The organism is Streptomyces telluris, from assembly GCF_024519335.1.
Lineage (GTDB): Bacteria > Actinomycetota > Actinomycetes > Streptomycetales > Streptomycetaceae > Streptomyces > Streptomyces telluris.
Genome location: NZ_JANIID010000018.1, coordinates 1 through 114,289 on the forward strand (window position 1 = coordinate 1; position 114,289 = coordinate 114,289).

The following is a 114,289-nucleotide window of genomic DNA, read 5'->3' on the forward strand; positions in this document are numbered from 1 at the left end:
AGAAAAAGCCCTGGTGGGTTATCCACCGGGGCTTTTTCGCATTTCCGGGACCACCCTCCCCGCGGGCCGGTCGCGCCGAAGGGTAAGGTCGGGGGGTATCGTTCGCATATTTCCCACAGGAGGCCCCCGGGTGGAGGTCCAGGAGACGCGAGTCCAGACCGACCGCGTCCTCACCATCCCGAACATCCTCAGCATGGCGCGTCTGGTCGGCGTCCCTCTCTTCCTGTGGCTGATTCTTCAGAAGCACGACGGGTGGGCGCTGCTCGTCCTGGCCCTCAGCGGCGTCAGCGACTACCTCGACGGAAAGCTCGCCCGGCGCTGGAACCAGATCAGCAGCCTCGGCCGGCTGCTCGACCCCGCGGCCGACCGGCTCTACATCCTTTCCACGCTCTTCGGTCTGACGTGGCGTGAGATCCTTCCGCTCTGGATGACCGCCGCCCTGATCGCCCGTGAGGCGATGCTGCTGGTCATGGTGTGGATTCTGAGGCGCCACGGCTATCCGCCGCCGCAGGTGAACTTCCTCGGCAAGGCCGCGACCTTCAACCTGATGTACGCCTTCCCGTTGCTGCTTCTCAGTGACGGTGAGGGCTGGTTGCCGTCACTTGCCGCGATTTTCGGATGGGCGTTCGCCGGATGGGGTACAACCCTCTATTGGTGGGCAGGGATCCTCTATGTGGTCCAGGTCCGCCGCCTGGTCAAGGCGGACGCCACGGCCGACTGATCTCGCCGCAGACTCCGGCCCTACTCCGGCCATCCCCGGCGTGAAGTCGGCATGACCGTCGTCTCCCAAGGAGGACGCTTCCGACATGAAGGCCGTCGTGATGGCCGGCGGCGAAGGCACACGCCTTCGCCCCATGACCTCGAGCATGCCCAAGCCGCTCCTGCCGGTCGCCAACCGGCCGATCATGGAGCATGTGCTGCGACTGCTCAAACGGCACGGGCTCACCGAGACCGTGGTGACGGTGCAGTTCCTCGCCTCCCTCGTCAGGAACTACTTCGGGGACGGCGAGGAGCTCGGCATGGAGCTCACCTACGCCAACGAGGAAAAGCCACTCGGCACGGCGGGCAGCGTCAAGAACGCCGAGGAGGCGCTCAAGGACGATGCCTTCCTGGTGATCTCCGGAGACGCCCTCACCGATTTCGACCTGACCGACCTGATCCGTTTCCACAAGGAAAAGGGCGCACTGGTCACCGTCTGCCTCACCCGTGTTCCCAATCCCCTCGAATTCGGGATCACCATCGTCGATGAGAACGGCAAGGTGGACCGCTTCCTGGAGAAGCCCACCTGGGGCCAGGTCTTCTCCGACACGGTGAACACGGGCATCTACGTCATGGAGCCCGAGGTCTTCGACTACGTCGAGGCCGACGTCCCCGTGGACTGGTCGGGCGATGTCTTCCCGCAGCTGATGAAGGAGGGCAAGCCGGTCTACGGCTATATCGCCGAGGGCTACTGGGAGGACGTCGGCACGCACGAGAGCTACGTCAAGGCCCAGGCCGACGTGCTCGAGAGCAGAGTCGACGTCGACATAGACGGTTTCGAGATCTCCCCGGGCGTCTGGGTCGCCGAAGGCGCCGAGGTCCACCCCGACGCCACCCTCCGCGGCCCGCTCTACATCGGCGACTACGCCAAGGTCGAAGCCGGCGCCGAGATCCGCGAGCACACCGTCGTCGGCTCCAACGTCGTCGTCAAGAGCGGAGCCTTTCTGCACAAGGCCGTCGTCCACGACAACGTCTACATCGGCCAGCAGAGCAACCTGCGCGGCTGCGTCATCGGCAAGAACACCGACATCATGCGCGCCGCCAGGATCGAGGACGGCGCGGTCATCGGCGACGAGTGCCTCGTCGGTGAGGAATCGATTATTCAGGGCAACGTCCGGGTCTATCCCTTCAAGACCATCGAGGCGGGCGCGTTCGTCAACACCTCGGTGATCTGGGAGTCCCGGGGTCAGGCGCATCTCTTCGGCGCGCGCGGGGTGTCCGGGGTCCTCAACGTGGAGATCACGCCCGAGCTCGCGGTACGGCTCGCCGGCGCGTACGCCACGACGCTCAAGAAGGGCTCGACCGTCACCACGGCCCGCGATCATTCCCGCGGTGCGCGAGCGCTCAAGCGCGCCGTGATCTCCGCCCTGCAGGCCAGTGCCATAGACGTCCGCGACCTGGAGAACGTCCCGCTGCCGGTGGCCCGCCAGCAGACGGCGCGCGGCAGCGCGGGCGGCATCATGATCCGGACGACGCCGGGCGTGCCCGACTCCGTGGACATCATGTTCTTCGACGAGCGCGGCGCCGACCTCTCCCAGGCCGGACAGCGCAAGCTCGACCGCGTCTACGCCCGCCAGGAGTACCGGAGGGCCTTCCCCGGGGAGATCGGTGACCTCTCCTTCCCCTCCAGCGTCTACGACTCCTACGCGGGCTCGCTGCTGCGGTCCGTGGACACCAGCGGGGTCGCCGAGGCGGGGCTGAAGGTCGTGGTGGACGCGGCGCACGGCAGCGCCGGCCTCGTCCTGCCCAGCCTGCTCGGCCGGCTCGGCGTGGAGGCGTTCACCATCAATCCCGGGCTCGACGAGTCCCGTCCCACCGAGACCGCGGACGACCGCCGCTCCGGCCTCGTCCGGCTCGGGGAGATCGTGGCCTCGGCCCGTGCGGCGTTCGGCGTGCGGTTCGACCCTGTGGGCGAGCGGCTCTCCCTCGTCGACGAGCGCGGCCGGATCGTCGAGGACGACCGGGCCCTGCTCGTCCTGCTCGACCTGGTGGCCGCCGAGCGGCGCAGCGGCAAAGTGGCGCTGCCGGTGACCACCACCCGTATCGCTGAGCAGGTGGCGGCGTACCACGGCACCCAGGTCGAGTGGACGACGACGTCTCCCGACGACCTGACCAGGGTCGGCCGTGCGGACACCACGATCTTCGGCGGGGACGGGCGCGGCGGCTTCATCGTGCCGGAGTCCACCAGCGTTTTCGACGGGACTGCCGCATTCGTCCGCCTCATCGGCCTGGTGGCACGCACTCAGCTCACGCTCAGCCAGATAGACGCACGCATCCCGCGCGCCCACGTGCTCCGCCGCGACCTCGCGACGCCGTGGGCGGTCAAGGGGCTCGTGATGCGGTCCGTGGTCGAGGCGGCCGGGGACCGGCACGTGGACACCACGGACGGGGTACGGGTGGTCGAGGCCGACGGGCGCTGGGTCATGGTGCTGCCCGACCCGGCCGAGGCCGTGACCCACCTGTGGGCCGAGGGGCCGGACGACTCCTCGGCGCAGGCCCTGCTCGACGAGTGGTCGGCGGTCGTGGACGGCGCCGGGCGCTGATCGCGGACGCCGGGTCAGGACGCGGCGGGCGTCGTCTCCTTGGAGCCGGACCGGTGCCGGAGTGATCCCGCTTCCGGCGCGCCGGTGGGGCCATTGGGAGACGGCGCCCCCGACGTGCGACGATGTGCGGCATGTCGCAGCAGCCCCCCGTTCGGAGCACGGTCCCGCCTGCTTCGCGCCCCGATGCCTCCATGTCGCTGCTGACCAACGTGATGGACCACAGCCTCGACGACGGATACGCGGAGGCGGCGGCCAGGCGCAAGGAGGAGGGCGGCAGCAAGCTGCCGAGCCCGTTGCGTGCGAAGCTGGGCCTTGCCGCGGCCCTGCTGCTCGCCGCGGTGGTGGTGACGCTGGGGGCGGCGCAGGCGCAGATATCGGCACCGACGCTGGCCAAGGAGCGCCAGCAGCTCATCGACCGCATCGGGCGGGAGACCGAGGCGGCCGACGCGCTGCAGAAGAACGTCGACACCCTGCGGAACGCCGTCGGCAGCAAGCAGCGTGACGTACTGGAGGAGCACGGCGGCGACAAGGCCGACGTCGTGTCGCTGCTCGCGGGCGCGACCGCGGTGCAGGGCCCGGGGGTCAAGCTCGTCGTGGACGACGCCAAGCAGACGAAGCAGAGCGGTGGCGGCGGTCCGCGCGAGAGCACCGGCTTCGCCGACACGGGCCGGGTGCGCGACCGTGACATGCAGCGCATCGTCAACGGCCTGTGGCAGTCCGGTGCGGAGGCCGTCTCGGTCAACGGGCAGCGGCTGACGGCGCTGTCGGCGATCAGGGCCGCGGGTGACGCCATACTGGTGGACAACAAACCGCTGGTGCCGCCGTACACGGTGCTGGCGGTCGGTGACGGACAGCAGCTGGCGAACGCCTTCCAGCGCAGCGTCGACGGGCAGTATCTGCGTGTTCTGCAGCAGAACTACGGGATCCGCTACAGCATTTCCGCTCAGGGGGACGTCCGGCTGCCCGCCGCACCGAGCCTGATCGTACGTAACGCACAGCCGCAGGGGGGTGGCGCGGCCGGCCGCGCCACCGACACAGGGAAGGGCACATCGTGATCGCCGTATTGGGCCTCGTCGTGGGAGTCGTGGTCGGACTGGTCGTCCGTCCTGTGGTGCCGACGGCGGTCGAGCCCTACCTTCCCATCGCCGTCGTGGCGGCGCTCGACGCGGTGTTCGGCGGCCTCCGGGCGATGCTGGACGGGATCTTCGACGACAAGGTGTTCGTCGTGTCGTTCCTGTCGAACGTGGTCGTGGCGGCGCTGATCGTCTTCCTGGGCGACAAGCTCGGCGTGGGGGCCCAGCTGTCCACCGGTGTCGTGGTCGTCCTGGGCATCCGCATCTTCTCCAACGCGGCCGCGATCCGCCGGCACGTCTTCCGGGCGTGAGGCCGATGAGCACCGACGACAACATGCCCGACGAGCCGGGGTCCGCTTCCGCGGAGGAGCCGAAGAAGAAGGCCGTTCCGGCCGGGGAGCCGGCGAAGCCGGGTACGGACGGCAAGCCCGGCAAGGCCGATGAGCCTGGTAAAGCCGATAAGCCCGGTAAAGCCGATAAGGCCGAAAAGGGCGGAGAGTCGGGCAAGCCCGAGAAGTTTGCCGAGTCCGCCGAGTCCGCCGAGTCCGCCAAGTCCGGGCCGGAGTCCGCTCCGGAAGGCGAGCCGGCTCCCGGTCCGGGAGCCGTGCCGGGGCCAGAAGCCCGGTCCGAAACCGGGTCCGGAGCCGAGGAGGGGCCGGCGCCCGAGCCGGAGCCGCGGAGCGAGCCGGGGCCCGACGCGGCCGCCGAGCCCGAGCCGGGGCCCGAGGGGGCCGCTGCGGCCTCCGCCGCCGCGCCCGGGGCCGGCGCCGCCGCCGAGCCCGTGACGGGCCGTCAGCGCCTGGCCAAGGCCTTCTGGCCGCCGCGGCTGACGCGGGCGCAGCTCACCGTCGCCGTGCTGCTGTGCGTCCTCGGCCTGGGCCTGGCCATCCAGGTCCGGTCGACCAGCGACAACAGCGCGCTGCGCGGTGCCCGGCAGGAGGACCTCGTGCGGATCCTGGACGAGCTGGACAACCGCACGAAGCGGCTGGAGGACGAGAAGCGGCGGCTGGAGAACCAGCGCACCGAGCTCGAAAGCAGCTCCAACCAGGCCGCGGAGGCCCGTAAGCAGACCGCGCAGAAGGAGCAGCAGCTGGCGATCCTCGCGGGCACGGTGGGGGCGCAGGGGCCGGGCATCGAGCTCACGGTGAGCGACCCCAAGAACGCCGTCGAGTCCGACAAGCTGCTGGACACCCTCCAGGAGCTGCGGGCCGCCGGCGCGGAGGCCATCCAGATCAATGACGTACGGATCGCGGCCGACACCTATTTTTCGGGCGCGGCGGGGAAGGTGGAGATCGACGGCAAGAAGGTCTCGCAGCCTTACCGGTTCAAGGTGATCGGGAAGCCGCAGGATCTGGAGCCCGCGCTCAACATCCCCGGCGGTGTCGTGCAGACGCTGGAGAAGGAGCAGGCGGGCGTGACGGTCCGGCGGTCTGAGAAGATCATTGTGGACGCCTTGCGCCCGGTGAAGCGGCCTGACTACGCTCGGTCGTCATCGCAGTGAGGCGGGCGGTCATGCGGGCTTCAGAGGGAGGCCATGAGGTTGCGGGGGGTCGGCGCACCAAGTCGAGGGTGCGTGGTGGAAACTGTCTGTTGACCACGGACGTTGTATGGATGTCCAGGTCGGACGGTGTGTGCATCGAGGTTTTGTCCTGCCCCACGGGCGGGTCTGTTTCGGTCAAGGGGAATCGCCCGTGAAGTTGTTTGCGAAGTTGTTCGGCAAGAGCGCACGCCAGGACGGTGGCAGCGCCCGCCACCGCGCGTCGCGTCCGGTGGAGGGCGGCGAGGGCCGGGAGGGCGCCCAGGAGGGGCGTCCGCTGTTCCGGGATCAGGTCGGAGCTCCGGGAGGAGACATTCCGGGCGGGTCGGCTGTTGACCCTGCCGCCACCGGGCGCATAGGTTTCGGGGCACCAGCGACCTCGAGCGCGCACGGAGGGTCTGCCTTGCCGGTATGTACGAGGTGCGGCCACCGGAACGCCGAGGCGAGCCGGTTCTGCTCCAACTGCGGTGCCCCGCTGAGGCCCGGTGCCGTGGCCGAGCGCGCCTCGGAGACCACGTCGACCATCTCGATCTCCGGTCTCGAGGCGTACGACTCCGAGGCCACGGGCCAGACGCCGATCCCGTCGCTCTCTCCGGAGGCGCAGGCGGCCGTCGACGCCCTGCCGCTCGGTTCGGCGCTGCTGGTGGTCCGGCGCGGTCCGAACTCCGGCAGCCGCTTCCTGCTGGACGGCGAGCTGACCACGGCGGGCCGGCACCCGCAGAGTGACATCTTCCTGGACGACGTGACGGTCTCGCGCCGGCACGTGGAGTTCCGCAGAGCCCAGGACGGCAGCTTCACCGTTTCCGACGTCGGCAGCCTCAACGGCACGTACGTCAACCGCGAGCGGATCGACTCGGTGCCGCTGAACAGTGGCGACGAGGTCCAGATCGGCAAGTACCGGCTGGTCTTCTACGGCAGCCAGCGGGGCATCTGACCTTCCCCCCGGGCTCCGTCCCGGGGGGACGCTAGGAAGGGCCATGCTTCGAACACCGTCAGGCGGCACCGGGTCACCCGGTGCCGCCGGCGCGGAGGGACGGCTGGTGAGCATCGGTACGGTGCTCAACCTGCTGCGTGAGGAGTTCCCCGAGGTCACCATCTCCAAGATTCGCTTCTTGGAGGCGGAGGGCTTGGTGGAGCCGCAGCGCACACCGTCCGGATACCGCAAGTTCAGTACGGAGGACGTGGAGCGGCTCGGCTGCGTGCTGCGCATGCAGCGCGATCACTACCTTCCGCTGCGGGTCATCAAGGAGCACCTGGAGGCGCGGGCCCGGGGGGAAGCGCCGCAGCTGCCCGCCCCCGCGAAGCCCCGTGACGCCGCGCTCCTGGCCGATCACGGCCAGGAGGCCGGTCCGGACGCCGTGATCGACGAGGCCGCCGTGCTCGCGGGCGCCGGGCTCGGCGCGCCGGTGCCCTCTCCGGCCGTACGGATCGGCCGCGAGGAGATGCTGAGTGCCACCGGTGTCACGGAGAGTGAGCTGGTGGAGTGGGAGTCGTACGGGCTGGTCACCGCGCACCCGGACGGCGGATTCGACGCCGATGCGGTGGCCGTGGCGCGCCTCGTCGCCGACCTGGGCCGTTTCGGTCTGGAGCCGCGGCACCTTCGCGCCATGAAAGCCGCGGCCGACCGCCAGGCCGGCCTGGTCGAACAAGTGGTCGCACCGCTGCGGCGGCACCGTAATCCGCAGACCAGGGCCCATGCCGAGGCCACTACGCGCGAGCTCGCCACGCTCTCCGTGCGCCTGCACGCGGCGCTCGTGCAGGCCGCGCTGCACGCGGGCTCGCACTGACCGGCGAGTGCCCGACTACCCAAACCTGCCGGGCACGTCCTAGGGTTGCTGTGTGAACGAGCTCGATGTCGTGGGTGTCCGGGTGGAAATGCCCTCCAACCAGCCGATCGTGCTCCTGCGTGAAGTGGGAGGCGACCGCTACCTCCCGATCTGGATCGGACCGGGAGAGGCGACGGCCATCGCCTTCGCCCAGCAGGGCATGGCCCCGGCCCGTCCGCTGACCCACGACCTTTTCAAGGACGTGCTGGAAGCGGTCGGCCAGCAGCTCACGGAGGTCCGCATCACGGACCTGCGCGAGGGTGTCTTCTATGCGGAGCTCGTCTTCGCCAGCGGCGTGGAGGTCAGTGCCCGGCCGTCCGACGCCATAGCGCTCGCCCTGCGCACCGGCACGCCGATCTACGGCAGCGACGGGGTGCTGGACGACGCCGGGATCGCCATCCCGGACGAGCAGGAGGACGAGGTCGAGAAGTTCCGCGAGTTCCTCGACCAGATCTCGCCGGAGGACTTCGGCACCAGCAGTCAGTGAGCCGGCCGGGGCGCTGTGCGACGGCTTGCCGCAGCGCATCCGATTACCCCTTCCCGGCACAGAGGCACGCAAAACCACTCTCTGGGTGATTATCACTCGGCGTGCCGAGTGTGGCGATCGTTGACGCACCCCGGGTGACTGCCTACCGTCGGGAGGGCAGGTCAAGGACGGAGGTCGGCGTGAGAAGCATGGGCGACGGGACGGCGGTCGGCAGTCCGTATCCGCTGTTCGGGGGAGCGGTCGAACCGGCACCCCGTCATGCCACTCCGGTGGAGGTCGGCGCACCGCGGGGCCCGGAGGCCGATCTCATCGGCTACCGCGGACCGACGGCGTGCGCGGCGGCGGGCATCACCTACCGCCAGCTCGACTACTGGGCGCGTACGGGCCTGGTGGAGCCGAGCGTGCGCCCCGCGCACAGCTCCGGCACCCAGCGGCTCTACAGCTTCCGGGACGTGGTGGTCCTCAAGATCGTGAAGCGGCTGCTGGACACCGGGGTGTCCCTGCAGAACATCCGCACGGCGGTCCAGCACCTGCGCTCGCGCGGCATGGCCGATCTGCCCCGGATGACGCTGATGAGCGACGGCGCCACGGTGTACGAGTGCACCTCGCCCGACGAGGTCGTCGATCTCCTCCAGGGCGGGCAGGGCGTCTTCGGGATCGCCGTGGGGGTCGTGTGGCGCGATGTCGAGAGCGCGCTGTCCCAGCTGCACGGCGAGCGGGTGGACACGGGCGAGACGCTGATCCGCCCCAACCCCTCCGACGAGCTGGCCCGCCGCCGCAACCGCGTCGGCTGACCGTCGCCGCAGGCCCTGCGGCCCGCTGTGCTGGGTCGCCTCGGCCGGACGTGAACATCCAGCCGGTCGTACGTGAGTGCGATTGTCAGTGGCATGCGGCAGCATCGGTGTCGTGAGAGGCGCGCCGACCATCCTGCATCTCGACATGGATGCTTTCTACGCTTCGGCCGAGCAGGCGGCCAAGCCCAGTCTGCGCGGGAAGCCCGTCGTGGTGGGCGGGATCGGCCCGCGCGGCGTGGTGGCCACCGCTTCCTACGAGGCCAGAGTCTTCGGCGTCCGCTCCGCGATGGCCACGGCCCAGGCCCGCAGGCTGTGCCCCAACGCCGCCTACCTCACCCCGCGGTTCTCGCTCTACCGCGAGATCAGCGAAGTGGTCATGGCCCTGCTCGGCGAGCTGTCGCCGCTGGTGGAGCCGCTGAGCCTCGACGAGGCGTTCGTGGATCTGGAGGCCGGGGGCGTCGAGCCCACGTCGGCGGCCGTGCGGGCCGTGGGGGAGCGTCTGCGGCGGGACATCCGCGCGGCCACGGGCCTCAGCGGCTCGGTGGGGCTCGCCGGCTCCAAGATGCTCGCGAAGATCGCCTCCGAGGAGGCCAAGCCCGACGGCCTGGTGCTCATCGAGCCGGGCACAGAGCTGGAGCTGCTGGGGCCCATGTCCGTGCGCGTCATTCCGGGCGTCGGCCCGGCCACCGCCGAGACGCTGCGCCGGGCCGGCATCGCGACCGTCGCCGAGACGGGCGAGGCGGGGGAGGCGGAGCTCGTGCGGCTCCTGGGCAAGGCCCACGGCGGGGGGCTGTACGCCCTGGCCACCGGGCACGACGACCGTCCCGTCGTCGCCGACAGGGACGCCAAGTCCGTCTCCGTGGAGGACACCTTCGAGGAGGACCTGACCGACCGGTCGCGGGTGCAGACGGAGATCTCCCGGCTCGCCGAGCGGTGCGTGCAGCGGCTGCGGGCGGCGGGCCGGTCCGGCCGGACGGTGGTCATCAAGGTGCGCAGCTACGACTTCTCGACGCTGACCCGCTCGGAGACGCTGCGCGGCCCGACGGACGACCCCGCCGTGGTCAAGGAGGCGGCGGCCCGGCTGATCGACGGCGTGGACACCACGGCGGGGGTCCGGCTGCTGGGCGTCGGGGTCAGCGGGCTCGCCGACTACACGCAGGAGGACCTCTTCGCGCAGGCCGCGAGCGAGGCGGCGGCGGTGGCGGCCGTGGCGGCCGCCACGGGCGCGGCGGAGGCCCCGCAGAGGCCGGGAGAGGCGCAGGGGGAGGCGGTGGGCGCGGAGGTGAAGCCGCGGCGCTGGCTGCCGGGGCTGGACGTGCGGCACGCCGAGTACGGGGCGGGGTGGGTGCAGGGGAGCGGTGTCGGCCGGGTCACCGTCCGTTTCGAACAGCCCTGGTCGGAGCCGGGCCGGGTACGGACCTTCGCGGTCGACGACCCCGCGCTGGAGCCGGCGGATCCGCTGCCGCTCGTACGTCAGGAGCCGGGGGCGGATCAGCTCGCCGATCCGCCGGAGGACGGGTCGGCGCCGCGGGGGGCGGCGGATCCCGGCCCCGGCCCGGATTCCCCGCCCCGTTCCGGCGGGGACGCCGTTCCCCGGACCGTTCCCGGTCCCGGGTCCGATCCCGCCACCCGCCCCGAGCCCGGGATGCCCAGCCGGTAGTGGTGGTAGAGCTGCAGTTCCTGTTCGGGGGAGAGGTGGCGGCCGACGCCGAAGTCGGGGGCTTCCTTGATCAGTGCCCGGTCGTACGCCGTGCGCAGGTTGTCTCCGGAGACCTCGCTGGTCGCCAGGGGGATGAAGGCGTCCCGCCGGAAGAAGCCGGTGCGTACGGCCGCCCACAGCGGCTCCCCCGTGGCGTCGTCGAGATAGACCTCGTCCACCGTGCCGATCTTCGCCCCGTCGCGGTCGAAGACCTTCCGTCCGATCAGGCTCCGGGGATCGATGTCGCTCTGCACGGTTCCTCCCTGTATCGGCACCTCCCCCCACGTAAAAACACAAAGCGAGAAGCGGCCACTCGGGAGATCCGGCGGGAAAGCCTCGCTGGTAGGCTGGCGAATGGCCGCAGAATCCGTGCGGGAGAGTCCTCCGGAAGCCCACCCCAGTGGGGCCGACGGAGGCGCCGAAGGAGCAAATCCTCCCCGGAATCTCTCAGGCACCCGTACCGCATGGACGAGGTCACTCTGGAAAGCAGGGCGGGCCCGGTCAGTCAAGCGCCGAAGCCCTTCCTCACCGACGGTGAAAGCCGGGCCGTGCGTTGCGGTCCGGTGAAGCTCTCAGGTTGAGATGACAGAGGGGGAGGCCGTCCGGGTACCCGCGCCGTGGTACCCCTCGCAGGTCGCAACGACCAGGAGGCCTCCGCAGATGACTGCCCACCGCATCGCCCTTTCCGACCTGGAGCGGGACACCCCGTTCGAGCGCCGCCACATAGGTCCCGACGGCGAGGCCCAGGCCAAGATGCTCGCCCAGGTCGGCTTCGGATCGCTGGACGAGCTCACTGCCGCCGCCGTGCCGGAAGTGATCAAGAGCGTGGGCGCCCTGGCCCTGCCGGAGGCCCGCAGCGAGGCCGAGGTCCTCGCCGAACTGCGGACGCTCGCCGACCGCAACCAGGTCCTCGCCCCGATGATCGGCCTCGGCTACCACGGCACGTTCACCCCGCCGGTGATCCTGCGCAACGTCATGGAGAACCCCGCCTGGTACACGGCCTACACGCCCTACCAGCCGGAGATCTCCCAGGGCCGCCTGGAGGCCCTGCTCAACTTCCAGACCGTCGTCGCCGACCTCACCGGGCTGCCCACCTCCGGCGCCTCCCTCCTGGACGAGGGCACCGCGGCCGCCGAGGCCATGGCCCTGTCCCGGCGCGTCGGCAAGGTCAAGAAGGGCGTCTTCCTCATCGACGCCGACACCCTGCCGCAGACGATCGCCGTGATCGAGACGCGCGCCGAGCCGACGGGCGTCGAGGTCGTCGTCGCCGACCTGAGCGCGGGCATCCCGGACGAGATCGCCGAGCGCGGTGTCTTCGGCGTCCTCCTGCAGTACCCCGGCGCCTCCGGCGCCGTGCGCGACCTGCGCCCGGCCATCGAGCGCGCCCACGAGCTCGGCGCGATCGTCACCGTCGCGGCCGACCTGCTCGCCCTGACCCTGCTGACCTCGCCCGGCGAGCTCGGCGCGGACATCGCCGTCGGCACCACCCAGCGCTTCGGCGTCCCGATGGGCTTCGGCGGCCCGCACGCCGGGTTCATGGCCGTGCGCGAGCAGTTCGCCCGCAGCCTCCCCGGCCGCCTCGTCGGCGTCTCCGTGGACGCCGACGGCAACAAGGCCTACCGCCTGGCCCTGCAGACCCGCGAGCAGCACATCCGCCGCGAGAAGGCCACCAGCAACATCTGCACCGCCCAGGTGCTCCTCGCCGTCATGGCCGGCATGTACGCCGTCTACCACGGCCCCGAGGGCCTGGCCGCCATCGGCCGCCGCACCCACCGCTACGCCGCGATCCTCGCCGAGGGCCTGCGCGCCGGGGGCGTCGAGCTCGTGCACGGCTCCTACTTCGACACCCTGACCGCGCGCGTCCCGGGCCGGGCCGCCGAGGTCGTCGAGGCCGCCCGCGAGCGCGGCGTCAACCTGCGCCTGACCGACGCCGACCACGTCGGCATCGCCTGCGACGAGACCACCACCCGTGCCCACCTGGACTCCGTCTGGGCCGCCTTCGGGGTGACCGGCGACGTCGAGGCGCTCGACGCGGTGGCCGCCGAGGCCCTCCCCGAGGCCCTCCTGCGCACCGGTGACTACCTCACGCACCCGGTCTTCCACGAGCACCGCTCCGAGACCGCCATGCTGCGCTACCTGCGCCGCCTCGCCGACCGGGACTACGCCCTGGACCGCGGCATGATCCCGCTCGGCTCGTGCACCATGAAGCTCAACGCCACGACCGAGATGGAGCCGGTCACCTGGCCCGAGTTCGGCGCGCTGCACCCCTTCGCTCCGATCGAGCAGGCCGAGGGCTACGTCACGCTCATCACGGAGCTGGAGGAGCGGCTCGCCGCGGTCACCGGCTACGACAAGGTCTCCATCCAGCCGAACGCCGGCTCCCAGGGCGAGCTCGCCGGCCTGCTGGCCGTCCGCGCCTACCACCGCGCCAACGGCGACGAGCAGCGCACCGTCTGCCTGATCCCGTCCTCCGCGCACGGCACCAACGCCGCCAGCGCCGTGATGGCCGGCATGAAGGTCGTCGTGGTCAAGACGGCCGACGACGGCGAGGTCGACGCCCAGGACCTGCACGCCAAGATCGAGCAGTACCGCGACGAGCTGGCCGTCCTGATGATCACCTACCCGTCGACGCACGGCGTCTTCGAGGAGCACGTCGCCGACATCTGCGCGGCCGTGCACGAGGCGGGCGGCCAGGTCTACGTGGACGGCGCCAACCTCAACGCCCTGGTGGGCCTGGCGGAGCCGGGCAAGTTCGGCGGCGACGTCTCGCACCTGAACCTGCACAAGACCTTCTGCATCCCGCACGGCGGCGGCGGTCCCGGCGTCGGCCCGGTCGCCGTCCGCGCGCACCTCGCGCCGTACCTCCCCAACCACCCGCTGCAGCCCACCGCCGGCCCGGCGACGGGCGTCGGCCCGATCTCCGCGGCGCCGTGGGGTTCCGCCGGCATCCTGCCGATCTCCTGGGCGTACGTTCGGCTGATGGGCGGCGAGGGCCTCAAGCGCGCCACGCAGGTGGCGGTGCTCGGCGCCAACTACATCGCCAAGCGCCTGGAGCCGCACTACCCCGTGCTCTACACCGGCCCGAACGGCCTGGTGGCCCACGAGTGCATCGTCGACCTGCGGCCGCTGACCAAGGCGACCGGCGTGAGCGTCGACGACGTCGCCAAGCGGCTCATCGACTACGGCTTCCACGCGCCGACGATGTCCTTCCCGGTGGCCGGCACCCTGATGATCGAGCCCACGGAGAGCGAGGACATCACCGAGCTGGACCGCTTCTGCGAGGCGATGATCGCGATTCGCGCCGAGATCGAGAAGGTCGGCTCGGGGGAGTGGAGCAAGGACGACAACCCGCTGCGGAACGCCCCGCACACCGCCGCGTCCGTGGCGGGAGCGTGGGAGCACCCCTACAGCCGTGAGGAGGCCGTCTTCCCCGCCGGGGTCTCGGCCGCCGACAAGTACTGGCCGCCGGTGCGCCGCGTCGACGGTGCGTACGGCGACCGCAACCTCGTGTGCTCCTGCCCGCCGCTGGAGGAGTACGACGGCTGACGGAGCCGTGGGCCCCGGCCGGGGCCCGGCACGAGTCGGGGCCGGTTCGGCGATTTCGCCGGGCCGGCCCCTTTGCGTGCGAGTGGTGCGGTGTTCCCTGTGGTGCAGTGTTCCTGTGGTGCGGTGTGTGAGCGCCGTAGCGCTCCGGTGCTGAGTGCGGTGGTGCGTGAGCTCAGGCAGCGGTCACCACGTTTCCCGTGTCCAGCGGCCGGTGCGGCGCGATGATCTGGCCGTCCGGCAGCAGCTCACCGGTGTCCTCGAAGTGCAGGACTCCGTTGCACAGCAGACTCCAGCCCTGCTCGGGGTGGTGCGCCACGAGGTGCGCGGCTTCCCGGTCGGCGGAGTCGGCTGAGGGGCACGTGGGCTGGTGCTGGCACATGGGAGGGTTCTTTCGCTGTGATGTGGTGGCTGTCCTGCGGCTCGATTCGGTGTTCATGCCGCCCCCCGTTGGCGAATCGGTTGGTCGATACCAGTGTTGCCCCACGGGCGTGATTCCGCAGGGATTTCCCGGCAGCGCTCCTCACTCGTTGGAGACGCATCACCCATGCGGGCGGTTGCTTCCAACATGACTGTCCGGCCGGGTGGTTACCGGTGGTCGGAGTGGGCTAGTCCGGGAGGGTGAGTACACGTGTGCGCCCCGCGGCGGAAGGCCGCGGGGCGCCGGGGAAGGGAGGGGGTGTCAGACCGCCGGACAGGTTCCTCAAGCGGGGGTCTTCAGCAGCGGGGCGGGGGTCAGGCGGAGCGTCAGGACCGGCATCAACTCGGCGAAGCGGTGCGGGCGGTGCGCGGCGATCCCCGGTGGCGCCGGTGCGAGCGGCACGAGCAGGTCGCCCGGGCCGGGCAGGCCCGAGGCGGGGTCGGCGGCGATGTCCCCGTGCAGCCAGAGCGTGAGCATGTAGAGCCCGGGCACGGACAGCAGCCGGGGCTGGTAGGGCGTCGGAAGCGTCTCCGCCTGCCGCAGTGCCCGCTCCGTGGAGACGAGGTAGGGGCCCTCGCAGAAGTGCGAGAACGCCCAGCCGTCCGCGGTCCGCACCGCCTCGCCCGCGGCCACCACGCGCTCGGAGCCGCGGATCGGGAACCGCCAGCCGGTGAGCTTGCTGCGCGGTGCGCCGCCGCGGCCCGCCGTCTGCTCCAGGACGTGGACGGGCAGCGGGAGTTCGGGGGTCAGCGGTCCTTGCGCGGCCTTCAGCGACGGAGTGCGGGCCTCGCGGACGGCGGAGGGGGAACCGAGGGCGCTCAGGACACTGCGCAGGGCAGGCGCAGGGGCAGGGGGGACATGCAGCGGCATGGTGGGTCGCCTCTCACTTCTGAGACACGTGGTGCTTGGGCAGGGTGCGGACGACGCTGTCGGCGTGCGGGGTCAGAGGGGGGCCGGGACCTTACCGGCTGCCGGGGCCGTGGCGCCTACTCTCCGCCTCGTCCCCGAAGTTTATACGACACGTGTTCACATGGTGTTTCGGCTAGCTGTCGCCGGTATTTCCGGCAAGGGGATATCAGGGCCTCATCCGAGGGTGATTTCGGTGATTCTGTGCCGAGCAGGGGCACGCCACCTCGTATTGTGCCCCGGGCAGGGTAGGCCGAATCTCGTCGGTGTTTATCACCAGCGCTATCGCCGATGCTGCGCCTGCGCTATCGGCAAAGTGCGGTGATCCGTCATGCCGACGGAATGTGCCACCGGATGCGTTGCCGAGAGAGTAGCGGGTATGTGGTCCCGGCGGGGCGTTATCGATCACATTGGCTGGGCATCATCGACCGTGACGCGAGCGGCCGGCGCCGCGACGACCCACGTGAGGAGGGACCCTGCGATGGGGGACAAGGTCGTGGCCGGGGGCATCGACCTCGCCGACCGGCAGCGCCACCGGGCAAAGCTCCGGCAGTGCCTGGAAGCGCTGGGGAGACTGCTGGAAGAGAAGCGTTTCGACCGTCCCAGGAATCTCATGGGCCTGGAGATCGAGCTGAATCTCGCGGGGGCCGACGGGATGCCGAGCATGGTGAACGCCGAAGTGCTGGAGCGTATCGCGAGCGGTGATTTCCAGACCGAACTCGGCCGGTTCAACCTGGAAGTGAATATTGTTCCGCACCGGCTGTCCGGGAGCGTCCTGGACCAGCTTGCCGAGGAGTTGCGGACGACTCTCTCCTATGCCGATCGCAAGGCCATGGAGGTCGATTCCGGGATCGTGATGATCGGTATTCTGCCGACCCTGGAGGACCGTCACCTGGTCTCGGCGAACCTCTCCGCGGACGAGCGCTACGCCATGCTGAACGCGCAGGTGGTGGCCGCGCGGGGCGAGCACTTCACGATCGACATCGAGGGCGTCGAACGTCTGACCTGTACCGCGGAGTCGATCGCTCCCGAAGCCGCGTGCACGTCCGTGCAGTTGCACCTGCAGGTGACGCCCGGGCGGTTCGCCGCCGTGTGGAACTCCGCGCAGGCGGTGGCGGCGGCGCAGATCGCCGTCGGGGCCAATTCCCCCTTCCTCTTCGGCCGGGAGCTGTGGCGCGAGTCCCGTCCGCCGCTGTTCGTCCAGTCCACCGACACCCGCCCGCCCGAGCTCACGGCTCAGGGGGTGCGGCCGCGGACCTGGTTCGGGGAGCGCTGGATCGATTCTGCGTATGAGCTGTTCGAGGAGAACCTGCGTTTCTTCCCGCCGGTGCTGCCGATCTCCGACGACGAGGAGCCGGTGCGCGTCGTGGAGGAGGGCGGCGTGCCGATGCTGCACGAGCTGACGCTGCACAACGGGACGGTCTACCGCTGGAACCGGCCGGTCTACGGGGTGGCCGACGGCGTACCGCACCTGCGGGTGGAGAACCGCGTGCTGCCCGCCGGCCCCACCGTCACCGACGTCATCGCCAACACCGCCTTCTACTACGGGCTGGTCAGGGCGCTCGCCGAGGAGCCGCGGCCGGTGTGGACCCGGCTGCCGTTCCGCGTCGCCGCGGAGAACTTCGACGCGGCCTGCCGGCACGGCATCGACGCCTGGCTGCGCTGGCCCAAGGCGGGCCGGGCGGGCACGCTGGAGCGCCGGCCGGCCGTCCGGCTCGTCCAGGAGGAGCTGCTGCCGCTCGCGGCGGCCGGGCTGGACGCCTGGGGCGTGGAGCCCTCCGACCGCGACCGCTACCTCGGGGTCATCGAGGGTCGCTGCCGGAGCCGCACCAACGGGGCGTCCTGGCAGGCCGCGGCCTACCACCGGGCGCTGGAGCACGGCATGGACCGGCACAAGGCGCTGGCCGTCACCACCCGGCGCTACTGCGAGCTGATGCGCACCGGTGCGCCGGTGCACACCTGGCCGGCCGGCCCCGGCGACTGACACGTCCTCCCCTCCCGTACCCCCCTGGCCCACCGGCCGCGGGGCGTCGGGCAAGCTGTGACGGCGGCCGCCGGTACGGGCGGCGGCCGGCGGGGCGTCGCCCCGCCGCCGGGGCGGGAGGAAGCGGAGGCACAGGTGCGGCAGAACGCGCAGGGCGAGGACGGCATCCTGCCCGGAGCCCGGACCGGCCCGGCGTCCGGCGAAGCCGTCCGGCGGCGCACCCTGCGCAGCGAGACGCTCCTGGTCCTGGCGCTGTCGCTCGGGGCCAGCGCGGTGTCGTCGCTGATCAGCTTCGTCGGCGCGCTCACCAGGCCGGGCGGGCTCCGGGACCAGGCCGCCAACCTCAACGCCTCGCACGCCCCCGGCCGCCCCTGGCTCGACCTGTCCTGGCAGGTGTTCGGCATCGCGACGGCGCTGGTGCCCGTGCTCCTGGTGGCGCATCTGCTGCTGCGCGAGGGCGCCCCGGGCCTGCGCGCCGTCGGTTTCGACCGGGACCGCCCCGGCTTCGACCTGACCCGCGGCACCGGGCTGGCGGCCACGATCGGCGGTGCCGGCCTGCTGTTCTACCTCGGCGCCCGGGCCGCGGGCTTCAACCTGACGGTGGTGCCGGAGTCGCTGCCCGACGTGTGGTGGAAGATCCCCGTCCTCGTCGCCTCGGCCGTGCAGAACGCGGTGCTGGAGGAGGTCGTGGTCGTCGGGTACCTGCTGCGCCGGCTGGGGCAGCTGGGCTGGACCCCGGTGGCGGCGCTGGCGGCGAGCGCCGTGCTGCGCGGTTCGTACCACCTCTATCAGGGCGTCGGCGGGTTCATCGGGAACATGGTGATGGGCGTGGTCTTCGTCCTGCTCTACCGGCGGTGGGGGCGGGTCGGGCCGCTGGTGGCCGCGCACGCGCTGATCGACATCGTGGCGTTCGTCGGCTACGCGCTGCTCGCGGGCAAGGTGGGCTGGCTGCCCACGGCCTGACGCCGTTCCCGCTCCCGGCCCCGTGCGCCGGCAGGTCGCCCGCTACGCGAGCAGGTCGCCCTCGATGACGGTGACGGCGGAGCCGGTCAGCAGCGTGCGTCCGCCGCGCAGGCCGGTCCGCACCAGGCCGGTCCGGGCGGAGGCCTGGAGGCCCGTCAGGTCGTCGCGGCCCAGCCGTCCGGACCAGAAGGGGGCGAGCGCGGTGTGCGCGCTGCCGGTGACGGGGTCCTCGTCGATGCCGACGTTCGGGAAGAAGCAGCGCGAGACGTAGTCGTAGCCGCGCGCGGGGTCCTCGGCCGGGGCGGTGGCGATGATGCCCCGGCGCGAGTGCCGGCCGAGGGCGCGGACGTCGGGCGCCAGGGACCGTACGGCCTTCTCGTCGGCCAGCTCGACCAGCAGGTCGCCGATGTGCGGACCGGTGTCGTACGTGCTGAGGACCTCTGCGCCCAGGGCTTCCGTGACGCCTTCGGGGAGGGCGACCGGGGTGATCGGTGCGGTGGGGAAGTCCAGCGTGATCGAACCGTCCTCGTGCGCCGTGGCGGTGAGGACGCCGCAGCGGGCGGCGAAACGGACGGTGCCGGTGGCGGCGCCCGTGGTGTGCAGGACGTGCGCGGTGGCGAGCGTGGCGTGGCCGCACATGTCGACCTCGGTGAGGGGCGTGAACCAGCGCAGCGCCCAGTCCGCGCCCTGCGAGGCGTCGGCGAGCGGGCGGGCGAAGGCGGTCTCGGAGAGGTTGACCTCGGCGGCGATCCGCTGGAGCCGCTCGTCGTCGGGGAACTCCCCGGAGTCGAAGAGGACGACCCCGGCCGGGTTGCCGGCGAAGGGGCGGTCGGTGAAGGCGTCGACGATTCGAATGCGCATGGCCGGACGCTACGGGCGTGAAGAACCCGCAGGCCAGAGCCAATTCACGAAATGTGGCCCGGCCGGGGTCGCCGGTGAGGTGTGGGAAGGGCATTGCCATGACTGTAGTACCGATATATCGTTGACGTGTCGCGACCGATACGCGACCGATCAACGACAGTGTTGGTGATCGGCGGAGTGCAACGAGGGGAGGAGCGCCATGTGGCGTTCTCGTGGACATGAGCACCATGGGCCCGGCCATCACGGTCCGGGCGACTTCGACCGGCGGCGGGCGGCCTTCGGGCCCTTCGGCCCGCCCGGGTTCGGGGGGCCGCCGTCCGGCGGGCCGTGGGGGCGCGGCCGGGGCGGCCGCGGGGGACGTGCGCGCCGGGGGGACGTGCGGGCCTCGATCCTGACCCTGCTGAAGGAACGCCCCATGCACGGCTACGAGATGATCCAGGAGATCGCCGAGCGCAGCGGCGGCGCCTGGAAGCCCAGCCCGGGGTCGGTCTATCCGACGCTGCAGATGCTGGAGGACGAAGGCCTGATCGAGAGCGCGAGCGAGGGCGGCAAGAAGCTGTTCAGCCTCACCGGGGCGGGTCGCGCCGAGGCCGAGGCCGGCCCCGAAGCCCCCTGGGAGGACGCCGGCCGCGGCGTCGACTGGGAGGCGATGCAGGAGGCCCGGCAGGCGGGCTTCGGGCTGCTGGAGGCCTTCGGGCAGGTCTGGAAGTCCGGCACCCCCGAGCAGCGGCAGAAGGCCCTGGCCGTGATCGGTGAATCGCGCAAGAAGCTCTACCTCATCCTCGCCGACGAGGACTGAGCCGGCTGCGCGGCGGAGCGGGGGTGTCCCGTTCCCGAGGCCCCGCCGGGAACGCCCGGGGACGGGAACACCCCTGAGAACGCATCCGCCTCCGTCCTCCTCAAGGAGGAGGAAACGGCGGCCCGTACCCAACCCCCGTGGGATGCGCGAATGCTTCCCCACGGGGATGACCCGGCGGTTCGTGACTGATGGGGTGGGAGGGTGCAAAGCCGCGTGGGAGATACGGGGGCGACCGACGTCGCCCGAGAGGGCCAGTTCAGCGCCGGACTGGCGGCCGCGGTCGCGGGTGCCCGCAGGCGCGCCGTGCGGGACGGCGACCGGCAGACCGACACCGCCCACCTGCTCCACACCCTGATGGAGTCGGACCCCGAGGTGTGCCGCGCCGTGGACGGCGGGAGCCCCGGCCGGTCCGTGCGGCTGCTCGGCTACCTCGTCCAGCGCACCATTGGCTACGGGCTGCGCTGGAGCGGCACCGTCGAGGACTCCGGCTCGCTGCCCGTCCTCCTCGGCTGCCGGGCGCCCGGCTGGTCGCCCGCCGCGGCCGCCGCCATGGACGGCGCGTCCGCCCGGGCCCGCGCGCGGGGCGATGACCGGGCGGAGGGGACGGACCTCCTCGCGATGCTCGCCCTCGACCACCGGTGCCGCGCGGCGGAGGTGATGCGCCGGGCCGGAGTGGACACGGAGGCGCTCGCCGACCGGCTCGGCGCCGCCTCGTGAGTCCCGCGGGTTCCGCATGAGTTGCGCCGGGGGCGCGGCAATCCGCCGGTGCGACGGGGCGCCGAAACCTGTCATGAGTGTCCGGGGATGACGCTCCTGTCATCTGCTGGCATGATGACCCGATGCATGCCTCTCAGGAGAGAAGCGCAGGCCTGGGCCTCGCCCTGGCCTCCGCGCTCGCGTTCGGCGGTTCCGGTGTTGCGGCCAAGCCGCTGATCCAGGCGGGCCTCGACCCGCTCCACGTGGTGTGGCTGCGGGCGGCCGGTGCCGCCCTGGTCCTGCTGCCGGTCGCCTGGCGCCACCGCGCCCTCCTCACCCGGCGGCCCGCTCTCCTCGCCGGCTTCGGCCTGCTGGCCGTCGCCGGCGTCCAGGCGTGCTACTTCGGTGCGATATCCCGGATCCCGGTCGGCGTGGCCCTGCTCGTCGAATACCTCGGCCCGGCGCTCCTGCTCGGCTGGGTGCGCTTCGTGCAGCGCCGCCCGGTCAGCCGTGCCGCGGCCGTGGGCGTGGCGCTCGCCGTCGCCGGACTCGCATGCGTCGTCGAAGTCTGGTCCGGCATGAGCTTCGACGCCGTGGGCCTGATGCTGGCCCTCGGCGCCGCCTGCTGCCAGGTCGGCTACTTCGTGCTGTCCGACCACGGCACCGAGGGCGAGGAGCCCGCCGACCCCCTCGGCGTCATCGCCTACGGGCTGCTGACCGGCGCCGTGGTCCTCACGGTCGTCGCGCGCCCCTGGGACATGGACTGGTCCGTCCTCGCCGGCAGCACCGGGATCGGCGGGACCGAGGTGCCCGCCGTCCTCCTCCTCGCCTGGGTCGTGCTGATCGCCACGGTGGTCGCCTACGGCACCGGCGTGCTCGCCGTGCGCAGGCTCTCGCCGCAGGTGGCGGGCGTGGTCGCCTGCCTGGAGGCGGTGGTCGCCACGGTGCTGGCCTGGGTGCTGCTCGGCGAGCACCTCTCGCTGCCGCAGATCGCCGGCGGCGCCCTGGTGCTGGTGGGCGCCTTCATCGCCCAGTCCTCCACGCCCAAGAAGGCCGCCGCGACGCTGGTGGCGCAGGGCGAGGCCGCGGCGGCGGGCTCCGCGGCGGACGCCGGCGGCCAGGGGGAGTTGCCCGCCGGAACCCGCCCGGCCTAGGGTGCCGATCATGCACAAGACCGTTCTGCCGCCTCCCGCCGCCTAGCGCGGGCGGCCGCACCCGGAAGACCGGGCCCGGGGTGGAGCCCCCGGGCGGATCGCCGCTGCCCGCACGACGGACCAGCGATCACTTCACGTCTTCCGCGGGAGAACAGTCATGCCCCGTTCCGCTCCTTCGTCCTGCCCTGCCACCGGGCGGCCCGAGCACCTTCCGGCCCGTCCGGCCCCCTTGTCCTCGCCCGCCCCGGCAGACGGCATGTCCGTCGGCCGCGGTCTGCTCTACGTGGCCGTCGCGGCCACCTCGTGGGGGACCACGGGTGCCACCGCCGGCCTCCTTATGGGCAGCAGCGGCCTCGGCCCGGCCGCGCTGACCTTCTGGCGCACGGCGGGCGGCCTCGTCCTGCTGCTGGCCGCCCGGATCGTGATGCGGCGCCGCGCGGCCCGTACGCGCGACCGCGCCGTCCGTCCCTGCGAGACGTGGCCGCGCCGGACGGCGCGCGTCCTCGTCACGGGCATCGGCCTGACGGTCTTCCAGACGGCCTACTTCGCGGCCGTGGAAGCGACCGGGATCGCCGTCGGCACCGTGGTCACCCTGGGCGCCTCGCCCGTTCTCGTCGCCCTCGGCGGCCGGCTGCTCATGGGGGAACGGCTCGGCGCCGGAGGCGTCACGGCCGTCGGCGGCGCGTGCGCCGGACTGGCCGTGCTGATGCTCGGCAACGACGGCACGGGCGCGGTGCGTCCGGCGGGGGTGGCGCTCGCGCTGCTCTCCGCCGCCGGATACGCCGTCGTGACCGTCTACGCGCGCGTCCTGGAGCGCGAGAAGCGCGCCACGGATCCCTTCACCACGACCGTGACCTCCTTCGCGGTCGGCACCGTGTGCCTGCTGCCCCTGGCGGCCGCCGAGGGCCTGTGGCCGCAGGACGAGCAGCTGGGCCGCACGCTGGCGCTGGGGGCCTATCTCGTGACGGTGCCGACGGCGCTGGCCTACGGGCTGTTCTTCGCGGGGCTCGTGGTCGTGCGGGCCACCACGGTGTCGGTGATCACCCTGCTGGAGCCGGTGACGGCGGCGGTCATCGCCGTGGCCCTGCTGGGCGAGCGCCTCACGGCCGCGACCGCGCTCGGCACGGCGGTCCTGCTGTGCGCCGTGGCGGCGCTGGCCGCCGCCGAGGCGCGCGGAACTGCGGCGTCGGCGGCGGCGAAGCCGCTCGGTGACCGCCTTCCCGACCCGCTCGGCGACGGCCTTCCCGACCCGCTCGGGATTCCGGTCAGAGAGCGGTGACGTAGCCGGGCACGGGGGTGCCGGGCGCGAGGTGCTCGTCGGGTATGGGCGTGCCGTACGCGGGGGCCACGGGGACGATGCCGCTCCAGTGCGGGAGGGGCAGGTCCTCGGCCTCGTCGTTGACGCCCCCGGTGCGGATCTTCGCGGAGACCTCGGCGAGGTCGACGCGGAGCACGGCCGTGGCGGCGAGCTCCTTGGCCGAGGCCGGGCGGCAGTCCGCCGACCGGCCCGGCGTGGCCTGCTCCACCAGGGCGTCGAGGGCCGCGCGCTTCTCCCGCTCCTCGGTCACCTGCCGGGCGGTCCCGTGCACCACGACCGAGCGGTAGTTGAGGGAGTGGTGGAAGGCGGAGCGCGCGAGGACGAGGGCGTCGACGTGGGTGACGGTCACGCACACCGGCATGCCCGCGTCCCCCGCCCGGCCCGCGCCGCGCAGCGGGCGCGAACCCGTCGAGCCGTGCACGTAGAGGCGCTCGCCGATGCGCCCGTAGAGCGTGGGCAGGACGACCGGTGCCCCGTCGCGCACGAAGCCCAGGTGGCAGACGTAGCCCGCGTCGAGGATCGCGTGCACGACCTCGCGGTCGTACGAGGCGCGCTCGCGGACGCGGGTGGGGGTGGTCCGGTCGGTCCGCTCGTACGAGGCGGGGGGCGCAACAGTCATTGCGGACTCCATTGCACTAGTGCATAATCTGTTTTGTGCTAGGAGAGTATCGGATCGAAGGCCGTCGCGCAGCGGACATTTCCGCGAGCGTGGAGCGCGCCGTGGGCGCGGGCAGGCTCGCCCCGGGCGAACTGCTCCCTCCCATGAGGGAATTGGCGGTCGAGCTGGGGGTCAACCCCAATACGGTGGCCGCCGCCTATCGCACGCTGCGCGAGCGCGGGGTGATCGAGACGGCCGGGCGCCGCGGCAGCCGCGTGCGCCACCGCCCGGCCAGCACGCCCCGCGAGCTCATCCACGTCGAGGCCCCCGAGGGTGTCCGGGACGTCTCGGCGGGCAATCCCGATCCCTCCCTGCTGCCCCCGCTGGGCGAGGCGCTCGCCGCTGCCGCCGCGCGAGCCGCCGAAGCGCCCGCGCTCTACGGGGCCCCCGCCGTCGACACCGGGCTGGAGCGGTTCGCCAGAGCGGCCTTCGACGCGGACGGCGTCCCCGGCGGGCCGCTCGCCGTCACCTCCGGTGCGCTCGACGCCATCGAGCGCGTGCTCGCCGTGCACCTGCGGCCCGGCGACGCCGTCGCGGTCGAGGATCCGGGCTGGGGCAGCCTCCTCGACCTGGTCCCGGCCCTCGGCCTGCGGCCCGTTCCGCTGCCCGTCGACGACGACGGCCCGCTGCCGGAGGCCGCGGACCGGGTGCTGCGGCAAGGAGCGCGGGCCGTCGTCGTCACCGGCCGGGCGCAGAATCCCACCGGGGCGGTGGTCGGCGAGGCCCGCGCGCGCGAGCTGCGTGCAGTGCTCTCCGGCCATCCGCAGGCGCTGCTCATCGAGGACGACCACGGCCACGGCATCGTCGATCTGCCGCTCAACACCCTGACGGGCTGCACCGACCACTGGGTCGTCGTGCGTTCCGTTGCCAAGGCGTACGGCCCGGACCTGCGGCTCGCGGTGCTCACGGGCGACGCCGTCACCGTGGACCGGGTGCGCGGCCGGCAGCGGCTGGGCCCCGGCTGGGTCAGTCACATCCTGCAGGACGCCGTCGTCCACCTGTGGCGCAGCGGCGCGGTGGACGCGGCGCGAGTCGCCGGTGCGTACGGGCGTCGCCGGGATCCGCTCGTCCGGGCCCTGCGTGAGCGGGGGATCGCGGCGCACGGGCGCAGCGGGATGAACGTATGGCTGCCCGTGCCCGACGAGACGGCGGCGGTGGCGCGGCTGCTGCACGCGGGGTGGGCGGTGGCGCCGGGCGCCCGGTTCCGGCTCGCGTCACCGCCGGCGGTGCGGCTGACGGTCTCGGGCCTGACCGTGGACGAGATAGAGCCGGTCGCGGACGCCCTGGCGTCCGCGACCCGCCCGTCGGTGGCGGGGCGTTACGACTGACGGCCCCGCTGCGGACGGCCCCGCCTCCCGGACTGCTCCTAGGCCTTGGTGTGTTCCTTGTCCTTGCTCCGGCTCTTGCCCGCGCTCTTGCTCTGGGCCTTGCTCTGGGTGAGGGCGGCGCCGGCCAGGACGATCAGGGCGCCCACGGGGGTGTTCCAGCTGAGCGCCTCCCCGAGGAAGGCCACTCCGGCGATGGTCGCCACGACCGGGACGAGGTAGGTGATCATCGTCGCCGTCGTCGGCCCGACCTCGGCGACCAGCCCGTACTGCACGAGGAAGGCCAGCCCCGTGCCCAGCGCCCCGAGGGCGAAGATCGCCAGCAGCGGCACGGCGGGGAAGGAGGTCGGCACCGGGGCGAACACCGGGGCGACGACGGCGAGCTGGGCCGTGCCCAGCAGCAGCTGCGCGCCGGACTTCGACAGGTTGGAGTCGCCGGTGTCGGCCAGGGTGCGCCGGACGTAGATCCAGCCGACCGCGTAGCTGGCGGAGGCGGCGAGGGCCATCACCGTGCCCGCGGCGTCCTGCCCCGAGAAGCCCTGCCAGGCCCCGAGCACGGTCAGCACGCCGGCGAAGCCGATGGCCAGCCCCGCGAACCGGCGCCGGGTGGGCCGGTCCTCGGAGAGCGCCACGAGCGAGAGGAGCATGCCCCACAGCGGGGTCGTGGCGTTGCAGATGCCGGCGAGGGTGGAGGGGATGCGCAGCTCGGCGTAGGCGAAGAGCGTGAACGGCAGGGCGTTGAGCAGGAACGCCGCGACGGCCAGGTGCGCCCAGGTGCGGGCGGCGCGCGGCAGGCGTTCCCGCTTCACGGCCAGCATCGTGACCAGCACCGCCGCGCCGAAGAACATCCGGCCGAAGGAGACGTACAGCGGCGGGAATCCGTCGGTGCCGAGCTTGATGAACAGGAAGCTGCAGCCCCAGATGAGGGCGAGCGCACCGAAGCGGATCCTCCAGTCCACGGCGGGACGGCCCCGCTGAGGGGGCGTGGAGGAAGCGGGGGGAGCGGGGGAGGCCGCCGGAGTCGAGGGGCCGGAGGAGCCGGAGCTTGCAGTGGTGCGCATGACCATAAGAATGACCGCGCACTCGCCTTTAGAACAAGTAAATATAAATGGGATCCATCGCGTAGGGTTGCTTACATGTTGAACCTGGAGCGTCTGCGTACCCTCAATGCCGTCGCCCGCCACGGATCCGTCAGCGCCGCGGCGGACGGGCTGCACGTGACGACGTCCGCCGTTTCGCAGCAGCTCGCCAAGCTGGAGCGGGAGACCGGGCAGCAGCTGCTCGCCAAACACGGCCGAGGCGTGCGGCTCACCGACGCCGGACGGCTGCTCGCCGACCACGCCTCGCGGATCCTCTCGCAGGTCGAGCTCGCCCAGGCCGACCTCGAGGCGCAGCGCGGGCAGGCCGTCGGCGAGCTGCTCCTCGGCGCCTTCCCCACGGCCGCCCGCGGCCTCTTCCCCGCCGCCCTCGCCGGGCTGCGCGGCGCCCACCCCCAGCTGCGGGCCCGGCTGGAGGAGATGGAGCCCGAGGAGGCCGTGCCCCGCGTGGTCCGCGGCGACATCGACGTCGCGGTCGTCCTCGACTGGTACAACAAGCCCCTGCCCATGCCGGACGGGCTGGCCAAGGCCCCGATCCTCGACGACATCGCCGACGTGGCGATGCCGGTGGACCACCCGCTGGCCGGCCGGGACCAGGTCGACCTGGAGGAGTTCGCGGACGACGACTGGGTCTCCTGGCCCCGCGGCGAGTTCTGCCACGACTGGCTGATGCTCACCCTGCGCGGGAAGGGCATCGAGCCCCGCATCTCCCACATGGCCGAGGAGCACCACACCCAGCTCGCCCTGATCGCCGCCGGGCTGGGCGTCGCCGTCGCCCCGCGGCTCGGACGCGGCCCCGTCCCGGAAGGGGTGCGCGTGGTGCCGGTGCGGCACACCGTGCGCCGTCACGTCTACGCGATCTGGCGCGCGGACGCGGACCGGCGGCCGTCCATCCGCGCGGCGGTCGAGGCGCTGAGGGCGGCGGGGGAGGAGATGGCGGGCTCCGCCTGATGCCGTGACCGGAAGGGTCAGCCGCCCGGCAGCTTGCGGAAGTCCCAGGAGGCGATCGCCTCCGGTGTCAGCCGGAGCCAGGCGTGGCGGCCGTCGTGCGGCATCGAGGGCAGGCCGCCGAAGTACTTGGCGGTGAACAGGGCCTCCGGCGCGGCGAGCTCCGGGCAGGGCTCGCCCGTGCGCGGGGCCTCGCCGACGAAGGCGGCCGTGCCCGACAGCTCCGCCCCGCGCAGCTCCCCGTACTCCCGCCCGTCGTCCACGAGCACCGCGACGCGCGCGTCGCGCCGCAGCTCCGCCCACCGGCGGCTGCGGACGATCGAATACAGCCACACCGCGGATCCGTCCCAGACGAACCACAGCGCGCTGAGGTGCGGACGCCCGTCCCGCCCCACCGTGGCCACCCGGCAGGTGCGCTGCCCGGCGAGGAAGGCGTCCAGCTCCGGCCGCGTCATCATGATCCGGCGGCCCCGCCGCTGGGTGGTGACCATGCCCGCGCCCTCCCCGCCCCCGGTATCTGACTGAGTGTCAGGAAGTGTGGCCCCCTTTCCCCGTCCGCGCAATGCCCGCTACCCTCACGCGGCCCGGCCCTCACGGCCGGACACCCGTCCTCACCCGCCGGAGACCGGCCCCAGGAGGGAGCGACCAGCATGGCGCCGCCGGACCCGCCCGCCGAGCGCCTCGACCCCGCCACGACCGTGCTGCTCACCGTCGAGTGCCAGCGCGGCGTCGTCGGCCCCGACGGCGCCCTGCCCGAGCTCGCGGCCGCCGCCCGCGCCTCCGGCGCCCTCGTGAACATCGCCCGCCTGGTCGCGGGCGCGCACGACGCGGGCGTCCAGGTCGTGCACGCCGTCGCCGAGCGCCGCCCCGACGGCCGCGGCGCCAGCCGCAACGCCCGCCTCTTCCGCGCGGCCGAGCGGCTGCCGGTGCAGCAGCTGACCGGCACCCGCGCGGTCCGCGTCGCCGACCCGATCCCGGTCGGCGACGCGGACCTGGTCGTCCGGCGGCTGCACGGGCTCTCGCCCCTGGCGGGCACGGGCGTGGACGCCCTGCTGCGCAACCTCGGCTGCCGCACCCTCGTCGTCACCGGCGTCTCGGCCAACGTGGCCGTGCCCAACACCGTCTTCGACGCCGTCAACCTCGGCTACACGGCCGTCGTCCCCGCCGACGCCATCGCCGGCGTGCCCGCGGACTACACCGCGGCCATGGTCAGCCACACCCTGGCGCTCGTCGCCACCGTCACCACGGCCGAGGCCGTCCTGCGCGGCTGGCGGAGCACGCCCCGGAGCGGCTGACGCCGGGCCGTGGCGCCCGGGCTCACCCCAGGTGCAGCGAGCCGTCGCGGACCGAGACCTGCTCCTCGGGGAGCGGCCCCTGCGCCGGACCGCCCTGCACGCTCCCGTCCGCGATCCGGAACCTGCTCCCGTGGCACGGGCAGTTGATGGTGCCCCCGGAGACGTCCTTGACCACGCAGCCCTGGTGGGTGCAGACCGCGGAGAAGGCCTTGAACTCTCCCTTCACCGGCTGGGTCACCACGACCTTCCGGTCCGGGAAGACCTTGCCGCCGCCCTCGGGGATGTCCGCCGCCTTCGCGAGCTCCCCGCCCCCGCTCCCGCCTTCGTCCTTGCCGCCGCCGTCGCCGCCCCGGCCGCACGCGGCGAGCACGGTGACGAGACCGGCGGCCCCCGCCGCCGCGACGACGCTGCGACGGGTCGTCCCGCGCGGGGCCGGTGAGGCGGAGGTCCCGCAGGAGTCCGGGGATCCGGCGGAGGCCGTGGAGTCTGCCGAGTCTGCCGAGCCGGTGGAAGCGGTCCGTGACGTGTGGTTCATGTTCGCTCCTCTGAACGTGCAGGTTCGGGGAGACGTACGGAGCCGGCGGCCCCCGCGTTCAAAGGGCGCCGGAAGGCCCGCAGTAGCCTGGGGCAATGCTCCCCGAAGTCACAGCCACCCGATACGTCACGCCCTTGCGTGAGGGCGGCTCGCTTCCCGGCATCGTCGAGGCCGACGATCTGGGTACGTACGTCATGAAATTCACCGGTGCGGGTCAGGGTCGCAAGACGCTGGTCGCCGAGGTCGTCTGCGGACAGCTCGGCCGCGCGCTGGGCCTGCGCGTCCCGGACCTGGCACGCATCCAGCTCGACCCGGTCATCGGCCGGGGCGAGCCGGACCAGGAGGTGCAAGGGCTGCTCAAGGCCAGCGGCGGGCTCAACCTCGCCATGGACTTCCTGCCCGGCGCGCTCGGCTTCGACCCGCTCGCCTTCGAGGTCGGGGCGGCCGAGGCCGGCCGCGTGATCTGGTTCGACGCGCTCATCAACAACGTCGACCGCTCCTGGCGCAACCCCAACCTGCTCGTGTGGCACGGCGAGCTGTGGCTCATCGACCACGGCGCCACCATGATCTGGCACCACAACTGGCCGGGGGCCGCCGCGGCCGCCGCCAAGGCCTACGACGCCTCCGACCACGTCCTCGCCACCTTCGGCCCGGACCTCGCCGCGGCCGCGGCCGAGCTCGCGCCGCGCGTCACCGAGGAACTGCTGACCGAGGTCGCCGCCGACGTGCCCGACGAGTGGCTCGCGGACGAGCCGGGCTTCGACGGCCCCGACGCGGTGCGCCGGGCCTACGTCGAGGTGCTGCTGGAGCGGGCACGGAGCATCGGCGACCGGATCACGGTCGGCGAACGCAGCAAGGACAAGCCCTCGCAGGCGCCGGAGTGGGTGCGTGTCAGGCTCGACGGAAGGGCCGGGAAGTGACCGGGCGCCACAACGGACGCGAAGTTTTCGAGTACGCACTGCTGCGGGTCGTCCCCCGCGTCGAACGCGGTGAGCAGATCAACGCCGGGGTGGTCGTCTACTGCCAGGCCAAGGGCTACGTCGCCGCCCGCGTCCACCTGGACGAGGCGCGGCTGCTGGCCCTCGACCCGGCGGCGGACGTGGCGGGCGTGCGCGCCGCGCTCGGTGCCGTCGAGGGCGTCTGCCTCGGCGGGGAGCGCGCCGGACAGGCCGCCGGGGACGACCCGGGGCGGCGCTTCCGCTGGCTGATCGCCCCCCGCAGCACGGTCGTGCAGCCGGGCCCGGTGCACGCCGGCCTGACGGCGGATCCGGAGAGCGAGCCGGAGCGGCTGCTGGACCTGCTGGTGAGGTGACGTGCGAGCGGCGCGGGAAGGCGTTGACAGCGGGTGGCGGGGCTTCTAGCGTCTGATCCGCCGAAGCTACTAAGCGGTTGCTCACCTGCCCGGCGGGGTGCCGGGCGGGCGGGCCGCCTTCGAGGTGAGGAGATCCCCGTATGCCCAAGCCCGAGCAGCGCGTGGCCGTCGTCACGGGCGCGGCCCGCGGCATCGGTGCCGCGACCGCCGTACGCCTGGCCCGGGAGGGCCGCGCGGTCGCCGTCCTCGACCTCGACGAGGAGGCCTGTGCGGGCACCGTCGAGCAGATCACCGCGGCCGGCGGGCGGGCCCTCGCCGTCGGCTGCGACGTCTCCGACGCCGACCGGGTGGACGCCGCCGTCACCCGGATCGCCGCCGAGCTGGGCGCGCCGCTCATCCTCGTCAACAACGCGGGCGTGACCCGTGACAACCTGCTGTTCAAGATGAGCGAGAGCGACTGGGACACCGTCATGAGCGTGCACCTGCGGGGCGCGTTCCTGATGTCGCGCGCCTGCCAGAAGCACATGGTCGACGCGCGCTTCGGTCGCATAGTCAACCTCTCCAGCAGCTCCGCCCTCGGCAATCGCGGCCAGGCCAACTACGCCGCCGCCAAGGCCGGCGTGCAGGGCCTGACCAAGTCGCTCGCCAAGGAGCTCGGCAAGTTCGGCATCACCGCCAACTCCGTGGCCCCCGGTTTCATCGCCACCGAGATGACGGCCGCCACCGCGGCCCGCCTCGGCATGACCTTCGAGGACTTCAAGGCCGCCGCGGCGACCCAGATCCCGGTGGAGCGCGTGGGCGAGCCCGAGGACATCGCCAACGCGGTCGCCTTCTTCACCGGCGAGGAGGCGGGCTTCGTCTCGGGACAGGTGCTCTACGTGGCCGGCGGACCGCTCAACTGACAGGAAGCACGGAGATGACTGCACAGCAGCAGGAGCAGCAGGGGCAGCAGGAGCAGGCCGGCCGGCAGGACACCGGCAAGGTCGCCCTCGTCACCGGCGCGAGCCGCGGCATCGGCTACGGCATCGCACAGGCGCTCGTCGCCCGCGGCGACCGCGTCGTGATCACCGGCCGCAACGAGGACGCCCTCAAGCAGGCCGTCGAGTCGCTCGGCGCGGGCCGGGCGATCGGCATCGCGGGCAAGGCCCACGACGAGGCCCACCAGGCCGCCGCCGTGCAGCACGCCATGGAGGAGTTCGGCCGCGTCGACTACCTGGTCAACAACGCCGGGACGAACCCCGTGTTCGGCCCCATGGCCGAGCTCGACCTCGGCGTCGCCCGCAAGGTCTTCGAGACCAACGTCATCTCCGCCCTCGGCTTCGCGCAGCAGACGTGGCGGGCGTGGCAGAAGGACAACGGCGGCGCGATCGTCAACATCGCGTCGGTCGCCGGCATCTCCGCCTCGCCCTTCGTCGGGGCGTACGGCATGAGCAAGGCCGCGATGGTCAACCTCACGCTGCAGCTCGCGCACGAATTCGCGCCGGGGGTGCGGGTCAACTCCATCGCCCCGGCCGTCGTCAAGACGAAGTTCGCCGCCGCCCTGTACGAGGGGCGCGAGGAGGAGGTCGTGGCCTCCTACCCGCTCGGCCGCCTCGGCGTCCCCGAGGACATCGGGGGAGCGGCCGCGTTCCTGCTCTCGGACGCGGCCGGCTGGATCACCGGGCAGACCCTCGTCGTGGACGGCGGGATCTTCCTGAACGCGGGGTTCTGAGGGCGGGCGGCACCGGGTACCGGGGGCGGGCGTCGGCCGTTGTCAGTGGTCGCCGGTAAGTTCTCACCCGAGAACGGAACGAACCCCGGAGGTTGTTGACGTGACCGTCACCGACGTGCTGCCCCAGTCCTGGCACGGTGTCCTCGCCGAGGAGCTGGACAAGCCCTACTTCAAGGAGCTCACCGACTTCGTGGAGGAGGAGCGCACGAAGGCACCGGTGTACCCGCCGCGCGGGGAGGTCTTCGCAGCCCTGGACGCCACTCCGTACGAGAAGGTCAAGGTCCTCATCCTCGGCCAGGACCCCTACCACGGCGCGGGCCAGGGCCACGGCCTGTGCTTCTCGGTCCGCCCCGGGGTGAAGACCCCGCCCTCCCTGCGCAACATCTACAAGGAGATGCGCGAGGAGCTCGGCTACGACGTCCCGGACAACGGCTACCTCCAGCCGTGGGCCGAGCAGGGCGTCCTGCTGCTCAACGCCGTCCTGACGGTCCGCGGCGGGGAGCCCAATTCCCACAAGGGCAAGGGCTGGGAGAAGTTCACCGACGCGGTCATCCGCGCCGTGGCGTCCCGGCCCGACCCGGCCGTCTTCGTCCTCTGGGGCAACTACGCCCAGAAGAAGCTGCCCCTGATCGACGAGAGCCGGCACGTCGTGGTCAAGGGCGCCCACCCCTCGCCGCTGTCGGCGAAGAAGTTCTTCGGCAGCCGCCCGTTCACGCAGATCAACGAGGCGGTCGCGGCCCAGGGCCACGAGCCGATCGACTGGCGCATCCCGGACCTGGCGGCCGTGCCGGCCCTCTGAGCCGGGCCCGGCCGGGGGCCTGCGGGCGGGCGTCGTGCCCGCCCGCCGGCCCCGGCCGCCTCGCGGCGGCGCGTCAGTGCCCGTAGACCGAGTCGCAGATCCGTGAGGCGTCGCCGCCCTGCTGCCAGCGCCCGTGCTGCCGGCCCATCGCGCAGACGTTGTTGTTACGGGCACGGGGGGCGGGCGCCGGCGGTGGCGCCTGCGCGGGCGGCGGCGCCGCGGCCGGCTCCTCCCGGCGGGAGGCCGATGCGGGCGCGGAGTCCGCGGTGCGCTGCTCCGGCTGCGGGGCGGGCGCCTCGCTCCGCGGGTAGGACGGGCCGAGGTCCGGCGATGCGGGCCGGTCCGGCGGGGCCCAGGTGCGGCCCGCCCTGCGGGGCGGGTGCGACAGCCGCGGGGAGCCGGAGGAGCGCGACGGCTCCGCTCTGTCACCGGACGACGCGTCCAGGGCATCGTCGAAGTCGTAAGGATCCGTGGGGTCCGCCCCGTCCCGGTGGTCGTGGGCGCCGGAGCGGCCGGAGGGAGTGATCGCGCCCTCGGGTCCCGAGGCGCCCCCCGCAGTGGCGGCTCTCGGATCCTGCCCGGGCGCCGCGGGGGAGCGCGCTCCGTCGGGCCCCGTGGTGATCAGATCCTCACGGGCGGGGCCGGGCAGCAGATCGCCCGGCCGGGAGTGGCCCGGCGGGCGGGGCGGGGAGTGGGAGGCGGGCGGCTGGGAGACGGACACACACCCGGCGGCCGCCAGCGCCACCGCCGCCGCCATGACCGTCACTGCAGGCAGTCGATGCACTCGCTCAACTCTGCTGTGCGGCCGTCGGCGTTGGGAATTACCCGCACGGGTGATGTGCGATCACGCGTCCGGGAGTGCTCAGGCTCCGGTCGCCCCGTCGATCCGCTCGCGGATGAGGTCGGCGTGGCCGTTGTGGCGCGCGTACTCCTCGATCATGTGGATGTAGATCCACCGCAGGTCGAACTCCTTGTTGCGGTGCGGGGCGAAGCCGCGGTCGTCCAGCGAGCGCCCGCGCGCCGCCTCCCGGGCCGCGGCGATCTCCGCCTGCCAGGTGGCGTAGGCCTCCTCCCAGCGGTCCTCCTCCGTGACCTCCATGTCGCGGTCCGGATCCTCGTCGGAGTAGTAGATCGGCCCGGCCTCCTCGCGGGCCAGGCACCGGCGGAACCAGCTGCGCTCGACCTCGGCCATGTGCCGGACGAGACCCATCAGGCTCATCGGGGACGGCGGCGCGGACGCCTCGCGCAGCTGCGCCTCGTCCAGGCCCGCGCACTTCAGAGCCAGCGTGGCGCGGTGGAAGTCGAGCCAGCTCTCCAGGCTGGTGCGCTCGTCGGAGACGGTGGGGGGCGTGGGACGCTCAGGAGTGATCATGGCGGTCATCCTGGCGGCCCCGTGCCGCCCGCGCCAGAGGTTTTCGCCCGGCGCCCTTCCGTACAGCCGTATGCTTCCCAAACGAAGGCACGCACCAGGGAGGCGCTTGTGAAGGTCGGCTGCATCGGGCTCGGAGACATCGCACAGAAGGCGTACCTTCCGGTGCTCGCCACCCGGCCGGGCCTCGAACTCCACCTCCACACCCGCACCCCCGCCACGCTCGCGCGCGTCGCCGAGGCCCACCGCATCCCGGAGGCCCAGTGCCACACGGACCTCGACGCGCTGCTCGCGGCGGACCTCGACGCGGCCTTCGTCCACGCGGCGACCGCGGCCCACCCCGAGCTCGTCACCCGCCTCCTCGAAGCGGGCGTACCGGTCTACGTCGACAAGCCCCTCGCCTACGACCTCGCCACCAGCGAGCGGCTCGTCCGCCTCGCCCGGGAGCGCGGCGTGAGCCTGATGGTCGGCTTCAACCGCCGCTACGCGCCGTCCTACACCCAGTGCCTGGACCACCCGCGCGACCTGATCCTGATGCAGAAGAACCGCATCGGGCTGGCCGAGGATCCGCGCACCCTCGTGCTCGACGACTTCATCCACGTCGTCGACACCCTGCGCTTCCTCGTCCCGGGGCCGGTCGACCACGTGGACGTCCGCGCCCGGGTCCGCGACGGCCTCATGCACCACGTCGTGCTCCAGCTCTCCGGCGACGGCTTCACGGCGATCGGCACCATGAACCGGATGAGCGGTTCCACCGAGGAGATCCTGGAGGTCTCCGGACAGGACACCAAGCGGCAGGTCGTCAACCTCTCCGAGGTGATCGACCACAAGGGGCAGCCCAGTGTGCGCAGGCGGGGCGACTGGGTGCCCGTCTCCCGTCAGCGCGGCATCGAGCAGACCGTCCTCGCCTTCCTCGACGCGGTCCGGGCGGGCAAGCTGCTCGACGCCGAGGACGCGCTGGCGACCCACGAGCTGTGCGAGCGCATCCTCAAGGCCGCTGCGGAGCAGGCTTCCTGACGCGCCGTCGCACGAGCCGCACGCCCTCGGCGGCGCACGTGCAGGCGACCACCGCCAGGGACACCAGGACGACCCAGTCCCCGTACCGGACGTAGGGGCTCGTGCCGCGGGCCAGCGGCACGTCGCGGACGGCGGCCTCGCTGCGGTCGGTGCCGATCGGGGCGCCGACCGCCCGGCCCTGCGGACCGGCGACCGTGCTCACCCCCGTCAGCGTCGCGTGCACCACCGGCCGCCAGGTCTCGGCCGCCCGCAGTGCGGCGAGCGAGGCGTGCTGCCACGGGGCCCAGCTGCGCTGGAACGTGGAGGTGGAGGACTGGGCGACGATCACCTGGGCGCCGTCGCGGGCCAGCTGCCGGCTCATGTCGGGGAAGGCCGACTCGAAGCACACCAGCGGGCCGATCCGCAGGCCCTCCGGCGCGGAGGGGGAGGCGGGCAGCCGCATCACCACCGGGTGTTCGCCGCGCCTGCGGTCCTCGCCGGCCGCCTTGCCCACCGACGTGGCCCAGCCGAGCAGGGAGCGCGCCGGCACGTACTCCCCGAACGGTACGAGCCGCATCTTGTCGTAGCGGTCCCCGGTCGGCCCGCCGGGGCCGACGAGGACGGAACTCTTGAAGATGCCGGGCCGGTCCGAGCGGCGCGCGTCGACGTTGACGAGGAGGTCGGCGCCCACCGCGCGGGAGAGCGCCGTGAGCCGGTCCCGGAGGCCGGGGTGCTGCGCGAGGTCGCCGCCGACGGCGCTCTCGCCCCACACCACGAGGTCCACCCGCTGCCCGGCCAGCTTCCTCGTGAGCTCCTCCTGGCGGTCGAACCGGCGCTGGACGCTGCCCGTCCCGTTGACGAGGCCCGGCTGGACGAGGGCGATCCGGACGGTGCCCGCCGCGCGTGGTGAAGGCGCCCACCACCACACCCCGGCGACGACGGCTGCACAGCCCACCAGGCCGACTAGTCCGGTGATACGCGCGCGAGAAGCCCAAATGACCGTGGAAACGGCGGTGTTGAGGGCCACGAGGAGGAAACTAACCAGCCAGATCCCGCCCGTTGAAGCGAGCTTGAGAGCGGGTTGCACCTGCCACTGACTCGCCCCGAACAGACCCCACGGTCCGCCCAAATACTCCCATGAACGGGCAAGTTCGACCATCAACCAGCCGGAGGGGACGGCGATGAGGGCCGCGGCGGCCCGCGCCGGCCCCGGGGAACCGCCCAGCAGCCGCTTGACCAGCACGCCCCACGGCGCCCACAGCAGCCCCAGCAGCGCGGCCAGCACCAGGATGAAGACGTGCAGACTCGGCAGCAGCCAGTGGTGCACGGCGAGCAGGAATCCGCCACCGCCGAGCCAGCCGTCCAGCGCCGCGCGCCGGGCGCCGGGCGCCGTACGGATCAGGGACAGCCAGGGAACGAGAGCGACATAGGCCAGCCACCACAGCGAAGGCGTGGGAAACGTGAGCGCGGGCAGCGCTCCCGCCACCACCGCCGCAGCCGCCCGCGGCCAGGGCCGGGTCAGCAGTCCGGCGTACGGGCCGTCCGGCGGTTGCGTCGTCATGGCGTGCCTCCCTGGGCCCGAACGGTCACCGGCGCCGTAGATCGTCGATCATTCGTCCGCGCGACGCATGAGCGGGATCCGGCCAACCCTTATTTTTTCGAACAGCAGAGGATCATGGGGAAAAAACTCTGACATCGGGGTGCAATATTCCACCGCCATCACTCATCAGAAAAGCTCTTTTGGCCTGGTTCGGTCATAAACGGTCCGAAGTGAGCCTTGCATCCCGCGCTGGAAAGGTGTGACCGGGTATGCGCCGCGGGTTATCCCCGGTCCACCCTGGGCAGGTACCGCGCAAAAGTGGACAGGAACGCTGCGAGCCGGCCTGGGGAGGCGCCGTGACGGGCGTGCGAGATCGCATATCAGTACAGCCCTTGGAGATCGTGCCCTTCTACTGCCCGATACCGCCGGCGGTGCACCCGGGCATCCGGGAGATCGACCGCACCTCGGTCGACTGGATGCTCCAGCGACAGCTCGACACCTCGGCCCACCAGCGGCAGCGCCTCGCCCGGTGCGACTTCGGCGGGCTCACGGCCCGGACCATGCCCTACGGTCGGTCCGGACCGCTCACCGTCGTCGCCAAGCTCCACGCCGTGCTCTTCTCCCTGGACGACGCCCTGTGCGACGAGTCGACCGCCACCGCCCACGGCCTGGCGCACACGACCTCACGCATCATGCGCGTCCTGGAAGCGCCGGTGCCGGAGTGGCCGGATGACTCGCCCCACGCCGCGGCACTGCGGGCCGTCCGCCTGGAGCTGGCCGAACACGCGACGCCGAGCCAGCTGCGCCACTGGACCGAAGGCATGCGCACCTACCTCTCCGGCCTGGTGTGGGAGGCCGCCTGCCGCCGCGACCGGGCCCTGCCGTCCGTGAACGACTACGCCGCGATGTGGATGCGCGCCATCGGCATGGCGCCCTCCACGGCCCTGATGGACATCGCAGGAGGATACGAACTCGACGACCGTGACCTGGACCGGCCCGAGGTCCGGGCCCTGACCGAGATGACCTGGACGCTCGTCGCCTGGGACAACGACTTCTACTCACGGAACAAGGAGATCCAGCGTGCCGGTGACAACCTCAACCTGATCGACGTCCTCGCCCAGGAACGGGACTGGGAGCCCGCCCGGGCGCAGGAAGAGGCCATGGCGATGCGCGACCGCGTCATGACGCTCTTCCTGCGCTTACGCGAGCAGATCTGGCCCCGGGCCGGGGTGGAACTGCGCTGCTACCTGGTGGCGCTGGGCCACTTCGTCCGCGGGCACCTGGACTGGGCCTCGCGCTGCGCCCGCTACCAGGACCCCTACGGGACCGCCACCGACGTGGAGTGGTGGAAACCGGCCCCGTCGGACGACAGCCCGGACCCCCTGCCCGTCCCCGCCATCGCCTGGTGGTGGGACCAGCTCGAAGCCGGCTGCTACCGCCGCCCCAGCAGGCGCCGCAGCGACCTCCACCACGACCGCCGCGAATCCGGCGCCGCCGCCCCGGAGTCCCGGACCGGCGGCGCGGGGATGGCCGGCTGTTCGGCCCGCTCGGGCTGAGCGGGCACGGGCGGCTCCGGCGCGGGTGTCAGCGCCTCCTCCGGAGGCAGTGGCGCCCGCGCCGTGAACCGCACGGGCAGCTCCGTCAGATGACGGGACATCAAGGTGGAGCGGTAGCTGAGCTCCGACTCCTCCACCGAGAGGGTCAGGTCGGGAAGGCGCAGCAGCAGGGCGTCGATGCCCGTGTCCGCGATCGCCCGGCCCACGTCCTGGCCCGGGCACTCGTGCTGGCCCCCGCTGAACGCCAGGTGCGAGCGGTTGCCGTGGACGGGGACATCGGGATCGGGGCGGATCACCGTGTCCATGTTGGCGGCGGCCAGCCCCAGGATCAGGGCCTCCCCCTCCTTGATCTGCTGACCCGCCAGCTCCGTGTCCTGCGTCGCCCAGCGGCCCAGGATCGAGATGAACGGCGGCTCGTCCCACAGGACCTGCTCGACCGCGTCAGGCAGCGTCATGTGGCCGCCGGCCAGGGAGGCCTGGAAGCGGTGGTCGGTGAGGACCATTTTCAGGGTGTTCGCGATGAGGTTGGCCGTGGTCTCGAAGGCCGCGATCAGCACCAGCCGCAGATGCTGCTGCACCTCGTCGTCTGAGAGTCCGGCGGGGTGCTCCAGCAGCCAGCTGGTGAAGTCGGCACCCGGCTCGACGCGCTTGCGCGCCACCAGCTTGCGCAGCGTCTCCTGGACGAACTCGTTGCTCGCGATCGCCGTCTCGGTGCCCTTGATCATGTCCCGGGCGGCGTTGACGAGCTGGGGGCTGTACGCCTCCGGCATGCCCAGCAGCTGCGTCATCGCCATCATCGGCAGCTGCTCCGCGAACTCGTGCACCAGATCCGCCCGGCCCGAGGCGCAGAAGCGGTCGACGAGCTGGTTCGAGGACTGGGTGACGTGGCGGCGGATGCCTCGCTTGTCGAAGCGGGCGATGCTGTCGTTGACGGCGCCGCGCCAGCGCTCGTGCTGCTGGCCGTCGGCGAAGACGCAGATCGGCTGCCAGGTGGTGATCGGCGCGAGCGGGTGGGTCGGGGCCAGGCGGCCCTCGCGCGCCTCGATCCACCGCCGGGAGTCGCGCGAGAAGCGCGAGGGGGTGCGCGCCACGTCGAGGTTCTCGCGGTAGCCGAGGACGAGCCAGGCCGGGACGTCGTCGTGCAGCAGGACGGGCGCCACCTGACCGTGCTTCTGGCGGAGCCGCTCGTAGAGCCCCATCGGGTCGGCCTCGGCCTCCGGGCCGTACAGCCGGGTGATCCCGCCGGGGCCGGTCGCGTGGGCCGGGCACTGCGGGGGAGGCCCGGCCGGGGAGGGGGTGCGGGGGCGTTCGGAAGGGAGGGTCACTGGTGCTCCGTGGAGGCGGTGGTGAGCGTGTAGAGGTAGCGCATGAGGGTGAGCAGGGTGTCGCGGCAGGAGGCGCGGTCGCGGGCGTCGCAGTCGACCATGGGCACCGACTCGTCGAGGTCCATGGCCGAGCGGAGCTGCTCCATCGGGTATCTGGGGGCCTGGGGGAAGCGGTTGACGCCGACGACGAACGGCACCCCCTTCTCCTCGAGGCGCCCGATCACGTCGTAACTGACGTCCATGCGGCGGGTGTCGAGGAGGACGACCGCACCCAGGGCGCCCTCGAACAGGCCGTTCCACAGGAACCAGAAGCGCTCCTGGCCGGGCGTGCCGAACAGATACAGCACCAGGTGCTCGTTGATGCTGATCCGGCCGAAGTCCATGGCCACGGTCGTCTCGGTCTTGTGCTCGATCCCGGCGATGTCGTCCACGCCGACACCGGCCTGGGTCATCGTCTCCTCGGTGGTCAGCGGCCGGATCTCGCTGACCGATCCCACCAGGGTCGTCTTGCCGACCCCGAACCCGCCGACGATGACGACCTTGACGGCCGCGGTGGCCGAGGCCGGCAGGACGTCCTCGCTGCGCGGCCCCGCATAGGTCTCCAACCCGGGGGAGTCAGAGCTTCTGTAGTCCATTCATCACCGCCTCCAGAAGTTGTACGTCGGGAAGGGCGGCCGCCGGCACCGGCGGCCGGGCCTCCACGTGACGATCCGCCACCAGCTCCGTGAGCAGCAGGGTCAGCGTGCTGACCGGCAGTTCCAGGTAGGCCGATATCTCGGCGACGGAGAGCGGGTAGGCGCACATCCGGACGATGGCGGCGTGCTCGGGCTGCAGCCCGGGGTCGGCCTCGGACCGGGACACGATCAGCGTCACCAGGTCGAGCTCCGTCTTCCGCTCCGCGCGGGGCTCGCCTCCGGTGAGGATGTAGAGCCGGTCCGGGCTGCCGGGGGCGGTCGGGGAGCCGGGTCCCTCCGTGCTCATGTCACCGACCCGCCGACCCGCGGCGGACTGGTGAGATGCGAACCGATGCGGGCCACCAGATCCCGCATCCGCATGCCCATCAGCTCGGCGTCCACGTCGTCGTCGGCCAGCACCGCGAGGAAGGCTCCGGCCCCGGCGGCCATCAGATAGAAGAATCCGCCGTCGACCTCGATCACGACCAGGCGCATCTGCCCGTCCCCGTGCGGGAATTCACCGGCGATCGCGGTGGACAGGCTCTGCAGTCCGGCACAGGCGGCGGCGAGGCGGTCGGCGGCGTCCGGGTCGGTGCCGTGCTGAGCCATGCGCAGGCCGTCCGAGGACAGCACGATCACGTGGCGGGTCTGCGGAACACTGGTTGCCAGGTCCTTGAGCATCCAGTCCATGTTGAACCGCGGCTGCGTCACTTGGCTACTCTTCCTTGTCTGACGGGATATCACTGTGCGGCCGGCCGGGATCCGGCTCCAGGGACTCCCCGTTGATGCCGCGGTTGAAGGCGGCCAGCCACATTCCGGGCTGCTTGGGGGCCTCCTCCGGAGCGGCCGGCGCGGCGGGCGGGGCCGGCGGCCGGTCCCGCCGTTCGGCCGCGCCCCGGCCGAACGGGAGCGGCGCGGGGCCGCGGCGCCGCCGCCGCTGCGGCAGCCCGCTGTCCCCGAGCGGCGGGGGGATGGGGTGCTCCATCATCGGCGGGGCCGTCTGCGGAGCGGGCGGTGGGATCTTCTGGCCGGGGCGGCGCTTGGACTTGAAGGGCGGGAGCTTGGGCGCGCGGGCGATGTCGCCGCCGGGGTGCTTGCTGGCGGTGATCAGGTCCATGGGGATGACCAGGACGGCCCGGACGCCTCCGTAGGCGGAGGGCCGCAGCGACACCAGGAAGTTGTACGTGCGGGCGAGCCGGCTGACGACCGCGAGGCCCAGCCGCGGGGCCTCCCCGAGGTCGTCGAGGTCGAGGGCGCCCTCGCGGGAGAGGACGCGGTCGGTGCGGCGGCGCGCCTCGTCGGTGAGACCGACGCCGGCGTCCTCGATCTCGACGGCGATGCCGGACTGGATGTCCACGGCGGTCAGGTGCACCCGGGTCTGCGGGGGCGAGTAGCGGGTGGCGTTGTCCAGCAGCTCGGCCAGGGCGTGGATCACCGGCTCGACGCCGGCGCCGACCACGGCGACGTCGGCCACCGAGTGCAGGTCGACCCGCCGGTACTCCAGGATCCGCGACATGGCGCCGCGCAGCACGTTGTACAGCGGGATCTCGTTCTTCCACTGGCGGCCGGGGCGGGAGCCGCCGAGGACGGCGATGCTGTCGGCGAGGCGGCCGGTCAGGGCGTTGCCGTGGTCGAGGTGGAGGAGATCGCCGAAGACGTCGGGGTCGTTGCCGTGCTTGTGCTCCATCTCCCGGATGTCGTAGGCCTGCTGGTGCACGATGGCCTGCATGCGGCGGGCGATGTTGACGAAGGCGCGCTGCGCGGAGTCGCGCAGGCCCTCCTCGGCCTGCACGGCTTCGATGACGGACTTCAGCACCGACCGGTGCGCGGCCGCGTAGCCGGGTTCGAGGTCGTGGACGGGCAGCGTGTGGCGCAGCACGACTTCGGTGGGGGAGCCGCGCTGCAGCAGGTGGATGGCCCGGGGGAGCAGCTCCTTGGCCAGCCGCCGGGTCTCCGCCTCGTGCTGGTCGAGCTGGTACCGCAGGCCGGCCTCCTGCTCGGCGCAGCGCCGCCGCAGGGCCGCGATGACCCGTCCCCGCCGGGCGGCTTCGGAGCTTGCCAGCGCCACCGCGATCGTGGCGGAGGCCCCGCACCAGGCCACCGGCACGCGGGCGTCGGGGCCGACGGCGAGGACCGCCGTACCCGTGCACACGGCCAGCACCAAGGGGGAGATCAGCCATATCAGTGCGGAGACGGGCCGCCGTTGAACTGACGAGCCAGTACCAACCATCGGGATCCTCGGAACTCTTAAGAAGGCGTAGGGCCCGGCGCGGCAATCCCGGGTGTCTCCCGCGGAGAACGGCGCCGGCGCAGCACTTGTGCGCACCGTGAAGTAGTCACCACAACCCGCTGCGCGACATGGAGCGTAGCCGGTCGCGCGGGGCTTCTGCGCGAAGTTGTCATATTCGCAGATTGGCCTGACGTAGGAATTCGAAAGGCTTCATAATGGCCTCGCGCTTCGAATTCCGAATATGTTTCCGAATCGTATGAATGTATGTTCGGTGCGGGTTGGGTGTGCGGCCCGTGGTGCGGAGCGGGCTCCAGTGGCGGGCGGGGGAGGGTCACGCTCCCGGGTGGTCCGTCTGCCGAACCCTGCCCCTGGCCTCACGGACGGGGCTAGGCTCGCTTCACCACATCTTCCGGGGAGACATCGCCATGTCAGGGCATCAGCGTGAACAGAACGCATCCGCCGCCCTGTTCGAGCGGGAGCTCGAGCTGCAAGCCGCTGAGCAAGCGGTGCAAAGGCTGTGCGGAACTGCGACCGAAGGGCGGCCCCGGCTGGGCGGCCTGCTGCTCTACAGCGGCGAAGCTGGCCTGGGCAAAACGGCGTTGCTCACCGAGACGCGCCGGATGGCCGTCGAGGCGGGCAAGTGCACCGTCCTCTTCGCGCGCGGCAGCGAGTCCGCGCAGCCGGTCCCCTTCCACGTCGTCCGCCAGCTGCTCCAGCCGGTCCTGGCGCCGATGAGCGAGAGCGACCGCAAGGAGCTGCTCGGCGGCTGGTACGAGATCGCCGGCCCGGCGCTGGGCATCGCCCCGCCGGTCGGCCCGCAGGACCCCGTGGGCGTGCGCGACGGCATCGACTGGCTCGTCACCCAACTCGCCACCCGCCAGGAGCCGGTGGTGCTGATGATCGACGACGCCCACTGGGCCGACGCCGAGTCGCTCGCCTGGCTCTCGTTCTTCGCGGTGCGTCTGCAGGAGACGCCGCTGCTCGCCGTCATCGCCTACCGCCCGGTGGAACTCGCGGAGAACGCACCGGGCTTCCACGAACTGGTCGCCGGGCGCAGCTCCCGCCCCGTGGAGCTGCGCGCCCTGACCCCGGAAGCGGTCAACCGGCTGGTGCACGACTCCTTCCCGGAGCAGGCCGACGCCCCGTTCTGCCGCGAGGTCTGGGCCGTCACCGGCGGAAATCCCTACGAGACCGTCGAGTTGGTCGCCAAGGCGAACGACCGCGGCCTCAAGCCGGTCGAGGAGTCCGCGTCCCTCCTGCGCGACCTCGGCGCCACGGCCCGCGGCAGCGGCCTGGTCTCCCGCCTGGAGCGGCTGGGCACCGCCGTCACCCGCTTCGCCTGGGCGGCGGCCGTGCTGGGCACCGAGATCCAGCCGTCCCTGGCGGCGAACCTCGCGGGCATGGGACCGGCCCAGGCCGCCGAGTGCGCGGACAAGCTGCGGCACGCCCGTATCCTCACCGGCGCCATCGACCTGGAGTTCGTCCACCCGCTGATCGCCACGGCCATCTACGCATCGATCCCGCCGGCCACCCGCACGGCCATGCACGGACAGGCCGCGTGGTCCGTCACCGAGGCGGGGCTCGGTCCCGCCGCGGCCTCGCGGCACCTGCTGGAGGTTCACCCCGACCACGACTCGGAGCTGGTCGAGCAGTTGCGCGTGGCCGCCCGCGAGCACCTGGCGGTCGGCGCCCCGGATGCGGCCCGCCGCTGTCTGGAGCGCGCCCTGCAGGAGCCGCCGCCCGAGGAGGAGCGGGCCGCGGTCCTCTACGAGCTGGGCTGCGCCGCGCTGCTCACCTCGCCGTCGACGACCGTCAACCACCTCAAGACGGCGCTGTCCCTGCCGCACCTCACCGAGGAGCTGCGCGTCGACGCCACCTACCGCCTCTCCCAGGCCTACGCCCACAACAGCCAGCTGCGCGAGGCCGCCGAGGTCGTGAAGGAGCAGGCCGAGCGCACCCCGCCGGGCGCCGGGCGGATGCGCCTGCAGGCCGCGCACTATCTGTGGCAGGGCATCCAGGTCGAGGAGCAGGACTCCCAGACCCGTTCGCGCCGCATCGCCGAGCTCGCCGAGCGCATCCGCGGCCGCGACAACACCGAGCGGACCCTGCTCGCGCTGCGCGGCTTCGACGGCATGATCCGCGGCGAGGACGCCGTGCAGGTGGTCGAGAACATCGAGCGCGCCCTCGTGGACGGCCGGCTGGCCGAGGGCATGGGGTGGACCAACACCGAGTGGGGCTTCGAGGTCCCCAGCATCATCGGCATCACCTTCGCCTACACCGACCGGCTCGACCACGCCGAGGAGCTCTTCAAGGACGCCGTGCGGGCCTTCGAGATCTCCGGCTGGAGCGGCGGTCACCTCGCGTTCGCGCACGACTTCCTCGGTCTGGTGCACCGCCGTCGCGGCGAGCTGGACGAGGCCGAGGCGCTGCTGCGCGAGGGGCTGCGGCTGGGCAAGCGCCTCGGCCCCGGCCTGCCGATCCACTGGGACGGCGCCTGCCTGCTGATCGACACCCTGCTCGCGCGCGGGCGGGTCGACGAGGCCCAGGCCTTCGCCGAGGAGAACGGTTTCCAGGCGCCCTACACGCCCGCCATCGTGCTGCCCGACGCCGCGTGCCTGGCCGGGCGGCTGCTGCTCGCCCAGGGCCGCAGGAAGGAGGCGATCACGGAGCTGGAGGCCGCCGGGCGCAAGCTGGACGAGCGCGGGCGGAACAACACCGTGTGGGCTCCGTGGGCGCTCGACCTGGCCGTCGCCGTCAAGGACGAGGAGCCCGAGCGGGCCCGCGCCCTGGCCGACAAGGCCGTGCGCAACGCCGCGCGCTTCGGCACGGACACGGCCATCGGCGACGCCCTGCGCAGGGCGGCCCTGGTCGCCGAGCCGGACGAGGCCTTGGTGAAGCTCGGCCAGGCCGTGGTGCACCTGCGCCGCTCTCCGTGCAAGTACGAGTTCGCGGCGGCCCTGGTGGCCCATGGTTCGGCGCTGCTGCGGGCCGACCGGCCGGTCGAGGCGACCGAGCGGCTGCGCGAGGGGCTGGAAGTGGCCCAGCAGTGCGCGGCGGACGGGCTCGTGGCCACGGCCCGGGCCGATCTCGCCTCGGCGCTGTGCGAGGGAGCCGAGCCGGCGGGTGACGCCGTGCACTGAGCCCGGCCGGCTCCGGGCCCCGTCGGCTCGGGTTCAGGAAGCGCGGCGGCCGGATTTCCTGGTCGCCGTCTTCTTGGCCGTCTTGGCCGTGGTGCTCTTGGCGGTGCCGGCCTTGGCCGTGGACGCGGCGGTCTTCTTGCCCTTGGCGGTGGAGGAGGCCGCCGCCGTCTTCTTGGCGGCGGTGCGCTTCTGCGGCGCGGCGGTTTTCTTCGCCGTGCTGCGCGCCGATTTCCTGGGCGCAGCCCCCTTCTTGGCGCCTTTCTCCGGTCCTTCCCCCGCCTTTCCGGCCGCGTTGTCGATGGACGCCTGGAGCGCGGCCATCAGGTCGATGACGTTGTCCGGTGCGGGTGCCGTCTCCTTCTTGGGGACCGGCCGGTCGGACAGGTGGGCGTTGATCAGCTCGCTCAGGGCGATCTCGTACTCGTCCTCCAGCTCGTCGAGGTCGAACTCCTCGGAGAGGGTGTCCATCAGGCTCGTGGCCATCTTCAGTTCCTGCGGTCGCACGGTGACCGAGGAGGGCGGCGCGAGGTCGCCGCTGTCGCGGATCTCGTCCGGCCAGTACATGGTGTGCAGGGTCAGCAGGTCGCCGTGGACCCGCAGGAGGGCCAGGGACTCCCGGGTGCGCAGTGCGATCTTGGTGACGGCCACCCGCTCGGTCTGCTTGAGGGTCTCGCGCAGCAGGACGTAGGGCTTGTCGGCCGCGGCGCTCTCGGGTGCGAGGTAGTAGCCGTTGGAGAGCTGCAGGGGGTCGATCCGGTCGGCGTCGACGAAGGCGAGCACGTCGATGAGCTTCTTGCTGGGCAGCGGCAGCCCGGCCAGCTCGTCCTGGGTGACGACGGCGGTGTGTCCCTCGTCGTCCTGGAAGCCCTTGGCGATGTGCTCGTAGTCGACCGGTTCGCCGCAGGCTTCGCAGATGCGCTTGAGGTGGATCCGGCCGCCGTCCGCGTCGTGGACCTGGTGCAGTCTGAGGCCGTGCTCCTGGGTGGCGGCGTACAGCCGTACGGGTACGGACACCAGTCCGAAGCCGATCGCACCTTTCCACATGGTCCGCATAGTTTTATCCCTCCACGGGGAATTCCTACCTTATGTCTGTCTCTCCGGAGCGGCAGGCGGTGGAGATCGAGGGCCACCGGCTGGCCCTGACCCATCTCGACCGGGTGCTCTTCCCCGCATCGGGCCACACCAAGGCGCAGGTGTTGCAGTACTACGCCCGCATCGCCCCGGTGATGGTGGCGCACACGGCCGACCGGCCCGCCTCCTTCGTCCGCGCCCCGGAGGGACCGGGCGGGCAGAGCTGGGTCGCCAAGAACCCGCCCGGCGGGAAGCCCCGGTGGGTGCGGGTGGTGCCGGTGGAGCACCGTGAGGGCGTCACCGAGCAGGTCGTCATCGACACCACGGCCGCCCTGGTCGCGATGGCCAACCTCGGCGCGTACGAGGTGCACGTCCCGCAGTGGACGGCGACGGCCGGTCCCGACGGGCACGACCGGCTCGTCCTGGACCTGGACCCCGGGCCCGGCGCCGACCTCGTGGTCTGCTGCCGGGTCGCCCAGCGGCTGCGCCAGCTCCTGGACGACGACGGGCTGACCGCCCACGCCGTCGTCTCCGGCTCCAAGGGCCTGCACCTGTACGCGCCGGTCCACGCTGCGTCCGGCCGGGCCGCCGGCGGCTACGCCAAGGAGCTGGCCGCCCGCATGATGGGCGAGCACCCGGGCCTCGTCGTGGTCTCCATGGCGCGCGTCGAACGCCGGGGGAAGGTGCTCATCGACTGGTCGCAGAACGCGAGCGCCAAGACCACCGCCGCGCCGTACACCGTGCGGCTGCGGGAGGGCGCCCCCGGGGTGGCGGCCCCGGTCACCTGGGACGAGGTCGCCGCGTGCCGGGACCCGGACGAGCTCGCCTTCACCCCCGAGCAGGTGCTGGACCGGGCGGAGACGTACGGGGACCTGCTGGCCCCGCTCACCGGCGACGCCACCCGCGCGCGGCTCCCGTGACGTCCGGCTTCAGCCGAGCCGGGTCAGATCGGGCCGCAGCCGGTGCCAGACGGGGTGCCGGAGGCGGCCGGACGCCGTCCAGCCGGAGAAGACGACCTCGGCGACGAGCCGCGGCTCGACCCAGTGCGCGCCCGCCGGCACGTCGGCGGGGCCGGCGAAGGGCGGGTCCGCGCGCGGGATCACCGCCAGGTAGCGGGCGAGGTCCCGGCGCTCGCGCTCGGAGAGCCCCGATCCGACGGACCCGGCGTAGCGCAGGCCCTCCGGCTCCTCCACGCCGACCAGGACCGCCCCGGGCAGCCCGGAGAGGGAGCCGCGGCCCTCGGCCCAGCCGCCGATGACCACGTCGAGGGTGACGACGTGCTTGGTCTTGCGCCATTCGGATGACCGGATGCCGGGCGTGTAGAGGGACGTGAGCTTCTTCGCGACGACGCCTTCGAACCCGCCTTCGAGGGTGGCCTCCCAGGCCTGCTGCCCGTGTCCCTCCACGGCGGCCGGCACCGACCAGGCCGGGCCCGCGAGGCCGAGGCCCTCCAGCACGGCGCGCCGCTCCCGGTAGGGGAGGCCCAGCAGGGACCGGCCGTCGAGGTGCATGACGTCGAAGAGCATGAGGCGTACGGGGTACTCGGCCGCGAGGCCGGCCGCACGGTGCGGGTCGGCGACGCCCATGCGGCGCTGGAGCAGCCCGAAGTCGGGCCGCCCCGCCCCGTCCAGGACGACGACCTCGCCGTCGAGGACCGCGCTCCGGCCGCGCAGCTGCTCCTCCAGGGCCTGGAGTTCGGGGTAGGTCGCGGTCGCGTCGTTGCCGGCGCGGGTGACCGCCCGGAGGGTGCCGTCCCCGGGCAGGCTCACGACCAGGCGGATCCCGTCCCACTTGACCTCGAAGGCCCACGCGGCCTCCTCGGCCGCGGGCGGCAGGGGCGCGGTCGTCGCCAGCATCGGCCGGATCGCGGGCGGCGGGGCCGGCGCGCGCCGGGCGGTCGGGGGCATCGCCTGCCGCCTAGCCCTTCCCCCGCGCCCACTCCAGCAGCCGGGGCGCCGTCCACGTCGTGATGATGCGTTCGGCGGGCACTCCGCACTCCTCGGCGCGGGCGCAGCCGTGGATCTGCCAGTCGAGCTGGCCGGGGGCGTGCGCGTCGCTGTCGAGGGAGAACAGTACGCCCGCGTCCAGGGCTTGGCGGATCAGGCGGCGGGGCGGGTCGAGCCGCTCGGGGCGGCAGTTGATCTCCACGGCGGTGTGGAAGCGGGCGCACGCGGCGAAGACCATCGCCGCGTCGAAGGCGGACTCGGGCCGCCCGCGGCCGGCCAGCAGCCGCCCGGTGCAGTGGCCGAGGACGTCCACCAGGGGGTTGGCCACGGCTCCGACCAGCCGGCGGGTCATGGCGTCCGCGTCCATGCGCAGTTTGGAGTGCACCGAGGCGACGACGATGTCGAGCTCGTCGAGCAGGCCGGGCTCCTGGTCGAGCGAGCCGTCGTCGAGGATGTCGCACTCGATGCCCCGCAGCAGCCGGAAGCCGTCGCCGAGGTCCTCGTTCACCTCGGCGACCACGTCGAGCTGGGCGCGCAGCCGCTGCGCCGTCAGGCCCCGGGCGATGGTCAGGCGGGGGGAGTGGTCGGTCAGCACCGCCCACTCGTGGCCGACGTCGCGCGCCGCCCGCGCCATGGCGTCGATCGGGCTGCCGCCGTCGGACCAGTCCGAGTGCATGTGGCAGTCGCCGCGCAGGGCGGCCCGCAGGGCCTCGCCGCCCTCCGCCAGCGGTGTTGCGGCCTCCTCCTCCAGCTTGGCCAGGTAGCCGGGCACGCGCCCGGCCAGGGCCTCCGCCACCACGCCGGCGGTCTTGGGCCCGATGCCCTTCTCGGCGGTGAGCGTGCCGGCGGCCGCCCGGCGCCGCAGCTCCTCCCCGGGCAGCCCGGCGATCACCTCGGAGGCCGTACGGAAGGCCTTGACCCGGTACGTGGGCGCGTCCGCGCGCTCCAGGAGGAAGGCGATCCGGTCCAGGGCCTCCACCGGGTCCATCGCACCCACCGCCTCCTTCGCCGTCCGGTACCCCTACCGTGCGCGATCCGGGAGGAGCGCGCACGTGCGAGGGCCGCGGGCGGCGGGCACACGTGGGTGAACCGGTGAGTAGGCGCGGTGCGCGGTGGGGAGGGTTCGGGCATGAGCGCCCCCACACCGTCCCCCTCGCCTTCCTCTCCGTCCTCTTCCTCCTCCGGTTCCTCGGGCGGGCGCACGGGCCGCGCGGTGGTCCTCGGCGCGGGCATGGCCGGCATGCTGGCCGCGGCCGCGCTCGCCCGGCACGCGGGCGAGGTCGTGATCGTGGAGCGGGACCGGCTGCCCGAGGGGATGGAGCCGCGCAAGGGCCTGCCGCAGGCGCGGCACGCGCACCTGATGATGTCCGGCGGGGCCCGGGCGGTGGAGTCCCTGCTGCCCGGCACGATCGAGGGGTGGGTGCGGGCGGGGGCCCGCCGGATCCCGCTGGGGACCGGGCTCGTCGCGATGGGCCCGCACGGCTGGTACCCGCGCTGGCCGGGCACGCAGTTCCTGATGGCCTGCACGCGCGACCTGCTGGACATGGTCGTCCGCGAGCAGGTGCTGGCGCTGCCCGGCGTCACGCTGCGCGAGGAGACGGACGCCCTCGCGCTGCTCGGCAAGGCGCAGCGGGTCACCGGCGTGAAGGTCCGCACGGCCGGCGGCCACTCCGCGGAGGCGCTGGAGGCCGACCTGGTGGTGGACGCCTCCGGGCGCGGCTCCCAGGCCGCGCGCCGTCTCACCGAGCTCGGGCTGCACCCGGCGCACGAGGAGACCGTCGACACCGGCATGGTCTACGTGACCCGGATCTTCCGGGCGCCCGCCGGCAGCGAGCGCTTCCCCGTGGTGAGCGTCCAGGCCGACCCGCACGGCCGGCAGCCGGGCCAGGGCGCGACGATGGTCCCCGTCGAGGGCGGCCGCTGGCTGCTCACGGCCTGCGGCACGCGCGGCGGCGAACCGTCGCGGGAGGCGGGGGAGTTCGAGCCGTTCGTGCGCAGCCTGCGCCACCCGCTGATCGCCGACCTGATCGCGGACCGGGAGCCGCTGACCGACGTCCACCTCACGCGCAGCACCGTCAACCGCCGCCGCTACTTCGAGCGCATGCCCGCCTGGCCGGAGGGCTTCGCGGTGGTGGGGGACGCCGTCGCCACGTTCAACCCCGTCTACGGGCAGGGCATGTCCGTGGCCGCCCACAGCGCGGTCGCGATCCGCGGCCTCCTGGCGGAGCGGGGCCTGGGGGCGCCCGGCCTGGCCCGGAGCATCCAGCGTGCGGTCGGCCGCGCCGCGGGCAGCCCGTGGGACCTGGCCACGGGCGAGGACATCAACTACCCCGGGGCGATCGGCGAGCAGCCCCCGGCCGCGGCCCGGCTGCTGCGCGGCTACGTCCAGCGCCTGATGCGCACCGCGACGGTGAACCCCGTCGTGATGCGCTCCCTCTTCGACGTGATGACGCTGTCCGCGCCGATGAGCGCGCTGGTCAAGCCGCCGGTGGTGCTCGGTGTGCTGCGCGGTCCCGGCCGTGAGGTGCGCAACGAGCCGTCGATCACCGCCGCGGAGCTGGCGCTGTGCGGGCTGGGCCCGCGGTGACCGGCGCCGCGCCGTCACCGGCGGGCATCACGCCTCGCCGCGGCGCAGCGCCACCGGCGGCAGGAACTCGCCGCGCAGCGTCCGGTGCCACCAGGCGCCGGACTCCCGCCGCTCCTGCCACGTGGTGAAGCGGTAGAGGTAGAGGCGCGCCCGCACGTGGGTCGGCGGGGCGTCGGGGAAGGGGTTGTGGCGCAGCAGCCGCAGCGTGGCCCGGTCGCCCGTCAGCAGCCGCTCCACGAAGGGGCCGAACCACGGCTCGGCGTAGGCCGGGGAAATCCCGGCGAACCACATCATCCAGTCGAGCCGCAGGTGGTACGGGGCGTACTGGCGGGGCAGCCGCCGCAGGTCGCCGGGCTTGCCCTTGAAGCCGTACTCCTTCCACACCGTGTCCGGCCCGACCCGCTCCTCGTCGGTGCCCTCGACCACGACCTCGTAGCGCCTGCGGTTGATGCTGCCGAACGCGCCGTAGGTGTTGACCAGGTGGAAGGCGTTGAAGGACATGTTCATCCGCTGCTGCCGGGAGAGCATGTTGCGCACCGGCCACCAGCTCAGGACGGCCACGAGCGCGGTCGCGGCGAGGACGAGGACCTCGTACCAGCCCGGGGGAGGGGGCGCCGGGGCGTGCGCCGGCAGGCCGAGGAGCCGCGCGGCCGCGGCTCCGTCGACCGCGGAGAGGGCCATGACGATGGTCAGCCAGTTGAGCCAGGAGAAGTTGCCGGAGGCGACGAGCCAGAGCTGGGTGCAGATGATCACGGCGGCGGCCGTGCTCGCGACGGGCTGCGGGGTGAAGAGGGCGACCGGCACGACGAGCTGGGCGACGTGGTTGGCGGCGGTCTCCACGCGGTGCAGCGGCCTCGGCAGGCGGTGGAAGTACCAGCTCAGCGGCCCCGGCATGGGCTGGGTCTCGTGGTGGTAGTACAGGCAGGTCAGATCGCGCCAGCAGGGGTCGCCGCGCATCTTGATCAGCCCCGCGCCGAACTCGACGCGGAAGACCAGCCAGCGCATCAGCCAGAGCACGAGGACCGGCGGGTCCGTGCGGGCGTTGCCCAGGAACACCGCGAGGAAGCCGGCCTCCAGCAGCAGTGACTCCCACCCGAAGCCGTACCAGGTCTGGCCCACGTTGACGATCGACAGGTACATCGCCCACAGGGCCGCCCACATCGCCATCGCCGCCCACAGCGGCACCGCGTCCGCCGCACCCGCCGCCACCGCCGCGGCCAGGGCCGCGCCCGTCCACGCCCACGCCGCGAAGAACCGGTCCGAGTAGTGCAGGTGGAAGACGCCCGGGGCCCTGCGCAGGGGCACGTGGCGCACGAAGCGCGGCACCGGCAGCATGCCCCGCTCGCCGATCAGCGCGCGGAACTGCAGGGCCGCCGCCAGGAAGGCCACGAGGTAGACGCCGGCGAGCGCGCGCTGCAGCACCAGCCTGCTCAGCCAGTACCCGGAGACCGTGAACCACTCCATGGCGTATCCGTACCACTCCGGAGCGCGCAGTCACATCGAAGAAACGGGCAAAAGGTGTCAGAGTAGCTCTATGGTTGATCGGGGAGCGACGCCTGCCACCGCACCGGCAGGTTCCGTGCCGGACGACTGGCCCGCTCGCCCGGAGCTCACCCTCGCCCTCAACCGCATGGGCGGCTTCGACTGGGACCTCGACACCGGCGTGCTGCACATGGACGCCTCCGCCCTGGAGCTCTTCGACCTGTCCCCCGAAGAGTTCAACGGCCGCCTCTCGGGCCTGGCCGGCAAGGTGCTCCGCGCCGACGCCGCCGACCTGGACGCCCAGGTCACCCGCGCCCTGAAGGAGGGCCGCGAGACCTACAGCGCCTACTACCGCATCCGCGCCCCCGACGGCAGCCTGCACTGGACGTACACCCAGGGCCGGATCCGGCGCGACGGGGAGGGCCACCCGCACCGCATCATCGGCATCGTCCGCGACGCCGCCGAGGAGCTCGGCCACTCCATCGGCAGGCGCGACGCGAACCGGCTCTCGCACACCACCATCGTGGAGACCCTCACCGCGGCCCTCGCCCACGCGCGCACCGTCCAGGACGTCATCGACTTCTTCCGCGACGACCGGGCAGTCCAGCACCTGGGCTCCGACCTCCTCGTCCTCGGCATCGTCGAGGCCGGCCGGATCCACATGGTCGCCGAGGGGCCCGGCGAGCACTACGTCCCGGGCACCCGCTGGACACGCATCGACGACAACTTCCCCATGAGCGACGTCATCCGCACGATGGCCCCGCGCTTCATCGAGTCCCGCGACGAGTTCGCCCGCTCCTACCCCTGGCTGTGGGAGCGCATCCGGGACACCGGCATCTCCTCCGCCGCCTACCTCCCGCTGATCGCCCAGGCCCGCCCCGTCGGGGCCATCGGGCTGCTCTACCAGGAGACCCGCGGCTTCACCCAGCAGGAGCGCAACCTGCTCATCGCCCTCTCCAGCAGCCTCTCCCAGTCCATCGCCCGCGCCATGCTCTACGACCAGGAGCACGACCTCGCCGAGGGCCTGCAGCAGTCCATGCTGCCGCGCCGCATCCCCGAGGTCCCCGGCGCGCAGATCGCCGTCCGCTACCGCTCGGCCCGCATGGGCCGCGACATCGGCGGCGACTGGTACGACGTGATCCCGCTGCCCGGCGGGCGGGTCGGCGCCGTCATCGGCGACGTCCAGGGGCACGACACCCAGGCCGCCGCCGTCATGGGCCAGCTGCGCATCGTCCTGCGGGCGTACGCCACCGAGGGGCACTCCCCGGCGACCGTCATGGCCCGCGCCTCCTCCTTCCTCCACGAACTCGACACCGACCGCTTCGCCACCTGCGCCTACGCCGAGGCCGACCTGTCCACCGGCGTCGTCCAGCTGGTGCGCGCGGGCCACATCGACCCCCTGCTGCGGCACACCGACGGCACCTGCCGGCGCCTGCCCGTCTCCGGGGGGCTGCCGCTCGGCCTCTCGGCCGAGTTCGGGCGGCTCGACTACCCCGTGACCACGGTGGAGATCGACCCCGGCGAGACCCTGCTGATGTTCACCGACGGCCTCGTCGAACAGCCCGGCTCCGACCTCGACGAAGGCATGCAGCGGCTGTCCGCGATCGTCCGCGACGGCCCCTACGAGCTCGACCGGCTGGCCGACCGGCTGTGCGAGGTGATCGGCGAGCGCGTCGGCGAGGACGACATGGCCGTGCTGCTGCTGCGCCGCCAGGGCGCGGCCACCCAGGGCGGCGGCCGGCTCCAGCAGCACATCGCCCCGGCCGACCCCGAGGCCCTCTCCGCGGCCCGCCACATGATCCGCGCGGCGGTACGGGCCTGGGGCGCCCGCGAGCGGTCCGACGAGATCGAGCTGGTCGCCGACGAGCTGGTGACCAACGCCCTGCTCCACACCGACGGCGCGGCCGTGGTCACCATCCGCATCATCACCGGCCCCGAGCGGCGGGTGCGCGTCGACGTCGAGGACAAGTCCAGCACGCTGCCGCGCCGCCGGGAGCCGGGGGAGTCGGGGGTCTCGGGGCGGGGCCTGCTGCTCGTCGACCGGCTCGCCGACGTGTGGGGGGTCGAGTCCCGCGGCTCGGGGAAGTGCGTGTGGTGCGAGTTCGTGGTCCCGGGGCGGCACGACGGGGCCCGGACGGTCGCGGAGCCGCAGGAATCCGACTGATCCGTACGTCACCTGACAGAGCGTCCGATCGTTGCCCCAGTCACGCAGAATTGCGAATTACCTGCCCATCCGGGTCAACTGTGCTCTCCACCCCCCAAGATCATGAAAAGGGTTCCGAGAGCATGCGAAGACTCACCCCCTTCGTCCTCCTCGGTGCGACCGCCCTGGTCGCGCCGATGCTGATGACCGTTCAGGCGCCGCCCGCCCGTGCGTTCGGCACCGTCAACACCCTCGGCCAGCACGCCGAGCACGAGCGCATCACGCGCGCGGCCCTGGCCTGCCCGTCCGGCGCCCCCTCCGACGGCAGCTGCTTCGAGCCCCGCTCCCTCGACCAGATAGCGGGCCGCGGCGGCACCTTCGGCGCCGTCGGCGCACCCGACACCGACGAGGTCCTCAGCCCGGCCGCCCACTGCGACAACGCCGACTACCTCGCCCAGGCCGGCTACGCCCGCACCCGCGACCAGGCGACCAAGGAGCTGCTCGCCTGTGTCGCCCGCCTGCAGACCCGCTTCGCCGAGGGCGTCACCGCCGCCGGCTCCACCCTCAATGCCGACGGCACCGTCGCCGCCCGCGAGGCCGACCTCGCCAAGGACTGCACCTTCACCCTCGGCGTGCGCGGCCGCAACAAGTGCGAGGCCGTCGAGGGCTTCGGCCGCGCCCTCCACGGCGTCCAGGACTTCTACTCGCACAGCAACTGGACCGACAAGGCCGACCCCGGCCACCCCGTCGGCAAGAACAACCCGCCCGGGCTGAACCTCCCCGCGCCCTCACCGCTGTTCGCCCTCAACAGCGGGCAGCCGCCGCAGGCCTCGGCCGTCCCGGACGGCCTCACCACCGGCTGCTTCTCCCTCGTGCCCCTCGGCTGCTCCAGCCGCGTCCAGCACGGCGACCTCAACAAGGACAAAGGCCTCGTCGACGCCGTCACCGGCGCCACCGGCAGCCCCGGCACCGCGCGCGGCAGGACCGGCGGCAACTTCGACCGGGCCGTCCAGGGCGCCGTCGCCGACACCCGCCGGCAGTGGGCCGACTTCCGCACCGCCCTCGTCACCCGCTACGGCAAGGAGCGCGGCGAGCGCGCCGCGTGCGTGCTGACGCACGACGACCCGGCCCGCACCTGTTAGCGCCCCCCCGGGCAAAGCGGCCGCCGCGGAACCGGTGTGCGCGGCACGGCCCCGGCGGCCGGGGGCCGGGGCGAAGAGGCCAAGGTCACAGCAGTTGCCACTGCTGCAGGGCGCCCCGGCTCCCCTAGCCTTCCCCCCATGACGGTCCTGCCTGACGAAGGCTTCCCCCTGGCCGCCGAGTTCCCGGACCCCACCCGCGAGCAGTGGCAGCGCCTGGTGGAGGGTGTACTGCGCAAAGCGGGCGCGGCTGACGCATCGGGCCCGGCTGCCGAGGCGGCACTCGCCACCGAACTCCAGGACGGGCTCGCAACCGGCCCGCTCTACACCGCCGACGACGCCCCCGCCGCGCCCGGCTACCCGGGTTTCCCCCCGTTCGTCCGCGGCGGACGGGCCGAAGGGACGGCCGCGACCGGCTGGGACGTGCGCCAGCGCCACGCCCACCCGGACCCGCGGCAGGCCAACGAAGCGGTGCTCGCCGACCTGGAGAACGGCGTCACCTCCCTGTGGCTGGCCGCCGGGCCCGCGGGCGTCCCCGTCGACGGCATCGCCACCGCCCTCGACGGCGTCTACCTCGACCTCGCCCCCGTCGTCCTCGACGCGGGCGCGGACTTCGAGGCCGCCGCCCGGGAACTGCTGCGCCTGTACGACGAGCGCGGCATCGCCCCCCGCGCCGCCCTCGGCAACCTCGGCGCCGACCCGCTCGGCACCCTGGCCCGCACCGGCACCGGCGCCGACCCCGGGGCGCCCCTGGCCGCCGCGGCCGCCCTCGCCGCCCTGTGCGCCGACGGCCGGCCCGGCCTGCGCGCCCTGACCGTCGACGCCCTGCCGTACCACGAGGCCGGCGGGTCCGCCGCCCAGGAGCTCGGCTGCTCGCTGGCCACCGGCGTCGCCTACCTCCGCACGCTCACCGCCGCCGGGCTGACCGCCGACCAGGCCTGCGCCCAGCTGGAGTTCCGCTACGCGGCCACCGCCGACCAGTTCCTCACCATCGCCAAACTCCGCGCCGCCCGCCGCCTGTGGGCCCGCGTCGCCGAGGTCAGCGGCGCCAGCGCCGCGGGCGCCGCCCAGCGCCAGCACGCGGTCACCTCCACGGTGATGATGACCCGCCGGGACCCGTGGGTGAACATGCTGCGCACCACCGTCGCCTGCCTCGGCGCGGGCGTGGGCGGCGCCGACGCCGTCACCGTCCTGCCCTTCGACGACGCCATCGGCCTGCCCGACGCCTTCGCCCGCCGCATCGCCCGCAACACCTCCTCGGTGCTGCTGGAGGAGTCCCACCTGGCCCGGGTCATCGACCCCGCCGGCGGCTCCTGGTACGTGGAGCGCCTCACCGACGAGCTCGCGCACGCCGCCTGGGCCTGGTTCCAGGAGCTGGAGCGCGCCGGCGGCCAGGCCGCGGCGCTGCGCTCCGGCCTGGTGGCCGAACGGCTCGCCGCGACCTGGGCCCGCCGCTCCGCCGACCTGGCGACCCGGCGCGAACCGGTCACCGGCGTCAGCGAGTTCCCGCACCTCGGCGAGCAGCCGGTGCGGCGGGAGCCCGCACCCGCGGCCCCCGGCGGCGGCCTGCCCCGGGTCCGGCGCGACGAGGCCTACGAGGCCCTGCGGGCCCGCTCCGACGCCCACCTCGCCGCGACCGGGTCCCGCCCGCGCGTCTTCCTGGCCGCGCTCGGCCCCGCCGCCGCCCACACCGGCCGGGCCACGTTCGCCGCCAACCTCTTCCAGGCCGGCGGCGTCGAGCCCGTCCACGAACCCGCCACGGTCGGCGCGGAGTCCGTCGCCGAGGCGTTCGCGCGCAGCGGCGCCGGAGTGGTGTGCCTGTGCTCCAGCGACAAGCTCTACGCCGAGCAGGCCGAAGCCGTCGCCGCCGCGCTCAAGGCCGCGGGCGCGGGCCGGATCCTGCTCGCCGGGAAGCCCGGCGGCGAGCAGCGGGAGGCGTACCTGCGGGCCGGGGTCGACGAGTTCGTCTTCGCCGGCGGTGACGCGGTCGCCGTCCTCTCCTCCGTCCTCGACTGCATCGGAGTCGCGTGATGCCCATTCCCGACTTCTCCGGAATCGAGCTGGGCCCGGCGGACGCCGGCCGGGCGGCCGACCCCGGCCACTGGCGCGCGGCCCTGAAGGAGGCCACCGGCAAGAGCGCCGAGGACCTGGTCTGGGAGACCCCCGAGGGCATCGGCGTCAAACCGCTCTACACCGCCGAGGACCTGCACGGGCTCGACTTCCTCGGCACGTACCCCGGCATCGCGCCCTACCTGCGCGGCCCGTACCCGACGATGTACGTCAACCAGCCCTGGACCATCCGGCAGTACGCCGGGTTCTCCACCGCCGAGGAGTCCAACGCCTTCTACCGGCGCAACCTGGCGGCCGGTCAGAAGGGCCTGTCCGTCGCCTTCGACCTGCCGACCCACCGCGGCTACGACAGCGACCACCCGCGCGTCACCGGCGACGTCGGGATGGCGGGCGTCGCCATCGACTCCATCTACGACATGCGCCAGCTCTTCGACGGCATCCCGCTGGACAGGATGAGCGTGTCGATGACGATGAACGGCGCCGTGCTGCCCGTCCTCGCCCTCTACATCGTCGCCGCCGAGGAGCAGGGCGTACCGCCCGAGAAGCTGGCCGGGACCATCCAGAACGACATCCTCAAGGAGTTCATGGTCCGCAACACCTACATCTATCCGCCCCGGCCCTCGATGCGGATCATCTCCGACATCTTCGCGTACACCTCGCAGAAGATGCCGCGCTACAACTCCATCTCCATCTCCGGCTACCACATCCAGGAGGCCGGGGCCACGGCCGACCTGGAGCTCGCCTACACCCTCGCCGACGGCGTGGAGTACCTGAAGGCGGGCATCGGAGCCGGCCTGGACGTCGACGCGTTCGCGCCCCGGCTCTCCTTCTTCTGGGCGATCGGCATGAACTTCTTCATGGAGATCGCCAAGCTCCGCGCCGCCCGGCTGCTGTGGGCCCGGCTCGTCAAGCGCTTCGAGCCGCAGAACGCCAAGTCGCTGTCCCTGCGCACCCACTCGCAGACCTCGGGCTGGTCGCTGACCGCGCAGGACGTCTTCAACAACGTGGCCCGCACGTGCGTGGAGGCCATGGCCGCGACCCAGGGGCACACCCAGTCGCTGCACACCAACGCCCTGGACGAAGCCCTCGCCCTGCCCACCGACTTCTCCGCCCGCATCGCCCGCAACACCCAGCTGCTGCTGCAGCAGGAGTCCGGCACCTGCCGGGTCATCGACCCGTGGGGCGGCAGCGCCTACGTCGAGCGCCTCACCCACGACCTCGCGCGGCGCGCCTGGCAGCACATCGAGGAGGTCGAGGCCGCCGGCGGCATGGCCCAGGCCATCGACGCGGGCATCCCCAAGCTGCGCGTCGAGGAGGCCGCGGCCCGCACCCAGGCCCGCATCGACTCCGGGCGGCAGCCCGTCATCGGCGTCAACAAGTACCGGGTGGACAGCGACGAGCAGATCGAGGTCCTCAAGGTCGACAACTCCTCCGTGCGCACCCAGCAGATCGAGAAGCTGCGTCGGCTGCGCGCCGAGCGCGACGAAGCGGCCTGCCGGGACGCCCTGCACGCGCTGACCCGCGCCGCGGAGGCCGGCTCCGGCCCCGGCCTGGAGGGCAACCTCCTGGCCCTCGCCGTGAACGCCGCCCGCGCCAAGGCGACCGTCGGTGAGATCTCCGACGCACTGGAGAAGGTCTACGGACGGCACGCCGGGCAGATCCGTACGATCTCCGGTGTGTACCGCGAAGAGGCCGGCCCGTCGTCCGGCGTGGAGCGCACCCGCGCCCTGGTCGAGGCGTTCGAGCAGGAGGACGGCCGCCGCCCGCGCATCCTCGTCGCCAAGATGGGCCAGGACGGCCACGACCGCGGCCAGAAGGTCATCGCCACCGCCTTCGCCGACCTCGGCTTCGACGTCGACGTCGGCCCGCTCTTCCAGACGCCCGAGGAGGTCGCCCGGCAGGCGGTGGAGGCCGACGTGCACATCGTCGGCGTCTCCTCCCTCGCGGCCGGCCACCTCACGCTCGTGCCGGCGCTGCGCGAACAGCTGGCGGAGCAGGGGCGCGAGGACATCATGATCGTCGTCGGCGGCGTCATCCCGCCGCAGGACGTCCCCACGCTGCTGGAGATGGGCGCCGCCGCGGTCTTCCCGCCCGGCACGGTCATCCCGGACGCCGCCCACGACCTGCTGAAGACCCTCGCCGGGGTCCTCGGCCACGAGCTGTGAGCAAGGGCTCCTGACGATGGCACGGACGATCGACATCGACGCCTACGTCAAGGGCGTGCTCGACGGCAAACGCGCGGTCGTCGCGCGCGCCATCACCCTGGTCGAGTCCACCCGGGCCGACCACCGGGCCCTGGCCCAGCGGATGCTGACCGAGCTGCTCCCGCACGCGGGGGCGGCCCGGCGGATCGGCATCACCGGCGTGCCGGGCGTCGGCAAGTCCACCTTCATCGACGCCTTCGGCACGATGCTCACCGGCTTCGGCCACCGGGTCGCCGTCCTCGCCGTCGACCCGTCCTCCAGCCGGACCGGCGGCAGCATCCTGGGCGACAAGACCCGTATGGAGCGCCTCGCCGTCGACCCCGCCGCCTTCGTCCGGCCCTCGCCCACGGCCGGCACCCTCGGCGGCGTGGCGCGCGCCACCCGCGAGACCATCGTCGTCATGGAGGCCGCGGGCCACGACGTCGTGCTCGTGGAGACCGTCGGCGTCGGCCAGTCCGAGACCGCCGTCGCCGACATGGTCGACAGCTTCCTCATGCTCACCCTCGCCCGCACCGGCGACCAGCTCCAGGGCATCAAGAAGGGCGTCCTCGAACTGGCCGACATCGTCGCCGTCAACAAGGCCGACGGCCCCCACGAGCGCGACGCCAAGGCCGCCGCCCGCGAACTGGCCGGGGCGCTGCGCCTGCTGCAGCCGCCGGACGCCGCCTGGAACCCGCCCGTGCTGACCTGCAGCGCCCGCGAGGGCACCGGCCTGGACGTCCTGTGGGACCGGCTGGAGCAGCACCGGCGCGTCCAGGAGAGCACCGGGGCGCTGGCCGCGCGGCGCCGCGAGCAACAGGTCGACTGGGTCTGGACGATGGTCCGCGAACAGCTCCTGAACGAGCTGCGCGACCACCCCGCGGTCCGGGCCGCCGGGCCGGGGATCGAACGGCAGGTGCGCGAGGGCACGCTGCCGGCGAGCCTGGCGGCGGAACGGCTGCTGGAGGCGTTCCGCCACAAGAATTAAAAGCCTGCCCGGCGATTGAGGGCAAAGGCGGTGCCTCGGGCTCCGGGAACCTCCCGGCTCTACGGCGCGTTTTCTCGGGACCGGCCGACCCGCGGCCGGAATCCCGGAGGAACCGCGATGAACGACCTGGTCGCCGGTGGGAACGCCGTGCTGCCCGACGGCACGCTCACGCTCCGCGTGCCCGGCCCCTTCGACCTGTCGGTCATCGTCACCGGCGAGAGCGGAAAGGTTGATGGGGACGGGGACTTCGTCTTCTACAACCAGCCGTCCGCGCCCGGAGCCCGGCTCCACGGTGACACCGTCACCGTCGACCCCCGCGGCTTGCGGCCCGGGGCCGCGCGGGTCACGGTCGTGGTCAGCCCGGCCGACCCCGGCACACGGCTCGGGGCGCTGCCCCTGCCCGTGCTGAGCGTCGCGGGGAGCGGCGGCGGGGTCCTGGCCAGGTTCGCGCCGCCGCGCCCCGGCCCGGAGACCGTGCTGATGCTCGCCGAGCTCTACCGGCGCGGCACCGGCTGGAAGATACGGGCCCTGGGCCAGGGGTACGCGGACGGACTCGCGGGCGTGGCCAGGGACTTCGGCGTGGACGTGGCGGACGAGGAAGACGGCGCGCACGCGACGCCCACGACGCCCACGACGTATGCGGCGCACGCGCCGCACGGGCCGGATGCGACGGGTAAGGCCTTCGCCGCTCTCGTGAACGCCGAGCGGTCCGCGGCCGGGGTGCCGTCCGTGACCGTGGACCACCGGCTGGTCGCGGCGGCCCGGGCGCACGCCGCGGACCTGGCCGCGCGCGGCCGCCTCGCCGCCGAGAGCCCGGACGGCACCTCGCTCCACCACCGCATAGCCGCCACCGGCTACCGCTGTCTGACCGTCGCCGAGCACCTCGTCTCCGGCCCGCGCACCCCGGCCGAGTTCGTCGCCTATTGCCTGGGCGGGAGCGAGCGGGCAGCGCCGTTCCGGGATCCGTCCGTCGCCCACGTCGGCGTGGGCCACGCGGCGGCGCCGTCGGGGGACACCTACTGGACCGCCGTGTGGGCCGCGCCCATGAGCCCCGGCGGGCTCGCCCGGCTGGCCGCGGAGGTCACCGCCCTCACCAACGCCGAGCGCGCCGCGGCCGGTCTGCGCCCGCTGGCCGCCGATCCCCGGCTGGCCGCCGCCGCGCAGGCGCACAGCGACGACATGGTCGCCCGCGACTTCTACGCCCACACCTCGCCGGAGGGGAGCGAGCCCTGGGACCGGGCGCGGGCGGCGGGGTGCCCGCATCCGGGCATCGGCGAGAACATCGCCTGCGGGCAGCGCAGCGCGGCGGAAGTCGTCCGGGGCTGGATGAACAGCCCCGGCCACCGCGCCAACATCCTCAAGCCGGACTTCGCGCACATCGGCGTCGGCTACGCCACGGGCAGCCGGGCCGGCACGTACTGGACGCAGCTGTTCGGCACGTGACGGGGACGTGACCGGGCCGACGGGGGCCCCGGGTCCGGCGGGGGCCGGGCCGGGGCCGGGCAGGGTCAGGCGAGCCCGAGCCCGCCGCCGTCCACCGGCGCGAAGTGCCGCTCCACGTCCGCGTCCGTCACGTCCTCCAGCCGGGCGGGCACCCATCGCGGCGTGCGGTCCTTGTCGACGACCTGCGCGCGGATGCCCTCCAGCAGGTCGGGGTCGGCCAGCGAGGCGCATATGACGCGGTACTCCTGCTCCAGCACCTCGGGCAGCCCCGGCAGCCGGCGGGCGCGGCGCAGCGCGCTCAGCGTGACCTTCAGCGCCGTGGGCGACTTGCCCAGGATCGCCTCCGCCGCCTTCCCGGCCTCCGCGACGCCGCTCCCGGTGAGCCGGACGAGGATCTCCTCGACGGTGCCGGCGGCGTAGCAGTGGTCGATCCAGTTCTGCTGTGCGGCCAGTTCACCGGCGGGGACCGGGGCGGCGAAGGCCCGTACGGCCTCGGCGGGTTCGGCCACGGCCAGCGCGGCGGCGAACTCCGCCAGCCGTGCCGCCGGGACGAAGTGGTCGGCGAATCCGGCGCGCACGGCGTCGCCCGGGCCCATGCGCGAGGTCGTCAGGGCGAGGTGCGTGCCCAGTTCGCCCGGGGCCCGGGAGAGCAGGTACGTGCCGCCGACGTCGGGCGCGAAGCCGATGGCCGTCTCGGGCATGGCCACCGCCGACCGCTCGGTGACGACCCGTATGCCGCCGTGCGCGGACAGGCCGACGCCGCCGCCCATCACCAGGCCGTCCATGAGGGCGACGTACGGCTTGGGGTAGGCGGCGATCCGGGCGTTGAGCCGGTACTCGTCGCGCCAGAACTCCCCGGCGCCGGCGCTGCGCCCGGCGCGGACGTCGTCGTGGACGGCCCGGACGTCGCCGCCCGCGCACAGGCCGCGCTCGCCCGCGCCGTCGAGCACCACCGTGGTCACGGCGTCGTCGTGTTCCCACGCGTCCAGGGCGGCGCGGATGCGGCGGACCATGGCGTGGGTGAGCGCGTTGATGGTGCGGGGCCGGTTGAGGGTGATGCGGCCCGCGCGCCCCTCCCTGCGCAGGAGTACGGCGTCGTCGATGGTGGTCATCGTTCCCCTTTCACTGGATGGCGGAGCGGGGCGGCCGGGCGGCGCGCGGCGGGGCGGGCTCCGTCAGGAGCGGCCGGACGCGGTGGCGGTGCCCGCCGCGTCGGTGATGCCCCGGATCGGGCAGCGCGGGCCGGTGGCGCGCAGCAGCCGCAGGTCGGCCGTCACGAGCGTCGCCCCCAGCTCCTCGGCGACGGCGACGTAGGCCGCGTCGTCCGGCGTGAGGTTGTCCTTCAGCTGCCACATCCGTCCCAGCAGGGGCTCGACGGCGACCTTCCGCAGCGTCAGCCCGGGCAGCTCCCCGGCGACTTCGGCCACCCGCTCGGCGGTCACCTGTCCCGCGAGGTACAGCCCGCGCAGGGACTGCATCACTTCCACCAGGATGTGCTCGGGGGCGGCCCACTCGGCGTCCGCCGCGAGCGCGGCGCGGGCGCCGTCGCCCCGCGGTCCGTCGTCGGCGAGCGCCAGAACGAGTGCGGAGGCGTCCACGACGATCAAGGTGACTCCCAGCGTGTGCAGGATGCGGCGGTTGCGGCTGAGGCCGCGCCGCCACCCTAACCGCGCGGGCGTGGCGGCGGAGCGGCCGGGTGTGACGCCGTCGGCTGTGACGCCGCCGGCGCCGGGCCGGTTTCGCTGCCGCGGGCTTGAACGCCCCTTCATGCGGGCGCGGGGGAGTCATGCCGGTGGGCGCCGGCGCCGCGCAGCGGTACGCGGTCGCCGTACCGGTGGACCGTCGTTCTCAGTTCACCGGCCCCGCCCAGTGGACGGTCGCGAACTCCTGGCCGAAGCCGGGGCGGACCGCGACGTCCACGCGGCCCAGTCCTCCCTGCGGCACGTCGAAGGCGAGCGTCGCCTTGCCCGACGCCTTCGGCTCCAGGGTGCCCGTGAAGGGGATGCCGACGCCGCTCGCGCTGTCGAAGATCTGCGCCGCCCGGTCGGCCTTGTCGCCGGATTCGACGGTCACCAGGATGCCCGCCGTGTCGATCGGCTCCTTGGAGCCGTTGGTGACGCTGACCGTGAACTTCACCGGCTGGTTGCCCGCCGTGTGCCCCAGGGAGGTGCCGGACGGGGTGAACCGTTCCGGCCTCGTGACCGTCACCTTCAGGCCGCGGCGGTACGCGTAGGTGTCGCCGAAGGCGGCCACCCGCGCCGAGGGGGAGGCCGTGGGGCCGCCGGACAGCGTGATCGTCTGCCCCGTGCCGGCCTTGCCGGAACCTCCGCAGGCCACGCCCGCCGTCGCCACGGCCGCAGCGGCGGCGAAGGCCACGGCCGCTCTCCCCGCGGTGGGCCGGACCGCGCCCCGGGGCCGCACGTGCGCCGCCGGGGGCGGCCGTCTCGTGCCCATGTGCACTAGCGTGCGCCGCGGGGCGGCGGTGCGCATCCGGAGGGCGGGGGAGCGGTCCGCCCGGTGGTGTCAGCCGCCCAGGACCTTCTTGACCTGGGCGGTCTGCGGGCCGGAGTCCTGCGCCGGGATCGTCCAGCGGAAGCTCTTGCCCTCACCGTCGGTGTAGGTGAGGGTGCCGCCGCGCTGGGCGTTGCTGATGTCGAAGGTGCGGGCCCTCACCTGGGAGGCGCCGGCCCGGATCGGGCCGCCCGAGTCGAAGCCCTTCAGGAAGATGTTCGCCTCGTTGTTGGCGGCCTGACCGTCGGCGGCTATCCACTGCCAGCCGCCCTTCTCGGTCGGCGTGGTCTCGGCGGCGGCCACGTCCGTCATCGGGCGTTCCTGCACCGTGACGACCGCGAACAGGCCGCGCGCGGGCTTGTCGGTCGCGGTCCTGGCCGCGTAGACGACGCTCATGGGCGTGATTTCGAGCTTGCCTCCGCCGCCCGCGCCGACGGTCTCGGTGCCCTTCCCCATCGGCAGGGGCTTGCCCGTGGGCTCGTCGGCCGCGGCGGAGGGCGACGAGCCGGCTGACTTCACGGTCTCGGCCTTCGTCTCGCTGCTGCAGGCGGCGAGGGACAGGGCGGCGGCGAGGCAGAAGGCGGTGACGGCTGTGGTGCGCATACATCCCCCGGAGGTGCGGGTTACTTGAGGTACGAACGGACCGGGGAACCGTACCCTCGGTAACAACCGCAAACGCGCCGTCTGCATCAATCGTGACCAGCTCGCTACCTTCCCGGTATTGCGGAGGGATTGCTTCGTCCTACTAAGGCGTCCCGAAAAGGGATGAGCCGGGCCCGCCGGGTCTCAGCCGAGGTTCTCGCCGGCGTGAGGACTCAGCGCCCCGGCCGCCACCAGAGCGAACAACAGCAGCCCGAGCAGGATGCGATAGATGACAAAAGGCATGAAACTCCTGGTGGAGATGAAGCGCATGAACCAGGCGATCACGGCATAGCCCACCACGAAGGCAATGGCCGTGGCGAAGATCGTCGGCCCCCAGGCGGTGTGCCCCTCACCCGCGTCCTTCAGCTCGAAGACGCCGGAGGCGAGCACTGCCGGGACGGCGAGGAGGAAGGAGTAGCGGGCCGCCGCCTCGCGGCTGTAGCCGATGAGCAGGCCGCCGCTGATCGTCGCGCCCGACCGGGACACGCCGGGCACCAGTGCCATCGCCTGGCAGAAGCCGAAGACCAGGCCGTCCCGGACCGTCAGGTCCCGCAGCTCCTTGCGCCGTTTCGCGGCCCGGTGCCGCCCGCCGCCCTCGTCGCGCGCCGCCAGCCGGTCGGCGTAGCCGAGTACCAGGCCCATCACGACGAGTGTGGTGGCGATGAGCCGCAGGTCGCGGAACGGCCCCTCGATGGCGTCCTTGAGCACCAGGCCCAGCACCCCGATGGGGATCGAGCCGACGATGACCAGCCAGCCCGTCCGGGCGTCGGGATCGCGTCGCGCCCGCCGGTCGTGCAGCGACCGGAACCAGGCGCCGACGATGCGTGCGATGTCCTTGCGGAAGTAGATGAGCACGGCGGCCTCGGTGCCGATCTGGGTGACCGCGGTGAACGCCGCGCCCGGGTCCGGCCGGTCCGCGAACGCGGCCGTCAGCCGCAGGTGGGCGCTGGAGGAGACCGGGAGGAACTCGGTCAGTCCCTGGACGAGTCCGAGGACGAAGGATTCGAACCAAGACATGTAGGCCTGTGCCATCCAAGTCGTCGCGGCCGGGCCGGCACGACGGCACCGGCCGCCCGATCATCCACAGGATGGAAGGCGCGCCGACGTCGCCCGGGTGAACGGTTCCTTAAGCCGGAGCCGCAGCGGACGACGGATGCGGACGAAGCGTCAGGCCTGCCCCGTCTCGAAGCGGGTGACCTTCCCGCCGTCGACGGTGAAGAGCCACTTGGTGCGCATCTCGCCCCACGTGTCGTTGCGGTAGCGGGCGACGAGGGCCAGGCCGTCGTCGCTCTGCGACTCGACGTCCATGTGGCCGTTGGACGTGAAGACCTCGCGGTCCGCCCACTGGGTGAGGTCCCGGTCGGTGCCGTCGTCGGCCATCGTCGCGCCGGGCGCGAGGGACTCGTGGAAGGCGGTGCGGTCGCCCGCGTTGAGGGCGCTCACCATCGTGCGTACGGCGGGTTCGGAGAGCTGTTCGACGGGGATCACGGGGCGGCTCCTTTCGGGGGTGTGTCCAGGACAGGACAGCACTCCCGCAGCGCCCGCGCGCGCCGGTCCGCCCGGATGGCGGAAGGGCCCAAGTCGCCCGCCGGCGGCCGGAAACGGAGACGTTACGAGGACCGCGACAGCCGCCGCGACAGGCCCTTCTTGCGCCACGCCACGACCACCGCCGCCAGTCCGGTCACGGCGATGAACGCCGTCGCGCCGAGGAAGGCGGGCGACGTCGGCGCCGTGGCGTGGCTGCCCGCGATCACGTAGGCGGCCGTGGCGGGCGCGCTGCCCAGGGCGGTCGCCAGCAGGAACGGGGTCCAGCGCATGCGGGAGACCGCCGCGCAGTAGTTCGCGGCGGCGAAGGGCACGCCCGGGAAGAGCCGGACCGCCATCATCGACCGGAAGGCGTGCCGGCTCAGCTGCCGGTCCGCGGCCTTCAGCCACCGGCCGCGCAGCAGCGGCCGCAGCGCGTCCTGCCCCAGCAGCCGGCCCAGCCCGAAGGAGGCGGCCGAGCCCAGCACCGTGCCCACCACCGCGGCCGCCGTCCCCATGGGGGCGCCGAAGAGCGCTCCGGCGGCGATGTTCAGGATCGGGCGCGGCACGAACGCCGCGGTGCACAGCCCGTACGCCGCGGAGAACAGCACCACAGCCGCACCGCCCGACAGCTCCGGCCAGCCCTCGGCGAGCATCCGCTCCGGGTGCATCGCGAGCACCGTGGCCGCGGCCGCGGCCAGCAGCACCACGAGCAGACCGAGGCGGAACCACGGGAACAGCCGGGCGTGCGAGCGGAGCTCGGCGGGGCCGGGGGAGGGCGGGGCGGCTTCGGGCATCGCTGGAGCCTAACCGACAGGGATATAAAGAGGTCGTCATCCCGGAAAGACGGGGCGGCGCAGGAACACTCCTTCCCCGTACGTTCACTCGAACGCCTTCCGTGCGGCCACCGCCCGTGGCCGGGGAAAACCGTTCGACGCCCCGCACACCGTGCGCGAGCATCGAGCGCATGAACCGGCCAGCATCAGGCCATCCGCGCCACAAACCGCACGTCAACATCGCCACCCTCGGCCCCGCCGGCCACGGCAAGTCGACGCTCACCGCCGCCGTCACCCACGTCCTCGGCACCCGCGCCCGGGCCCTCTCCGTCCCGCCCGCCGGCCCCGGCCGCGGCCCGGAGGAGAACGCGCCCCGCGCCACCGTCGCCTGCGTCCACGTCGCCTACGAGACCGGCACCCGTCACTACGCCCACACCGACCCGCCCGGCCGGCCCCGCTTCACCAAGAACCTGCTCGCGGGCACGGCCCGCCTCGACGGCGCCGTCCTCGTCGTCTCCGCAGTCGACGGGCCCGCGGCGCAGGCCGCCGGGCACCTGCTGCTCGCCCGCCGGGCGGGCGTGCGCCACCTCGTCGTCGCCCTCACCAAGGCGGACGAGGCCGGGCCGGAGCTCACCGACCTGGCCGAGCAGGACGTGCGCGCCCTGCTCACCGCCCACGGCTACGACGGCGAGCACACCGCCGTCGTCCGCGTCTCGGCGCTGCGCGCGCTGCAGGGCGACCCGCGCTGGACCGCCACGATCGAGGCGCTCCTCGACGCCGTCGACACCTACGTGCCGACACCCCTGCGCTACACGGACGCGCCCTTCCTGCTCTCCGTCGACCGGGTCCTCACCCTGCCCGCGCGCGGCATCGCCGTCACCGGCGTCATCGAGCGCGGCACCGTCCGGCTCCGCGACCACGTCCAGCTCCTGGGGCACGACGGCCCCTGCGACACCCACGTCACCGGGCTGGAATCCTTCGGCCGTCCGCTGCCGGACGCCCGGGCCGGAGACCGCGTCTCCCTGCTGCTGCGCGGCCTGCACCGCGAGCACGCGCACCGGGGCGACACCGTCGCGGCACCCGGCAGCGTCGTGCCGCGGCGCCGCTTCACCGCTGACGTGCGCCTGCTGCGCGCGGACGAGGGCGGCCGGCACACGCCCCTGTTCTCCGGATACCGGCCGCAGTTCCACCTGCGCACGGCCGACGTGCCCGGCACCGTGATCCTCGGCGGGCCCGGCGTCGCGCTGCCCGGCGAGACCGTCACCATGTCGGTCGTCCTCGACCGGGAAGTGCCCCTCGAAACCGGCCTCGCCGTCGTCATCCGCGAAGGAGGCCGCACGGTCGGCACCGGAACGGTCACCCCCGCCGTGCCGTGAACGCACAATAGGGGAGTGGAAGAACCGATACCCGTCACGCGGGACGTGGACTGGGGCACCGCCAAGCTGATGCCCGACGTGGACCGGCAGCGGGCCTGGCTGCTCACGGTGAACGGCGCGCCCCAGTCGTACGTCGACCTGGACGACCCCGCCCACCTCGAATTCGAGTACACCCGGCGGATCGCCCACGTCCTCGACGCCGCCGCCGAGCCGCACCGGGCCCTCGACGTGCTGCACCTCGGCGGCGGGGCGCTGACCCTGCCGCGCTACGTCGCCGCCACCCGCCCGGGCTCCCGGCAGCGCGTCGTCGAGGCCGACCGCGGCCTGCTCGCGCTGGTCGCCGAGCACCTGCCGCTGCGGCCCGGCTCGGGCGTCGAGGTGATCGCCGGTGACGCGCGCAGCGAGCTGGAGGCCTCCGCGGACGCCTCCGCCGACATGATCGTCGCCGACGTCTTCAGCGGCTCACGGGTGCCGGCCCACCTCACCTCGCTCGCCTACGCGCGCGCCGCCGCCCGGGTGCTGCGCCCGCACGGCCGCTACGCGGCCAACCTCGCCGACGGCGCGCCCTTCGCCTTCCTGCGCTCGCAGGTGGCCACTTTCCGGGCCGTCTTCGCCCACGTGTGCCTGATCGCGGAGCCGTCGATGCTGCGCGGCCGGCGCTTCGGCAACGCGGTCCTCGTCGCTTCGCACACCGAGCTCCCGGTCACCGCGCTCGCCCGCCGCGCCGCGGGGGACGCCTTCCCCGCCCGGGTCGAGCACGGCGATGCGCTGGAGCGGTTCGTGGCCGGTGCGCAGCCGGTCGACGACGCGGACGCCGTGGGCTCCCCCGAGCCGCCGGGCGGGGCGTTCAGCGTGGGCTGACGCGGACGCCGAACGCCCCGCGGGGGCCGCGGACCGGCGGGGCCGGGGATCGCCGGGTGTGCCGGGGCTGCCGGGTGCGCCGGGAGACCGCCGGGGGTCAGGAGCTCTTCAGGGGCCTGAGGGAGCTCATGATCTTCTTGATGACGTCGTCGGGGATCTCGTCGTCGGTGCCGGTGGCGCTGTAGAAGCACCACGTGGCCAGGTCGCCGTTGACGTCCTTGTACGTCACCGTCACGGACTTCGCGGCGGTGGCGCAGTGGTGCTTCTCGCTGATCCCCGTGACCGTCGCCGAGGACGAGGTGCCGGTCAGGCCGTGGTCGCTCTTGAACTCCTTGCCCTTGGAGTAGCTGAACTTCCCGGACTTCTTCTGGTCGAAGCCCCAGTAGAGCCAGTTCAGCGCCTCGTTCTCGGCGGCGTCGGCCTCGCTCTTGGCGCCCTGGGCGCCCTTGGTGCCGGCGGCGACCGGGACGGCGTCCTTCTCGCACCGGTCCTCGGCGAAGCGCGCCACTCCGGACATGTTGATGCCCCCGCCCTTGGGCGGGAAGGACTTGTCGCCGTCCTTCGTGAAGCCGAAGCTCGTCCCCGGGGGGAGGACCTTCCACTCCTGCGGCACGTCGTAGGCGACGTGCCGCTTGCTGTTGGTGACGACCTTCCAGCCGTCGATCACGGGCTTGACCTCGACGTTCGCCCGCGGGTTGTCGGCGGGCGCCTCGCTCGCGCCCTGGGACGGGGACGGCGCCGCCGACGAGGACGCCGAAGGGGCCGTCGTCGGGTTGTTGTTCGCCACGTTCTCCTTGTCGTCGTCCTTCAGGACGACGACACCGGTGATCACGGCGGCGGCCACGACGGCGATCGCCGCGGTGACCGCGATCACGGTGGTGCGCTTGCGGTTGTCCCGCGGCGGCTCCGGGGCCCCGGCCGGGGCCGGCGTGTGCCACTGCTGGCCGATGGGCGGGGTCGGGTGCTGCCCGCCCGTGGCCTGCTGCTGGTACGGATTCGGCTGCTGGGCACCCGGCTGGGCTCCCGGCTGCTGGTACGGGTTGGGTTGCGGGTAGCCCGGCTGGGCGCCGGACGGCGGCCCCGGCGGCGGCACCGGCGTCTTGTACGGATTCGAATCCTGCGGGTTCTGCTCGCCCCCGGGCGGCTGCTGTCCTGGCCACATGGCCGATAACCATAGAGGCAGAAGATGACCTCGGTGAGGCCGCCCCTTCCCGCCGTTGCTACCGACTGGTAACTTGCGGGCATGTCTGAGACCACCCAGCCGTCGATCGGCGACATGCTCCTGGCCACCGTGCCCATGGCGAAGACGCTCAACCTCGTCTTCGAGGAGGCCAGTGCGAAGCGTGCCGTCGTCCGCCTCCCCGACCAGCCCGACTACCACAACCACGTCGGGGGCCCGCACGCCGGCGCCATGTTCACCCTGGCCGAGTCCGCCAGCGGCGCGATCGTCCTCGCCGCCTTCGGCGACCAGCTCTCGCGCGCCGTGCCGCTCGCCGTCCGCGCCGAGATCGGCTACAAGAAGCTCGCCATGGGCCCCGTCACCGCCACCGCCGAACTCGGCCGCCCGGCCGCCGAGGTCGTCGCCGAACTGGACGCGGGCGGCCGGCCGGAGTTCCCCGTCCACATCGCGATCACCCGCGAGGGTGGCGACGTCACGGGCGAGATGACGGTCGTCTGGACGCTGCGGCCCAACGCGTAGCGGCTGCTGGGTTCGTTTGAACGGTGAGAAGGCCCCACCCGGGGGTACGGGTGGGGCCTTCGTCTGTTTGCGGCCTTGGTCATCGCCTGGCGGGGAGGGTGGCGGTGACTGTTCGGGTGTCAGGCTCCGTCGGCCTCGTTCACGAGGTGGAACCCTTCAGGTCCGCTATGGCGAGCACGGTGACGGTGGCGCGGAACTGGAAAGCCGGATTCGTCCGCGCGACGGCTTCCTGCGGGCGAATGTTGGTACGCACGACGACCGTGGCCTTGCGGCGGGCCTTGTTGGTCACCTCCAGCTTGACGGACTCGCCGCCGATTTCCCAGTCCTCCGTGCTGCCGTTGACGAAGTTCTCGAACTTGAACGACTGGAGCACCGCATCGACGACGTAGCCGTTGCTGTCCTCCCGAATGTCGCTCGGGAATTCGAAGTCGAAGCGATCCGTTGCCTCATCCGCGCTCGGGGTGATGCGGAGCTGGAATTCGCGGGTCTTGAATGCCAGTGCCATGTCCGTGCCTCCGATGGAAGTCGAGAAATGGTTCGGCCCGCCGTGCCAGTGAATTCGGCTCGGTGGGCTTGCTGGGTCATTGGTAGCACGCCGCGGAACGCATCCGCCAATCGCCGAAGAGCCTGGGATCGGGTTTTGGTCAGCCCCTGATTACGATACGGATTCAACTTTATCGGCGGCATTTTTGAGCCGGTTCCCGCCCGGGGCGTTTACGCGAGTTTATGCATGGTCGGGGCGCTCTTGACGCTACGTGGGCGATGGCGCTAACCGGAGCCGAGGTTCTCAAGATCATTAAGGGTGGATCCGGCGGGCCTCGCTGGCTCAATGCTGTCGCGTTTACCGAAGCGGACTGCTCCGTTTTGCATTTCTTTATCGGCTCGCCAGTAATGTCCTCCTCGACTCGAACGGACAAGTGGAGGTGGGTCGAATGCCCTTCGTCATTGCTCAGGGATTGCCCGTGCCGGTGCGCTTGGCCAAGGGGCAGCAGGAGTTCTTCGCGATAGATCTCCGGCTGACGCCCGGTAGTGCACCGATCAGCGGTCAGAAGGAAATGATCTGGGTGGAGTTCCCGGTGGGGGTGGAATTCCCCAAGGGGGGCAAGGTCTATTACCACCCCCCGAAGAAGCCCCGGGAAGAGCTCGCGTACGGCCCTTACGACGAGGCGAACCGGCGGCTTCAGTTCACCCACGCCATCCATCTCGGAGACCACTCGGACGAGGCCGACGGCTACTACTCCGTCAATGTCCAGGTGCTGCCCGAAGCCCCCGAGGACCTGCTGTGGGGTCGGCTGGGGATCGGTACCGCCACCGCGCCGCTGCGCATTCAGGTCGGGCCTCCCGGGCCCCGCCCCGTGCCCGGGAACCTGATCCGGAACGGTGGTTTCGCCGACGTCCGCTTCCGGGCCGGCAAGGACTGGCGCCCCCTCGAAGGAGTCCTCTACGGATACGAGGCCCAGAAGCTCGACGCCTGGACCGTCGGCCAGTACAAGGGCAGGGGCGTCTGGGAGGTCTCGAAGACCGGCGAGCCCGGCAGGCTCGTCGATCTGATCAACGGTGACGCCGACGGGCACCTCCCGGCCGGTGCCGAACCCCCCTTCGGCAAGGGGGAGAACGTCGTCGACATCAACGGCGACAACACCTGCGGCTTCATCGAGCAGACCGTCGACGTCACCCCCGGCGCCGCGTACGAGCTCGCCTTGCTCACCGGCTACCACGTCCTGCCGAACCCCGAGGAGCCCTACCGCCGGCCCACCTGTCTGCGGGCGGAGGTGCGGTACGGGAAGCCGGGAGGTGCCGAGACCGCCCTGGCCTGGGACGACTACGTCCAGTACTACACGGGGAAGGGCGCCGCGGCCTCCCACGACTCCGGCAAGAAGCTCAACGACCCCGGCTGGCGCGAGCGCCGGCTGCCCTTCCGGGTGCCCCCGGGCGTCACCGCGGTGACCGTGCGGTTCGCCAACCCCGGACGGTCCGGCTTCAGCAAGGAGCTCGACGCCAATCCCGACGGCAGCTCCGGCATGCTGCTCGCCCGCGTCCGGCTCAGCGCCACCCCGTAGCCGCATGGCCACCCCGTAGCCGCATGACAGGGGCGGTGGCCCGCCCTGCCCGAAGGCGGGCCACCGGTTCCCGCACGCCCGCACGCCTCGTACAAGGAGACGTCCCCACCCATGAACAGCCCCCGGACGGCAGCACCCGCGCCCAGCGAGGTCTCCGCTCGCATCCCCTTATCCGGGACCGGCCCCGTGCCGGTCGCCACCACCTGCGACCTCGAACTCGTCATCCCCGCCTACAATGAGGAACAGCGCCTGGCCCCCACCGTGCTCGCCCTCGCCGACCATCTGCGTGGCATGCCCCTGACCGCCGCGCTGCGCGTCGTCGACAACGGCAGCAGCGACCGTACGGCCGAGTGCGTGGACCGGCTCGCCGCCTCCGGCATCCCCGTCACCGTCACCGGGTGTTCCCGCCGCGGCAAAGGGGCCGCGGTGTCCCGGGGGATGGTCAGCACCCGAGCCCGCTGGGTCGGCTTCTGCGACGCCGACCTCGCCACCCCGGCCACCGCGATCGACGACGCGGTCGCACTCCTGAAGGACGGCTGGCAGGTCGTCATCGGCTCGCGCCGCTGCACGGGAGCGCGCATCCCGGTCCGTCAGCCCGCCCTGCGGCGGCTCGGCGGGGCCGGGTTCCGGCTGGCGACGCGGCGGTTCTCCGGGCCGGTCAAGGACACCCAGTGCGGGTTCAAGTTCTTCGAGGCCGGAGCCGCGCGGCGGGTCTTCGCCGACATCGCCACCACCGGCTTCGCCTTCGACCTGGAGGTCATCGCCCGGGCCCGTGCCCTGGGGCTGAGCCTGACCGAGTTCCCGGTCGTGTGGAGCGACCAGGAAGGCTCCAGTTTCCGTCCGTTCACCGACGGGCGCCGCGTGGCCGGGGAACTGTGGCGGTTGCACCGGACCATGCACCGCCTCCCGCCCCGGGTCGTGCACCACGCACCCTCCGCCCGTGCTGTCGGGGAGGCGGGATGACCCCGACGGACTTACGAGCCGCCCTCCCGGCCACCCGGGACTGGCAGGGCCGTCACGTGGTCGTGTGCAACTGGCGCGACAGCCGCCACCCGCAGGCGGGCGGTGCCGAGCTGTACTGCGAGGAAGTCGCCCGTCAGCTCCACGACGCGGGCGTCCGCGTCACCTACCTGACCTCCCGCCCCCGGGGCACCGCCCGCCGCGAGGACACCGGCTTCGGCAGCGTCGTGCGCGGCGGCGGCCGGTTCACCGTCTACGCGTTCGTCCTGCTGTGGCTGCTGCGCCACCGCCGCTCCGTGGCCGGCGTGATCGACTCGCAGAACGGCATCCCCTTCTTCACCCCGCTGGCCCTCCGCCGCCGCACTCCCGTCGTCCTGCTCATCCACCACGTCCATCAGGGGCAGTTCGCCCTGTGGTTCCCGCGCCCGGTCGCCGGCTTCGGCCGCTGGCTGGAGGGGCGGGGCAGCGGTCTGGTGTACGGGAGGCGCGCGGTGTGCGCCGTGTCGCCCTCCACCCGGGCGGAGATCCGCCGGTGGCTCGCGGTGCGCGGCCCGGTCCACTTCGCGCCCGCCGGCCTCGACCCGGTGCCGCCCGCGGGCCGCCCCCGGCAGCGGGCCGCCGCACCGCGCATCGTCTGCGTCGGCAGACTCGTCACGCAGAAGCGCGTCGACCGGCTCGTCCGCGCCGTGCCCGCGCTCCGCCGCGAACTGCCGGACGTGGAACTGCACGTCGTCGGCGACGGCGAGGCCCGCGACGAGCTCCGCGCACTCGTGGACGAACTCGGCGTCGGCCACTGCGTCACCCTGCACGGCCGCGTGCAGCAGGAGGAGCGCGACGCCCTCGTCGACTCCGCCTGGATCACCGCCACCACCTCCCTCGCCGAGGGCTGGGGCCTGTCGGTGATGGAGGCCGCGGCGGCCGGTGTGCCCGCGCTCGCCTACGACGTCCCCGGGCTGCGCGACACCATCCGCCACGACGTCACCGGATGGCTCCTGGGCCCCGACGACGACCTCGCCTCCGGCCTCGCCAAGGCCCTGCGCGCCGTCGCCCCACCGCAGGACGCCGCCCGCTGGGAGGCCGAATGCCGGGAGTGGGCGGCCCGGTTCAGCTGGACGGCCACCGCCGCCCACCTGCTCGCGGCGCTCACCGCCGAGGACGGCCGGCTGCACGGCCGCACCGGTCGGGAGAAGGCCGCCGAGCGGCGCACCGTCACCGACGCCTGCACCCTCGTCAGCGCCCCGGCCGACGTCCTCGAACGCGCCGACCTCGCCGCCCTGCGCACGACCGACCTCATCGACCTCACCGGCCCCCGTCCCGGACTGCTCCTGCTCGGTGCCGACGAACGGGACGCCGAGGCCGTCCTGGCCCGCATCGGCGTCGACACCGGCGACCAGCGGGTGTCCGTCCGCCTCGCCCGGCACAGCGACATCCTCGGCTGGCAGGCCCACCCCCCTTCCCGGGCGCGGCGGCATGACGCGGGCCGCCGCCGCGCCTCCACCCGGGCCGCCGGCCGCGGCGCCCTGCTCGCCCTCCTTGCCCTCTTCGCCCTCGCACTGGCCCTGCGGCTGGCCTTCACCGGCCGTTCCTACGACGTCTTCGTCGACGAGCTCTACTACACCGCCATCAGCCGGCACCTCGCCGACGGCGAAGGACCGGTCTTCGACGGGCAGTTCTTCGCCCTCCACCCGCCCGCCCTCTTCGCGCTGCTGGCCGCCTCCATGCGCCTCACCGGCCAGGGGTCCGGCGACCTGCTGCACCAGGTGCTGGACCTGCGGCCCGTCGTCGCCGTCACCGGCGCGCTGACCGTCGTCGCCGTGACCGCGCTGCTGCGCCGCGCCGTCCGGACCCCGGCGGCGCTGCTCGCCGGGCTGTTCCTCGGACTCGACCCGTTCCTCAACCGCTTCGACAGCCGCGTCATGCTGGAGGCCCAGGCCACGGCCGCCGCCGCGCTGGGCATGCTGGTCCTCGCCCGCACCCCGGCCACCCCACGCGGGCGGGCCGCCACCGGTGCCGGCGCGGGGCTGCTGTTCGCGCTCGCGGTGACCACCAAGGAGCCCTACGCCCTGGGTACGTTCGTACCTGTCACTGTGCTGGGGTTCGCCGCGCGCGGCGAGGTGCGGCGGATGCGGCTGACGGCCGCCGCCGTCACGCTCGCCGGCTACGCGGTGTACGTCGTGACGACCGCGGCCACCGGCAACTGGGCGCCCTGGTGGGCGCAGAAGACCGACGGCATCGCCCGCGCCCTCGGCATCAAGCAGATCAGCGGCTTCAACAGCGGCGACGGGTCGGTGGCGTTCACCGACCGGTTGCTCGTCCAGCTCGGCCAGTTCGCCGTTCCTTACGCGCTGATCGCCCTCGGCACCGCCGCCACCGCGTGGCTGCTGTGGTCCCGCGTCCGGCGGCCGGAGATTTTCGCTGACCGTCCCGGGCGGATCCTGATCACGGCGTGGGCGGCGTGCACGCTGCTGCACCTGCTCTACGCCATGGCGCTGGGCACCCTTGAGGAGCAGATGTTCTACCCGCTGGTCGTCACCAGCACGGCCGCCGTCGCCCTCGCGGCCGACGTCCTCCTCCGGGACAGGGACAGGGGCAGGGGCAGAGGCAGGGGCAGTGCCACGGCGACCAGGGCGCTCGCCGTGCTCGCCGCCCTCGCCCTGACCACGAACGCCGTCGTCTGGGCACGCGTCCACACCCGCCACGACGACGCGCTCCGGCGGACCCTGGCCTGGTCCCGGGCTCACCTGCCCGAGGGCAGCGTCGTCGCCGCCACCGACGAGGGCACGTCCTTCGTCCTGCCCGGCGCCCGGCTCGCCGAGTGGCGGACCACGGCCGACCTCAGGCGCGACCGCGTCGACTACCTCGTGCTGTCCACCGAGCTGGTGCAGCAGGGATACGCGCGGATCGGCTCCCGGCTTCCCGGCGTGCTGGAGCGCGAGGCGCGGCTCGTCCACAGCGAGCGCGGGGAGACCGTCGGGGCGCTGCGCGTGTATGACGTGCGGTCCCTGGTCGCCGGCTCCGGCTCCGGCTCCGGAAAGGCGGGGTGACGATGGTGACGACGACCGCCGCGCCTGACGCTTCCGCCGCTTCCGCTGCTCCTGCCGTGACCCCGGCGCAGGAGAACCCGGAGAAGGGGACGGTCCACGGAGCCCTGCCCCTTGCCCTGTCCGCCGTGCTCGTCGGCGCGGGGAACTACGGGCTCGCCCTGTTCCTCGTCCACCGCCTGTCCGCGCCCGACTTCACCGTCTACGCCGCCGTCTCCTCGGTCCTGCTCAGCGTGGGCACCCTCGCCGGCGCCACCGTGCCCTGGGTGCTGGCCCGCGAGGTCGCCGCCGGTACCCCGGGCAGCGCGCGGCGGCGGTCGTCGGTGCGCACCTGCCTGTGGCTGGCGCTCGGACTGGCCTTCCTGACCGCCGTCGCGTCGTGCGGGGCCGTCGCCTCGTACGCCGGTCCGGGCCCGCTCGCCGGGCTGGCGGCGGCGTGCCTGATGCTCTGGCTGAACTCGGTGGGCGCCGGCTACCTGCAGGGCCGCGAGCGCTTCGCCGGGCTGGCCGCGCTGCGGGTCGCCGAGGTGGCCGTCCGCATCGCCGCCACCGTCGGGGCCGTCGCGGCGGGGTGGGGGAGCGCGGGCGCGATCGGGGCCTTCGCCGCCGGTGCGGGGGTCACGGCCGCCGCCGGGCTGGTCGCCCTGCGCGGTGAGCGGACGGCGGGCGGGCAGGCCGGGGCGGAGCCGGGCGACCGTGCGTCCGAAGCTTCCGAAGCATCTGAAGCGTCCGGAGTTCCCGGAGGCCGTACGGAGTGGTGGCGGCGGGCCGCCGCGGTCGGCGGCATCCAGGTCCTCACGTGCGTGCTGTTCACGCTGGACGTGGTGGTCGCCGTGGCGGTGCGGGGCGGATCGGCCGACCTGGCGCCGTACCAGGCCCTGCTCGTCCTCGCCCGGGTGCCGCTCTTCCTGTCGGCCGCGCTGGCCACCGTCGTCTTCCCCCGGTTGGCGGCGGGGCCGTCCCCCGCCGCGGGCGAGCGCTTCCGGACCGCGCTGCGGCTGCACTGGATCACCGGCATCGCCGTCACCGTCACCATCGCCACTTGCCCCGGCGCGCTGACCGGGCTCGTCCTGCCCCGGCACTACACCGCCTCGGGCGCCCTGCTGCTCCCGCTCGCCCTGGCCGGGTTCGCGGGCGCCACGATCGCCCTGGCGAGCGTGGTGTTCCAGGCCTGGGGCCCGGTGTGGCGGGTCGTCGTGACGCTGGGTCTCGCCTGCCTGGCCGGAGGCGCCGCCTACGCGCTCACGGCCGCCCGCCCGCCGGCCCTGGCCTGGTGCTCAGCTGCCGTGACCTGCGCCGCCGCGGTGGTGATCGTGGGGCTCGCGCGGCGCCGGGTGCCCGGGCTCGGCCCGGCCGCGGGGGCCGCCGGCCCGCTCGCCGCGGGTGCCGTGGCCTGCTGCGTGCTGTCCGCCCTGCGGCCGTACCCGGTGCTGTGGGCGCTCGGGGTGCTCGTGGTGCTGGGCGCCGCGGGCTCGGCGGCCCGCACCCGTCCCCGCCGCCCCGGTCCGTACCGCGTGCTCCACCTGGGCTTCGAGGACCCGCGGCGGCCCGGCGCGGGTGGCGGCTCGGTCCGTACGCACGAGGTCAACCGGCGGCTGGCCGCGCGCGGCGTCGACGTGACCGTCCTCGTCGCCCCCTGGCCCGGCGCCACGGAGACCGTCCGCGACGGCGTCCGGTACGTACCCCTGCCCGCGCACCCCGGACCGCTCGCCCGCAGCCGCTTTGCCGCGCAGATCGCCTACTTCGCCGCCGTCGTCACCCGGCTGGGGCGGCTGACACACCGGTACGACCCGGACGTCGTGGTGGAGGACTTCGCCGCCCCGTTCTCGTCCGTCTGCGTCCCGCACCTGACCCGCCGGCCGGTCGTCGGGCTGGTGCAGTGGCTGTTCGCGGCGGACAAGGCCCGCGAGTTCCACCTGCCCTTCGGCGCCGTCGAACGGCGCGGGCTCGCCTCGCACACCACGCTGCTCGCGGTCAGCGACGGCCTCGGCGCGGAGCTGGGCCGACGCAACCCGGCCGCGCGGGTGGAGGTGATCCCCAACGGCGTCGACCGGGCCGCGTTCACCCGGCCCGCCGTCGAGCGGGGTGACCACGTGCTCTACCTGGGCCGCCTGGAGACGACGTCGAAGGGCCTGGACCTGCTGCTGCGCGCCTACGCCCTTGCCGCCCCGCACACCACGGCCGCCCTGCACATCGCCGGCGACGGCCCGCACGCGGAGGCCGCCCGCGCCCTGGCCGCCGGGCTCGGCATCGCCGACCGGGTCCGCTGGCTGGGCCGCGTCGACGGCCCGGCCCGCTTCGACCTGCTGGCCTCGGCCCGGCTGGCCTGCGTCCCCAGCCGGCAGGAGACCTTCGGCATGGTCGCCGCCGAGGCCCTGGCCACCGGCACTCCCGTGCTGGCCTTCGACATCCCTTGCCTGCGCGACCTGGTCACCGACGACGTGGGCGTACGCGTCCCGCCCGGCGACCTCGACGCCTACGCGGCCGCCCTGGCCGCGCTCACCCGCGACCCGGCCCGCTGCGCGGCGCTGGGCGCGAAGGGGCCGCCGACGGTGGCCCACCTGGACTGGGACCGGATCGCCGCCGCGCAGCTCGCGGCCTACCACCGGGTCACCCCGGGCGACCGGCTCCCGCACGAGGCACCCGTCGCCGACGGGTGACCGCTCACCGAGAGACACCGAGAAGCCCGAGAAACACCGAGAGAAGAGGAAGCAGAGACATGGCATTCCACATCACCCAGGGCAACCCGATCCCGCAGGTCCTGCAGCCCGGGGCCAACGCCTCGTTCGCGATCGAGGTGTACGTCGACGGCAACCCGGTCGGCCCCGGCGAGATCATCCAGGTGAAGCTCCCCGACGGCCTGGTCTTCCCGCCCACCGGCGAGATCCGCTACATGAACCTGGACTCCGGCATCAACCGGCCGCTGCCCATCGAGAGCCGCGACCCCGACGGCCGGCTCGTCCGCTTCAAGGCCGAGGCGATCGGCAACAAGCCGGAGGGTTTCTACTCGGTCAACGTCCAGGCCCTGCCGAACGCCGCCCCCGGTGACCGCACCGTCACGGACGGCCTCACCATCGGTGCCACCGCGGCGAAGCTCAGTTTCCGCGTCGGCGCTGCGCAGCCGGTGGAGCAGCGGGTGTACGGAATCGTCGGGGCCGACGGAGCCGTCGTCGTCGGCTCCGGCTTCACCGTGAAGCTGACGCCGAACTCCACCTCGACCTCGATCTTCACGATCACGTTCGCCAAGCCCTTCACCACCGCGCCGGTCGTCGTGGCCACCGCGACGCAGGCGAGTCCGTCGGTGAGCGTCACGATCGGCGGTGTCACCCCGAACACGGTCACGATCTGCACCGCGAGCCCGGTGGGCACCTGGAAGCCCCTGCCGTTCCACTTCATCGCCATGGGGCCCGCGCAGCCGTAGCCGCGCCCTGATCTCCCCCACCGGGTGACCACACACAGAGGAAGGAAGAAGGAAGAGGAATGGCATTTCACATCAATCAAGGCAACCCGAACCCGCAGATCCTGAAGCCGGGAGACACGGACTCCATCACCATCGAGATGTACGTCGACGGCAACCCGGTCGGCCCGGGCGAGATCATCCAGGTCAAGCTCCCGGACGGCGTGATCTTCCCCGCGACCGGCGAGATCCGGTACATGCAGCTGGACGCCGGAATCAACAGACCTCTCCCCGTCGAGAGCCGGGAGCCGGACGGCAGCATCGTGCGCTTCAAGGCCGAGGCGATCGGCAACAAGCCGGAGGGGTTCTACTCGGTCAACGTCCAGGCCCTACCGAACGCCACCCCGGGTGACCGCACCGTTGCGGACGGCATAGCCATCGGCGGCACCCCGTCGCCGCTGAGCATCCGCATCGGCGCCGCGCGCCCGGTGGAGCAGCGGGCGTACGGGGTCGTCAGCGCGGACGGCCGCGCCTCGTCCGGGCGGGGCTTCCAGGTCGCGAGGGTAGGGGCGGGGGACTACAGGATCACCTTCACCAACCCCTTCGTCGCCCCGCCGGCCGTCACGGCCACCGTCTACGGGCTCGGCCTGCTCCTGGACAACGCCCATGTCGATCTCATCGAGCCCGGCTCGGTGCGCATCGTGACCGGCGACAGCAACGGTGCCTTCGCCGACCGACCCTTCTCCTTCATCGCGGTCGGCGAGGCCCCGCCGCTGCCGTAACCGCGGGGCGGCGGTCCGGAACGGTGTGCGGTGTGAGCCATCTCGCCCGGGCAACGCGCGGCCTCCGCTCAACCTCCGGGCCGCTCCGTGAGTCCTTACCTCAAGTAGGCTTCCCGCCGTGCGCCGCTTCGGTGCACGGCGGGAAGCAGGTCTTAACGGGAGGAACCGGCGTTGCACATCCAGGAGTGGCTCGAAACGGTACCGGCGATCGCCGTCTACCTCTTGGTGGGCGGGGTCATCGGTCTGGAGAGCCTGGGTATTCCGCTTCCCGGTGAGATCGTCCTCGTCAGTGCCACGCTGCTGGCCGCCACCCAGGACCACATCAACCCGTACGTTCTGGCGGCGTGTGCCATCACGGGCGCCATCGTCGGCGATTCCATCGGCTACATGATCGGCCGCAAGGGCGGCAAGCCGCTGCTGGAGTGGCTCGGCCGGAAGTTCCCCAAGCACTTCGGTCCGCACCACGTGGCCACCGCCGAGCGGTCCTTCCAGAAGTGGGGCATGTGGGCGGTCTTCGTCGGCCGCTTCATCGCCCTGCTGCGGATCTTCGCGGGTCCGCTCGCGGGCGTGCTGAAGATGCCGTACTGGAAGTTCCTGATCGCCAACGTGCTCGGCGGCATCGTCTGGGCCGGCGGCACCGTCGCGGTGATCTACTCCGTCGGCAAGGTGGCCGAGGAGTGGCTGAAGAAGTTCTCCTGGCTCGGTCTGGTCGCCGCCGTGCTCTTCGGTCTGGGTTCGTTCGTCGTGATGCGGATGAAGGCCAAGAAGGCCCAGGCCGCCCACGCCGCCGAGCCGGCCGCCGCTCAGCCGGAGCCGGTCCGGGCCGCCGACTGATCGCTGATTGATCGCCGAGTGACCTCGGGGCTCTCCGGAGCCTCACAGAAGCCCCCGGGCCCCGTAGAGGGTCCGGGGGCTTCTGTGTCCGTCCGCGGCCCGCGACCCCGCGCCGATCAGCCTGTGGTCCCGGCTCAGCCCGCGTCCTGGCTGATGCTGAGGCGTACGAGATCCGCCAGCGTCGGTGCGGGGCGTTTGGCGCGGATGCGGCGGAGGTAGGTGCCGACGGTGTGGACGCTGATGCCGAGTCGCCGGGCCGTCTGGTGGTAGGTGAGCCCCGACCCGATGTGGGCCAGTACCTGCCGCTCGCGGGGCGAAAGGCGCGGCGGTCCCGTCTGGACGCTGAGGCCGGGCATCGGTTCTCCATGGGGCAGGCGGAGCCGCGCGGCATGGGTGGCCCGCGGCCGGCCGCGGGTGAAGTTCCTTCCCCCCGCGCGACGCTTTTGAATGGATCTAACCACGAACTCGGCTAAATGCAAGCAAAAAATAGTGGCCAACCGGTCAATGCCCCCTTAATCGCAGGTAAGACGACTGTCAAGTCCCCAACTTCCGTGGCTCCAGCCCCGCTTCGAACCGGGCGAGTGTGAGAGCGTGCGCCGCCGACCGCGGTGCCGACGCAACCCGGAGCGAGCGGAGGGGGACCGCGCATGGGGCACTTCCGTCTGCTCGTGGTCGGAAACGGAATCTCGGCGTACGGCAGCTACTTGAACATGGTGGCGCTGAACGTCTTCGTCTACCACGTCACCGGCAGCGCGCTCACCGCCGGCCTCTTCATGGCCGTCCGCCTGGTGACCAACGTGCTCTCGGGCTTCGTGGCCGGGCGCCTCGTCTCGACCCGCGACCGCAAGCGGCTCATGGTGGGCGCCGACCTCACCCAGGCCCTGGCCCTGGTCGCCCTGCTGCTCGCGCCCGACGGGGCCCGGGTCGGGCTGCTCTTCGGCCTGGCGGTGATCACCGGGTTCTGTTCGACGCTCTCCCAGGTCGCCCTGCGCAGCAGCGTGCCGGAGATCGTCGGCGCCGAGCACCGGGCCCGCGCCAACGGCCTGCTCGTCACCGGCCGTTCCCTCGCCATGATCGCGGGCTTCGCGTCGTCCGGTCTGGTCGTGGCGCAGCTCGGCTACTCCGCGGCGTTCGCGCTGGACGCCGCCACCTTCGTGATCTCCGCGACCGTCCTGTTCCTGCTGCCCGTACGGACCCGGGCGGCCGCGGAGGACGGGCCGGCGGAGGCGGGCGCGGGGCAGGAGGAGAGCGGTGCCGCGAGCGGCTTCGCCCGGATGCTGCTGCGCACGGCGCCCCTGCTCGCGGTGATGATCGCCGTCCGGGCCGTCGACGGCCTGGGCTCCTCGTCCCACAACGTGGCCCTGCCCATCTACTCGGACAGCCTCGACCCAGCCCACCCGGCGACGTTCATCAGCCAGTTCTGGGCCACCTGGGCCATCGGCAACATCGTCGCGCAGCAGCTGTTCGGCCGGGTCACGAAGAAGACCGGCCGCACCCCGGGGGAGCGGGCGTTCGCGCTCGGGGCGTGCGTGATGTCGGCGGCGTTCATCGTGGTCTTCGCCGGTCTGCCCACCATTCCGGCGATCATCGCCGCGCTGGTGGCCGGCATGGCCGACGGGTTCACGGAGATCGTGTACATCTCCCGGCTCCAGGCCGCCCCCGACGCCCAGCGCGGCCGTCTCTTCGGGCTGTCCGCCTCGGCCGAGAACACCGGCTTCGGCCTCGGCATGATCGTCAGCGCGGCCCTGCTGGAGACGTTCTCGCCGCTGCAGGTGGTGGCCGCCTTCCACGGCCTGGCCATCGCCCTGTGCGTCGCCCTGCTCGTCCTGCTCCTCAGGCGCGGCGGCAGGCTCACGCGGGGGGCGGGCGGGCCGGCCGGTGGTCAGGGTGTCCGGGACGTATCGGCAGGCGGCGTATCGGCGGGCGACGCGTCGGCGGGCGACGCGTCGGCGGACGGTGCATCGGCGGGCGGCGTATCGACGGGCGACACAGCGACGGACGTAAAGACCGCGGAAGGCCGCAGCTCATGACATCCACGCACCACGAAGGCACCGGTCAGGGCATCGCCGTCATCGGACTCGCCTTCCGGTTACCGGGAGCGGACACCCCTGAGGAGCTCTGGCGCGTCGTCCGCGACGGGACGGACTGCATCACCCGCTTCACCGACGAGGAACTCGCCGCGGCCGGAGTGCCCGCCGAGCGCTACGAGGCACCCGACTTCGTCGGCGCCTCCGGGATCCTGGACGACCTCACCGGCTTCGATGCCCAGCACTTCGGGATGAGCGCCCGCGAGGCCCAGCTCACCGACCCGCAGCAGCGCATGTTCCTGGAGTGCGCCCAGCACGCCCTGGAGAACGCGGGATACCCGGGAGAGCGTGACGGCACCAGGGTGGGCGTCTACGCCACGACGGGCTACCACCTCTACACGCTGGAGACCTACCTCCTCAACCACGTCCTGCCGAGCGTGCCCGCCGACAACTGGATGTCGGGCATGCAGATCGTGACGGGCAACGCCCCGGACTTCACCGCGACCCGCGTCTCCTACCGGCTCGGCCTGACCGGACCGGCCGTCAACGTCCAGACCGCGTGCTCCAGTTCGCTCGTGGCGGTGCAGACCGCCGCGCAGGCGCTGCTCGCGGAGGACTGTGACATCGCCCTCGCCGGCGCGGCGGCCGTCCACGTGCCGCAGGTGCTGGGCTACCAGTACGTCAAGGGCTCCATCCTCTCCAAGTCCGGCCGGCTGCGGGCCTTCGACGCGGGCGCGGACGGCACCGTCGGCGGCACCGGCGTCGCCGCCGTCGTCCTCAAGCGGCTCGACCGCGCCCTCGCCGACGGCGACACCGTCCACGGCGTCATCCGCGGCTGGGGCGTCACCAACGACGGCGCGGACAAGAAGGCGTACACCGCCCCCAGCGCCGGCGGCCAGTGCGCCGCCATCCGCAGGGCCCTGGAGCGTGCGGGCGTCGGCGCGGACACCATCGGCTACCTGGAGACCCACGGCACGGGCACCCTCAAGGGCGACCCGATCGAGTTCGACGGCGCCGCGGCCGCCTACCGCCAGGACACCGACCGGACCCACTACTGCGCCCTCGGCTCGACCAAGGCCAACATCGGCCACCTCGACGTGGCCTCCGGCCTGGCCGGCCTGATCAAGACGCTGCTCGTCCTGAAGCACGGCGTCGTCCCGCCGATGGCGAACTTCACCACCCCCAACCCGCTGCTCGCCCTGGACGGCAGCCCCTTCTACATCCCCGGCACGGCCGTGCCCTGGCCGGAGGTCGACCACCCGCGCCGCGCGGGCCTGACCTCGCTCGGCATCGGCGGCACCAACGTCCACTTCGTCCTCGAACAGGCCCCCGAGTCCGCGCCCGGGCCCCGGCCTGGCGCCGCCGCGGCCCCGCCGGACGTCCTCCTGGTCTCCGGCAGCAGCGAGGAGGCGCTGGCCGCCAACGCCCGCGCCTTCCGCGACGCGCTGCGGCAGCGCCCGGGGATCCCGCAGGCCGACCTCGTCACCACCGCCGCGCTCGGCCGCACCCACCGCCGCCACCGGCTCGCCGCCCGCGGCGCCACCCCGGCCGCGCTCGCCGACGCCCTCGACGCCTGGCTCGCCGGCACGGGCACGGCGGCCGTGACGACCGGTACGGCGCCACGCGAAGGCGCCGCCGACGCGGCCTTCCTCTACACCGGGCAGGCCAGCCCGTACCGGGGCATGGCCGCGGAGCTGTACGAGCGCTTCCCCGCCGTACGCGACGTCCTCGACGCTTGCGAGCGCCACTACCGTGACCTGACCGGGGGCTCCCTGCTCGACGGACTGCTCGGCGCGCCGCTCGGCGCGCCGCTCGGCGGGCCGCTCGGCGGACTGCTCGGCGGGCCGCTCGGCGGACCCGGCTCCGCGGGCGAGGGCTCCCCCTGGCCCACCGACACCGCCCAGCCCGCCCTGTTCGCCCTGCAGTGCGCCCTGACGAGGCTCTGGCAGGAGACCGGCGTCACCCCTGCCGCCGTCACCGGGCACAGCGTCGGCGAGTACGCGGCCCTGCACGCCGCCGGAGCCCTCTCCCTGGAGGACGGCCTGCGGCTGACCGCCGAGCGCGGCCGGCTGATGCAGCGGCTCTGCGCCCCCGGCGCGATGGCGGCCGTACCGCTCACCCGCGACGCGGCCCTCGCCCTGGCCGCCGAAGTCACCGGCGCCGAGCTGTCCGTGGCCAACGGCGAGCGCTCCCACGTGCTCGCCGGGCCCCCGGCCGCCGTGGACCGGGTGTGCGCGCTGCTGGAAGCGCGCGGCACGCCGGGCGAACGCCTGCCGGTCGACCGGGCCTTCCACACCGCCCTCATGGACCCGATGCTGGAGGATTTCCGGGCCGTGCTCGGCACGGTGACCTTCCGGCCGACGACGGTCCCCTTCGTCAGCGGGCTCGACGGCACCGTCCGCCCGCCCGGCTGGACCCCGGACACCGCGTACTTCCTGCGGCACACCCGGGAACCCGTCCGCTTCGACGAGGCGCTGCGCACGATCGGCGGGACGGCGCCCGCGGCGCTGGTCGAGATCGGCCCGCACACCACGCTCAGCGGCCTGGCGCGCCGGGCCCTGCCCGGCGTGCCCGCGCTGCCCTCGCTCCGCCGCGGCACCGGCCTCGCCACGCTGTGGGGCGCGGCGGCGGCCCTGCACTGCGCGGGCGCGGACCTGGACTGGCGGCCGCTGCTCAGCGGCTGCGGCGGCCGCAGGATCCCGCTGCCGGGATACCGATTCCAGCACAAGGACTACTGGACAGGGCCGGAGTTGACGGCCGTACGTACCGGAACACCAGCGACATATGGAGCCACAGTGGTAGAGCACGAGGCAGCGGTCGAGCGGGTCGTCCGAAGCATCATCGAGTCGACCGCCCGGCATCTCAGCCACGACCCGGACGCCATCACCGGCGAGACCTCCTTCTTCGACCTCGGCGCCGACTCGCTGCAGATGATCAGCGTGCTGCGCGAGCTGGAGCAGGGGCACCAGGTCAAGGTCTCGATGCGGGAGCTGTTCGAGGAGACCGGGACGCCGCGGCGGCTCGCGGAGCTCATCGCCGGCCGGATGCCGGGGCAGGCGCCCGGGGCGGGGGCGTTCGTGCCCGCGCCTGCTGCTGCGGCGTCGGCCGCGCCGGCTGTGGCGCCTGTGGCGCCGGTGCAGCCCGTACAGCCCGTGGCGCCTCCGGTGCCTCTGGTGGAGCAGCCCGCCGCCACGCAGTGGCCCGCCGCGCCCGCACCCGCCGTTCCCGCACCCGCTGTTCCCGCGGCCCCGGTTGCTCCGGGGGCTCCGTCCGACCCCGCTCCCGAGTACGCCACGCGCCGGGAGCTGGAGGACCTCGCCCACAAGCTGCAGCAGATATCGCAGATACAGCTGCAGATGATGTCCCAGCTCTCCCAGCTGCTGTCCCTGCAGACGGCCGCCGCGACGGTTCGCCTCAACGGGGTGGCCCAGTGACCGGCCTGGACGCCGCCTCCGCGGCCCTCGAACAGGACCTGGCCGCCATGGCCGAGCTCTCGCGGCGCATCGCCGAGCAGATCGGCGGCGGGCCGGCGGGGAGTCCTCCGGACGGGGAGGCGCCGGGCACGGAGAAACCGGCGGGCACGGACAGGCCGCCTGTCGCGGCAGCGCCGGGTGAGGCGGCGCCCTCGGGTGAGCCGGCGGCCGCGGAGCAGGCCGCCGCGCCGCGCCGCGTCCACGGCCCCCGCGTGACCGTCTCGCGTGCCTCCGGCATGGTCCAGGGCGATGCCCCGCGCTCCCAGCAGGACCACCTCGACGACCTCGTGCGCCGCTACACCGCCAAGACGCCGACCTCCAAGCAGATCGCCCAGCGCTACCGCCGGGTCCTCGCCGACAGCCGCGCCGTCGTGGGCTTCCGCAGCGGTACGAAGGAGATGCTCTACCCCATCGCGGGCCGCCGGGCGAGCGGCTCCCGCCTGCAGGACGTCGACGGCAACGAGTACGTCGACATCACGATGGGCTTCGGCGTGCTCCTCTTCGGGCACGAGCCGGCCTTCGTCAGCGAGGCGGTGCGCGAGCACCTCACCCGTGGCATCCAGCTCGGCCCCCGCAACGTCGAGACCGGCGAAGCCGCCGAGCTGCTGGCCGGGATGACGGGCATGGAGCGCGTGGCGTTCGCCAACTCCGGTACGGAGGCCAACTCCGCGGCCATCCGCCTCGCCCGCTCCGCCACCGGCCGCAACAAGATCGTCACCTTCCTCGGCGCGTACCACGGTCACGCCGACACCGTCCTCGGCCGCTCCTCGGGCGGCCCGGAGGCCCGGGTCACCGTGCCCGTCTCCCGCGGCATCCCGGACAGCGCCGTCGCGGACCTGATCGTCCTGGAGTACGGCAGCGACGCCTCCCTGGAGGCCATCGCGCAGCAGGCCGGCGACATCGCCGCCGTCATCATCGAGCCCGTGCAGAGCCGGCACCCCGAGCTGCAGCCCGTCGAGTTCGTACGGAAGCTGCGCGAGCTGACGGCCCGCCTCGGCATCGTCCTCATGTTCGACGAGATGCTGACCGGCTTCCGCCCCGCGCCCCGCGGCGCCCAGGAGCTGTACGGCGTCACGCCCGACCTCGCCACCTACGGCAAGCTGCTCGGCGGCGGCTTCCCCATCGGGGCCATCGCCGGCCGCGCCGACATCATGGACGGCGTCGACGGCGGCTACTGGTCCTACGGCGACAACAGCTACCCGCCCGCGGACACCACGTTCTTCGGCGGCACGTACATCCAGCACCCCGTGTCGATGGTCGCCGCGCGCGCCGTCCTCGCGCACCTCAAGGAGCACAGCCCGCTGCTGCAGGAGCGGCTCAACGCCCGCACCGGCGAGCTGGCCGCGGGGCTCAACGCCTTCTTCGAGGCGGAGGAGTTCCCGCTGCGGATGAGCCACTTCGGCTCGCAGTTCCGCTTCGACCACCGCGCGGACATGGAGCTCCTGTACCACCACCTGATGCTGCGCGGCGTGCACGTGTGGGAGTGGCGGAACTTCTTCCTCTCCACCGCGCACTCGGACGGCGACCTGGAATTCATCGCGGACGCGGTGAAGGGTTCCCTGCGGGAGCTTCGGGGTGCGGGGTTCTTCCCGGGCACCGCCCGCGTTGCGGCGCCGAAGGCACCGTCGACGCCTGCGGCGGGGGCGTTGTTGGCGGACCTGGTCACCGTGGCTGCGAGGCCCCCGGAACCGGCCGCACCGCCCCGGGGCTCCGCCCCGGCCCCCGGTCCTCAGACGCCGGACGGGCTGAAGAATGAAGGGGCTTCTGGTCCGCAGGGGCTGGGTGGGTCCGGCGAGGGGCAGGTCCCCGGCCTTCAGGGGCTGACTGAGCCCGGCCAGGAGCGGGCCTCCAGCCCGCACGAGGCGGGTGCACCAGCCCCGCAGGCGGACTCCGCCGGCGACGGGCCCCCCGGGCCCGGCCGCCGCGTCGCCGCCATGGCCTGGAACGCGGCCGCGGCCGTCGTCCCGGCCGCTTCGCAAGCAACCCCCGCGCCGGCTGCTCCGCAGGCAAGCTCCGCGCCTGCCGTGCCGCAGGCAGCGCCCCGTACCCCCGACTTCAGCGTCTACTTCTTCGGCGACTACCCGCAGGACGGCGGCGCCGACCCCGACCCCGACGCCGACCCCGGCGCCGCGTCCCGCGCGGGCAAGTACGAGCTGCTCCTGGAGACCGCGCGGTTCGCGGACCGGAACGGGTTCCACGCGTTGTGGATGCCCGAGCGGCACTTCCACTCCTTCGGCGGGCTCTTTCCCAACCCCGCCGTGCTCGCCGCCGCCCTGTCCCGGGAGACCTCGCGGATCCGGCTCAACGCCGGGTCCGTCGTCCTGCCGATCCACGACCCGATCCGGGTCGCGGAGGAGTGGTCGATGGTGGACAACCTCTCCGGGGGCCGCGTCGGCATCGGCATCGCCAGCGGCTGGCACGCCAACGACTTCGTCTTCTTCCCCGAGCGCTTCGGCCGGCACAAGCAGGCGATGTACGAGCAGCTGGAGCAGGTGCGGCGGTTCTGGCGGGGCGAGGCGCTGCGCCGGACCACCGGTGACGGCGAGGCCGACGTGCGGCTCTTCCCGCGGCCCGTTCAGGACGCTCCGCCCATGTACACCGCCGTGGTCGGCAACCCGGCCTCGTTCGAGCTGGCGGCCCGCCACGACCTCGGCGTCGTCACCAACCTGATGACGCAGAGCGTCGAACAGCTCGCGGAGAACGTCGCGCTGTACCGCCGCACCCGCGAGCAGCACGGCCTGGACCCGGCCGCCGGGCGCGTGGCCGTCCTGATGCACACCTACCTCGCCGGCCGTCACGACGTGGCGCGGGCCGAGGCGTACGAACCGCTGTCGCGCTACATGCGGGCGTCCCTGTCGCTGTTCGGCGGCGTCACCAACAGCCTCGGGCACAACGTGGACCTCTCCTCGCTCAGCGAGGACGACCTCGACGTGGTGTTCCGCCGCGCGTACGACCGATACTGCGACCAGCGGGCGCTGATCGGCACGGTCGACAGCGTCTCGCCCGTGGTGCGCACGGTGACCGCGGCCGGCGCCGACGAGATCGTCTCGCTCGTGGACTTCGGCGTCGCGCCGGACGAGCTGCGCGCGAGCCTGACCCACATCGACGCGCTGCGCCACCGCCACCGTCAGGCCCCGGCCGAGGCCGAGGCTGAGGCCGAGGCTGCGAGCAGGGTCGCCGGGACCGAAGCCCCGGCCCCGGCGCTCGTGCCCGCCGCACTCCTCACCCCCGCGCCCGCCCCCGCACCCGCCTCTGCGCCCGCTCCCGTTCCTGCCCCCGCCATCGCCCCCGCGGACGCCCCGCTGTCGCCGGGCCAGGAGCGGATCTGGTTCCTGGAGCGCATGCTGCCGGGCCGCACCGCCTACAACGAGACCAAGGCGATCCGTCTCGACGGCCCGCTCGACGTGGCGGCCCTGCGCGCCGCGCTGCGCGGCCTGGTGGCGCGTCACGAAGGCCTGCGCACCGTCTTCCGGGAGATCGGCAACGAGCCGCGCCAGGTCGTACGGGCCCCCGCCGAGCCCGACTTCGCCGTCGTGGACGGCACGGGCCGGGGCGAGGCGGCGGTGCAGGAGGTCCTGGCGGCCGAGAGCGCCCGCCGCTTCGACCTCGCTGAGGGGCCCCTGTTCGTCACGCGGCTGGTGAAGCTCGCCGACGACGCGCACGTCCTCGTGCTGTCCCTCCACCACATCGTGGTCGACGCGGCCTCCGCGACCGTCCTGACCCGGGACCTGTCCGCCCTCTACCGGGCCTGGCGCGACGGCACCGAGCTCGGCCTGCCCGAGCTGACGTGGAGCTACGCCGAGCACGCCCGCGAGCAGGCCGCCGCCCTGGAGGGGCCGGAGGCCGCCGCGGACCTGGCCTACTGGCGCGAGACGCTCGGCGGCGACCTGCCCGCCCTGAACCTGCCCACCGACCGGCCGCGCCCGGCGGTGATGACCTCCAACGGCCGGGCCGTCTTCCGCACCCTGGACCCGGAGCTCTCCACGCGGCTGCGGGAGCTGAGCCGGGCCCGCCGCGGCACCCTGTTCATGACCCTGCTCGCCGGCTACGCGGCCATGCTGCACCGGGTGACCGGGCAGGACGACATCGTCATCGGCACCCCGATCTCCGACCGGCCGCAGCGGGCCGAGGAGCTGCTCGGGTTCTTCGTCAACACCCTGGCCCTGCGCTTCGACCTCTCCGGCGACCCGTCCTTCGCGGCGCTCCTGGACCGGGTGCGCGGCCGCGCCCTCGACGCGTACGACCACGCGGGCGTCCCCTTCGAGGCCGTGGTGCGCGAGCTCGCGCCGCCGCGCGTCCTGGACCGCACCCCCGTCTTCCAGGTACTCGCCGAGTTCCAGAGCAGCGAGCCGTTCCGCTTCGAGCTGCCCGGGGTGCGCGCCACGCCGCTGGACGCGGGCCCGGACAAGGCCCTGACGGACTTCACCGTCTACTTCACGGATCAGCCGCAGGGCATCCGCTGCCACCTGGAGTACAACACCGACCTGTTCGACCCGGAGACCGTCGAGCGGTTCTTCGGCACCTTCCGGGACCTGCTCGCGGCCGCCGTCGACGCGCCGGAGGCCCCGCTGTCCCGGCTCGTCGCGACGGCCGCCGTCGGCGACCCCGTACCGGCCGCGTGGCAGAACGGTCCGGTGCGGCCCGCCGCGGCCGGCACCGTCCACGAGCTGGTCGCCCGGCAGGCCGCGGCGGCGCCCGGCGCCACCGCCGTGATCGACGGCGACAATGTCCTGACCTACCGTCAGCTGGAGGGGCGGGCCGAGCGGCTGGCCGCCGTGCTGCGGGAGCGGGGCGGCGACGGCGCCCCCGTCGCCCTGTGGCTGCCGCGCTCCGCCGACCTCGTCGTCGCCATGCTCGCGGCGCTCAAGTCCGGCCGCGCGTACGTGCCCCTGGACCCCGCACTCGGCCGCTACCGCGCCGAGACGGTCCTCGCCGAGTCCGGCGCCCGCACCCTGGTATCCACGCACGACCGGGCCGCGGACCTCCGCCTTCCGGCCGGCGTCACCGTCGTCACCCCCGACGACGCCCCGGCCGGCACCGCAATCGGCACAGCGACCGGCACGGCACCTGCGGCGCCCGCCGCGGACGGCGAGTCCCTCTGCTACGTCATCTACACGTCGGGCAGCACCGGCACGCCCAAGGGCGTCGCGGTGCCGCACCGCGCCGTCACCGACCTGTGCGCGTGGCAGCACCGCCGCTTCGGCTTCACCGCCGCCGACCGCAGCGCCGTCGTCTGCAGCCAGAGCTTCGACGCCTCCGTCATGGAGATCTGGCCGGCGCTGACCGCGGGGGCCTCGGTCACCGTCGCAGGCGACGCCGTCCGCAAGGACCCGCTCGCGCTCGCCCGCTGGTACGCCGCCCAGGGCGTCACCTTCACCATCCTGCCGACGGCCCTCGGCGAGACCGTGCTGCAGCTCGCACCGGGCGACCAGCCGCCGCTGCGCCACCTCCTCCTGGGCGGTGACGTGATGCGCACCCGGCCGCGCCCCGGCACGCCGTACGAGGTCGTCAACGTCTACGGGCCCACCGAGGTCACCGTGCTGTGCACCGTCGAGACGGTCGATCCCGGCGCGCAGTCCGGTGGCGTGGGCGAGGAGATCGCGATTGGCCGCCCCGTCGACAACGTGCGCCTGCGCGTCCTGGACGAGTCCGGCGCGCCGGTCCCGGTCGGCACGGTGGGGGAGCTGTACGTCGGCGGACCGGGCGTGGCCCGCGGCTACCTGCACCGGCCCGAGGACTCCGCAGGACGCTTCCTGCCCGACCCCGACGCCGACCCTCACGCCGACCCCGACGCCGCCTCCCACGGCGGTCCGGACGCCCGGCTCTACCGCACGGGCGACCTCGTGCGCTGGACCGCCGACGGCAGGCTGCAGTTCCGCGGCCGCACCGACGACCAGGTCAAGATCCGCGGCTACCGCGTCGAGCCGGAGGAGGTCTCTCGCGCGCTCAACACCCTGGACGGGGTGCGTGAGGCCGTCGTCCTGGCGCGGCGCAACGGCCGGGGCGAGGCGTACCTCGCCGCCTTCGCGGTCCCCGCCGACCCGGTCGGGGACGGGGCCGACGACCGGCAGGCGTTCGCCGACCTCATGGCCGACGCCCTGGCCGAGCGCCTGCCCGAGTACCTCGTGCCGCGTGCTTGGACGGTCCTGGCCGCGCTGCCGGTGACGGCGGCGGGCAAGCTGGACCGCGCGGGCCTGCCGGCACCCGACCTCGTCACCGCGGCACCTGCAGCGTCGGCAGCATCTGGCGTATCCGCTGCGTCTGCCGCTCCGGCCGCGGCCGCCGTGGCCTCTGCGCCCGCAGAGCCCGCAGCCCTCGCAGCTCCCGCAGCCCCCGCAGCTCCCGCAGAGCCCGCGCCTGGGAACGACGTCGAGCAGCGGCTGCGCGCCCTGTGGGCCGCGGAATTCGGCACCGACGCCGGTGCCATCGCCCCCGACGCCTCGTTCTTCGACCTCGGCGGCCACTCCATCACCGCGATCCGGCTGGTCAACCGGACCCGCGAGGAGTTCGGCACCGAGTACCCGATGGTGCGCTTCTACGAGGAGCCGACCCTGCGGGCCATGGCCGCCTTCCTGGCCGGATCGCCGTCGCAGGAGAACGGGGCGGAGACGGAGACGGAGACGGAGGGTGTGGTCTTCGGTGACCCCGTAGAGCACCGGGCCCCCGCCACCGAGCAGCAGATCCGCTTCGTCACGGGCCAGCTCGGCCACCCCCTCCCGCAGGTGTTCAACGTCGCCATGCGCCTGACCCTCACCGGCGACCTGGACGTGGCCGCGCTGCGCACCGCCCTGACCCGGCTCGTCGCCCGGCACGAGGGCCTGCGCACCCGCATCGTCGCGGCGGGCGACGACGACTGGCAGCAGGAGATGCTGCCCGCCGGGCCCGTCGACCTGCCCGTCGAGGACCTGAGCGGGCTGCCCGCCGGGGAGCGCGAGGCGGGCCTGGAGAGGATCGCCGCCGAGGCCGCCGAGGAGCCGTTCGACCTCGCGGTCGGATCGGGACCGCGGCTGCGCCTGCTGCGGGCCGGCGAGCGCACCTGGGTGCTGCTCTTCGTCCTGCACCACGCCGTGTGCGACGGGTGGGCCGTCAGCCTGCTGCTGAAGGAGCTGGCCGCGCTCTACGGCGCCGCCGCGAAGGGCCTGCCCGACGGGCTGGAGCCCGAGCCGCTGCAGCCGGGCGCGTACGCGCGCTGGCAGCGCGAGCACGCCGACCCCGCTGCCGACGAGCGCAAGCTGAAGTTCTGGCGGCGGGAGCTGGACGGCGTGCCGTTCGGCATCGACCTGCCGCTGGACCGGCCGCGGCCGGAGAAGGCGAGCGGGCGGGGCGGCGTCGTGATGTTCACGGTGCCCGCCGAGGTGCGCGCGGACGTGGAGCGCCTGGCGCGCAGCCGCGGTACCACGCCCTTCGCGGTCACCGTGGCGGCGCTGGGCCGGCTGATGGCCCGCAAGTCCGGCCAGTCCGATGTCGTCTTCAGCATCTCCTACGCTAACCGGGAGCGGCGCGAGTTCGAGTCGCTCATGGCCTGTACGACCTCCGGGTTCGCGCTGCGGGTGCGCGACGGCGAGGCGGCGTCGTTCGCGGCGCTGACGGACCGGGTCGCCCGGACGTCCGTGGAGTGCATCGACGAGCTCCTGCCGCCGCGGCGCCTCGCCCCGCTGATGCAGCGGGAGGGCGTGGACATGCCGGACCGGCTCGCGGTGGGCTTCGCGTACCAGAGCTCGCTGGAGACCGACGTCGAGATGCCGGGGCTGACCGTGGCCGTCGAGGATCTCGCGCCCGCGGCCTCGCGGGCGGAGTTCACCCTCGGGCTCGTCCCGGCGGGCGATGTCCTCGCGGGGATGGCCGAGTACTCGTCCGACCTGTGGGACCAGGAGACCGTCGAAGGCTGGACGCGCGACTACGTCGAGCTGCTGCGCGACGAGGTCCGGGCGGCCCTCGAAGGGTGACCTGTCCGGCCGTCCGGTGGGGTGAAGATCACAGGTCACCCCGGCGGCCGGCCGGCACCCGGCCGACTACCGTGACCGGGTGCCGAAGAACCGGAACACGTTCTCTTCCGACGCCTCCACCGCCCTGCGGGCGTGGGGGCGTCGTGCCGCGTCCCGCGCGGTCCACCGCGGCTGGCGGTGGATCCAGCAGGCCGGCGCGGTGACCGCCGAGCGCCCGGGCCCGTACCGCTTCCGCCGGATCGGCCCGGCGACCAGGCTCGCCTTCCCGCTCGGCACGGTCTTCGGCGAGCGCTGGATCGAGCTCGGCGACCACTGCATCATCGGCGAGCAGGTCACGCTCACCGCCGGCATGATGCCCGGCCTCGACCTCGGGCCCGACCCCGTCCTCCGGCTGGGCAACGGCGTCGTCCTCGGCCGGGGCAGCCACGTCGTGGCCTCACAACCGGTGACCTTCGGCGACGACGTGTTCTGCGGCCCGTACGTCTACGTCACCAGCGACAACCACTCCTACGACGACCCGCACCAGCCCATCGGCAGACAGTGGCCGCGCAGCGCACCCGTCTCCATAGGCTCCGGCAGCTGGCTGGGCACCGGCGCGGTGATCCTCCCCGGCGCCCGCCTCGGCCGGAACGTGGTCGTCGCCGCAGGCTCCGTCGTCCGCGGCGAGGTCCCCGACCACGCGGTGGTAGCAGGCGCCCCGGCAAAGATCGTCCGCCGCTGGGAGGCGGCCACCGGCTGGGTCCCGCCACTGCGGACGGCGCCCCCGGTGCCGATCCCCTCAGAAATGACCGCGGAACAGCTGAAGGCCCTCGCCGACCTGCCACCGTCACCGGACGGGACGTAGCCGGGGCTGCCAGGACCGTCCCCTGCTGCCGGGGACGACGCTGACCGTACCGACCGAGAGCCTGCACTCCGCGCCGCCGGACAGGGCACCGACTTCCCGGGCAGCCCAGGCCGCGTGTGTCAGTGGCCATGTGGATCGGCTCTGATCATGGCCGCTGACACACATGCAATCGCACACGCCCGGCTCCCCGTCGCCCGGGCCTCGACGTTCATCACTCGGAAGCCGCATCGCGGACTGTGCAGCGCGGCGTCCACTGGACATGGGAAGACACAAGCCGAACAAGCCCCAGCGTCTTCGCGCGTCCCTGACTGCGCACGCCGCGCGGCGAGGCGCAGCCCATTACTGAGAAGCTGAGACCGCAGGCGCAGTCCGGCGACTGGAAGCCGGACATGCTCGACCAGCGTGATCTGACATTGACGCCTGCCCCTGGCGACGGGCATCCACTCATCAATGGGCACCGCGTAACACACGAGATGTGCCATGCGCTTTGCGTCGAGCGCCCTCCACCGGCCCACCACTTCGTGTGCGAGGAGCTGGCCAACCTAGCAAGTAGGCAAGGACACGAACCCGAAGGGCTGATCGGGACGCACACCCTTGGGCCGCCCCTCTTCTGCTACTTCCAGCTGACGCGGAACGGGCTGGCTCCCCGAAAATCCGGACGCGGCCGGGCAGCCAGCTGGCGGCAGGACTCCGTTGTCGTAGCCGTAGAGGTGGATGGGGTCGTGCGGTGATACTCCAGGGCCTGCGCCGTCCCGGACTGGAGGCCGTGCAGCGGTCGTCGACGACGAGCGTGCCGTGTATTGGCCGGCCACTCAGCATCCTCATCCCGCAGAACGCACCAGCCTCGACGACAGCACAGGCCGCGGCCGCCACTGCCACCCTGCAGACCGTCCCGGTCCACATAGGTGTTTCTGAGGCCGCCGCCCTCCAGTTGGAAGACCGGGCCCAGAACCACGAGGACGAGGCCGCCCCGGGAGACGGCGGCCGCGACGGCCGCCCTGCTACGCGCCGCCATGAAGCAGCGCAGTTGACCCGTTGTGGGAAAGCCCCGCACATGGCGGGGCTGACCTGCAAGGATCCAAAAGAGACCACTGTGCTGCCATCTCACCGGACTCTAACTCTAGATAGATAGTGTTCGAGCTAGGTAGAGTTGACGGTATGGCAGAGCCCAAGATGACCCGCACCACACTGGACGTGTTGTCAGTGTTGGTGAAACAGGATCAGGAGCTCTACGGCCTGAAGATCGCTCAGGCCACAGGCGTCCTGACAGGCACGATCTATCCGATTCTCGCCCGCCTGGAGAAGGCAGGCTGGGTGACCAGCGAATGGGAATCCGGCGAAGAGCCCGACTCTCGAGGGCCCCGGCGCCGCTTCTACCGGCTCACCCCGAACGGGCTGCAGCGAGCCCAGTCGGCACTCCAGCGCGCGGCATCCCGCCAGGCGGCCGCTCCCGGCCGCCCCGGAGCCGCCGGTCCGTCCATCGGTTTCGGAGCGTGAGGACAGCACAGTGGACGGATACTTCACCGACCCCGCCTTCTGGGTCCTTCAGCTGCTGCTGCTCTTCATCGGGTGGCTGGTCAGGCAGGTCGCTTCAGTCACCGAGTGGCGCGTGAACCGGATCATCCGCAACGCGAAGAAGCAGATCGAAGACGTAGAGGGAGCGGAGGAACTCCTCAGCGGGTGGGACGAAGAGATCACGGAGGCTCCCCGCGGAGTGCTGTTCACCTACTTCATCGCTTGCCGCATACGGCGGCAGGCTCGCCACATCACGAGGCTGCTTCGCATTCAGCAGGAAGAAGCGGCAAGCGGAGATGCCGCGCTCACCACGGCCTCGCGTCGGCAGCAGCGCCGCGCCCGTCGCGACGAGCGGCGAGCACGGCGGATGTCGGGCACGATCAAGCACCTGACCAACGCGGCGGCGGCCCTGATCGGGCCTGAGTACGGTATGGACTACTGGGCGCAGTGGACCGCGGAGCTGGAGCAGATCAGGAACCCGGTCGTCAGGCTCGCTCACGCCTTCAGCAACCTGTGGGCGGCCGTGAGGCTTCGCATGATCCTCCGGCCGGCACCGGCCCAGGAGGAGCCGGGGCCGGTCCGGCTCCTGGCGGAACGCCTCGCCCGCGGCGTTGACCGCGTCGCCGCCTCCAACATGCTGTCCGGCACTCTCGCGGGCCTCCTGCTCGGGGGCGCCCTCTACGGGCTCTACTCCCTGGCAGGCCTTGAACCAGCCTGCTACGCAGCCATTCCGGCGATCTACTGCACCAATTGGTCCGTGGCACGAGTGCGCCAGTGGTGGGCGCTCCGGCGCACGGTCGCACAGCAAGAGTGAGAGATCCCAGCAAGCAGCAGAAGCCGCTCCACCTTCGCTGTGGGTCCCCGCGCGGCATTCGCGCGGGGACCCACAGGCACGTTCGTCAGGTCTTTCAAAGCAATAACAAGCCCAACAGGCGCACCGGCCTTGGTGAAAATGACCAGGTCAGGCAGCAGAGGAGGGGACAACTACGCGGCAGTGTCCTGGCGTTCGGCCACGGCGCGGCGCAGCTGCTCCAGCTTCAGCAGCAGCTCCCGCAGGCCGGCGTACCGCAGGCGCCCGACGCGGTACGAGGTGACCAGGCCGTTCTCCCCCAGGGGCGACCCGGGTGGCCTGAGCACGGTGGTGCCGTCGGCGTCGAGGACGCCATCGTGGTTGACCCAGAGGGAGACCCACAGCCTCAAGGTCCCGTGGGCCCGTGCGACCAGGATGGCGCGGACCGGTAGCCACCGCTCCAGCGCGGCCCGGGTCAGAGTCGAGGTCTCGACCCACTCCGCCTCGGTCGCCGTGCTCACTCCGTGCGGGGGCGCCGCTCGACGCACACCGCTCTGTGGTCCTCGGCCAGGCGTGTGGTGCGCAGGCCGGCCAGCTCGCCACTGCGCGTTTTGGTGTCGAGCAGCACGGCGAGCACCGCGGTCAGCCGGGTCTGGGCCGGCGACATCGTGCCGCCGAGGTGCTCGTCGAGCTGCGCACGCAGGGCCGCCAGTGTGGAGAAGGCCGGGGTGGGCTGCTGCGGCAGCTCCTCCGCCCAGCCGCAGCGGGGGCAACCCCAGCGCCTCGCGCAAGATGTCCACGGCCTTGCGCCGGATCTCGTTCGTCGGCTCCGAGGTGGGGGATAGCCGCTGGCTACCCGGCGGGCCCGCAGCGCTCCGGACTCCGCGAGTCGGACGTACGGGTCGAGGGCATCTTCCAGCAGCCGCCGCAGGCTGAAGCGGTCGATCAGCGGCTGGTCGGCCGCAGTGGAGAGTTCCTCGTCCTCGGCGAAGCGGCGCAGCCAGTATCCGCTGCGGTGGGCGCCGAGCTGGCGAGTCGCGGCGCGCATCTGCTCGCTTTGCCGTCACCGTCACCGGAGTTGCCGTTCCTCCGGAAGCGGGGCCGTGCCCCGAGGCCGACGCCTTACACGCCGGACGATCCCCCGGACGCCTGCGCCGTAGCCGGGCTCCGGCTACGGCTGCTCGTCCCGGTGACCGTCGGGGGTGTGGGGGCAGGGCGGCCGCCGCAGCGCGCGGCGCTCCCGGAACTTCGCGGCGGCCCAGCCGGTGGTGGCGAGGGTCAGGCCGGCGGCCAGGCTCCCGAGGAACTCGGGCAGGGTGGAGTGCAGGGTCTCGTACACAGACATGCCGACGCGCCCATGAGGCCCGTCGCGCGCCGTACTCCTCCGTGTACGTCTCCAGCGTCGACCTTGCATGTGCCCCCGGGCCCGCAGGGCGGGCGCACGACCCAGGGTGTCGCGCGTCGTACTGCAGCCGAAGACAGGTCGGTCGGGTGAGTGACCACCGCCCCGAAGAAGGGGGTGGCCGACCGACGTCTCGTCTGCAGTTGTTCTCCGATGCTGGTGAGCAGTCTGCCGGGACGTTCGGATGTGCGGGGCGCGTCATGTCGGCGACGCGTGAATCGTGGCTCTGGCACGGAATGTGAGACAGAGCCACTTTTTCAGACGACGCCCACAGTGTCGGATGTATGTCCGGATTTGCGATGAACGCGAGTTCACGTCCAGTCCTATCGAAGGTGATCTGCTGACAGCTCCCTGACCAGGGCGGAGCGGATTCGCTGAGACTGATCCGACGCCGCGCATGTCATTGATTCTGCTCTGTGCAGCACCTTCTCCGGCCCCACGTCATGGAACCTGCTCTGATGATGTTGGTGGAAAGTGACACAGAAGGCGCCCTTGAGTCAGCCGGAGTGCGGCTGGAGCAGGCAACCGCAGTAAGACCAGGATGCCGCCCAGCTCGGGGGACACTCCTCGGTGTGCGTCAGACGGGGAGCCTGGATGACAGTGCCCTGACCTGGTTCATGTAGGTCAAGACGGAGTGTTCGCGGCGCCAGGGGTGGAGCGCGTTGGTGAAGATCTTGATGTAGTCCAGACCGCGTGCGGTCTGGAGCCGGGAGAAGACCTGGAGCGATTCCTGTCCGAGGGGCAGGGCGGCGTCCAGGTCCCCCTGCTGAGCGTGGGCTGTGGCCAGGACGGACAGCCGGATGCCCCTGGACCTGGCGAACGCATCCCCAGGCATCGCCCCCAGAGCGTGCCACGCGAAGGTGGATTTCGGGCGCCCCAGGTCGCGGAAGATTTCCGTGGCATCCGTGACGACGCGCTGCCGGGTGAAGAAATCGATCCAGGGCCGCTCGCCCGTGCCTTCGGCCTGCCCGCGTTCCTGGAACTGTTCGGCGGTGGCCAGGCAGGCGCAGGCCGAGCGTGCGTCACCATCCCGTGCGTGCGCGCGTGCCTCGATTAGCTTGGCGAAGCCGAGCACCCGGGGGTCGGCGGCCGGTACCCGCTCGTAGGCCCCCTGGGCCATGTCGATGGCCTGCGAGGCGAACCCGCGCATCATGGATTGCATGGCCATCGTGGCCAGGATGTACGAGCCCAGGTGGATGTCGCCTGCGGCCTTGGCCAGCCGCAGGGCCTGGATGTAGTGGCGCTGCGCGGTCTGGTGCTGGCCGGCGTCAAACGCCGTCCACCCGGCCAGGCGGGCCATCTCGGCGGTCACGGAGAACAGATCACGGCCATCGCGCTCCGAGTACCGGGCGCGCAGCAGCGGTGTGACGCGCTCGTCCAGGTACTCGGTGAGTGAATGGGACTTCCACAGGGCTCCGCCGAACCGCGAGTCCCACGTCCGTGCGTTATCGGCCGCTGCGCGGAGCTCTTCGATGTGCGCGCGGCCGAGGGCGTAGACGCCGGATGAGGGCTTCATGGGCTCGGTTGGGCTGACCAGCCAGCGGGTCACTGGTTCGGAGAATGCGGAGGCGGCGAAGGGAGCCGCGGCGAGGAAGTTGCGTCGGTTCACGGTGCTCCAATACGAGGCCGTTTCGGTGAGCGCCTGCCGCTGGTCGCGTGGAAAGGCGAGGCCGATTGCGCGGTCGTTCTGCGGTGATCCCATGCCGATGTCGGCTAGGCTCACGGCCCGCCCGAGGCGTTCGGCGAGCGCGGTGCAGATGTGCTGGGGCACCGGCCACCTCGGCTGCATGCCCCGGCGGGACCAGTTGGCCACGGAGGTGTGCGTGTATTCGCTGGCGATGCCCTCGGCCAGGCAGAGCTCGTTCAGCCGATGCGCCAGCCGTTTGTGGCTCATGCCGGACTCCGCGATCAGCTTGTCCAGATGAACATTCGCTCCGCGACCGGAGGACCTTCCCACTGTCACGACCTCACGCTCCGCTCCCAGTCGGCCGTCGCGTCAACTCCAGCCTAGCTACGGCAGGTTGACTTCGATGCCCGTCGCGATCTGTGAGCCCCCCTTGTGAGCCCTGCGGGACTGCTCCCGCCCTGGTGTCCTGACAGGAAACAAAGACGAAGCACACGAAATGCGAGGCTGACCAAGGCCATGACACCTGCCGGGAAGAAATGGATACCGACGTGCGGAACGCGCTCACGGAACACGGCACGCCGACTGCTCACGCCGATCCCGTACATCGGGCCGCTGCTCCCTGAGATCCTGCCCCCGTGGGCGATCGCCGTCACAGTGGTGCTCATGGTCGCGGCGGCCAGCACCGCCGATCGACTTGACTCGCCTCAGGAGCCGGGGCATGTAAGCGCGAGCAGGCAACCGGACCGGGGCGCGGAGCAGCTTCGCTGACATCATCCTTCAGATCTGTCTAGGTTCAGCGACATCGGAGCAACTCGCGTGAGATGGGAAATTCACTCCGATATGGGCCCTCTCTGAAGGCCTCCGAAGGTGTATCGCGTCGGATAACCTCTCCTTATCCGACGCGACAAAAGGGACATGATGGTGAGTCAGTCCGATGCGCGGGAACGGGGCGCGATGACCGCCCCCGCCGCGCGCCCGCACCGCCGGCTGGCGAGGAACTGAGCCACGCCGCCGCCCTCACCGAGGCCGACGCCGACGCCCTGGAGATCTTCCTTACCCGGCGGCTGCGCGCCCTGCAGGGCGCGCAGCAGTGGAACAGTGACGAGTACCGTGCGGCGGTCGCTCTCCGGTGGGTGCTGCGGGATCTGATGGAGCCGGTACGGGCGTCGTTCTGCTACGACGACGGCTCCCCCGAGATCCTCCTCGCCCGGATCCAGCACTGGAACCGGCTCCAGATCGTTGCGCAGCGCTGGGAGGACGCGGACGGCTACGACCGTGCCCGCTGGACCCCTGTCTTCCACCTCGACGCCGCAGGCGAGGAACGGGCTGCGGAGTACCGCCGCCAGGAGGAGGAGAAGCGCGACGCGTACGAACGGCGGAAGCTGCTGCGGGGCCTGTGATGACCGAGACCGAACTTCCCCGGACCGCAAACGGGCCGTCCATATCCCCGGCGGATCCCGAGCGGCAGGCGCTCATCGAGCGATGGGTCGAACGCCACGGCATCGACGCCGCCCGCCGCCTCGCCGAGGCCGAAGACCTCGCCGACGCCGTCGCCGCCGAGGTCACCCCCGACAACACCTTCGACACCTACGCGAAGTCGTGGCGGGTGTGGACCCGGTTCTGCGCCACCACCGGCCTGCCCGAACGCGAGGCCAGCCGCGGCGCCCTTGTCGCGTTCGTGACGTGGATGCTCCGCGAGGGCCAGCAGAACGGCAGCGGCTACGCGCCCAGTTCCGCCAGCACCCACCTCGCGGCTGCCGTCGTCGGACTGCGCGAGCGCGGCGTCAGTGTCTCCGGTGATGACCAGGGCGCCGCCCGCAAGGCCCTCGACGGCCTGGCGGTGAAACTGCTGCAGGAGGGCGAGCGGCGCGGCCGCGGAAAGGCAGCCGGCGCGAACGTTGAAGGCCTTCATGTCATCGCCCAGTCCTGCCCCGACACCCTCGCCGGCGAGCGGTACAAGGCCCTGGTCCTCACCGGCTTCCACTACGCCTCCCGCTCCCAGGACCCGGCCGGGCTGCTCGCCGCCGACGTCACCGCACACCCGCGCGGCCTGGTCGTTGCCGTCCTCACCGGCAAGACCAAGCACTCCGTGCGCGACGCCAAGATCCGCTACGCGAACGATCCGGCGATCTGCCCGGTGCGCGCCTACCGCTCCTACCGCGCGCGGCTCGCCGCCGAGGCCGACCCCCGCTGGAGCTGGCCCGACGCCCCCGCCTTCGTCGGCATCGACCAGTGGGGTCACATCACCGGCGGTATGGGCCCCGACTCCGTCACCCGCGCCATCAAACGCATCTCCCAGCGGGCCGGGGTACCCCTCGCCTGGACCGGGCACTCCCTGCGCATCGGCCTGGCCTCCACCGCCCGCTAGGCGGGCAAGGACGCCGTCGTCATCGCCGACCAGGGCGGCTGGGCCCGTTATTCCCGCTCCATGCTCGGCTACATGAAGATCGACGACGGCTGGGACGACAACACCGCCGCAGGACTGACCTGACAGCGCAGCTCCGCATCCCCGGCAGATTGAGCGACGTTCCGGAGAGCCGCATACCAGCAGTGGACCGGTGAGCTTCGACACCGAGGGGGGCGCACTGCTTAGATGGGAACGCTCGCGTTGTCGCCTTTACTCCGTCAAGCGCACGGCGCACCCGACGCGAAGAGTGCCCCGCCCCCTGTCGCCGGCCAAGCTGTCGGGGGCGAGGCCTACCAGCACCGCGTCTCGGCCCCGGCTCCTAGGCCGGGGCCTTTTGCTGCCAGACTCCGATCACAGCCAGTCCCGTACGGTCAGCACGACTGCACGGAGCGGGCCGAACCAGCGGGCCCAGCGATAGAGCCGGTCCCACCTGCCGCCGCGGTGTCCCTCCGGACCGTAGCCCATCGGGTGTCCCCTTTCCGGAGCCCAGCGGTCGTGGACCCCATGGGAAGACATGACCCACGAAGCACCGAACGGCCACGGAAGAGTGAGCGGCCCGCATCACATTACCGAAGCGCACCAGCACTCCCGGACCGCGCCGAACGGCCGCTGGCCCAGGAGGACATCGAACGTTCGCTGCAACCTGCTGCTCCGGGTGCGAACCACACCAGGACAGGGAACACGGGGCACCACACCCCTGATCAGCGAGTTCTCTCGGACTGACAGCCCGCCCACGACCGACAGGGTGCCAATGCCCCACCTCTCGGTACGCCGACACTGACGGAAAACCGCGGAAACGAAGGCACAAGAAGACGTGAGAAGACGCGAAGAAGGCGCCAAGAAGACGGGTCAGCCGCCTGCTCGTGGCGAAGGCGTAACCGGCCTTCGCTGCCTTCGAGCATGATTCTTCTCCCCAAGCGAAGCGAGAACCCGTAAACACAGGCACCAGACACAAGGCGAACCGCTCATCGGCGTCCTTCAGGATCACCGTATGACGCCGTGCCGTAGCCAGGAGGGAGAAGCCACGACCTGATACCCAGGTGATACCCCCGTGTCCCTGGTGATACCTCGGGTGATACCCCCGCGATACCCGGGGCGAGTCCAGCGGCGAAAGACGCCCGCAGCCGCAGCCGACACAGGCCCTGGGCACGTTCTCGTCATGCGACGTGGTGCTGCCCCGTGCGCATCTTGACGAGGGCCTCCTGGTCCTCCGGCAGCCCGCGCCACCCGTGCGCGGCCAGGGCATCCTCCGCCGTCATCGCCAGCGCCTTCCCGATCTCTTCCGGCCATGGGGACCATCGGAACAGCCAGTAACGCCAAGCACTTGATCTTGGTCTTGGGCCGGCCTTACCGCATCTCGGCGTTCGGGTGGGGTTGAGCCTGAAGCCGTTCGCGCAGGTCGTTCTCCTCGGGGGTGAGAGGTTCCCCGGGCCGGCGGATGCGGGCGGGCTTGGGCCGCAGCGGCAGGCCATCGTCCGCCGCGGTGGCCTCGGCTTCCGCGAGTGCCCGGTACAGCGAGGCGACCGAGGGTGACTTGCCCGCGTTCTTCCCGACCTTGATGGTGAGCTTCGTAGCGATCTCGGGAACGGGTACGCCCTTGTCCTTCAGTGCGACGGCGAAGGTCAGCATGTCGTCGTCGATGACCTTCGGGCGCCCGCCGTGGTTGCCCTTGGACGCGGCGATGACCTGGCCCTCCAAGGTCTTCTCCCGGATGTAGTTGCGCTCGATCTGCCCGGCGACGGCGAGGACGGCGAAGAACATGGCGCCCATGCCGTTGGGGTCGTAGATGCTGGTGAGCGGGCCGGTGAGGAGTTCGAGCTGGATGCCGCCGGCCTGGAGATCGGCGGACAGCGTCATCAGCTCGGCCGCGTTCCTCGCCAGACGCTTGAGCTCGTGCACCGTGAGGATGACGGGCGTCTCCGGGGCGGCCTCCTTGAACTGGTGGGCCAGCGCGAGGGCCTTCTCCAGTTCTGGCCGCACCTTCACGCGGGTGCTGATCTGTTCCTTGAAGACCTTGTGGCGCTCCGCCCGGTGGAGGGCTTCGAGCTGGCTCGCCAACTCCTGCCGCGCGGTCGACGTCCTTGCGTACCCGATCCGGACCGGCCGCTCGGTGCGGGGTGCGGGCACGATCGCGAGCGCCGGGCCCTGCTTCCACGCGCGGCCCGGCTGCCGGTCGGCGGGGACGGGGATCTCCAGTTCCTCGCGGAGCGCGGGGACGAGGACGAAGCGGGGGGTGTGGTACTTCGTGGCGGTCTTCCCGCCCCGGGTGCGGCAGGTGCTGCCGGCAGGCGCGTCGCAGTTCGGGCAGTCGTGACGTTCTACCGCCAATGCCGTCTGATCGGGCGTGAGATCCGTGGCGGCAGTCACTCAGAAGTGCCTCGCATATCGCGCCGGTTTCGAGAGGACTTTCGTGAACGGCGGCCTGCGGAAACGTGATCGCTCCGGGGCTCTCGCAGAACTCTCACAGATGACCATTTGTGAGAGACCGTCAAGGTTGCGACGAGCTACCGGGCCTCGCCTCCGGATCGTGCCTCCAGGGCGTGATGCGCGTGTCCTGGAGGCACGCTCACACGTCGCGGCGCCTGACGACGAGAACGGCGAGTGCGACCGTGATCAGCGGCCAGAGCGTGTACACGATCCAGGAGCCGGAGACCGTGGCGGTGTAGCCCAGGGAGCCGGGGTCCGGCTCCCAGGTTTGGACCAGGCGATTCCAGGCGGCCGACACCAGCGCGTGTTTGATGTCCGCCGACCAGCGGTTGCTCTCCGAGAACATGGTGGGCAGCATCAGCAGGGTGAAGACGCTGGTGACCATGGTCCCGGCGGCATGCCGGAGCAGAACGCCGAGGCCCAGACCGACCAGGGCACAGACCGGAGCCAGCAACGCGGATGCCGTCAGCGCCCGGAACACCCCGGGGTGGGTGATCGGAACGCCGGCATGGTGCCCGTCCAGGATGGCCTGGGAGACCAGGAAGGAACCGGTGGAGGCGGCCGTGCCGACCGCGGTCCACAGCGCGGCGGTGACGGCCGCCTTGGCCAGCACGACCGAGCCGCGGGCGGGGACGGCCACGGTGGTGGTGCGGATCAGCCCGCTGCTGTATTCGCTGACGACGGTGAGGGCGCCCATGCTGCTGGCGACGAGCATCAGCGTCCAGTAGCCGGCCGCCGGGTAGGCGTCGTAGGGCAGGAAGTCAGCGGGGCCGGAGCGGGCGGCCTTGTCCGTCAGCGTGGCCACGGCGGTGGACCCGATGACGAACAGGACGGTGAGTGCGATTGTCCACCGGGTGGAGCGCAGGGACCGGGTCTTGATCCACTCGGAGGCGAGCAGGTCCCGGAAGCGGACGGGCGGGCCGGCGGCGGGGGTGGTCGGGGGGACGGAGGCGAGTGTGGTCATCGGGACTGTCCTGCCTGGTATTCGACGCTGTCGGCGGTGAGTTCCATGAAGGCCGTCTCCAGTGAGGCGGTACGCGTGGTCAGCTCGTCCACGCGGATACGGCTCTCGAAGGCGAGCGCTCCGATCCGGTCCGCCGACAGCCCGGTCACGGCGAGCTTCTCGGCGCCCGCCGAGCCCTCCGGCTCGACCGAGGCGCCCGCCGCGGTCAGCACGGCTGCCAGCTCGGCGGCCTGCGGTGTCGCGACCACGACGCTGCTACGGGTGCCGCGGGCCGCGAAGTCCCGTAGCGGCTCGGCGGCGATGAGGCGGCCCCGGCCGATGACGACCAGCTGGTCGGTTGTGTTCTCCATCTCCGACATCAGGTGGCTGGAGAGGAAGACCGTACGCCCCTCGGCGGCCAGGCGCCGGAAGAGCCGGCGTACCCAGAGCACGCCCTCCGGGTCCATGCCGTTGACCGGCTCGTCGAACATGAGCACGGGCGGGTCGCCCAGCAGGGCGGTGGCGATGCCGAGGCGCTGCTTCATGCCGAGGGAGAAGCCGCCGATGCGGCGGGTCGCCGCCTCGGTCAGCCCCACCTCCTGGAGCACCTCGTCCACCCGGCGCCGCGGGATGCCGTTGCTGCGGGCAAGAGCGGACAGGTGGGCGGCGGCGCTGCGTCCGCCGTGGACCTGTCCGGCATCGAGGAGGGCGCCGACGTGCCGCAGTCCGCGCGAGTGGTGGTGGAAGGGGACACCGCTGACGGTGGCGCTGCCGGTGGTGGGCGCGTCCAGGCCGAGGATCATCCGCAGGGTGGTGGACTTGCCGGCTCCGTTGGGGCCGAGGAACCCGGTCACCTGGCCCGGCCGCACGGTGAAGGACAGATGGTCGACGGCCGTCTTGCCGCCGTAGCGCTTGGTGAGTTCGTTGACTTCGATCACGACACCCACACTGCCGAGAGGACCCCCGCCCGGGCATGGGGCCGTGGGCGGCAATCGTGCGGCCGCATTAGCCCGTGGGTGTACGTCCCCGGGCCGATGCCGCGCGGGCGGTGGCCGGTTAGTCTCGCGGCGTGAACCCCGTAACGATCACTCCGTTGCCTGCGCGCGTTGCGCACCGAGGCCTTGCCCCCGAGAGGGCACACCGCCGATGACAAGAACGAAGACCGTGGCCTGGGCGGGGGGTGCCTCCTACCTCCTCATGGTGGGTCTGCTGGTGGGGGGCGCGACGCGGGCGTCGGGCACGGTCCACGCTGTCGGGTCACTGCTGGCCGTGAGCCTGCTCGTCGGCGTGGTGCGACGGAAGCCGCAGCTGGCTCTGACCATGACACTCCTCGGATCCACGGCTGTGGTGGTGGGCACTCCGAGCTCCGTCCATGAGGGCCTGGCGGCGTCGTATCAGGGCCAGTACCTGTCGTATCTGGCGGTGGACCTCGTACTGGGCTTCATCGTCGCCACCTGCGCACGGCGCGCTTCGATCGTCGCCGTGGCCGTGTCTGTCGCCGTGCAACTCCTGGTGATCGGCGGCTTCGCGCACGGGGACAACCTGACCATCAACGGGGTGATCGCCCTCCTGGCCATGGCCGCATCCTGCATGGCCGGTCTGCTGAGCCGCGAGCGCCGCGAGCACGCCGTGGTGCTGCGTGCGCAGGAGGTGGCCGAGGCCGTGACCGCCGAACGGCTGCGAATCGCCCGGGAACTGCACGACATGGTCGCGCACAGCATCGGCATCATCGCCATCCAGGCCGGTGTGGGCAGCCGAGTCATCCAGACCCAGCCGGCAGAGGCGCGCGAAGCCCTGCGCGCCATCGAGACCACCAGCAGAGAGACCCTGTCGGGCCTTCGGCGCACGCTGGTCTCGCTCCGTCAGGCCGACCGGGGCACGACCGTCTCGGAGCAGTCACCGCTCGCACCCTCGCCGGGGCTGGCGGACGTCGAACAGCTGGCGGCAGCGACCGCGGACGCGGGGGTACGCGTCGACGTGCGCCGCAACGGGGAGCAGCGTCCTGTGCCGGCCGACATAGACCTGTCCGCCTACCGCATCGTGCAGGAGGCGCTAACCAACGTGGTCCGGCACGCAGGCACCGGGCACTGCCGAGTGACCATCGACTACGGAGACGAGGAACTGTCCGTGGAGGTCGTCGACGACGGGCGCGGCGCCACCGGGAACGGCTCGGCCCACGGCTTCGGCATCATCGGGATGCGGGAGCGGGTCGGCCTGCTGGGCGGCCGGCTCAGCGCCGGACCGCGCCCTGAGGGCGGCTTCCGGGTGGCGGCCCGGCTGCCGCTACCCGCGCCCGTCGGAGTTCCGGTGGAGGCCCGATGACCGTCCGTGTGGTGCTCGCCGACGACCAACCACTGGTGCGGTCCGGGCTGCGCGTACTCATGGCCGACCACCCCGACCTGGAGGTCGTCGGTGAAGCCGCCACCGGTGCCGAGGCCGTCCAACTGGTCAGGGACGTGAGTCCCGACGTCGTGGTGATGGACATCCGGATGCCCGGAATGGACGGGATCGAGGCCACCCGCCTGATCACAGCCGGTCCGGCGACCACACGCGTCCTCATCCTGACCACCTTCGACGAGGACGACCACGTCTACGGCGCGCTCCGGGCCGGCGCGAGCGGCTTCGCGGTCAAGGACATGGCGCTGGACGACATCCTCGCGGCGGTCCGCGTGGTCGCTGCCGGCGACGCACTGATCGCCCCGGGTGTGACGCGCCGTCTGATCGCCGACTTCATCGGGCGCCCCGCGGCTGTCCCGGAGCGCTCCCCACGGCCGGTCGAAGGCATCACCGAGCGGGAACGGGAAGTGCTGACCCTGGTCGGACGCGGCCGGTCGAACACCGAGATCTCCGAAGACCTCTTCATCACGGTGGCCACCGCCAAGTCGCACGTGTCACGGCTGCTCACCAAACTGGGCGCCCGGGACCGCGTCCAGCTCGTCATCACCGCCTATGAGATGGGGCTCGTCACGCTGCCTCGCTGATAGCGTCCCTGGCCCCCATGGTGAAGTCGAAAGTGTCCTGTCACTCCCGTCTCAAGCCGCCGAAGGGCAGCGGCTACCATGCCACCCACTACGGCTGCAAAGAGGACTGGCCGGTCCCGGGCTGGCTCAGTCCTCTCCGTCGTCGTCATCGTCGAGGTTGACGACGTCCGGGTCCACCGGCATGCGGCGGACGGTATCCCCTCCGCGAAGTCCGACGAGCGGGTGTGCTGCAACAGTGTCGGCAGGTTCGGATATTTGGTCGTGAGGAATAGGCAGGCGGGGCGGCCGGTTCAGCTAGACCGGGCCACGGAGAGCCTCCATGTCCTTCGTCAAGCTCGCTTCGCGCCTGGGCTGTTTCTTCTTGATCGCCTTGCGGGCCGGATCAAGACGCAGGCCCCCGTGCAGATGCGCGGGGGCCTGGCAACGGCTGGGCAGGTCAGTCGTTGAACGCCGCAGCCACGGTATCTCCGAGCTGGTTCAGGACGTCCCGTGAGAGCTGCACCGACCCGGTGAATGAGAAGAAGGCGTGGGTGGCGCCCCTCACCGGGAGGTGTTCGACCGGCACGCCGGCGTCGGCGAGCCTTTGCGCGTACCGGTCACCCTGGTCCCGCAGCGGATCGTGTTCGGCGGTGACGATGACGGCGGGCGGCAGACCGGCCAGGTCGTCGGCGCGCGCCGGCGAGACACGCGGGTCACCACCTTCGCCGGGCGTGGTGAGGTAGAGGCCCCAGAACCATTCGAGCCAGGCGCGGGTCAGCAGCGGTCCGGCCATGTTTTCGTACATCGAGGGGCTGTCGTCGAACCGGTCGACCGCCGGATACGCCAGGACCTGCAGGGCGATCCGCGGTCCCCCGCGTCGCAGGGCTTCCTGCGCGAGGGTGGCGGCGAGGTTGCCGCCAGCGCTCTCACCGAACACCGCGATGTTCTGCCCGTCGCCGCCGAAGCTGTCGGCGTTGGCCGCGACCCAGGTGAGTGCGGCCCAGGCATCTTCTGTCGCCGCCGGGAAGCGGTGCTCCGGGGCAAGCCGGTAGTCGACTGAGACCACGATCGTGCCGGAGCGGTTGGCCATGATGCGGGCGATGTGGTCCTGGCTGTCCAGGTCCCCGAGGGCCCACCCGCCGCCGTGGAAGAAGACCGTCACGGGCAACCGCCCGGAGCCTGAGGCGCCGGCGGGGGTGTAGACGCGGACGGGAACCTCGATGCCTTCGGCGGCGGCCACGGTGTCGTGAACGCTGCTGACCGGCTCGGGGTCACCCGCGAGGGTGGCGAGGCTGTTCGCGAGGGCGCGGTTCTCCCCGACCGTCCGGCTCTCCGGTGCGGGGCCACTGCCTTCGGCCAACTGCTTGAGCAGGGCGTCGATCTGGGGGTCAAGGGACATGGCGGTCACCGTCCTGAAGGCTGCCGGAACACGGCAGATTGGAATCACTGCTCCAATTCGTATGCCCTCCAGAGTTGGAATGGCAATTCCAACTCTTGGTACGGTGGACGCATGAACTCGCCAGTGGACGCCGAAGAGCCGGAGCGGCGCCGGCTCACCAAGCCCGGCCGGAAGACCCGTGACCGCATCATCGAGGCCGCCGCGGAGCTGATGTTCCACCACGGCGTCGGGGGCACGAGCATCCCGGATATCCAGGCAGCCGCCGGAGTCAGCGCCTCGCAGATCTACCACTACTTCGGCGACAAGCAGGGCCTGGTCCTGGCCGTGGTCAACTTCCAGACCGACACCAAGCTCGACCAGCAGCGCCCCCTGCTGGACAACCTGGACAGCATCGCCGCGCTGCGGGCCTGGTGCGAGACGGCGGCCGACCGGCAGGACGCCATGGGGTGCGTGGGCGGCTGCGAGATCGGCTCGCTCGCCAGCGAACTCGCCGAAACCGACCCCTCTGCCCGCACCGACCTCTCCGCCTCCTTCGACCGGTGGGAACTCCCCATCAGGTCGGGCCTCGCCCGCATGCAGACCCGCGGCGAGCTGAGCGAGCACGCCGACGTCACCGCACTGGCCACCGCCCTGCTGGCCGCCATCCAGGGCGGCATGCTGCTGTCGCAGGTCCGCCGATCGAGCACCGCGTACCGGCATGCCGTATCGGCGGTGATCGACCACATCGAGAGCTACCTCGTCCCGTAACCACTCAGCCCCGACCGCCGAGGGTTGTTCCGGGCTGCTGTTTGCTCCGGCTCGCCAGAACTAACCTCCTCGGCTCGGCAGCGCCCTTGTTGGTGCAGAGGAGGGCGCGGCTGAAGCGTCCCGCCGCCCGTCGCCTGGTGGAGGCAGCGGCCCCATCGAACTGGGCAAGATGGTGGGCTTCGTCGGCCGCGCGGATGCGCCGCAGGTGCTCGCCGACCGGCTCACCCGGCGCCTGGCCGACCAGATGCAGCTGCACGGACCGATCAAGGGCCCCGCGGGCTGGCTGATCACCCGGGGGCTTCCGCAGCGGCGACGTGCGGTGCGACGACCAGGTGCTACTCGACTCCGGCCGGGACTGCCCCCGGTGCGAAGAACGGCAAGCCGACCGCCGAGC

Annotated in this window: 94 protein-coding genes, 2 pseudogenes and 1 riboswitch; of the genes and pseudogenes, 57 read left to right on the top strand and 39 right to left on the bottom strand. The window is 72.6% G+C overall.

All coding sequences use genetic code 11. The annotated features are described in order from the left end of the window. Positions 1-130 precede the first annotated feature (130 nt). The 10 genes from clsA (at position 131) to NQU55_RS19765 (ending at position 10,679) form a co-directional block, all read left to right on the top strand. On the top strand, positions 131-721 hold the full coding sequence (clsA, locus tag NQU55_RS19720; RefSeq protein ID WP_058041334.1) for a cardiolipin synthase ClsA: 591 nt from the start codon (positions 131-133) through the stop codon (positions 719-721). A gap of 85 nt (positions 722-806) precedes the next feature. Continuing rightward, positions 807-3,302, top strand: coding sequence for a mannose-1-phosphate guanyltransferase (locus tag NQU55_RS19725; RefSeq protein WP_168095224.1), 2,496 nt, complete (start codon positions 807-809; stop codon positions 3,300-3,302). Positions 3,303-3,433: 131 nt separating this feature from the next. After that, a complete protein-coding gene (locus NQU55_RS19730) occupies positions 3,434-4,357 on the top strand; it encodes a DUF881 domain-containing protein (protein ID WP_168095223.1) in 924 nt (307 codons plus the stop codon). Then, complete coding sequence (locus NQU55_RS19735; protein WP_049715989.1) at positions 4,354-4,686, top strand: small basic family protein; 333 nt, start codon at positions 4,354-4,356, stop codon at positions 4,684-4,686. The genes NQU55_RS19730 and NQU55_RS19735 overlap by 4 nt, the downstream gene beginning before the upstream one ends. A 5-nt stretch (positions 4,687-4,691) precedes the next feature. Continuing rightward, complete coding sequence (locus NQU55_RS19740; protein ID WP_240976808.1) at positions 4,692-5,876, top strand: DUF881 domain-containing protein; 1,185 nt, start codon at positions 4,692-4,694, stop codon at positions 5,874-5,876. 106 nt (positions 5,877-5,982) lie between these two features. After that, positions 5,983-6,846, top strand: coding sequence for an FHA domain-containing protein (locus NQU55_RS19745; protein WP_079109993.1), 864 nt, complete (start codon positions 5,983-5,985; stop codon positions 6,844-6,846). A gap of 43 nt (positions 6,847-6,889) precedes the next feature. Next, the gene (gene ftsR, locus NQU55_RS19750; RefSeq protein WP_168097031.1) at positions 6,890-7,699 is read left to right on the top strand and encodes a transcriptional regulator FtsR; all 810 of its coding nucleotides are present in this window, start codon (positions 6,890-6,892) and stop codon (positions 7,697-7,699) included. 52 nt (positions 7,700-7,751) lie between these two features. Then, complete coding sequence (locus tag NQU55_RS19755; RefSeq protein WP_014058684.1) at positions 7,752-8,225, top strand: bifunctional nuclease family protein; 474 nt, start codon at positions 7,752-7,754, stop codon at positions 8,223-8,225. Positions 8,226-8,413: 188 nt separating this feature from the next. Beyond that, complete coding sequence (locus NQU55_RS19760) at positions 8,414-9,019, top strand: MerR family transcriptional regulator (protein ID WP_206329148.1); 606 nt, start codon at positions 8,414-8,416, stop codon at positions 9,017-9,019. Positions 9,020-9,131: 112 nt separating this feature from the next. Continuing rightward, on the top strand, positions 9,132-10,679 hold the full coding sequence (locus tag NQU55_RS19765; protein ID WP_168092093.1) for a DNA polymerase IV: 1,548 nt from the start codon (positions 9,132-9,134) through the stop codon (positions 10,677-10,679). Positions 10,680-10,795: 116 nt separating this feature from the next. Here the strand turns inward: NQU55_RS19765 and NQU55_RS37135 are convergent. Then, positions 10,796-10,993: pseudogene (locus tag NQU55_RS37135) on the bottom strand (PRC-barrel domain-containing protein); the annotation flags it as partial. An 87-nt stretch (positions 10,994-11,080) separates the two neighbouring features. Then, a riboswitch (glycine riboswitch) is annotated at positions 11,081-11,191 on the top strand. Between the two features lie 187 nt (positions 11,192-11,378). On the opposite strand from NQU55_RS37135, the gene gcvP reads away from it, so the two are divergent. Continuing rightward, on the top strand, positions 11,379-14,264 hold the full coding sequence (gene gcvP / locus NQU55_RS19775; RefSeq protein WP_168092094.1) for an aminomethyl-transferring glycine dehydrogenase: 2,886 nt from the start codon (positions 11,379-11,381) through the stop codon (positions 14,262-14,264). A gap of 172 nt (positions 14,265-14,436) precedes the next feature. Here gcvP and NQU55_RS19780 read toward each other — a convergent pair whose 3' ends face one another. Beyond that, a complete protein-coding gene (locus tag NQU55_RS19780) occupies positions 14,437-14,643 on the bottom strand; it encodes a DUF5999 family protein (RefSeq protein WP_058041342.1) in 207 nt (68 codons plus the stop codon). Positions 14,644-14,964: 321 nt separating this feature from the next. Continuing rightward, positions 14,965-15,552 (bottom strand): hypothetical protein, encoded by a 588-nt coding sequence (locus tag NQU55_RS19785; protein ID WP_168092095.1) that lies wholly within the window; start codon positions 15,550-15,552, stop codon positions 14,965-14,967. 517 nt (positions 15,553-16,069) lie between these two features. On the opposite strand from NQU55_RS19785, the gene NQU55_RS19790 reads away from it, so the two are divergent. After that, positions 16,070-17,572: a glutamate-cysteine ligase family protein gene (locus tag NQU55_RS19790; protein ID WP_168092096.1), complete on the top strand. Its 1,503-nt coding sequence runs from the start codon at positions 16,070-16,072 to the stop codon at positions 17,570-17,572. Positions 17,573-17,737: 165 nt separating this feature from the next. Further along, positions 17,738-18,535, top strand: a complete 798-nt coding sequence (locus NQU55_RS19795; RefSeq protein WP_168092114.1) for a CPBP family intramembrane glutamic endopeptidase — start codon at positions 17,738-17,740, stop codon at positions 18,533-18,535. Positions 18,536-18,577: 42 nt separating this feature from the next. Here the strand turns inward: NQU55_RS19795 and NQU55_RS19800 are convergent, their stop codons facing one another. Next, positions 18,578-19,396, bottom strand: coding sequence for a PhzF family phenazine biosynthesis protein (locus NQU55_RS19800; protein ID WP_168092097.1), 819 nt, complete (start codon positions 19,394-19,396; stop codon positions 18,578-18,580). 199 nt (positions 19,397-19,595) lie between these two features. On the opposite strand from NQU55_RS19800, the gene NQU55_RS19805 reads away from it, so the two are divergent. From NQU55_RS19805 to NQU55_RS19820, 4 genes are all read left to right on the top strand, one after another. Then, the gene (locus NQU55_RS19805) at positions 19,596-20,195 is read left to right on the top strand and encodes a PadR family transcriptional regulator (RefSeq protein ID WP_168092098.1); all 600 of its coding nucleotides are present in this window, start codon (positions 19,596-19,598) and stop codon (positions 20,193-20,195) included. A 213-nt stretch (positions 20,196-20,408) separates the two neighbouring features. Further along, a complete protein-coding gene (locus NQU55_RS19810; RefSeq protein WP_168092099.1) occupies positions 20,409-20,912 on the top strand; it encodes a Clp protease N-terminal domain-containing protein in 504 nt (167 codons plus the stop codon). A gap of 122 nt (positions 20,913-21,034) precedes the next feature. Further along, entirely contained in the window at positions 21,035-22,045 is a 1,011-nt protein-coding gene (locus NQU55_RS19815; protein WP_168092100.1) for an EamA family transporter, read from the top strand. 256 nt (positions 22,046-22,301) lie between these two features. Then, the gene (locus tag NQU55_RS19820; protein ID WP_168092101.1) at positions 22,302-23,324 is read left to right on the top strand and encodes a DMT family transporter; all 1,023 of its coding nucleotides are present in this window, start codon (positions 22,302-22,304) and stop codon (positions 23,322-23,324) included. On the opposite strand, the gene NQU55_RS19825 is transcribed toward NQU55_RS19820, so the two are convergent. Next, a complete protein-coding gene (locus tag NQU55_RS19825) occupies positions 23,311-23,982 on the bottom strand; it encodes a pyridoxamine 5'-phosphate oxidase family protein (protein ID WP_240976240.1) in 672 nt (223 codons plus the stop codon). The genes NQU55_RS19820 and NQU55_RS19825 overlap by 14 nt on opposite strands. A 35-nt stretch (positions 23,983-24,017) precedes the next feature. Between NQU55_RS19825 and NQU55_RS19830 the strand changes: the two genes are divergently transcribed. After that, the gene (locus NQU55_RS19830) at positions 24,018-25,349 is read left to right on the top strand and encodes an aminotransferase class I/II-fold pyridoxal phosphate-dependent enzyme (RefSeq protein WP_168092103.1); all 1,332 of its coding nucleotides are present in this window, start codon (positions 24,018-24,020) and stop codon (positions 25,347-25,349) included. 38 nt (positions 25,350-25,387) lie between these two features. On the opposite strand, the gene NQU55_RS19835 is transcribed toward NQU55_RS19830, so the two are convergent. Continuing rightward, positions 25,388-26,407, bottom strand: coding sequence for a DMT family transporter (locus tag NQU55_RS19835; RefSeq protein WP_372504751.1), 1,020 nt, complete (start codon positions 26,405-26,407; stop codon positions 25,388-25,390). A gap of 75 nt (positions 26,408-26,482) precedes the next feature. Here NQU55_RS19835 and NQU55_RS19840 point away from each other — a divergent pair, with 75 nt between their 5' ends. Further along, positions 26,483-27,394 (top strand): LysR family transcriptional regulator, encoded by a 912-nt coding sequence (locus NQU55_RS19840; protein WP_168092105.1) that lies wholly within the window; start codon positions 26,483-26,485, stop codon positions 27,392-27,394. Between the two features lie 17 nt (positions 27,395-27,411). Here the strand turns inward: NQU55_RS19840 and NQU55_RS19845 are convergent, their stop codons facing one another. Beyond that, positions 27,412-27,882, bottom strand: coding sequence for a pyridoxamine 5'-phosphate oxidase family protein (locus NQU55_RS19845; protein ID WP_168092106.1), 471 nt, complete (start codon positions 27,880-27,882; stop codon positions 27,412-27,414). A gap of 159 nt (positions 27,883-28,041) precedes the next feature. Here NQU55_RS19845 and NQU55_RS19850 point away from each other — a divergent pair, with 159 nt between their 5' ends. Next, entirely contained in the window at positions 28,042-28,686 is a 645-nt protein-coding gene (locus NQU55_RS19850) for a cysteine hydrolase family protein (RefSeq protein WP_168092107.1), read from the top strand. 22 nt (positions 28,687-28,708) lie between these two features. On the opposite strand, the gene NQU55_RS19855 is transcribed toward NQU55_RS19850, so the two are convergent. Beyond that, entirely contained in the window at positions 28,709-29,221 is a 513-nt protein-coding gene (locus tag NQU55_RS19855; protein ID WP_168092108.1) for a Rieske (2Fe-2S) protein, read from the bottom strand. A gap of 95 nt (positions 29,222-29,316) precedes the next feature. On the opposite strand from NQU55_RS19855, the gene NQU55_RS19860 reads away from it, so the two are divergent. From NQU55_RS19860 to NQU55_RS19880, 5 genes are all read left to right on the top strand, one after another. After that, positions 29,317-30,141: a HipA family kinase gene (locus NQU55_RS19860; protein WP_168092109.1), complete on the top strand. Its 825-nt coding sequence runs from the start codon at positions 29,317-29,319 to the stop codon at positions 30,139-30,141. Next, on the top strand, positions 30,138-30,533 hold the full coding sequence (locus tag NQU55_RS19865) for a DUF3037 domain-containing protein (protein WP_168092110.1): 396 nt from the start codon (positions 30,138-30,140) through the stop codon (positions 30,531-30,533). The genes NQU55_RS19860 and NQU55_RS19865 overlap by 4 nt, the downstream gene beginning before the upstream one ends. A 140-nt stretch (positions 30,534-30,673) precedes the next feature. After that, entirely contained in the window at positions 30,674-31,435 is a 762-nt protein-coding gene (gene fabG / locus NQU55_RS19870; RefSeq protein WP_168092111.1) for a 3-oxoacyl-ACP reductase FabG, read from the top strand. Between the two features lie 14 nt (positions 31,436-31,449). Then, entirely contained in the window at positions 31,450-32,244 is a 795-nt protein-coding gene (locus NQU55_RS19875; RefSeq protein WP_168092112.1) for an SDR family oxidoreductase, read from the top strand. Between the two features lie 100 nt (positions 32,245-32,344). Then, on the top strand, positions 32,345-33,043 hold the full coding sequence (locus tag NQU55_RS19880) for a uracil-DNA glycosylase (RefSeq protein ID WP_256790919.1): 699 nt from the start codon (positions 32,345-32,347) through the stop codon (positions 33,041-33,043). A gap of 73 nt (positions 33,044-33,116) precedes the next feature. Here the strand turns inward: NQU55_RS19880 and NQU55_RS19885 are convergent, their stop codons facing one another. Continuing rightward, on the bottom strand, positions 33,117-33,827 hold the full coding sequence (locus NQU55_RS19885) for a hypothetical protein (RefSeq protein WP_168091819.1): 711 nt from the start codon (positions 33,825-33,827) through the stop codon (positions 33,117-33,119). Between the two features lie 78 nt (positions 33,828-33,905). After that, the gene (locus NQU55_RS19890) at positions 33,906-34,415 is read right to left on the bottom strand and encodes a DinB family protein (protein ID WP_168091820.1); all 510 of its coding nucleotides are present in this window, start codon (positions 34,413-34,415) and stop codon (positions 33,906-33,908) included. 108 nt (positions 34,416-34,523) lie between these two features. On the opposite strand from NQU55_RS19890, the gene NQU55_RS19895 reads away from it, so the two are divergent. Then, positions 34,524-35,429, top strand: a complete 906-nt coding sequence (locus NQU55_RS19895) for a Gfo/Idh/MocA family protein (RefSeq protein ID WP_168091821.1) — start codon at positions 34,524-34,526, stop codon at positions 35,427-35,429. Here NQU55_RS19895 and lnt read toward each other — a convergent pair. Then, a complete protein-coding gene (lnt, locus tag NQU55_RS19900; protein ID WP_168091822.1) occupies positions 35,401-36,969 on the bottom strand; it encodes an apolipoprotein N-acyltransferase in 1,569 nt (522 codons plus the stop codon). The two genes, NQU55_RS19895 and lnt, sit on opposite strands and share 29 nt — an antisense overlap. Before the next feature lie 539 nt (positions 36,970-37,508). On the opposite strand from lnt, the pseudogene NQU55_RS19905 reads away from it, so the two are divergent. Then, positions 37,509-38,117: pseudogene (locus tag NQU55_RS19905) on the top strand (terpene synthase family protein); the annotation flags it as partial. 263 nt (positions 38,118-38,380) lie between these two features. Here the strand turns inward: NQU55_RS19905 and NQU55_RS19910 are convergent. Genes NQU55_RS19910 through NQU55_RS19930 form a run of 5 tightly spaced genes read right to left on the bottom strand, consistent with a single transcriptional unit; the run spans position 38,381 to position 42,733 of the window. Further along, entirely contained in the window at positions 38,381-39,829 is a 1,449-nt protein-coding gene (locus tag NQU55_RS19910; protein ID WP_168091823.1) for a cytochrome P450, read from the bottom strand. Continuing rightward, complete coding sequence (locus NQU55_RS19915; protein ID WP_168091824.1) at positions 39,826-40,464, bottom strand: GTP-binding protein; 639 nt, start codon at positions 40,462-40,464, stop codon at positions 39,826-39,828. Before NQU55_RS19915 ends, NQU55_RS19910 begins: the two co-directional genes overlap by 4 nt. Continuing rightward, complete coding sequence (locus NQU55_RS19920; protein WP_168091825.1) at positions 40,445-40,810, bottom strand: DUF742 domain-containing protein; 366 nt, start codon at positions 40,808-40,810, stop codon at positions 40,445-40,447. The genes NQU55_RS19915 and NQU55_RS19920 overlap by 20 nt, the downstream gene beginning before the upstream one ends. Then, positions 40,807-41,193, bottom strand: coding sequence for a roadblock/LC7 domain-containing protein (locus NQU55_RS19925; RefSeq protein WP_206329087.1), 387 nt, complete (start codon positions 41,191-41,193; stop codon positions 40,807-40,809). Before NQU55_RS19925 ends, NQU55_RS19920 begins: the two co-directional genes overlap by 4 nt. Before the next feature lie 25 nt (positions 41,194-41,218). Next, entirely contained in the window at positions 41,219-42,733 is a 1,515-nt protein-coding gene (locus NQU55_RS19930) for a sensor histidine kinase (protein WP_168091826.1), read from the bottom strand. Between the two features lie 425 nt (positions 42,734-43,158). On the opposite strand from NQU55_RS19930, the gene NQU55_RS19935 reads away from it, so the two are divergent. Beyond that, complete coding sequence (locus tag NQU55_RS19935) at positions 43,159-45,873, top strand: ATP-binding protein (RefSeq protein WP_168091827.1); 2,715 nt, start codon at positions 43,159-43,161, stop codon at positions 45,871-45,873. A 33-nt stretch (positions 45,874-45,906) separates the two neighbouring features. Here NQU55_RS19935 and ku read toward each other — a convergent pair whose 3' ends face one another. Beyond that, the gene (gene ku / locus NQU55_RS19940) at positions 45,907-46,917 is read right to left on the bottom strand and encodes a non-homologous end joining protein Ku (protein WP_256790920.1); all 1,011 of its coding nucleotides are present in this window, start codon (positions 46,915-46,917) and stop codon (positions 45,907-45,909) included. A 41-nt stretch (positions 46,918-46,958) separates the two neighbouring features. Between ku and ligD (NQU55_RS19945) the strand changes: the two genes are divergently transcribed. Beyond that, entirely contained in the window at positions 46,959-47,864 is a 906-nt protein-coding gene (gene ligD / locus NQU55_RS19945) for a non-homologous end-joining DNA ligase (RefSeq protein WP_168091829.1), read from the top strand. Between the two features lie 9 nt (positions 47,865-47,873). Here ligD (NQU55_RS19945) and ligD (NQU55_RS19950) read toward each other — a convergent pair whose 3' ends face one another. Beyond that, positions 47,874-48,851: a non-homologous end-joining DNA ligase gene (gene ligD, locus NQU55_RS19950; RefSeq protein WP_168091830.1), complete on the bottom strand. Its 978-nt coding sequence runs from the start codon at positions 48,849-48,851 to the stop codon at positions 47,874-47,876. Positions 48,852-48,861: 10 nt separating this feature from the next. Continuing rightward, positions 48,862-49,878 carry a PHP domain-containing protein gene (locus NQU55_RS19955; RefSeq protein WP_168091831.1) on the bottom strand — a complete coding sequence of 339 codons (1,017 nt, stop codon included), beginning with the start codon at positions 49,876-49,878 and terminating at the stop codon, positions 48,862-48,864. Between the two features lie 141 nt (positions 49,879-50,019). Here NQU55_RS19955 and NQU55_RS19960 point away from each other — a divergent pair, with 141 nt between their 5' ends. Next, the gene (locus NQU55_RS19960; protein WP_168091832.1) at positions 50,020-51,477 is read left to right on the top strand and encodes an FAD-dependent monooxygenase; all 1,458 of its coding nucleotides are present in this window, start codon (positions 50,020-50,022) and stop codon (positions 51,475-51,477) included. Between the two features lie 27 nt (positions 51,478-51,504). On the opposite strand, the gene NQU55_RS19965 is transcribed toward NQU55_RS19960, so the two are convergent. Continuing rightward, positions 51,505-52,941: a lipase maturation factor family protein gene (locus NQU55_RS19965; RefSeq protein ID WP_168091833.1), complete on the bottom strand. Its 1,437-nt coding sequence runs from the start codon at positions 52,939-52,941 to the stop codon at positions 51,505-51,507. Positions 52,942-53,011: 70 nt separating this feature from the next. On the opposite strand from NQU55_RS19965, the gene NQU55_RS19970 reads away from it, so the two are divergent. The 6 genes from NQU55_RS19970 (at position 53,012) to NQU55_RS19995 (ending at position 62,925) form a co-directional block, all read left to right on the top strand. Continuing rightward, entirely contained in the window at positions 53,012-55,123 is a 2,112-nt protein-coding gene (locus NQU55_RS19970; RefSeq protein WP_168091834.1) for a SpoIIE family protein phosphatase, read from the top strand. A 122-nt stretch (positions 55,124-55,245) separates the two neighbouring features. Next, positions 55,246-56,244 (top strand): CinY protein, encoded by a 999-nt coding sequence (locus NQU55_RS19975; RefSeq protein WP_168091835.1) that lies wholly within the window; start codon positions 55,246-55,248, stop codon positions 56,242-56,244. A gap of 138 nt (positions 56,245-56,382) precedes the next feature. Next, entirely contained in the window at positions 56,383-58,272 is a 1,890-nt protein-coding gene (gene mutA, locus NQU55_RS19980; RefSeq protein WP_168091836.1) for a methylmalonyl-CoA mutase small subunit, read from the top strand. After that, positions 58,272-60,476: a methylmalonyl-CoA mutase gene (scpA, locus tag NQU55_RS19985; protein ID WP_256790921.1), complete on the top strand. Its 2,205-nt coding sequence runs from the start codon at positions 58,272-58,274 to the stop codon at positions 60,474-60,476. The genes mutA and scpA overlap by 1 nt, the downstream gene beginning before the upstream one ends. Before the next feature lie 16 nt (positions 60,477-60,492). Continuing rightward, positions 60,493-61,482 (top strand): methylmalonyl Co-A mutase-associated GTPase MeaB, encoded by a 990-nt coding sequence (gene meaB / locus NQU55_RS19990; protein WP_168095500.1) that lies wholly within the window; start codon positions 60,493-60,495, stop codon positions 61,480-61,482. A 117-nt stretch (positions 61,483-61,599) separates the two neighbouring features. Then, positions 61,600-62,925: a CAP domain-containing protein gene (locus tag NQU55_RS19995; protein WP_168095499.1), complete on the top strand. Its 1,326-nt coding sequence runs from the start codon at positions 61,600-61,602 to the stop codon at positions 62,923-62,925. A 65-nt stretch (positions 62,926-62,990) separates the two neighbouring features. Here the strand turns inward: NQU55_RS19995 and NQU55_RS20000 are convergent, their stop codons facing one another. The 7 genes from NQU55_RS20000 to NQU55_RS20030 all read right to left on the bottom strand — a co-directional run bounded on the left by NQU55_RS20000 (position 62,991) and on the right by NQU55_RS20030 (position 68,399). Beyond that, entirely contained in the window at positions 62,991-64,037 is a 1,047-nt protein-coding gene (locus tag NQU55_RS20000) for an enoyl-CoA hydratase/isomerase family protein (RefSeq protein WP_168095498.1), read from the bottom strand. Positions 64,038-64,100: 63 nt separating this feature from the next. Next, positions 64,101-64,523: a type II toxin-antitoxin system VapC family toxin gene (locus NQU55_RS20005; protein ID WP_206329923.1), complete on the bottom strand. Its 423-nt coding sequence runs from the start codon at positions 64,521-64,523 to the stop codon at positions 64,101-64,103. Between the two features lie 250 nt (positions 64,524-64,773). Beyond that, positions 64,774-65,379 carry a DUF4352 domain-containing protein gene (locus NQU55_RS20010; RefSeq protein WP_168095496.1) on the bottom strand — a complete coding sequence of 202 codons (606 nt, stop codon included), beginning with the start codon at positions 65,377-65,379 and terminating at the stop codon, positions 64,774-64,776. Positions 65,380-65,448: 69 nt separating this feature from the next. Further along, positions 65,449-66,039: a hypothetical protein gene (locus tag NQU55_RS20015; RefSeq protein WP_168095495.1), complete on the bottom strand. Its 591-nt coding sequence runs from the start codon at positions 66,037-66,039 to the stop codon at positions 65,449-65,451. Between the two features lie 183 nt (positions 66,040-66,222). Beyond that, the gene (locus NQU55_RS20020) at positions 66,223-67,095 is read right to left on the bottom strand and encodes an undecaprenyl-diphosphate phosphatase (protein WP_256790922.1); all 873 of its coding nucleotides are present in this window, start codon (positions 67,093-67,095) and stop codon (positions 66,223-66,225) included. A 150-nt stretch (positions 67,096-67,245) separates the two neighbouring features. Further along, the gene (locus tag NQU55_RS20025; RefSeq protein ID WP_168096103.1) at positions 67,246-67,566 is read right to left on the bottom strand and encodes a nuclear transport factor 2 family protein; all 321 of its coding nucleotides are present in this window, start codon (positions 67,564-67,566) and stop codon (positions 67,246-67,248) included. A gap of 122 nt (positions 67,567-67,688) precedes the next feature. Then, positions 67,689-68,399: a TVP38/TMEM64 family protein gene (locus NQU55_RS20030; RefSeq protein ID WP_168096102.1), complete on the bottom strand. Its 711-nt coding sequence runs from the start codon at positions 68,397-68,399 to the stop codon at positions 67,689-67,691. Between the two features lie 170 nt (positions 68,400-68,569). Between NQU55_RS20030 and NQU55_RS20035 the strand changes: the two genes are divergently transcribed. Further along, complete coding sequence (locus NQU55_RS20035) at positions 68,570-69,754, top strand: GTP-binding protein (protein ID WP_168096101.1); 1,185 nt, start codon at positions 68,570-68,572, stop codon at positions 69,752-69,754. Between the two features lie 15 nt (positions 69,755-69,769). Continuing rightward, the gene (locus NQU55_RS20040) at positions 69,770-70,615 is read left to right on the top strand and encodes a spermidine synthase (RefSeq protein ID WP_168096100.1); all 846 of its coding nucleotides are present in this window, start codon (positions 69,770-69,772) and stop codon (positions 70,613-70,615) included. 97 nt (positions 70,616-70,712) lie between these two features. On the opposite strand, the gene NQU55_RS20045 is transcribed toward NQU55_RS20040, so the two are convergent. Continuing rightward, a complete protein-coding gene (locus NQU55_RS20045; protein WP_256790923.1) occupies positions 70,713-71,777 on the bottom strand; it encodes a DUF8017 domain-containing protein in 1,065 nt (354 codons plus the stop codon). Positions 71,778-71,858: 81 nt separating this feature from the next. On the opposite strand from NQU55_RS20045, the gene NQU55_RS20050 reads away from it, so the two are divergent. After that, positions 71,859-72,314, top strand: coding sequence for a DUF4442 domain-containing protein (locus tag NQU55_RS20050; protein WP_168093518.1), 456 nt, complete (start codon positions 71,859-71,861; stop codon positions 72,312-72,314). Positions 72,315-72,453: 139 nt separating this feature from the next. Here the strand turns inward: NQU55_RS20050 and NQU55_RS20055 are convergent, their stop codons facing one another. Further along, positions 72,454-72,819, bottom strand: coding sequence for a hypothetical protein (locus NQU55_RS20055; protein WP_168093517.1), 366 nt, complete (start codon positions 72,817-72,819; stop codon positions 72,454-72,456). A 457-nt stretch (positions 72,820-73,276) separates the two neighbouring features. On the opposite strand from NQU55_RS20055, the gene NQU55_RS20060 reads away from it, so the two are divergent. The 7 genes from NQU55_RS20060 to NQU55_RS20090 all read left to right on the top strand — a co-directional run bounded on the left by NQU55_RS20060 (position 73,277) and on the right by NQU55_RS20090 (position 83,388). Beyond that, the gene (locus NQU55_RS20060; protein WP_168093516.1) at positions 73,277-74,374 is read left to right on the top strand and encodes a hypothetical protein; all 1,098 of its coding nucleotides are present in this window, start codon (positions 73,277-73,279) and stop codon (positions 74,372-74,374) included. Between the two features lie 111 nt (positions 74,375-74,485). Next, a complete protein-coding gene (locus NQU55_RS20065; protein ID WP_168093515.1) occupies positions 74,486-75,337 on the top strand; it encodes a glycosyltransferase in 852 nt (283 codons plus the stop codon). Beyond that, positions 75,334-78,378, top strand: a complete 3,045-nt coding sequence (locus tag NQU55_RS20070) for a glycosyltransferase family 4 protein (RefSeq protein ID WP_168093514.1) — start codon at positions 75,334-75,336, stop codon at positions 78,376-78,378. The genes NQU55_RS20065 and NQU55_RS20070 overlap by 4 nt, the downstream gene beginning before the upstream one ends. 2 nt (positions 78,379-78,380) lie before the next feature. Continuing rightward, complete coding sequence (locus NQU55_RS20075; protein WP_206329453.1) at positions 78,381-81,035, top strand: glycosyltransferase family 4 protein; 2,655 nt, start codon at positions 78,381-78,383, stop codon at positions 81,033-81,035. Positions 81,036-81,094: 59 nt separating this feature from the next. Beyond that, a complete protein-coding gene (locus NQU55_RS20080; RefSeq protein ID WP_168093512.1) occupies positions 81,095-81,796 on the top strand; it encodes a hypothetical protein in 702 nt (233 codons plus the stop codon). 59 nt (positions 81,797-81,855) lie between these two features. Beyond that, positions 81,856-82,554 carry a hypothetical protein gene (locus NQU55_RS20085; protein WP_168093511.1) on the top strand — a complete coding sequence of 233 codons (699 nt, stop codon included), beginning with the start codon at positions 81,856-81,858 and terminating at the stop codon, positions 82,552-82,554. Positions 82,555-82,725: 171 nt separating this feature from the next. After that, positions 82,726-83,388 (top strand): DedA family protein, encoded by a 663-nt coding sequence (locus NQU55_RS20090; protein WP_168093510.1) that lies wholly within the window; start codon positions 82,726-82,728, stop codon positions 83,386-83,388. 134 nt (positions 83,389-83,522) lie between these two features. Here NQU55_RS20090 and NQU55_RS20095 read toward each other — a convergent pair whose 3' ends face one another. Next, complete coding sequence (locus NQU55_RS20095; RefSeq protein ID WP_168093509.1) at positions 83,523-83,744, bottom strand: response regulator transcription factor; 222 nt, start codon at positions 83,742-83,744, stop codon at positions 83,523-83,525. 291 nt (positions 83,745-84,035) lie between these two features. On the opposite strand from NQU55_RS20095, the gene NQU55_RS20100 reads away from it, so the two are divergent. The 6 genes from NQU55_RS20100 (at position 84,036) to NQU55_RS20125 (ending at position 100,007) form a co-directional block, all read left to right on the top strand. Next, entirely contained in the window at positions 84,036-85,418 is a 1,383-nt protein-coding gene (locus NQU55_RS20100) for an MFS transporter (RefSeq protein WP_240976442.1), read from the top strand. After that, the gene (locus NQU55_RS20105; RefSeq protein ID WP_256790924.1) at positions 85,415-88,849 is read left to right on the top strand and encodes a type I polyketide synthase; all 3,435 of its coding nucleotides are present in this window, start codon (positions 85,415-85,417) and stop codon (positions 88,847-88,849) included. Before NQU55_RS20100 ends, NQU55_RS20105 begins: the two co-directional genes overlap by 4 nt. A 47-nt stretch (positions 88,850-88,896) precedes the next feature. Continuing rightward, positions 88,897-96,834: a non-ribosomal peptide synthetase gene (locus NQU55_RS20110; RefSeq protein WP_240976162.1), complete on the top strand. Its 7,938-nt coding sequence runs from the start codon at positions 88,897-88,899 to the stop codon at positions 96,832-96,834. A gap of 79 nt (positions 96,835-96,913) precedes the next feature. Further along, positions 96,914-97,678 carry an acyltransferase gene (locus NQU55_RS20115; protein ID WP_168091519.1) on the top strand — a complete coding sequence of 255 codons (765 nt, stop codon included), beginning with the start codon at positions 96,914-96,916 and terminating at the stop codon, positions 97,676-97,678. Positions 97,679-98,836: 1,158 nt separating this feature from the next. Continuing rightward, on the top strand, positions 98,837-99,175 hold the full coding sequence (locus NQU55_RS20120; protein ID WP_206329006.1) for a PadR family transcriptional regulator: 339 nt from the start codon (positions 98,837-98,839) through the stop codon (positions 99,173-99,175). A gap of 10 nt (positions 99,176-99,185) precedes the next feature. Then, on the top strand, positions 99,186-100,007 hold the full coding sequence (locus NQU55_RS20125; RefSeq protein ID WP_256790925.1) for a hypothetical protein: 822 nt from the start codon (positions 99,186-99,188) through the stop codon (positions 100,005-100,007). 170 nt (positions 100,008-100,177) lie between these two features. On the opposite strand, the gene NQU55_RS20130 is transcribed toward NQU55_RS20125, so the two are convergent. From NQU55_RS20130 to NQU55_RS20145, 4 genes are all read right to left on the bottom strand, one after another. Beyond that, positions 100,178-100,504, bottom strand: coding sequence for a hypothetical protein (locus NQU55_RS20130; RefSeq protein ID WP_206329005.1), 327 nt, complete (start codon positions 100,502-100,504; stop codon positions 100,178-100,180). Beyond that, the gene (locus NQU55_RS20135) at positions 100,501-101,031 is read right to left on the bottom strand and encodes a hypothetical protein (RefSeq protein WP_206329004.1); all 531 of its coding nucleotides are present in this window, start codon (positions 101,029-101,031) and stop codon (positions 100,501-100,503) included. Before NQU55_RS20135 ends, NQU55_RS20130 begins: the two co-directional genes overlap by 4 nt. Before the next feature lie 123 nt (positions 101,032-101,154). Then, positions 101,155-101,328: a hypothetical protein gene (locus NQU55_RS20140; protein ID WP_168091517.1), complete on the bottom strand. Its 174-nt coding sequence runs from the start codon at positions 101,326-101,328 to the stop codon at positions 101,155-101,157. Positions 101,329-101,962: 634 nt separating this feature from the next. Next, positions 101,963-103,348: an NsdA family TPR-like regulatory protein gene (locus NQU55_RS20145; RefSeq protein ID WP_168091516.1), complete on the bottom strand. Its 1,386-nt coding sequence runs from the start codon at positions 103,346-103,348 to the stop codon at positions 101,963-101,965. 797 nt (positions 103,349-104,145) lie between these two features. On the opposite strand from NQU55_RS20145, the gene NQU55_RS20150 reads away from it, so the two are divergent. Next, complete coding sequence (locus tag NQU55_RS20150) at positions 104,146-104,412, top strand: hypothetical protein (RefSeq protein ID WP_168091515.1); 267 nt, start codon at positions 104,146-104,148, stop codon at positions 104,410-104,412. Continuing rightward, on the top strand, positions 104,412-105,380 hold the full coding sequence (locus tag NQU55_RS20155) for a site-specific integrase (protein ID WP_240976158.1): 969 nt from the start codon (positions 104,412-104,414) through the stop codon (positions 105,378-105,380). Before NQU55_RS20150 ends, NQU55_RS20155 begins: the two co-directional genes overlap by 1 nt. Before the next feature lie 1,386 nt (positions 105,381-106,766). Here the strand turns inward: NQU55_RS20155 and NQU55_RS20160 are convergent. The 3 genes from NQU55_RS20160 to NQU55_RS20170 form a co-directional block, all read right to left on the bottom strand. Further along, positions 106,767-107,747: a recombinase family protein gene (locus NQU55_RS20160; protein ID WP_206329003.1), complete on the bottom strand. Its 981-nt coding sequence runs from the start codon at positions 107,745-107,747 to the stop codon at positions 106,767-106,769. Positions 107,748-107,985: 238 nt separating this feature from the next. After that, positions 107,986-108,810, bottom strand: coding sequence for an ABC transporter permease (locus NQU55_RS20165; RefSeq protein WP_168091513.1), 825 nt, complete (start codon positions 108,808-108,810; stop codon positions 107,986-107,988). Continuing rightward, positions 108,807-109,727, bottom strand: a complete 921-nt coding sequence (locus NQU55_RS20170; protein WP_308402257.1) for an ATP-binding cassette domain-containing protein — start codon at positions 109,725-109,727, stop codon at positions 108,807-108,809. Before NQU55_RS20170 ends, NQU55_RS20165 begins: the two co-directional genes overlap by 4 nt. Before the next feature lie 208 nt (positions 109,728-109,935). Between NQU55_RS20170 and NQU55_RS20175 the strand changes: the two genes are divergently transcribed. Together NQU55_RS20175 and NQU55_RS20180 are read left to right on the top strand one after the other, a co-directional pair. Next, entirely contained in the window at positions 109,936-111,111 is a 1,176-nt protein-coding gene (locus NQU55_RS20175) for a sensor histidine kinase (protein ID WP_240976157.1), read from the top strand. Further along, the gene (locus tag NQU55_RS20180; RefSeq protein WP_168091511.1) at positions 111,108-111,770 is read left to right on the top strand and encodes a response regulator; all 663 of its coding nucleotides are present in this window, start codon (positions 111,108-111,110) and stop codon (positions 111,768-111,770) included. The genes NQU55_RS20175 and NQU55_RS20180 overlap by 4 nt, the downstream gene beginning before the upstream one ends. A gap of 436 nt (positions 111,771-112,206) precedes the next feature. Here NQU55_RS20180 and lipP1 read toward each other — a convergent pair whose 3' ends face one another. Then, on the bottom strand, positions 112,207-113,148 hold the full coding sequence (lipP1, locus tag NQU55_RS20185; RefSeq protein ID WP_168091510.1) for a LipP1 family hormone-sensitive lipase: 942 nt from the start codon (positions 113,146-113,148) through the stop codon (positions 112,207-112,209). A gap of 111 nt (positions 113,149-113,259) precedes the next feature. Between lipP1 and NQU55_RS20190 the strand changes: the two genes are divergently transcribed. Continuing rightward, a complete protein-coding gene (locus NQU55_RS20190; protein WP_168091509.1) occupies positions 113,260-113,895 on the top strand; it encodes a TetR/AcrR family transcriptional regulator in 636 nt (211 codons plus the stop codon). Between the two features lie 4 nt (positions 113,896-113,899). On the opposite strand, the gene NQU55_RS20195 is transcribed toward NQU55_RS20190, so the two are convergent. Next, positions 113,900-114,151: a hypothetical protein gene (locus NQU55_RS20195; protein WP_168091508.1), complete on the bottom strand. Its 252-nt coding sequence runs from the start codon at positions 114,149-114,151 to the stop codon at positions 113,900-113,902. Positions 114,152-114,289: the final 138 nt, after the last annotated feature.

What these genes read in the sequence shown, in the direction of transcription:
- NQU55_RS19725 (WP_168095224.1), top strand. Translation starts at nt 807, where the DNA reads ATGAAGGCCGTCGTGATGGCCGGCGGCGAAGGCACACGCCTTCGCCCC.
- NQU55_RS19730 (WP_168095223.1), top strand. Translation starts at nt 3,434, where the DNA reads ATGTCGCAGCAGCCCCCCGTTCGGAGCACGGTCCCGCCTGCTTCGCGC.
- NQU55_RS19740 (WP_240976808.1), top strand. Translation starts at nt 4,692, where the DNA reads ATGAGCACCGACGACAACATGCCCGACGAGCCGGGGTCCGCTTCCGCG.
- NQU55_RS19745 (WP_079109993.1), top strand. Translation starts at nt 5,983, where the DNA reads ATGGATGTCCAGGTCGGACGGTGTGTGCATCGAGGTTTTGTCCTGCCC.
- ftsR (WP_168097031.1), top strand. Translation starts at nt 6,890, where the DNA reads ATGCTTCGAACACCGTCAGGCGGCACCGGGTCACCCGGTGCCGCCGGC.
- NQU55_RS19760 (WP_206329148.1), top strand. Translation starts at nt 8,414, where the DNA reads ATGGGCGACGGGACGGCGGTCGGCAGTCCGTATCCGCTGTTCGGGGGA.
- gcvP (WP_168092094.1), top strand. Translation starts at nt 11,379, where the DNA reads ATGACTGCCCACCGCATCGCCCTTTCCGACCTGGAGCGGGACACCCCG.
- NQU55_RS19780 (WP_058041342.1), bottom strand. Translation starts at nt 14,643, where the DNA reads ATGTGCCAGCACCAGCCCACGTGCCCCTCAGCCGACTCCGCCGACCGG.
- NQU55_RS19785 (WP_168092095.1), bottom strand. Translation starts at nt 15,552, where the DNA reads ATGCCGCTGCATGTCCCCCCTGCCCCTGCGCCTGCCCTGCGCAGTGTC.
- NQU55_RS19790 (WP_168092096.1), top strand. Translation starts at nt 16,070, where the DNA reads ATGGGGGACAAGGTCGTGGCCGGGGGCATCGACCTCGCCGACCGGCAG.
- NQU55_RS19800 (WP_168092097.1), bottom strand. Translation starts at nt 19,396, where the DNA reads ATGCGCATTCGAATCGTCGACGCCTTCACCGACCGCCCCTTCGCCGGC.
- NQU55_RS19805 (WP_168092098.1), top strand. Translation starts at nt 19,596, where the DNA reads ATGTGGCGTTCTCGTGGACATGAGCACCATGGGCCCGGCCATCACGGT.
- NQU55_RS19815 (WP_168092100.1), top strand. Translation starts at nt 21,035, where the DNA reads ATGCATGCCTCTCAGGAGAGAAGCGCAGGCCTGGGCCTCGCCCTGGCC.
- NQU55_RS19820 (WP_168092101.1), top strand. Translation starts at nt 22,302, where the DNA reads ATGTCCGTCGGCCGCGGTCTGCTCTACGTGGCCGTCGCGGCCACCTCG.
- NQU55_RS19825 (WP_240976240.1), bottom strand. Translation starts at nt 23,982, where the DNA reads ATGACTGTTGCGCCCCCCGCCTCGTACGAGCGGACCGACCGGACCACC.
- NQU55_RS19835 (WP_372504751.1), bottom strand. Translation starts at nt 26,407, where the DNA reads ATGCGCACCACTGCAAGCTCCGGCTCCTCCGGCCCCTCGACTCCGGCG.
- NQU55_RS19840 (WP_168092105.1), top strand. Translation starts at nt 26,483, where the DNA reads ATGTTGAACCTGGAGCGTCTGCGTACCCTCAATGCCGTCGCCCGCCAC.
- NQU55_RS19845 (WP_168092106.1), bottom strand. Translation starts at nt 27,882, where the DNA reads ATGGTCACCACCCAGCGGCGGGGCCGCCGGATCATGATGACGCGGCCG.
- NQU55_RS19850 (WP_168092107.1), top strand. Translation starts at nt 28,042, where the DNA reads ATGGCGCCGCCGGACCCGCCCGCCGAGCGCCTCGACCCCGCCACGACC.
- NQU55_RS19855 (WP_168092108.1), bottom strand. Translation starts at nt 29,221, where the DNA reads ATGAACCACACGTCACGGACCGCTTCCACCGGCTCGGCAGACTCGGCA.
- NQU55_RS19860 (WP_168092109.1), top strand. Translation starts at nt 29,317, where the DNA reads ATGCTCCCCGAAGTCACAGCCACCCGATACGTCACGCCCTTGCGTGAG.
- fabG (WP_168092111.1), top strand. Translation starts at nt 30,674, where the DNA reads ATGCCCAAGCCCGAGCAGCGCGTGGCCGTCGTCACGGGCGCGGCCCGC.
- NQU55_RS19875 (WP_168092112.1), top strand. Translation starts at nt 31,450, where the DNA reads ATGACTGCACAGCAGCAGGAGCAGCAGGGGCAGCAGGAGCAGGCCGGC.
- NQU55_RS19890 (WP_168091820.1), bottom strand. Translation starts at nt 34,415, where the DNA reads ATGATCACTCCTGAGCGTCCCACGCCCCCCACCGTCTCCGACGAGCGC.
- lnt (WP_168091822.1), bottom strand. Translation starts at nt 36,969, where the DNA reads ATGACGACGCAACCGCCGGACGGCCCGTACGCCGGACTGCTGACCCGG.
- NQU55_RS19915 (WP_168091824.1), bottom strand. Translation starts at nt 40,464, where the DNA reads ATGGACTACAGAAGCTCTGACTCCCCCGGGTTGGAGACCTATGCGGGG.
- NQU55_RS19920 (WP_168091825.1), bottom strand. Translation starts at nt 40,810, where the DNA reads ATGAGCACGGAGGGACCCGGCTCCCCGACCGCCCCCGGCAGCCCGGAC.
- NQU55_RS19925 (WP_206329087.1), bottom strand. Translation starts at nt 41,193, where the DNA reads ATGGACTGGATGCTCAAGGACCTGGCAACCAGTGTTCCGCAGACCCGC.
- NQU55_RS19930 (WP_168091826.1), bottom strand. Translation starts at nt 42,733, where the DNA reads ATGGTTGGTACTGGCTCGTCAGTTCAACGGCGGCCCGTCTCCGCACTG.
- NQU55_RS19935 (WP_168091827.1), top strand. Translation starts at nt 43,159, where the DNA reads ATGTCAGGGCATCAGCGTGAACAGAACGCATCCGCCGCCCTGTTCGAG.
- ku (WP_256790920.1), bottom strand. Translation starts at nt 46,917, where the DNA reads ATGTGGAAAGGTGCGATCGGCTTCGGACTGGTGTCCGTACCCGTACGG.
- ligD (WP_168091829.1), top strand. Translation starts at nt 46,959, where the DNA reads ATGTCTGTCTCTCCGGAGCGGCAGGCGGTGGAGATCGAGGGCCACCGG.
- ligD (WP_168091830.1), bottom strand. Translation starts at nt 48,851, where the DNA reads ATGCCCCCGACCGCCCGGCGCGCGCCGGCCCCGCCGCCCGCGATCCGG.
- NQU55_RS19955 (WP_168091831.1), bottom strand. Translation starts at nt 49,878, where the DNA reads ATGGACCCGGTGGAGGCCCTGGACCGGATCGCCTTCCTCCTGGAGCGC.
- NQU55_RS19960 (WP_168091832.1), top strand. Translation starts at nt 50,020, where the DNA reads ATGAGCGCCCCCACACCGTCCCCCTCGCCTTCCTCTCCGTCCTCTTCC.
- NQU55_RS19965 (WP_168091833.1), bottom strand. Translation starts at nt 52,941, where the DNA reads ATGGAGTGGTTCACGGTCTCCGGGTACTGGCTGAGCAGGCTGGTGCTG.
- NQU55_RS19970 (WP_168091834.1), top strand. Translation starts at nt 53,012, where the DNA reads ATGGTTGATCGGGGAGCGACGCCTGCCACCGCACCGGCAGGTTCCGTG.
- NQU55_RS19975 (WP_168091835.1), top strand. Translation starts at nt 55,246, where the DNA reads ATGCGAAGACTCACCCCCTTCGTCCTCCTCGGTGCGACCGCCCTGGTC.
- mutA (WP_168091836.1), top strand. Translation starts at nt 56,383, where the DNA reads ATGACGGTCCTGCCTGACGAAGGCTTCCCCCTGGCCGCCGAGTTCCCG.
- scpA (WP_256790921.1), top strand. Translation starts at nt 58,272, where the DNA reads ATGCCCATTCCCGACTTCTCCGGAATCGAGCTGGGCCCGGCGGACGCC.
- meaB (WP_168095500.1), top strand. Translation starts at nt 60,493, where the DNA reads ATGGCACGGACGATCGACATCGACGCCTACGTCAAGGGCGTGCTCGAC.
- NQU55_RS19995 (WP_168095499.1), top strand. Translation starts at nt 61,600, where the DNA reads ATGAACGACCTGGTCGCCGGTGGGAACGCCGTGCTGCCCGACGGCACG.
- NQU55_RS20000 (WP_168095498.1), bottom strand. Translation starts at nt 64,037, where the DNA reads ATGACCACCATCGACGACGCCGTACTCCTGCGCAGGGAGGGGCGCGCG.
- NQU55_RS20010 (WP_168095496.1), bottom strand. Translation starts at nt 65,379, where the DNA reads ATGGGCACGAGACGGCCGCCCCCGGCGGCGCACGTGCGGCCCCGGGGC.
- NQU55_RS20015 (WP_168095495.1), bottom strand. Translation starts at nt 66,039, where the DNA reads ATGCGCACCACAGCCGTCACCGCCTTCTGCCTCGCCGCCGCCCTGTCC.
- NQU55_RS20020 (WP_256790922.1), bottom strand. Translation starts at nt 67,095, where the DNA reads ATGTCTTGGTTCGAATCCTTCGTCCTCGGACTCGTCCAGGGACTGACC.
- NQU55_RS20030 (WP_168096102.1), bottom strand. Translation starts at nt 68,399, where the DNA reads ATGCCCGAAGCCGCCCCGCCCTCCCCCGGCCCCGCCGAGCTCCGCTCG.
- NQU55_RS20035 (WP_168096101.1), top strand. Translation starts at nt 68,570, where the DNA reads ATGAACCGGCCAGCATCAGGCCATCCGCGCCACAAACCGCACGTCAAC.
- NQU55_RS20045 (WP_256790923.1), bottom strand. Translation starts at nt 71,777, where the DNA reads ATGTGGCCAGGACAGCAGCCGCCCGGGGGCGAGCAGAACCCGCAGGAT.
- NQU55_RS20050 (WP_168093518.1), top strand. Translation starts at nt 71,859, where the DNA reads ATGTCTGAGACCACCCAGCCGTCGATCGGCGACATGCTCCTGGCCACC.
- NQU55_RS20055 (WP_168093517.1), bottom strand. Translation starts at nt 72,819, where the DNA reads ATGGCACTGGCATTCAAGACCCGCGAATTCCAGCTCCGCATCACCCCG.
- NQU55_RS20065 (WP_168093515.1), top strand. Translation starts at nt 74,486, where the DNA reads ATGAACAGCCCCCGGACGGCAGCACCCGCGCCCAGCGAGGTCTCCGCT.
- NQU55_RS20070 (WP_168093514.1), top strand. Translation starts at nt 75,334, where the DNA reads ATGACCCCGACGGACTTACGAGCCGCCCTCCCGGCCACCCGGGACTGG.
- NQU55_RS20075 (WP_206329453.1), top strand. Translation starts at nt 78,381, where the DNA reads ATGGTGACGACGACCGCCGCGCCTGACGCTTCCGCCGCTTCCGCTGCT.
- NQU55_RS20080 (WP_168093512.1), top strand. Translation starts at nt 81,095, where the DNA reads ATGGCATTCCACATCACCCAGGGCAACCCGATCCCGCAGGTCCTGCAG.
- NQU55_RS20085 (WP_168093511.1), top strand. Translation starts at nt 81,856, where the DNA reads ATGGCATTTCACATCAATCAAGGCAACCCGAACCCGCAGATCCTGAAG.
- NQU55_RS20095 (WP_168093509.1), bottom strand. Translation starts at nt 83,744, where the DNA reads ATGCCCGGCCTCAGCGTCCAGACGGGACCGCCGCGCCTTTCGCCCCGC.
- NQU55_RS20100 (WP_240976442.1), top strand. Translation starts at nt 84,036, where the DNA reads ATGGGGCACTTCCGTCTGCTCGTGGTCGGAAACGGAATCTCGGCGTAC.
- NQU55_RS20105 (WP_256790924.1), top strand. Translation starts at nt 85,415, where the DNA reads ATGACATCCACGCACCACGAAGGCACCGGTCAGGGCATCGCCGTCATC.
- NQU55_RS20110 (WP_240976162.1), top strand. Translation starts at nt 88,897, where the DNA reads ATGGCCGAGCTCTCGCGGCGCATCGCCGAGCAGATCGGCGGCGGGCCG.
- NQU55_RS20120 (WP_206329006.1), top strand. Translation starts at nt 98,837, where the DNA reads ATGGCAGAGCCCAAGATGACCCGCACCACACTGGACGTGTTGTCAGTG.
- NQU55_RS20135 (WP_206329004.1), bottom strand. Translation starts at nt 101,031, where the DNA reads ATGCGCGCCGCGACTCGCCAGCTCGGCGCCCACCGCAGCGGATACTGG.
- NQU55_RS20140 (WP_168091517.1), bottom strand. Translation starts at nt 101,328, where the DNA reads ATGTCTGTGTACGAGACCCTGCACTCCACCCTGCCCGAGTTCCTCGGG.
- NQU55_RS20155 (WP_240976158.1), top strand. Translation starts at nt 104,412, where the DNA reads ATGACCGAGACCGAACTTCCCCGGACCGCAAACGGGCCGTCCATATCC.
- NQU55_RS20165 (WP_168091513.1), bottom strand. Translation starts at nt 108,810, where the DNA reads ATGACCACACTCGCCTCCGTCCCCCCGACCACCCCCGCCGCCGGCCCG.
- NQU55_RS20175 (WP_240976157.1), top strand. Translation starts at nt 109,936, where the DNA reads ATGACAAGAACGAAGACCGTGGCCTGGGCGGGGGGTGCCTCCTACCTC.
- NQU55_RS20180 (WP_168091511.1), top strand. Translation starts at nt 111,108, where the DNA reads ATGACCGTCCGTGTGGTGCTCGCCGACGACCAACCACTGGTGCGGTCC.
- lipP1 (WP_168091510.1), bottom strand. Translation starts at nt 113,148, where the DNA reads ATGTCCCTTGACCCCCAGATCGACGCCCTGCTCAAGCAGTTGGCCGAA.
- NQU55_RS20190 (WP_168091509.1), top strand. Translation starts at nt 113,260, where the DNA reads ATGAACTCGCCAGTGGACGCCGAAGAGCCGGAGCGGCGCCGGCTCACC.